We start from the raw sequence: 113,274 nt of genomic DNA, 5'->3' as shown, positions 1-113,274 counted from the left end.
CGGCTATGTGCTGCGCCGTATCATGCGCCGCGCCATGCGGCACGCCCAGCTTCTCGGCGCCAAGGAGCCGCTGATGTACAAGCTGCTGCCGACGCTGGTGCAGGAGATGGGTCGCGCCTATCCGGAACTCGTACGCGCCGAGGCGCTGATCTCGGAGACGCTGAAGCTCGAAGAAGGCCGTTTCCGCAAGACGCTGGAGCGTGGCCTGTCGCTGCTGTCGGATGCCACCACGGATCTCGGCAAGGGCGATATGCTGGATGGCGAGACCGCCTTCAAGCTCTACGACACCTACGGCTTCCCGCTCGACCTGACGCAGGACGCCCTGCGCGCCCGCGAGATTGGCGTTGATATTTCCGGCTTTACCGATGCCATGCAGCGCCAGAAGGCCGAAGCCCGCTCGCACTGGGCCGGCTCCGGCGAAAAGGCGACGGAAACCATCTGGTTCGAGCTTAAGGAAAAACACGGTGCGACCGAATTCCTGGGCTACGACACCGAAACCGCAGAAGCCGTGGTACAGGCGATCGTCAAGGACGGCGCCGTTGCTGCGGAGGCCAAGGCCGGCGACAAGGTGCAGATCGTCGTCAGCCAGACGCCGTTCTACGGCGAATCCGGCGGCCAGATGGGCGATACCGGCGTGATCTCGTCCGACCACGGCAAGATCGAGATTTCAGATACGCAGAAGAGGGGTGAAGGCCTGTTCGTGCATCAGGGCACTGTCATCGACGGCGTCGTCAAGGACGGCGATGCGGTCGTGCTGACGGTCGATCACGCCCGCCGGTCGCGGCTACGCGCCAACCACTCGGCAACGCACCTGCTGCATGAGGCGCTCCGCGAAGTGCTTGGCACCCATGTCGCTCAGAAGGGCTCGCTGGTCGCGCCCGAGCGCCTGCGCTTCGACGTCTCGCATCCCAAGCCGATGTCGGCCGAAGAGCTGAAGATCGTCGAGGATATGGCAAATGAAATCGTGCTGCAGAATTCGCCTGTTACCACGCGGTTGATGAGTGTCGACGATGCGATCGCAGAAGGCGCCATGGCGCTGTTCGGTGAGAAATACGGCGACGAAGTCCGCGTCGTCGGGATGGGTGAGGGTGTGCGCGGCGCTAAGGCTGGCAAGCCCTATTCGATCGAACTTTGCGGCGGCACGCATGTTTCTGCCACCGGTCAGATTGGGCTGATCCGCGTTCTCGGCGAAAGTGCGGTCGGCGCAGGCGTTCGCCGCATCGAGGCCGTCACCGGCGAATCAGCGCGCGAATACCTGGCCGAACAGGACGAGCGCGTGAAGGCGCTTGCCGCCTCGCTGAAGGTGCAGCCGGGCGAAGTGCTTTCGCGTGTCGAAGCGATGATGGACGAGCGCCGCAAGCTCGAAAAGGAACTGGCCGACGCCAAGCGCAAGCTCGCCATGGGCGGCGGGCAGGGCGGCTCGGTCGATGCGGTGCGCGAAGTCGCCGGGGTCAAGTTCCTCGGCAAGGCTATTTCGGGCGTCGATCCCAAGGACCTCAAGGGCCTTGCCGATGATGGCAAGACCAGCATCGGCTCCGGCGTCGTCGCGCTCGTCGGCGTGTCCGATGACGGTAAGGCAAGTGCGGTCGTCGCCGTGACGCCTGACCTCGTCGAGCGTTACAGCGCCGTCGATCTGGTGCGCATCGCGTCTGCCGCCCTTGGCGGCAAGGGCGGCGGCGGCCGTCCCGACATGGCGCAGGCTGGCGGCCCGGATGGATCGAAGGCCGACGAGGCGATCGAGGCGGTGGCCTTGGCTCTCGCCGGCTGAGCTGACGGTTGATTCTAAGGCGGAAGCTCGGCTCCTGCCTTAGCTTGGCTGTGAATGTTCTTTACTCGGCGTTCTCCCAGACCTCCCTCATTCCTGTATCCTCAGGGCTTCGCCCGAGGGATGTCACAGGCATCCAGTGCGCCCAAGTCCTTGGGGGCGAAGGAGTTTTTTTCTTTAGATACTGATTCATTCACGGCGCGGACGCGCCGTGGCTGGATTCCTGTGACGAGCACAGGAATGAGGGAGGTTAGGCGGCGTAGTCGGCAATAGCGACGCTTCTTCTGCCGCGTAGCGTTGGATTCGCCGCCAGTGCAAGTCCGCAGGATTTGTCAAATCGAGCTATGGTTCTCTGCAGCCGATCGATTTGCACGAGGTTTGACATGAATGGCGAAACGGCATGGGCACTTTATGAAAGCCGTCTGAGACGGGTTTCTGCCTATATCCACGATCACCTCGACGAGGAGCTGGATATGGAGCGCCTTGCCGGGATCGCCTGCCTGTCGAGCTATCACTGGCACAGGATCTACCGGGCGATTTATGGCGAGACGCTGGCGGCCACCGTCAAGCGGCTGAGGCTGCATCGCGCGGCGGGCGAGATCGTCGGCACGGAGCTTGCCGTCAGCGAGATTGCGAAACGATCAGGCTATCCCAATCTCCAATCCTTCAATCGCATTTTCAAGTCGGTCTACGGCATGCCGCCGGCCCGCTATCGGAAAGAGGGAAGCCACACAGCCTTTGAACCCTCACCTAACGGAAAGACCCCAACCATGTTCGACGTTACCATACGTGAGATCGCGCCGACCGAGCTGATCGGCGTCGCCCATACCAGGCTCTTATATGCAGATCGGCAAAGCCTTCGAGACATTGTTCGGCACGCTTTACGCCCGCGGCCTCGCCAGGCCCGACATGCGGATGATCGGTGTCTATCTCGACGATCCCGATATCGTGCCGGCCGAACAGCTGCGCTCGATCGCCTGTGTGACCAGCTCAGCCGACGTTCCGGCCGAAGCGCCGTTCGAGCGGCGCAGGGTCGACGGCGGCACCTATGCGGTATTGCGTCACAAGGGCCCCTATGCCGACATGCATAAGGCCTATCAGTGGCTTTATGCGGAATGGCTACCCAAATCAGGACGGCAGTTGAAGGACAGCGTCATGTTCGAGGAATATCTCAACAATCCACGTGACGTGCCGCCAACCGAGCTTCTGACAGAGATCCACATGCCGCTTGCCTGACCTCGCGCGAGGACGCGGCGGAGTCGCCGCGTGCTCGATCGTGCCTGAACGCTCAGGCCGCCTGCATCGTCTTGCCGGCCTCGTCGTCCAGTGCATTGGCGCGCTTATAGGCTTCGCGCTCGCTGACGCGGCCGAAGTAATCGACGAAGGCCTGACGTTTCTCGATGGAGCCGAAGCCGAGGCCCCAGCCGATATGAGCGCCGACATAGACGTCGGCGGCGGTGAAGCGCTCGCCGGTGACATAGGTCGAGCCGGAAACGGCCATTTCGAGCGTGTTCATGACGTCGCCAAAACCGCCGCAGCCGGCCATTCGCAGGCGCTCCGTCGGAATTTCGAAACCGAGCGCCTTCATCGTCACCGCCGATTCCAGCGGACCGGCGGCAAAGAACATCCAGCGGTAATAGCGGGCGCGCTCCTCCGGTCTTGGGGCCAGCCCCTTTTCCGGGAAGGTCTCGGCGAGGTAGGCGCAGATTGCCGCGCATTCGGTGACCACTGTGTTGCCGCGGCGGATTGCCGGCACCTTGCCCATCGGGTTGACGGAAAGATATTCCGGCGCCTTCATAGTTTCGCCGAAGGTCAGGAGTTCGGTGCGATAGGGCTGACCGATTTCCTCCAGCATCCAGCGCGCGATGCGCCCGCGTGACATCGGGTTCGTATAGAATACCAATTCTTCGGTCATGACATCTTCCTCCTGTTGCCGTTCTGTCAGGCATTGCCGTCGCCCGGAATCAATAGCGCGGCGAGGTCTTTGTGCAAGTCCGATCGTCAGAGAGCTTTGCGATACTGGATGAAGCCTGAGCGTTCGGCGATCCGGTCGTACAGCCGCCGCGCCGTGGCATTCGTTTCGTGCGTCATCCAGTAGAGCCTGCCTGCGCCGTTTGCGCGCGCAAGATCGGCGACCGCATCGATCAGTGCGGCACCGGTGCCGAGGCCGCGCTGGGTATCGGCGACATAGAGATCCTGCAGATAGCAGGTCCATTGCGGCAGCCAGCAGGAGCGGTGAAAGATCGCATGCACGATGCCGACGAGGCGGCCGTCTTGATCAAAGGCGCCGAGCGCGTGCATCGGTTCGTCAGGATCGTGGAAGCGGTTCCAGGTGAGATCCGTGGTATCGGCAGGGATGACCACCTCGTAGAAGCGCTGATACGCCTTCCATAGGGGCTCCCAAGCGGTACGGTCAGAAGGTTCGAGCGGACGCACGGTCGCCGTCATCTGCGGTTCTCCCAAAATGAAAACGGCGGGGAAATCCCCGCCGTTTCAATGCTATCCCGAAAGGGCTGGCTTACGCCATCGCCGTCTGCAGATTCTGGTCGATCTTGTCGAGGAAGGCAGTGGTCGAGAGCCACGGCTGATCGGGGCCGATGAGCAGCGCCAGGTCCTTGGTCATGAAGCCGGATTCGACGGTGTCGACGCAGACCTTTTCCAGCGTCGAGGCGAACTTCGCAAGCTCGGCATTGTCGTCGAGCTTGGCGCGGTGAGCGAGGCCGCGGGTCCAGGCGAAGATCGAGGCGATCGAGTTCGTCGAGGTTTCCTGTCCCTTCTGGTGCTGGCGGTAGTGGCGGGTCACCGTGCCGTGGGCGGCTTCCGCTTCGACCGTCTTGCCATCGGGCGTCAGCAGAACCGAGGTCATTAGGCCGAGCGAGCCGAAGCCCTGGGCAACGGTGTCGGACTGGACGTCGCCGTCATAGTTCTTGCACGCCCAGACGTAGCCGCCCGACCACTTGAGCGCCGAGGCAACCATGTCGTCGATCAGGCGGTGTTCGTAGGTGATGCCGGCTTCCTTGAACTGATCCTTGAATTCGGTCTCGTAGACTTCTTCGAAGATGTCCTTGAAGCGGCCGTCATAGGCCTTGAGGATGGTGTTCTTGGTCGACAGGTAAACCGGCCACTTGCGCATCAGGCCGTACATCATTGAGGCGCGGGCGAATTCGCGGATCGATTCGTCGAGGTTGTACATGGCCATGGCAACGCCGGCGCCCGGCGCGTTGAAGACTTCCTTCTCGATGACCGTGCCGTCTTCGCCGACGAACTTGATGGTCAGCTTGCCCTTACCGGGGAATTTGAAATCGGTGGCGCGGTACTGGTCTCCGAAGGCATGGCGGCCGACGACGATCGGCTGGGTCCAGCCGGGAACCAGGCGCGGAACGTTGCGGCAAATGATCGGCTCGCGGAAGATGACGCCGCCGAGGATGTTGCGGATCGTGCCGTTCGGGCTCTTCCACATTTCCTTGAGGTTGAATTCCTTGACGCGGGCTTCATCCGGCGTGATCGTCGCGCACTTGATGCCGACGCCGTACTTCTTAATGGCATTGGCGGCGTCGACGGTGACCTGGTCGTTGGTGGCGTCGCGGTTTTCGACCGAGAGGTCGAAATAGTCGATGTCGAGGTCGAGATACGGATGGATCAGCTTATCCTTGATGAGCTGCCAGATGATGCGTGTCATTTCATCGCCGTCGAGATCGGCGACGGGATTGGCGACCTTGATCTTGTTCATGTATCTGCCTCGTTCGAGCTTGAAGGGGGACAAGCGTCCCGGGTGGGTGACGTGATGAGGAGCGCTATAGCATTGTGAACCGGGAACGCAAAGCTGCAACGGTTCTCGCAATGCGTTTTTGCCGCCATTGCCAAGCGCTGAAATCTGGCTAGAACAGGATGATTTTAGGCCGGATCGGGCTAAAATCTGAATCCTGTTCTAAACTAAAGAGTTAGAGCATGATGTTGTCCGAAAACCGCTCACACTTTTCGGCATCATGCTCTGTGTCCGCCTTGATTTGCCCGCCCCGGAACATTCGACCATGAAGACAATCGCCATTGTTATCGCAAGTCTTATCGGCTCTTCGGGGGCTGCCCATGCTGCCGATGCTACCGCTCCCGTGCAGGAGATCATGGACGCGACCAAGAGCAACTGGGCCGATAACAACAGCGACTGGACCGACATTTTCGCTGCGAGCCGGCTCGACCATCTCTACAGCAAGGACTTCGTCGCCAGATACCACGCAGCCGCGCAATTTCCCGCCGCGGACGACGACGGCATATCGCCGTTCGACTACGACGTCATCGTCAACGGCCAGGATGCATGCCCGTTGGAGGATCTGACAATGGCGGCGGCGCCCCCGGTCAACGGGACGACCGAGGTCACGGTGCGCTTCAGGAAATCCGCCTGTTCGGACGCGCCGGGTGCCAAGGACTATACGACCGTTCGCTTCGAGGTGGTCGAGGAGGCCGGCCAGCCGGTGATCGACGATATCATCACCGAGAATATCGAAACGCAGGGCCACAATTCCCTGAAGGCGACGATGGCGCTGATTGCCAAGGGCCAATAGGTGGTCATATTCGCGAGTGTCGAGACTCGATGTCTCTGTCGATCCTTCCGCGGCATGAGGGGTTTCTGCATTTGTTTTCCGGCTTTCAGGCTCGCGACTGGCTGCTTGCCAATGATCCGGCGCTTTCGCGCTTGCGCATGGCGCTGCGGGTGACGTTGACGATCGTTTTCTCCTTTTTAGTCCTTCTTGCCATCCACATGGCAATCTTGCCACTGCCGACTGCGGCCTTCGGCCTCGGCATCGTGCTGTCGATCGAAGGCGGCGTGGCGGTGCGCGACAAGGGCAATTCCCGCCAGTTGATAACGCGGCTCTTCGGCTGTGCGGCAAGCCTTGCCGTCGTTGGCATTGCGGCGGGGCTCGAGGATCACCGCTTGCTCTCCGATCTCATCTTCCTGGCGGTGATCGCGCTGGCATCGGCCGGACGGGTGTTCGGGCCGCGCGGTTTTGCCATCGGCATGTTCGCGTTTACCTCCTATTTCATGGGCGCCTACTTCCGGCCGCCGCTCGCCGAACTGCCGGCGGTGGCGATCGGCCCCGTCGTCGCGGTACTTGTCGGCCATCTGGTGAGGGCGGTGCTGCTGCCCGACGATTGGCGGCGCGACCTGCTGCGCTCGCTCGAAAGCGTCAGGGGCCGGATCAACCAGATCCTCTTCAAGCTCGCGGTTATCAACGGCGCCGAGATCGGCGAAACCGACCGGCAGGAGCTGCGCCAGCTGGAAGACCGGCTGAAGGAAGTGGTGCTGATGGCGGAGACCTTCATTCCGCGCCCGCCGGCCGGCGTTTTCGATGGCGCCGCCGATCCCGCCGCCGAACTGGCGATCCGCCTTTTCGACGCCCATCTTGCCGCCGAGAGCGCGATCGTGCTGAGCTTCCAGAGCCCGCCGCCTTTCCCGCTCGTCCACGCCGTCATCGAGGCGGATATGGCGGAACTTGCACGATTTGAGGGGATGGTCGACGCCGTTGGGGATCAGCCGCAGGACGAAACCGTGCGGGCGCTTCTCTGGCTCGGCAAGGCGCGGCAGCAGTTGACGCAGGCGATCGGCGATGGGCGGGCCTCCGGTTTCTCCAAGATCGATGACAGCAAGGATATGGTGCAATCCCAGGCAATCGACTTTTCGCTTGCCAATCCGCTGCTGCGCGCAGCGCTGCAAATCACCATCGCGTCGGCGATCGCCATGAGCTTCGGGCTGCTCTTGTCGCGCGAACGATGGTTCTGGGCGGTGCTGGCCTCCTTCCTCGTCTTCACCAACACCAATTCGCGCGGCGACACCGCGATGAGGGCGCTGTCGCGCTCGCTGGGGACCGTGTTCGGGATCGCTATCGGTCTTGTGCTGGCGACGCTGATTTCAGGCGAGCCTGATATCGCCATTCCGGTTGCCGCCGTCTGTATCTTCCTCGCCTTCTATTTTCTGCAGGTTTCCTATGCGACCATGACCTTCTTCATCTCAATCGTGCTCTGCCTGGTTTACGGCATGACGGGCGTGCTGACGCTCGATCTGCTGAAGCTGCGGATCGGGGAGACCATGATCGGAGCGGCGGCCGGAACGGCGGTCGCTTTCATCGTCTTTCCCACACGCACACGTGGCGCGCTCGATTCTGCGCTTGCCCGCTGGTTCCAGGCGCTGCGCGATCTGCTTGGCGCCCTCGGTGAGGGCAAGAGCGGTTTCGAGCTGATGGCACTGTCGCAGAAAATCGATGCCTGCTACCGTGATGTAACGGTGGCGGCGCGGCCACTCGGCTCTTCCTGGTCGGTGGTGACGCGGCCCGGCCAGATCCGCCAGACGCTGGCGATCTTCCTGTCCTGCACCTACTGGGCGCGTATCCTGGCGAAGAGTTATGAAGCGCCGGCCTCCGACGACAATCTGAACAGGCTGATCGCGGCGGACCTTGCCCTGATCGACGATGCCGCTCCGCGCGGCTCGAGCTGTTTCCTGATCAAGCGCAAGGCGTCGCGGACGACAGGACGACATCTGCCGCTGTCGCGCGAGGGCGCCAGGCTGGGGCTCGAAATGATTGGTTCGGCGCTGGAAAGGCTCTATCCGCAGGCCGACGTCTTGCCGTTTGCGGCGGGCGAGGCTATTGCGCGCTCGAAACAAGGATAAGACCATGGCAGGCACGAACAGCGAGCGTCAACTTCTGGCCGAGGGGCCGGTTATCATTCTGGTCGAGCCGCAGATGGGCGAAAATATCGGAATGGTGGCGCGCGCCATGGCGAATTTCGGCCTTGTCGATCTTCGTCTCGTCAATCCACGTGACGGCTGGCCGAATGAGAAGGCGCAGGCTGCAGCCTCCAAGGCCGACCACGTGATTGAGGGCACGAGGGTCTTTGCCACCTTGGACGAGGCGATAGCCGACCTCAACTTCGTTTATGCCACGACGGCGCGCAGCCGCGACAATTACAAGCCGGTGCGCTCGCCGGTTTTTGCTGCCGAGACGCTGCGCACGAAATTCCGGGCAGGTGAGGCGACCGGTATCCTCTTCGGCCGCGAGCGCTGGGGCCTGACCAACGAGGAAGTGGCGCTTGCCGACGAGATCGTCACCTTCCCTGTCAATCCCGCTTTCGCCTCACTCAACATCGCCCAGGCCGTGCTGCTCATGTCCTATGAGTGGATGAAATCGGGCATGGAGGATCTGGAAGCCGTGCCGTTCCAGGCGCTCGAGCAGCGCCCGTCCACCAAGGAGCAGCTCTTCGGCCTGTTCGATCAGCTGGAAGAGGCGCTCGATTCGCGCAACTATTTTCATCCGCCCTCGAAAAAGCCGAAAATGGTCGACAACCTGCGCGCTGTCCTCTCCCGCCGGGCATTCACGGAACAGGAAATCAGCGTGCTGCGCGGCGTCATTTCCTCTCTCGACCGCTTTACGCGGAACAGTCCGCGCAAAGGCGGCTCCACCAGATCCGGCAAGAAAGCGCCCTCCGATGACAGCGCCGACGAATGAGCTGAAACCCGTCCTCGTCTTCGATTCAGGGATCGGCGGACTGACAGTGCTGCGCGAAGCGCGCGTGCTGATGCCGGAGCGAGGCTTCATATATGTCGCTGACGATGCCGGCTTTCCCTATGGCGGCTGGGAGGAACAGGCGCTGAAAGAGCGGATTATCGGGCTCTTCGGCAAGCTGCTGAATGACTATGATCCCGAAGTCTGCATCATTGCCTGCAACACCGCTTTCACCCTTGTCGGCGCCGATCTTCGCGCCGCCTTTCCCCAGATGACCTTCGTGGGCACCGTGCCGGCGATCAAGCCGGCGGCTGAGCGCACGCGCTCCGGCCTCGTCTCGGTGCTCGCAACGCCGGGAACGGTGAAGCGGGCCTATACCCGCGATCTCATCCAGTCCTTCGCGCAGCAATGCCATGTCCGTCTCGTCGGTTCGGAGAATCTGGCGCGCATGGCGGAAGCCTATATCCGTGGCGACGCCCTCTCCGATGACGCGGTGCTTGCCGAAATCGACCAGTGTTTCGTCGAGAGGGACGGTCAGAAGACGGATATCGTCGTGCTCGCCTGCACCCACTATCCTTTCATGGCTAATCTTTTCCGGCGGATTGCCCCTTGGCCGGTCGACTGGCTTGATCCAGCCGAAGCGATAGCGCGGCGCGCCCGCACGTTGGTTCCGCTGATAGCCGATGCCGTGCATCCCGATAATTTCGACTTCGCCATGTTTACGTCAGGCCAGCAGGATTTCGCGACGCGGCGGCTGATGCAGGGATTCGGCCTGAAAGCATAGAGCTATATTTGACGCCAGATGATTTGTGGGTACAATTGCACCCACAAAGACAAGGAGCTGATATGGCCCAGAATGCTCACAGAGACGATACGTTGAAGATCCGCGTCGACCGACCGACGTTCGAACTGATGGAAACTGCGCGTAATTACCTTCATCTCGACAAGAGCAAATTCATCCGCGAAAGCATTCGCGAGAAGGCCGAGGCCGTAATTGCCGAACATGGGCGGACGCGCTTTACGGCCGAGGACTGGGAAAGCTTTTTCGCGGCATTCGACGAACCGGCAAAGCCGACAGAGCGTATGATCAATGCCGTCAAGAAATATCGCGATATCATCGGCGGCTCATGAAATTTGAATTGCTCGACCCAAAACGGCATGACCAAGAGGGATTCGATTGCGGCGTGGACGCATTGAATACCTACCTGAGACGCTTCGCCAATCAGGATATTAAGCGTGGTCTGACACGCGTCTATGTTCTATGTGACGAGGCGCGAATTGCCGGCTATTTCTCGCTGAGCGCTCATTCGGTTTCCCGTCAAGATCTTCCACCAAAGATCCAGGCGGGACCCTATGAGGAATTGCCGTTCCTGATACTGGGCCGGCTTGCCGTCGATCGTGAATATCAGGGCCGAGGCCTCGGAGACGCATTGATCGTTCATGCCTTCGCGATAACGCGATCAGCCGCGGGCCAGATCGGAATTCTAGGCATGATCGTTGATGCCAAAGACGAGCGTGCGGCAGACTTCTACCAGCGCTTCGGTTTTCGGCGGCTTTCCGGCGCGGCGCTTCGTCTCGTGCTGCCGATAACGGCGATGGATCGGCTTCTCGATTGAGGCCGGGAATTGTCCTGTGGGTTGGCGAAATCCGGCCCTGAAAATCAGCAGATTCTTTGATAGACGGGGCGATGCCGTTTCGGAAGAATGGCGCTTCGTTCATGTGAGTCTTTTCGTCGCGAGGATCGGCATTGCAGGTTGGTATCGATATGGGATTGGCGTCCGGCAGCCCGGCGACGCTCGATATCGAGGAGCTGCTGGCAACGCGTCTGCTCGTGCAGGGCAATTCCGGATCGGGGAAATCGCATCTGTTGCGCCGTCTGCTCGAGCAATCCGCGCAATGGGTGCAGCAGGTCATCATCGATCCTGAGGGTGATTTCGTCACCCTCAGCGACAGGTTCGGCCATATCGTCGTCGATGGCGAGCGCACCGAGGCGGAGCTGGCGGGCATCGCCAACCGTATCCGCCAGCATCGGGTGTCCTGCGTGCTGACGCTTGAAGGCCTCGATATCGAGCAGCAGATGCGTGCCGCTGCCGCCTTCCTCAACGGCATGTTCGATGCCGATCGGGAATATTGGTATCCGGTTCTCGTCGTCGTCGACGAGGCGCAGATGTTTGCGCCTTCGGTGGGCGGCGATGTCTCGGAAGATGCGCGCAAGATGTCGCTCGGGGCGATGACCAATCTGATGTGCCGCGGCCGCAAGCGCGGGCTTGCCGGGGTGATCGCCACCCAGCGGCTTGCCAAACTCGCCAAGAACGTCGCGGCCGAGGCCTCGAACTTCCTGATGGGCCGCACCTTCCTCGATATCGACATGGCGCGTGCAGCCGACCTTCTCGGCATGGACCGGCGCCAGGCCGAGATGTTTCGCGACCTGAAGCGCGGCAATTTCGTCGCTCTGGGGCCGGCATTGTCGCGCCGGCCGTTGCCGATCCAGATCGGCGCGGTGGAAACCTCGGCGCGGTCCTCCAGCCCAAAGCTCATGCCGCTGCCGGATGCGCCGCAGGATGTCGAGGACCTGATCTTCACACCCGATCCGGAGGAATTCCAACGTCCGCTCGTGCGCCGCGTGCCGCCGGCGCCGCGGCCGACCACCGACATTTTGGCGGAGCTCTCGCGCTCGACGCCGGCGGCATCCCCAGCGCCGGTCGAGCCGCGGGCGAGCCAGCCGGAGATCTCCGCCGAGGAGCGGGAAGAGCGCCTTGCCGGCGTTCTTGCCGAGATACTCGACGATCCCACCTCAGCCTTCCGCACCGATTCCGTGCTCTATCAGGATTTTCTCGTACGGCTGCGCATGCGCCGCGTGCCGGGACCGCCGATCGCACTGCCGGATTTCCGCAGGCGCGTGGCGATTTCCCGTTCCGGCGTCGATGCCGCGACAGCGGCGAGCGATGAGTGGGCGACGGCGCTGTCGCTGTCGTCAGGCGTCACGGATGACCTGCAGGGTGTTTTCCTGATGCTCGCCAAGGCCGCCGTCTGCGGCGAGCCGTGCCCGTCCGACGCCCGCATCGCTCGGGCCTACGGCACCCATTCGGCGCGGCGCGCCCGCCGTCTGCTCGGCTATTTCGAGGAGCAGGGGATTGTCGTCGTGCACACGGACTTCTCCGGCAAACGTATCGTGGCTTTCCCCGACATGAATTGCCAGACCGCACCGGGTGATGCCAATGCGCCGGATACAGGCGATCAGCCGCTCGCTGCGGAATAGTGGCGCTTTCGGGTGTCGGCGCAGTTGACATTTTCATGAGGGGCCTCTAAAGACCGCGCCAAGCACCGGGCAGCAATGTCCGGTGTTTCATTTGACATGTCCCGTGGATCGTTTCTGTTCGCGTAACCGAAACATCCTGTCAGCTCTCGAAAGAGATCAGAGGAGGGCGTGTTTCCTTCGTGCGGTTTGGTAACAAGCCGCCATAAACCTTTGAAAGGAAATACGATGAGCAAGCGCGAATCGTCCAAGTACAAAATTGACCGCCGTATGGGCGAAAACATCTGGGGCCGTCCGAAGTCCCCGGTGAACCGCCGCGAATACGGTCCGGGCCAGCACGGCCAGCGCCGCAAGGGCAAGCTTTCGGACTTCGGTGTGCAGCTGCGCGCCAAGCAGAAGCTCAAGGGCTATTATGGCGACCTGCGCGAGAAGCAGTTCCGCGCGATCTTCGCTGAAGCTTCCCGTCGCAAGGGTGACACCTCCGAAAACCTGATCGGTCTTCTGGAATCCCGCCTAGACGCGATCGTCTATCGCGCCAAGTTCGTTCCGACGGTCTTTGCTGCCCGTCAGTTCGTCAACCATGGTCACGTCACCGTCAACGGTGTGCGCGTCAACATCGGTTCCTATCGCTGCAAGGCCGGCGACGTCATCGAAGTTCGTGAAAAGTCGAAGCAGCTGGTGACCGTTCTGGAAGCTGTCAGCCTCGCCGAACGCGACGTTCCCGACTATATCGAAGTCGATCACAACAAGATGGTCGCCACTTACGGCCGCGTTCCGACGCTCAGCGACGTTCCGTTCCCGGTTGTCATGGAACCGCATCTGGTCGTCGAATTCTATTCGCGTTAAGAAGAACCAGGCGTTTTCGCTTATGGAAAAGCCGCTCTTTCGGGCGGCTTTTTTGTTATCCGGAGAGAAGCGATGGCGGATCTGCAGGCGATCCTCGACAGTATCTATACCGATATTCTGCCCCGGGTCGGCGAGGGCAAGGTCGCCGACTATATTCCCGAGCTCGCCAAGATCGATCCACGGCAGTTCGGCATGACGATCGTCACCGTCGACGGCAAGGTCTATCGTGTCGGCGATGCCGATATCGCCTTCTCGATCCAGAGCATTTCTAAGGTCTTCATGCTGACCTTGGCGCTCGGCAAGGTCGGCGAAAGTCTATGGAAGCGCGTCGGGCGCGAACCGTCGGGATCGGCCTTCAACTCGATCGTCCAGCTCGAGCATGAGAGCGGCATCCCGCGCAATCCTTTCATCAATGCCGGCGCGATCGCCGTCACCGACGTCGTCATGGCCGGGCATGCGCCGCGCGAGGCGATCGGCGAGTTGCTGCGCTTCGTGCGTTATCTCGCCGACGACGAGTCGATCACCATCGATGACAAGGTGGCGCGCTCGGAAACGCAGACGGGATATCGCAACGTCGCGCTTGCCAACTTCATGCGCGCCTACCGCAATCTCGACCATCCGGTCGAACACGTGCTCGGCGTCTATTTCCATCAATGCGCCCTGTCTATGAACTGTGAGCAGCTGGCTCGCGCTGGGCTGTTCCTGGCTGCGCGTGGCAGCAATCCGATGACCGGCCATTCGGTGGTCTCGCCGAAGCGGGCACGGCGCATCAATGCACTGATGTTGACCTGCGGCCATTACGACGGCTCGGGCGATTTCGCCTATCACGTGGGTCTGCCCGGCAAGAGCGGTGTCGGCGGCGGCATCTTCGCTGTTGCGCCGGGCATTGCATCGATCGCAGTCTGGTCGCCCGGGTTGAACAAGGTCGGCAATTCGCAGCTCGGCGCCGTGGCGCTGGAGATGCTGGCGGCGCGCACCGGCTGGTCGGTGTTCGGTGATTGATGCTGTGTTGGCCGGCGACTTTCTGCTAAAGGCAGCTTGATAAGACGGGCTCGCAATTCAAGCCTGCAATCTTGATTGGACGAAGCAATGAATATCGCAGCCAACATCGCCGACGAAATGGAGAGTGGCGAGGCCGATACCAGCGGCCACGCGCTGTTTGCCGACGCGCCGCGCTCGGTCTCCTTCAACAAGCTGCGCAAGCGGCTGCTCAGGCAGGTGCGCCAGGCCTTCGACGATTTCGATATGCTGAAGGGGCAGAAGCGCTGGCTGATCGGCCTTTCCGGCGGCAAAGATTCCTACGGCCTGCTGGCGCTGCTGCTCGATCTCAAATGGCGCGGGCTGCTGCCGGTCGAACTGATCGCCTGCAATCTCGACCAGGGCCAGCCAAACTTTCCCAAACATGTTCTGCCGGATTACCTGACGAGGATCGGCGTCCGGCACCGGATCGAATATCGCGATACCTATTCGATCGTGAAGGCAAAGGTGCCGGAAGGGGCGACCTACTGCTCGCTCTGTTCGCGGCTGCGGCGCGGCAATCTCTACCGTATCGCGCGGGAGGAGGGCTGTGATGCACTGGTGCTCGGCCATCACCGTGAGGACATTCTCGAGACCTTTTTCATGAATTTCTTCCATGGCGGGCGGCTGGCCTCGATGCCGGCGAAGCTTCTGAACGACGAGGGTGACCTGATGGTGCTGCGGCCGCTTGCCTATGCGGCCGAAGACGACCTCGCCAAGTTCGCTGCCGCTATGCAGTTTCCGATCATCCCGTGCGATCTCTGTGGCTCGCAGGACGGGCTGCAGCGCAATGCGATGAAGGACATGCTCGCCGATATCGAAAGGCGGATGCCGGGGCGAAAAGACACGATGCTGCGGGCGCTTGCGCATGTGAATCCCTCGCATCTGCTTGATCCGAAGCTCTTCGACTTTTCCGGCTTGACAGTCGCCGACCCTTCGTGAAAGGCCGGCTGCGGGGAGGCTGGTCGTTGCATGAAGGACAGGATTTCGCATGAGCATTTCAGATAAGGATATTCTCTTTCTTGGCGATAGCGTCAGGGAGGCGGCACGCGCCGAAATCATGCCGCGTTTCCGCAATCTCGGCGCTGCCGATGTTTCGGAAAAGACCTCAGCGACCGATCTGGTGACGCAGGCGGACGTGCTCGCCGAACATAGGATTACCGCGGCGCTGAAAGAGCGTTTTCCCACAGCCCTCGTTGTCGGCGAGGAGGCCTATGACGCCGATCGGTCCGTCGTTCCTGCCCTTGCCGACGCCGAGCTCGCCTTCGTCATCGATCCTGTCGATGGCACCTTCAATTTCGCCGCCGGGCTTCCCGTCTTCGGGACCATGCTGGCGGTCACCGTCAGGGGCGAGATGGTCGCCGGCATCATACATGATCCGGTCCTTGGCGACACGGTGACGACGATCAAGGGAGCGGGCGCCTTCCTGACGCGACAGGACGGGCAATCGAGCAGGCTCAAGGTGGCGGAGCCCGCCGCCCTGAATCAGATGGTCGGCGGCATCTCCTGGGGCCATATGGACGACCCGGATCGCTCGCGCATCTGCTCCAACCTGGCGAAGATCAGGATGACCTTCGCTTTCAACTGCTCGGCCTACGAATACTGGATGGTCGCCTCCGGCAAGCTGCATTTCATCGGTCATGCGAAACTGATGCCCTGGGATCACCTGGCCGGAGTGCTTGCGCATCAGGAAGCCGGCGGCCATACCGCGAAATTCGACGGCACGCCCTATCGGCCCGGCGAGACGACGGGCGGCATCATCTCCGCACCCGACAGGGAAAGCTGGCAGCTGATCCGCCGCGAAATCATCGGCATATGATTTGACACGCGAAAGGATTTGACATGACTGCGACTGTCGATGTGACCGCTCTTGCCGATCTCTTGCGCCGGGCGGCGAAGGCGGAGATTCTGCCACGCTTCCGCCGGCTTGGTCGGGATGACGTACGCGCCAAGAGCGAGGCAACCGATCTCGTCACCGAGGCCGACGAGCAGGCTGAGCGGATGATCAAGGCGGAAGCCGAACGGCTTTGGCCCGGCGCGCTGTTCGTCGGTGAAGAAACGGTCGCGGCCGAGCCGGCGCTGCTTGGCAGGCTGGCAGACGCGGATCTCGCCATCGTGGTCGATCCGGTCGACGGCACGTTCAATTTCGCCGCCGGCATTCCGGCCTTCGGCGTCATGGCCTCCGTCATATCAGGCGGAGAGACGGTTGCCGGCATCATTTACGATCCGATGGGCGACGATTGGGTGATGGCGGAAAAGGGGGGCGGCGCCTGGCTGCGGCGGCCGGACGGCGAAGCGCGGCGGCTGCGTGCCGCCGAGCCTGTCGCGCTCGACCAGATGGTCGGCATGGCCTCCACCGGCTACCTGCCGCAGGAGAAGCGGGCCGAGATCCTCGGCAATCTCGCCAAGGTGCGCTTCCTCACCAACTATCGCTGCGCGGCCCATGAATACCGCACCCTTGCGGGCGGCCATGTGCATTACCTCATGTACAACAAGCTGATGCCCTGGGATCACCTCGCCGGCACGCTCATTTCCCAGGAGGCCGGCGCCCATGCCGCCCGTTTCGACGGTTCTTCCTATCTGCCACACCATCTCGACGGCGGGCTGCTGATTGCCCCCGACAAGGCCTCGTGGGAGGTGCTGCGCCGTGAGGTGGTTACCGTTTGAACGCATGAAAACCGGCCGCAGAACACTGTTTTGCGGCCGTAGCCTTCGACGGGGAATGCCGGCTTCGTTCGACGACGCGGATCGGCGGTTCGACCCTACTTCGCGTAGAGCTTTTCCATCAGAAAATTTTCCAGGCTTTGCCCGCGTTTCTCGACGGTTTGCCCGGTTATCACGCGGAAACCCCTGCGCTCGAAAAACGGCCGGGCGGTTCGGCTCGCCTCCGTATAGATTCGGGTGAATCCGAGGTTCAGAGCTTCCTTCTCGACCCTGCTCAACAGGCGGCTTGCGATACCGAGCCCCTGAAATTCAGGGTGCACAAACATCATGTCCAGGCATCCGTCATCGGTCAGGTCGGAAATCCCCACCGGCGCTCCATCGATTTCCGCGATCCAGCCAGGTCTGCTTATCCGGCGCTGCGCCCATAGCCTGCGATCTTCCACCTTTGCCCAAGCCTCGATCTGAGCGGGCAAATAGTCTTTCGATGAAACCTCCCGAATGGCGCGCAGAAAAATCTCGATCGTCGCGTCTGCATCGCTTGGCGCGTAAGGCCTGATCAGAATTCGGTCGTCCATCGAATATGCCTGTCGCGCTGACGCCAATGATTTCGATGTCAGAAATGCGCTGCACCCGGATCCAGCTGCGGGCTGTCTCCGGGATGGGTGAAGAGCTTGCCGTTCTCGGCCCAGAGGGTGGCTGCGATCGTCACCAGGCCGAAGAGCGCGAAGCCGCCGAAGAGAGGCTGCACCGTGCCATTGAACATCTGGCCGACCAGGCCGCCGAGGATGGCGCCTGCCGTCGTCGAGACGAAGCCGGTGATGGCGGTCGCCGTCCCGGCGAGATTGCCCATCGGCTCAAGACTGATGGCGGTGAAATTGGTGGCGATCACGGCAAACATCATCAGCACGATGGTGAAGATGCCGTAGGCTGTGGCGAAATCCGCCTTGCCGGCCAGAGCAATGAGAAAGCCTGCTGCCGACAGTGCCGTGAAGATCAGCAGCGCGGCATGCGAAATGCGGCGCATGCCGAATTTGCGGACGAAGAAGCCGTTGGCGAAATTAGCCACCGCGATGCCGCCGGCGGTAGCCGCAAAGGCGATCGGCAGCCAATCGCCGAGGCCGTAAACTTCGCCGAAGACCTGCTGCACCGAGATCACGTAGGCGCTGATGACGCCGGTAAACATGGTGAGACCGATCATGTAGCCTGAGGTGATGCGGTTCGTGAGCACGGTCTTGAAGCCGTCGGTGACCGAGCTGACTGACAGCGGCAGGCGCTCTTCCGGCGGCAGCGATTCCTTCAGCCGCAGAAGAGCCCAGAGGAACAGGATGGTGGCGACGGCGCCGAGCAGGATAAAGATCCAGTGCCAGTCGGTATATAGGATGATGAGCTGGCCCACCGATGGGGCGACGATCGGCACGATCATGAAGACGATCATGACATAGGACATGACGCGGGCCATTTCGCGGCCGCCGAAACAGTCGCGGACGATGGCCATGGTGGTGATGCGTACGGCTGCACCGCCGACGCCCTGAACGAAACGCATCAGGAGCAGCATTTCGAAACTGCCGGTGGCTGCGGCGGCAAACATTCCAATTATGTAACAAACCAGGCCGCCGAGCAGGATGTTGCGGCGGCCGAACGTATCGGAAAGGCTGCCGAAGAATATCTGCGAGACGCCGAAGCCCAAGAAGAACACGCCGATGATCAGCTGGGCGTCATTGGTATTGGTGACGCCGAGGGAATGGCCGATATTGGGCAATGCCGGCAGCATGCTGTCGATGGCCATGGCGATGCTGGCCGTCATGATCGCAATGGTGACGACGAACTCGCCGAAACCCATGCCGATGCGGCGGGAGCCCTGGTTTTCCTGGTGCGGTTTATGCGGCGTCATGTGGTGAAATCCCGGATGCAGACGAGGCCGGCCGTTCAGACGGCCGGGTTCTGCTGTTGGAAGAGGCGGCCCTTTTCGGCGATCAGCACGAAGATCAGCCCGACAATCGAGACGATGAAATAACCGGCGACCATCGGCAGGGCAGTGCCGTCGAAGGCCTGGCCGATGCCGGCGCCGATCAAGGCGCCGCCGACCGTGCTCATGAAGCCGAGCACGGAGGAGGCGGTGCCGGCGACATGGCCGAGCGGCTCCATGGCGAGCGAGTTGAAGTTCGAGCCGATCCAGCCGAACTGGAACATGGCCAGGCCGAAAAAGCTGATGAACAGGGCGAAGGGCATCGGCTCGGAACTCGCCATCTGGACGATGAGCCAAATGGTGTTGATGGCGATGAAGCCGATGAGGGAGCCATGCGACAGGCGACGCATGCCGAGCTTGCCGACGAATCGCGAGTTGAAGAAGGACGACAACGACATGAAGATCGCCACGCCGGCAAAGGCGAAGGGGAAATAGACGCCGAGATCATAAATGCCGACATAGACCTGTTGGGCGGAATTGATAAAGCCGAACAGTGCGCCGAAAATGAAGGTACTGGCGATGGTGTAGCAGAGCGCGACGCGATTGGTCAGCACCAGCTTGAAGGCGCCGAAGATCGAACGGGCGGTGAAGGGGCGGACATTCTGCGGATGCAGGGTTTCCGGCAGGCGGATGTAAGCCCAGACGGCGATACCGGTCGCCATGGCGGCAATAAAGAGGAAGATCAGGTGCCAGTTGCCGAAGAACATGACGATCTGGCCGGCGCCGGGCGCGATCACCGGCACGATCATGAAGACCATCATGATCAGCGACATCACTTCGGCCATCTGCCGGCCGCCATAGATATCGCGGACAATGGAGACGGTGATGACGCGGGTTGCGGCCGAACCAACGCCCTGCAGGAAGCGCAGGGCGAGCAACCCGGCAAAAGAGGGGACGAAAACGATACTGATGGCGGAGAGAATGTAGATGACGAGACCGATCAACAGCGGCGTGCGGCGGCCGAAGCGGTCGGAGAGCGGCCCGTAGAACAGCTGAGCGCAGCCGAAACCGAGCAGATAGGTAGAGACGACGAATTGTCGATGATTTTCGCTCTCGACGCCGAGGCTCGCCCCGATCTGCTGCAGCGCCGGCAGCATGATATCGATCGCCAGAGAGTTGACGGCCATCAGAAACGCGGCGAGCGCGATGAATTCACGCTTGCCCATGGGCAGGCGGCCCGCGGACACGGCTTGCGATGAATCTGTCACAATGAAATTCCCATAAACAGGCCAAGGCGCTGCTCAACGCAGCGCCTCGGACTCGAGAAACAGATTTGGAAACCGGGCGGACGTCCGGTGACCGGTCAGGCGGCGCCGCGAACGGTGACGCCGTTTTCCTGGAGATGCTGTTGCAGTTCACCGGCCTGGAACATTTCCCGGACGATGTCGCAGCCGCCGATGAACTCGCCCTTTACGTAAAGCTGCGGGATCGTCGGCCAGTTGGAATAATCCTTGATGCCCTGGCGGATCTCAGAATCGGCGAGCACGTTGATGCCCTTGTAGTCGACGCCGATGTAATCGAGAATCTGCACGACCTGGCCGGAGAAACCGCACTGCGGAAACTGCGGCGTGCCCTTCATGAAGAGGACGACGTCGTTGCTCTTGATTTCGTTGTCGATGAATTCGTGAATGCCGCTCATGGGACCTGATCCTTTCAACGGGCGGGTTAAAGGCCCACCGTTTCAATCGTTGTCCTTAGATAGCATGTGACAGCAGGAATTCCAGACGCCTAAACCAAAAAAAGACCAATCTGGTCAGGCCACTTCGGCGATGTTGCTATCACGTTACGGTTGTCGGGCTAGATGGGCCTGCATCCGGTCAATTCCGACGTCGCCGAGGGTCGGGGTTCAGCGGTCGGATAGTTGCGTCAGCTGCGGCGTTGGCGGCTGCGACCGGCGGCTGTGCGTCGCTTGCTGACCTGTTTGCGGGCGGGTTTGCGCTTGGCGGAGGTCGTCTTTCGGGCGGCAGCAGTTGTCGCAGCGGGGCGCGTCTTACGCCTCCTGCGCTTCGTCGTGATGCGGCCGCTGGTTTTCTTCAGGATTTCCTTCAATACGCTGTCGACAACGCCTGATATCAGTTCTTTGACAAGATCGGCCACAAAACCCCTCCGCTCACGGTGGAAACGACATGGCGGCTATTGAATTCCTGATGACTTCGGTTAGCAAGACGCCTTCGAGATCATACCTGCTTTTTCGCCGAGATCGGCGGCACAGCAGCCGGATCGCACGAACATGCCGGCCATTCGCCCGGCCGAAAGAGCGGAATGAGATTGATAAAAAAGCGGGTCGTCCTGCATTTTCCGGGCTTCGAGCCGCTTGACGGCGCTGCCCACCGGGCGCGCTACGAGCGCTCAGCCAGGCAGAGTTCCGCCGTTTGGGGCTACTCGCTCGAGGTCGGGACGCCGGACGGCGGCAGCGATCCCCTCAGTTTCGAGGTTACGACCAGCGGCGAGGTGCCCGGGGCAGCCGAGATGGCGCCCGGGGCAGCCGGTTCGGCGCCCGGGGAAGACCCTGCTCCTGCCACTTGGCAGACGAAGAGCCGAATCCACATGGTCGATCACGACATGTTCGTGCGCAGGCTGCGCAGTGGCAATACGCTGAGCCAGATCGCTGCAGGTTTTCGCAGCTGCGCCCAGATCATGCTCGAAGGCGGCATGCGGCGATATTTCCGTCATGCCTGGCGCTTCGGCCTGTTCTTCCTCTTTCCATTTCTGCTGACGGGGCTGGCGATTGCGCTGACGGCGCTGATCGCTGTCGCGCCCTATCGTCTCGGTTTTTCGCTATGGCACATGCTGTGGAGCGGGCCGCTGGCGCTCTGCTTCTTCATCTTCGCTTTCCTGCCGTTTTCCGAACGCTTCCATACGCTGCATCTCTTTGCCGATTGGGCAATGGCGGTGGCGCTCGGCCGCATGCACCGTGCCGATTTCAACGACTGGCTGGAAGACCGGGCCACCGCGGTGCGCAAGGCGCTTGAGGAGGAGGCGGATGAATATGTGATCTCCTCGCACAGCATGGGATCGAATGTGGCGGCCCATGTCATCGGCATCTTGCTGGAAAGGGAGCCGGAGATCTTCAAGGGCAAACGTGTGGTATTTGCAACCCTCGGCAGCGCCATTCTGCAATGCGCGCTGCTATCGTCTGCGAGCCTGCTGCGCGCCCGTGTCGGTCTGATCGCCCGCTGTCCCGAGATCTCTTGGCTCGATGTGCAGTGCCTGACGGATTCGATCAATTTCTACAAAGTGCCGGTTGTCACCGTCTGCGGTCATGCGGAGGCGCCCCCGGCGAAGATGCTCCTGATCCGCGTCAAGCAGATGCTGGCGCGCGAACATTACCGCAAGATCCGCAAGGATCAGCTGCGCGTCCATCGGCAATATGTATTGGGGCCGGATCTCAAGGCGCCCTTCGACTTCACGCTGATGACATCAGGACCGATGCCGGCTTCGGTGTTTGCTTATCCGGAGCAGGACAGGTTGCCGGCTTGAAGGCCCGAGTACCTCGTTAGCGATGGACGTATGGCGTTTACGTCGAGTGCGTTGGTGGCTTCTTTTTGGGCACTCGACTTAATTCCAGCCGGCAGGGTGCCGGGATCAATGGGCGTTCACCACAGCCCCGAACCCACCCTCCGTCATGCTCGGCCTTGAGCCGAGCATCCACACCGCATCCATCAGCAGCAGTCGCATGGATCCCAGGCTCAGGGCCTGGGATGACGGAGAGCGTGGTTGGTGTTCTCGCCAAACTCGCTGTCAGTGTACAAAGACAAATCACAGCATTGCTTCATAGGCCGGCACAGATTCGCCCTCTCTTACCACCTGTGCTCGTCACAGGAATGTGGAGAGGGTGGGCTACCGCAAATGTCAATCAGGCGCCGAGGTCTGCAGTGCGAGCGCGTGCAATACGCCACCCATATTGCCCTTCAGCGCCTCGTAGACCATCTGGTGCTGCTGCACGCGGCTCTTGCCGCGGAAGGCTTCGGCGACGACTTCGGCGGCGTAGTGATCGCCGTCGCCCGCCAGATCGCGGATCGTCACCTTGGCACCGGGAATCCCAGCCTTGATCATGTCTTCAATATCGCCGGGTTTCATGGCCATGATCGTTACTCCTTGCGCATTATTCCGCGGCGAGTTCGCCGCGGCCTTCCATGAAATCAGGGAACCACGATTCATGGGTATCGCGCAATTGCTGAATCGGCAGCGCAATGAGATCGCCGACGACGAGCGCATCGCCACCGACCGTGCCGAGGCGGCGGAAAGGGACGCCGGCGCCTTCCGCATTGGCGCAGACGAAATCCGCCACATCGGCCGGCACCGTCAGCACATAACGCGCCTGATCTTCGCCGAAGAGCAGCGCATGCGGCGCACCCTTGCATTCGCCGAGATCGATCGTCAGCCCCTTGCCGGATGCCATGACCATTTCAGCCAGTGCGACGGCAAGGCCGCCCGAGGAAATGTCGTGGCAGGCGGTTGCCTGATCGTTGCGGATGACGGAGCGGACAAAATCGCCGTTGCGGCGTTCGGCGAAGAGATCCACTTCGGGGGCGGGACCTTCGCGGCTGTCGAGCACATCCCTGAGATAGACGGACTGGCCGAGATGGCTGCCGTCGAGGCCGATCATGATCACCTTGTCGCCGGCGTTGGCGCTGCCGATGCGAACCATCTTCCGCCAGTCCGGCAGCAGGCCGACGCCTGCAATCGTCGGCGTCGGCAGGATGGCGACGCCGTTGGTCTCGTTGTAAAGCGAGACGTTTCCCGACACGATCGGGAAGTCGAGCGCGCGGCAGGCCTCGCCGATGCCCTTCACCGCCTGAACGAACTGGCCCATGATCTCCGGCTTTTCGGGATTGCCGAAGTTGAGATTGTCGGTGGCGGCGAGCGGTTCGGCGCCCGTCGCGGTGATGTTTCGCCAGCATTCGGCGACCGCCTGCTTGCCGCCTTCGAAGGGATCGGCCTCGACATAACGCGGCGTCACGTCGGAAGAGAAGGCAAGCGCTTTGCCCTTATGGCCGTCGACGCGCACGACGCCGGCGTCGCCGCCCGGAAGCTGCAGCGAATTGCCCTGGATCAGCGTGTCATATTGCTCATAGACCCAGCGTCGGCTCGACTGGTTGGCCGAGCCGACGAGCTGCAGCAGCGCCTGGCCGTAATTCTTCGGTGCGGCGACGAGGTTGGCGGGCAGGGGGGCAGGCTTGCCGGATTCGCGCCAGGGGCGATCATATTCCGGCGCCTGATCGCCGAGATCCTTGATCGGCAGATTGGCGACTTCTTCGCCCTGGTGCACGACGCGGAAGCGCAGGTCGTCGGTCGTCTTGCCGACGATGGCGAAATCGAGGCCCCATTTGACGAAGATCGCCTTGGCCTGCTCTTCCTTCTCCGGCTGCAGCACCATGAGCATGCGCTCCTGGCTTTCCGACAGCATCATCTCATAGGCGGTCATCCGCTCTTCGCGCACCGGCACCTTGTCGAGCTCGAGCAGGATGCCGAGATCGCCCTTGGCGCCCATTTCGACGGCCGAGCAGGTGAGGCCGGCAGCACCCATGTCCTGGATGGCGATGACGGCGCCGGTCTGCATCAGTTCCAGGCAGGCTTCGAGCAGGCACTTTTCGGTGAAGGGGTCGCCGACCTGAACGGTCGGGCGCTTTTCCTCGATCGATTCGTCGAATTCGGCCGACGCCATGGTGGCGCCGCCGACGCCGTCGCGGCCGGTCTTGGCGCCGAGATAGACGACCGGAAGGCCGACGCCCTTGGCTTCGGATAGGAAGATGGCGTTGGATTTGGCAATGCCGGCGGCAAAGGCGTTGACGAGGATGTTGCCGTTGTAGCGGGCGTCGAACTCGACCTCGCCGCCGACCGTCGGCACGCCGAAGGAATTGCCGTAGCCGCCGACGCCGGAAACGACGCCGGAAACGAGGTGGCGGGTCTTCGGATGATCCGGCTCGCCGAAGCGCAGGGCGTTCATCGCGGCGATCGGGCGCGCACCCATGGTGAAGACGTCGCGCAGGATGCCGCCGACACCGGTCGCAGCACCCTGGTAGGGTTCGATGTAGGAGGGGTGGTTGTGGCTCTCCATCTTGAAGACGACGCAGTCGCCGTCATCGATATCAACCACGCCGGCATTTTCGCCTGGCCCCTGGATGACGCGCGGCCCTTTGGTCGGCAGCGTGCGCAGCCATCTCTTCGAGGATTTGTAGGAGCAATGCTCGTTCCACATGGCCGAGAAGATGCCGAGCTCGGTGAAGGTCGGTTCGCGGCCGATCAAATCCAGGATGCGCTGGTACTCGTCCGGCTTCAGGCCATGGCCCGCGATGAGTTCCGGCGTGATCGGGATGGTGTTTGGAATGGTCATGAGCGGAAAGTCCCTGGCGCGTTTTGCGCTGTCTTTAGCTTAAGTAGCGGCGGCGCGCGACAGAAAAAAGCCTGCCGTCAACACAGTGAACTGACTCCCGAAAGTTGGACACCCAACTTCGGGGGCAGTTCACAGGGGCAGGCAGGCTTTTTTCATGAAGGCGGCAATTGCTCAGAACTTGTAGCCGATCTGGATGCCGGCGCGCGTCATGCCGTCGTTCGGGCCGTCGCAGAGATTGGCATGCGAGGAGTGGGCAATCTGGGCCATTACGTTCCAATGCGGGGTGAAACGATAGCCGGCGCCGGCATATTCGTGGAAGAGGACGCGGCAGCCGAGGTCCGGGCCGTCATCATTGTTGTCCAGGTCGCCGGTGTGGATGACGCCGCCGAAGCCGGCTTCGGCAAAGAGCTTCTCGTTGAGATCGACAGTCCAGGTGAAGCCGGTGAAGAATTGGGTGGCTTCACCCGCGGTGCCGATCGAGGTGCCGAGATGGACACGGGGACGCAGCAACTGTTGCTGCCAGCCGACGGCCTGCTCGTATCCGAAAGGGTCGAAGAGAGCGGTGATTTCGGGAAAGACGCCATCTTCCCGGGAATGTCCCGATTGCAGCGAGGTCGAGACCCCGAAACGCAGTTCATCAAATATCTGCTCGCCGGCGGATGCCGAGCCTGCGGTGCCGGCTACCGCTGCGAATAACGCCGTGGTCAAAAAACGCAACACGATGCTTCCGAAGTCCGCACTCATTTGCTGTCCCTTGATTCGCGTCAGGCGAGAATATCGAAGAGGTAGCATGCAGATTGAGTCGGTAAACGGCTGCGAATAGCCCCAGGCATTTTTTGTAGATTATGACGTGTATTTGCAACAGGTCAGATTTCACCATCATAGGCGGATCCGCCATTTTCCAGCAGCCGGCGCAAGATCATCAGGCCGGAGGTCAGTTCCTGCCCTGTCTTTGGCGAGGAAAAACCAATGCGGACTCGATGATAGGATTTCTCCCCGCGGGCTGCCTTGAACTCGTCCTCGTCGTCGACGAGCACACCATCCCGGAAAGCGGCATTCTTGAAGGTGCCCGACATCCAGGGCTCCGGCAATTTCAGCCAGAGGAAGGGCGCATGCGGGTGTGACGCAAAATCGAAGCCCTGCAGCTGCTCGCGAACGAGTCGGACACGCCGGGAGAGTTCCTCGACGCTCTGCTTGCGGATCTCGTGGGCAGTGCCGCTTTCGACGAGGCGTGCGCAGGTCTCGGCCAGAATGAAGGGTAGGCCGCCGGTGATCATCTTATGCGTCACCCGGATGCGCTGGGCAAAATGCGGCGGGCAGGCGACCCAGCCGCCGCGTACGCCGGCGGCGACCGATTTCGACAGCCCGTTGACCAGGAAGGTGCGATCGGGGGCAAGTGAGGCGAGCAGTGGCGTATCATCGTCGGACATGCCGCCGTAGAGATCATCTTCGATCAGCCAGACGCTGTGTTTCCTGGCGATCGCGGCGATTGCCGCGCGCCGCTCGAGGGGCATGATCGTCACCGTCGGATTGTGAACGGTCGGCATCAGGAAGGCGATCTTTGGATGTTGTTGCTGGCAGAGCCGCTCGAAATCGTCCGGGATCACTCCTTGTTCGTCTGAATCGACCGTCAGCGTGCGGCGTCCGAGAAGGCGGGCGCTGCGGCTGACCTGCGTATAGGTGAGATCCTCAAAGACGATCTTGTCGCCCGGCGCCGAGACGGCGGCGATGGCTGCAACCGCCGCCGCATGAGCGCCGAGCGTCGGCACTATGTTTTCGACATCCGGCGTCCAGCCGCTGCGGGCAAGCCAGAGACGACCGGATTCGAACCAGTTGCGCGGAAACGTGCGGGAATAGGACGAAATCTCGGCGAGATGCTGTTCGCCGATCTCGGCTAGGATGCCGGATATGATCTTGCCCTGGCCGAGATCTGGTGCGGCCGTGGTATCGAAGCGGATTTTGTCGGCAGGCGCGTCCTGGACGCGGGTGCCACTGAGCGAGACAGTCAGCGGGTCGGTCTGTTCGCCGGGCTGCGTCTCGGAGCGGTTCAGCACATAGGTGCCGCGCCCGACCTCGCCGGCGACCAGGCCGCGCTCATGCACCAGCGCATAGGCGCGGCCGATCGTGCCGATGGTCACGCCGATATCATAGGCGAGGTTGCGTTGCGGCGGCAATTTGCTGCCGGCGGGTAGGGCGCCGCTCGCGATGGCGGATTCAATGCTGTCGGCAAGCCGGAGATAGACCGGCCCGGAACCGCGGGAAAGATCAGGAAGCCAATTTGTCATGGTGACAATTGTATATATTGGCACATTGTATCGGTCAAGCGTATGAGTCAATTCCAGTGGCAAACCGAGAGGATTTCTGGAATGTCTGCCTTGCCTGAGATCAAAATGCCAATTGTACCGATCGTCTCTTATGAAGATAGGAGGCAGGTCGTCCTTCCCGCGGCGCCTCCTGAGGTGACGACGCGTTTGGGGCGGATTTGGACCGCAATTCTTCTCTGGCATCAGAAGCGGGAAGGCCGGCGGGCGCTGAGAGGCCTGACGACGAGCGAGCTCAAGGATATCGGCGTGTCGCAGTCCGAAGCCGCACGCGAAGTCGGCAAGTCGTTCTTCTGGGACTGAATGCGTTATCGGGATCGCCGGCTGCGATCAGCTGCAGGCTTTGTTGCCGCCCGACCAGCGATTGACGTCGGCGACGATGCGGTCGGCGACCGGTTCCGACATCATCGGACCGAAGGCCTGGAGACGCGACGGGCTTCCCTCGGCCTGAACGACAAGCAGCGGCCGGCTTTCCGGGCTGCCCTTGTGGACGAGCAGGATGCGGGGCCGTCCGGTGAAGGAGTTGAGCTCCGGGGCGAGTTTATAGGCTGCAAAAGCGGGGTCACCTGACTTGAACCAGCATGCACTGGCGCCGAGCGCCACGCGTTCCATCGTCGGCAGCGCGGCGCGGTTGGGGCCTGTCGTCGGCGCCGGCGTCTGGCAGGCTGCGAGCATGGCTGCGAGAGCGGTCAACAAAGCGGGGTTTGCGAGGCGATGGCGCATCGATCTTGCTCCGATCCAGACGGAATTTTCGTGTGCATGCCGTTGCCCAAGACCGCGCGCGCTTTTAGGCAACGAGCAGGGCTCAGGCGGCGATGACGTCGAGCGCCGAGGCGAAAAGGCCGCGGCCGTCCGAACCGCCATGGGCGGCTTCGATCAGGTTTTCCGGATGCGGCATCATGCCGAGCACGTTGCCCTTTTCGTTCATGACCGCGGCGATATCGTTGAGCGAGCCGTTGGGGTTGGTGCCTTCGGCATAACGGAAGACAACCTGGCCATTGCCTTCGATTTTCGCCAGCGTGGCTTCGTCGGCGAAATAATTGCCGTCATGATGGGCAACGGGGCACCGGATGACCTGGCCTTGCGCGTAGGCGCGGGTGAAATCCGTCTCGGCATTGACCACTTCAAGCTTGATCTCGCGGCAGACGAATTTCAGCGAGGCATTTCGCATCAGCGCGCCGGGCAGCAGGCCTGCCTCGACGAGGATCTGGAAGCCGTTGCAGACGCCGAGCACTTTCACGCCCTTTGCAGCCTTGTCGATGATCGCCTGCATGACCGGCATGCGGGCGGCGATCGCGCCGCAACGCAGGTAGTCGCCATAGGAGAAGCCGCCGGGAATGACGATCAGGTCGACTTCAGGGATTTCGGCTTCCGTCTGCCAGATCGTCATCGGCTCGCGGCCGGAGATCTTGGTCAGGGCTGCGATCATGTCGCGGTCGCGGTTAAGGCCCGGAAGTTGAACGACAGCTGATTTCATGGGGTCCCTGCGTCTGGCGAAATATATTGAACTGGAACGCTTTCGGTGAGCCATACTCCATTGTCGGAGACAAAGAAAGAATGACCCGCGGAAAACATAGCGGCCGCGTCGACGCGCAGGATGACATATTCGCCCTTGCGGCGCATCGCCACGATTTTCGCCGTTTTGACATCGGCCGACAGATGCACGTGGTGGCGCTGCATCTTCTTCAAGCCCTCGCGCTCAATCGAGTGCCAGGCAATCGCGGAGGTGCCGTGGAAAAGAGCTGCAGGCGGTTCGACCGCAGTCAGCGCGAGATCGACGTCGACGCTGTGACCCTGGTTCGCGCGAATTCTGTTGTCGGCCAGCGTGAAGCGCTTCTTCGGATTGTTTTCGACAATCTCGATAATGTCGGCGCGGGAAACGTCATATTTCGACGCCACCGCTTGTTCGAGCGCCTCGAACGACACCCAGCCCTCCGGATCGAGTGTCAAGCCTGCGGCCTCCGGCGCATGACGCAAAACATAGCTCATATATTTGGAGACTTCCGTCTCCAGCTTTGCTTTCGTCATGACGCTAAATCCTCAAAATCTACCGGCAGGCAGGTCTGTGATCATCCGTCGATCGCGATCGCGTAGTTCTCGATCACCGTATTGGCGAGAAGTTTTTCGCACATCGCCTTGAGGTCGGCCTCGGCCTTCGCCTTGTCGGCGCCCTCGAGCTCCAGGTCGAAGACCTTGCCCTGTCTGATGTGGCCGACGCCCGAGAAGCCGAGGGCGCCGAGCGCGCCTTCGATGGCCTTGCCCTGCGGATCGAGAACGCCGTTTTTCAGCGTGACGGTGACACGAGCCTTGATCACTTTGTCTATCCTGCCTTACTTGACGAGAACCGGGCCGGTGCCGCGCACAGGCTCGTTTTCATTGATGATGCCGAGACGGCGTGCGACTTCGGAATAGGCTTCGAGCAAGCCGCCGAGATCGCGGCGGAAGCGGTCCTTGTCCATCTTTTCGCGGGTTTCGATATCCCAGAGCCGGCAGCTGTCCGGCGAGATCTCGTCGGCGAGGATGATGCGCATCATATCGCCTTCGAAGAGGCGGCCGCATTCGATCTTGAAATCGACGAGCTGGATGCCGACGCCGAGGAAAAGACCGGTCATGAAATCGTTGACGCGGATGGCAAGCGCCATGATGTCGTCGAGTTCGGCCGGATTGGCCCAGCCGAAGGCGGTGATGTGCTCTTCCGAGACCATCGGATCGTCCAGCGCATCGGATTTGTAATAGAATTCGATGATCGAACGCGGCAGCACGACGCCTTCTTCGATGCCGAGGCGCTTGGCCAGCGAACCGGCGGCGACGTTGCGCACGACGATCTCAAGCGGGATCATCTCCACTTCCTTGATCAACTGCTCGCGCATATTGAGCCGGCGGATGAAATGAGTGGGGATGCCGATTTTGTTCAGATGGCTGAAGATATATTCGGAAATGCGGTTGTTGAGGACGCCCTTGCCGTCGATGACCTCATGTTTCTTCTTGTTGAAGGCGGTGGCATCGTCCTTGAAAAACTGGATCAAGGTGCCCGGTTCCGGACCCTCATACAGAATCTTTGCCTTGCCCTCGTAGATACGGCGGCGACGGTTCATCGTGGTCATTCTCTGTTGTTGGCGCTCTTGGGATGGCGCGAGTGGATCGATCTCGTGGCGTCCCCTTAAAGGAAAAGAGTGAGTTTCACAATCCGCCTGTCGCTCCTTCCCCCGTTTCGGGATTTCCGGTCCCGGTTTCCGGATTTTACGGAATACCGCCAAGAGAATCGAATGAATTTGCAGGACGAGCCTAGCGCCTTTTCCTATAGGGTGGAATGAAGGCGAAATGGCGGGCCGCTTATACAGGTTTTATTTGGCGGCTCTTTCCGGCAGTGCGCGGCGAAGACGCGTCTGCAGGGCACGCGCAGTGGTCTGCCCCTGGCGCCAGCTTCCGGCACGGATGAAGGAGGGGATCTGCATCGCCGGCATCGGCCGGGCGAGGGCGTAGCCCTGCAGGGTGCCGCAGTCGAGTTCTTCGAGAATGCGGATGTGATCCGCCGTTTCGACGCCCTCGGCAATGACGCGGATGTTCAGCGAGCGGCCAATATCGATGATCGAGCCGACCAGCTTGCGCTGCTCGGCCGATTGCGGCAGCAGGCGGATCAGCTCGCGGTCGATCTTCAGCGTCGTCGGGCTCAGGCGCAGCAGGCTGACGATCGAGGCGTGGCCGGTGCCGAAATCGTCGATCTGGATGTCGATGCCGAGCTTGCGGAGCTTCTTGAGATTGGCCGCGACCAGCGCGTCGCAATCGTCCAGCGAGATCGATTCCAGCAGTTCGAAGGCGATGGCGCCGGGTTCTATCTTCAGGGCGCGGAGCTTTTTGCCGAGATCGGGATCGGCAAGCCGGCGGGCCGAAACGTTGACCGATACCTTCGGAATCGACAAGCCGTCCTTGATCCAGGCACGGCGGTCGGCCAGCGCACGCTCCAGGATCAGCGCGTCGATGGTCGAAACGACGTCGAGATCCTCGGCAATATCAAGAAAAAGGTTGGGCGTCATCAGCCCGCGCCGCGGATGCTGCCAGCGGGCCAGGGTTTCGATGCCCGTAACGTCGAGGGTTCGGGCATCGAACTGCAGCTGATAGAAGGGGATGAATTCACTGCGTTCGAGGCCGATCAGGATCTCGTCGGCGAGATGTTTGGCCAAGACGATGTCGCGGCGGTCGGAGGCGGAGAAGAATTCGAAGCGGTTGCGGCCGAGGCCCTTGGCGCGATAGAGCGCGATATCGGCATCGAGCAGCGTCTGCTTGGCGTCGAGCTTTGGACCGCTGTCGATGGCGATGCCGATGCTGGCGCCGAAACGGCAGTCGTGTCCCTCATATCTGACAGGTTTGCGCAATTCGCGGATCACGCGCTCGGCAAGGCCACCGATCTTCTTCGAGGCGGGATCGACGGTGCAGAGGATAACGAATTCATCGCCGCCGATGCGGGCGACGAAATCAGCGGCACGGACGGAGTTTCTCAGCACATTCGCCGCGTGCTGCAGCATGGCGTCCCCGGCCCGGTGGCCGAGCGTGTCGTTGATCTGCTTGAAACGGTCGAGATCGATGTGGAGGATCGCAAGCGCAAAGCTCTTGGCGCGGCATTCGGCCGAGCGCTCGTCCAGCATCTTGTCGAGATAGCGCCGGTTCGGAAGGCCGGTGAGGTAATCATGCAGCGCCAAGCGCTCGATGCTCTCCTTGGCGGCTTCGAGTTCGCGGTTGCGGGCCTCGGTCAGATCCTTGGCGCGCTGCAGCTCATTGCGCAGCGCGACGTCCTCGGTGACGTCCCAGTTGGCGCCGATGAGCTTGCGGTGGCCGTTGCCGTCGACGAAGAAGGCGGAGCGAGCGCGAATGATACGTTCGGCGCCGTCGCCGCGAATGATGCGATATTCCTGCTGGAAATCGCTGCCGCTTTCAACGCTGCGGCCGGCGAGGCCCAGTACGCGTTCGCGGTCGTCGGGATGCAGGCTTTTGGCCCAGGCGTCGGCCGCGATCTGATGCGGGGCGCCTTTCAGCCCGTAAATGGCAATGAGGCGATCGTCCCATTCGACCGTATCATTTTCGATATCGGCCTCGAAGACGCCGATATGGGAGATCTCCAGCGCCAGATCGAGCCGGCGCGACAAGCGCGACAGCGTCTCCTCGGCTTCCTTGCGGGCGGTGATATCGACATCCGTGCCGACGATTCGCGTCGGCACGCCGTTCTCGTCCCATTCCACGCAGGCGCCGCGGCAGTCGATCCAGACCCAGTGGCCGTCCCTGTGGCGCTCGCGGTATTGAAAGACCTGGTAATCCGGATCGCCGGCGTTCTGGCGCTCGATGGCATGGGCGACGAAATCGCGGTCGTCGGGATGGACGAGCTGCAGCCAGGCATTGTAATCGCCGGCGACCTCCTCGTCGGGGGCCATGCCTCGGATGGTTTTCCACGTGGGCGAGTAATATTTCCGGTCGAGGCGGTAGTTATGATCCCATACGCCAAGGCCGGAGCCGACCAGCGCATGGTTCCATCGGCTCTCCCGTTCCGCCAGCTCGGAACCGCCGGCTGCCCCGCCGACGCCGGCCTCAGCCGCTGTGGCATCGCCATGCGGGTTCTCGGCCTTTGGGTGGGCATTCTTCACGGGCATTCTCGCTTATTCATCTCGGGCGCAGTCTGCTGCCTTTCCATTAAGAAAGACTTAGAAAGCAATTGCTGAATTAACGAGAAGGCGGTTTTCCTCAAGCAGCGGAGAGACGGCTCAGGAACTGGGCGAAGACCATCGTGCCCTCGGGCCAGGGTCCGTGACCGGAATCGGCATTGATATGTCCCGCTTCACCGGCATCGACGAGAAAAGAGCCCCAGCTGCTGGCGATATCGTCGGCATGGTCGTAGCTGCCGAACGGGTCGTTGCGGCTCGCCACCGTGATCGACGGGAAGGGCAGCGGCTCGCGCGGGTAGGGGCCGAAGGTCATCAGATGCTTCGGGCGGATGTCGGGATTGGTGACATCGGGCGGGGCGACGAAGAAGGCGCCCGCCACCCGGTTGCGGAAAAGTGGGATGGCGTGGATCGCCGAGGGAACGCCGAGCGAATGGGCGACGAGAACGACGGGGCGGGTCGAGGCGTTCACCTCCTCGGCGATGCGAGCGATCCAGTCCTCGCGGACAGGCTTCGTCCATTCCGCCTGCTCGACGCGCCGCGCCGTGCTGAGCTTCGCTTCCCAGCGGCTTTGCCAGTGGCCGGGGCCGGAATTGGTGTAGCCGGGGATGATGAGGATATCTGCGTCTGAGGCTTTCATAGTGCCGCCGATGTGAGAAAGCCTGACGAAGATGTCAAGAGGCGGTCAAGGGAGAGAGCGACACGGGCATTGATATTTGTTATATTGCTCCAGTGCCGGTTGCGGATTTCGTATCGGCTTGCCCGCCGATGCGTGCCGCCGCCGATTAAGTCTCGGCTGAGGAGGAGAAAGCCATGGCGGCATTTCATGTCATGACCGGTGCCAGCGAAAGCTTGGCGCGGCCCGTCGTCAATCGCATTGGCATTGCTGACGTCTTCGACGCGTTAAAGCGCGGGCTCGACGATTTTAAGGAAAAACCTTCGCATTATGTGTTCTTGTGCCTGATGTATCCGATCGCCGGCATCTTCTTGACGCTATGGACCTCCGGCGCCAATCTTCTGCCGATGGTTTTCCCGCTGATGTCCGGTTTCGTGCTGATCGGCCCGATCGCGGCGATCGGCCTTTATGAGATCAGCCGCCGGCGCGAAGAAGGCCTGGATACGTCCTGGACGCATGCACTCGAAGTGCGCCATTCACCGGCACTGCCGTCGATCGTCGCGGTCGGGCTGATGCTTTTTGCCCTTTTCGTCGTCTGGCTGGTGACTGCGCAGACGCTTTACACCAATCTTCTCGGAGACGTGTTTCCGCGCACCATGGCGGATTTCACCCGCCAGGTCTTCGGTACGGCTGAAGGCCTGCAGCTGATCATCTGGGGCAATCTCATCGGCTTCGTCTTCGCGCTGGTGGTGCTGGCTATCTCCGTCATCACCTTTCCGCTGCTGCTCGACCGCGATGTCGGGGCCGTCGCCGCCGTCGTGACCTCGATCCGGGCCACGGTCGCCAATCCGGTGCCGGTGCTGCTGTGGGGTCTGATCGTCGCCGCACTCCTCGTCATCGGCACGATTCCGGTCTTTGCCGGGCTTGCGCTCGTCATGCCGATCCTCGGCCATGCGACCTGGCATCTCTACCGCAAGCTGGTTGCGCGGGAGATCGCCTAAACAGAGCCTTATTTCCCGGGGGTCGATTCCGATTTCCCCGGGAACCTCAAACCTGCCTCGGAGTTCTTAGCGTAGGCTTCGAGGGAGGATTTCAGAGGTGACGATGAAACATCTGTTCACCCGCTTCGCAACCAAGACATCGGAATGGGCGGGCAAGCCCGTCATCTTCATCCTGGCGCTGAGTGTCGTCATCATTTGGGCTTTGCTTGGGCCTTTCTTCGACTATTCGGAAACCTGGCAACTGATCATCAATACCGGCACGACGATCATCACCTTCCTGATGGTCTTCGTGCTGCAGAACGCCCAGACGCGCGACACGCGGGCGATCCAGGCCAAGCTCAACGAAATCATCCTGACGAGCCACGCCGAAAACCGCTTCATCGGCATCGAAAACCTCGACGAGGATGAGTTGAAGCATCTCGACCGACTTGTCGCCAAGGCTGCCAAGGGCAGGGGCGAGACGGAGGCGTGCAGGACGACGGATGCCGCAGAAACCGTTACGCCGAAAAAGACCGAGGCGCGCAAACGCCCTGGGAGTGCCAAAGCCTCGAAGATGAAACAACGGCCGCTTGAGAAAAGCTGAATTCTTCATTACGCTTTGTACGCATATCAGGTCTAATCTATTTTTTCGGGAAAATGCGCGATTCCTTTCTCAGAGAGCCGCAGGTCGAGTTGTTTTTTCAGGCCTATCTCATAGGACTGCTATTGGGCCATTTGCCATTTTTATCTGGTGACCTGGGCCTTGGTTTGCTGTTAGCGAAGTTTTTTTATTCGCTGCCAATCGTTTTTGTATTGTTCGTCTTTTATCGCATTAAATTTGTCTCAATAAATTCGCGACCATTTTTATGGGGGTTCATCATCTTTATTGCGACTTTAGTCTTGGTTGTCGTGATATTCTTTTCGCTGCGAGGCGGCGTTGATGATTTCACACGGAATGATCTGGCATTGCTGGAAATCCTCTTGATGGTGTCTGCGCCTTCTCTCCTTGTTACATGCATCTACTTCCCGGTCGCGATCAGCCTGCGGCTGAGGCGGAGCGTCGGATAACCAAGTAGGAAATATATCGACAAGCGGCGTCATAGGGCGCCGCTTGCCTCATGGAAGATCCCTCAGGAGTTCCCAAACACCCGCCGGAAAATCGTATCCACGTGCTTGGTGTGGTACCCAAGATCGAACTTTTCGCGAATATCCTCCTCGGACAGCGCAGCGCGAACCTCCGCATCCGCCAGTAGCTCTTCCAAAAAGTCCTTGCCCTGTTCCCAGACCTTCATGGCGTTGCGCTGCACCAGGCGGTAGGCGTCCTCGCGGGAGGTGCCGGCCTGGGTCAGCGCCAGGAGGACGCGCTGGGAGTGGACGAGACCGCGGAACTTGTTGAGGTTCTTCTCCATGTTCTCCGGATAGACCAAGAGCTTTTCGATGACGCCGGCGAGGCGGGAGAGGGCGAAGTCGAGGGTGACGGTGGCGTCGGGGCCGATCATGCGCTCGACCGAGGAGTGCGAGATATCGCGCTCGTGCCAGAGGGCGACGTTTTCCATGGCCGGCATGGCGTAGGAGCGGACCATCCGGGCGAGGCCGGTGAGGTTTTCGGTGAGAACCGGGTTGCGCTTGTGGGGCATGGCCGAGGAGCCCTTCTGGCCAGGCGAGAAATATTCCTCGGCTTCCAGAACCTCGGTGCGCTGCAGGTGGCGGATCTCGGTAGCGAGCCGCTCGATCGAGGAGGCGACGACGCCGAGGGTGGCGAAATACATGGCGTGGCGGTCGCGCGGAATCACCTGGGTCGAGACCGGCTCGGCCTTCAGGCCGAGGGCCTCGGCGACATGTTCTTCGACGCGCGGATCGATATTGGCGAAGGTGCCGACGGCGCCCGAGATGGCGCAGGTCGCGACTTCTTCGCGGGCGGCGACGAGACGCTGGCGGCAGCGCTCGAATTCGGCATAGGCGAGCGCCAGCTTGACGCCGAAGGTTGTGGGCTCGGCGTGGATACCGTGCGAGCGGCCGATGGTGACGGTGTCCTTGTGTTCGAAGGCGCGGGTTTTCAGTGCCGCGAGCAAACGGTCGAGATCGGCAATCAGAATATCGGTGGCGCGCACCAGCTGGACGTTGAAGCAGGTGTCGAGCACGTCGGACGAGGTCATGCCCTGATGGACGAAGCGTGCATCGGGGCCGACGATCTCGGCAAGATGGGTCAGGAAAGCGATGACGTCATGTTTGGTGACAGCCTCGATCTCGTCGATCCGGGCGACATCGAAGGTGGCAGCGCCGCCTTTTTCCCAGATGGTCTTTGCCGCCGATTTCGGGATGACGCCGAGTTCGGCCAGCGCGTCGCAGGCATGCGCCTCGATCTCGAACCAGATGCGGAACTTGGTTTCGGGAGACCAGATGGCGACCATTTCGGGCCGGGAGTAACGCGGGATCATGGGCGGCTGCCTTCACTTCAAGAGGTTTGAGCGTCGAAGTTCTGTTTTCACGCAATTCCTGGGAAAGCCGCCTAGCGTCTTTGCTGAATTGCTTCAGCGCCCCTGTAGCAAAGACGGGCGGCAATCTCAACGCATGCGTTTGGCAAGATAGTAGCTGCTGACGACGAGGCAGACGAGACCGAGCGGCAGGAAAAGGCGCAGGCCGATCACCAGGAACTGATAGACGGCGCTGATGCTGGTGAAGATGAACTGGAAGACCCAGATGCCGCTTCCGAAGGGCGCGTGCCAGCGCGAATAGAAGATCCGATATTCCATCGCGAAGAGGAAGGCAGTCATCGCGATCGTGGCAGCGATCAGCGTGACGAAAAAGGCGGCGAAACGCGCCTCCGGCGGCTTGCCATAGGCAAGGAAGCGGGCGGCCGGCAAAGCGAAGGGCCAGGCGAGCAGGCCACCGAGGAAATAGAGCGTGGCGACTTCGGCAAGCCGGCTCGTCTCCAGGCCGTTGCGCAGATAGAGACCCAGCATGGCGGAGACGAGCATCTGCACGGCCCAAAGCAAGGCGCCGAGGATCAGATGGGAGTAGGGCGGCCATGCCGCCCTGAGGCGCTTCATGTCGGGAAACCAGCCTCAGGGATGAACCGGAACGGCGATCCAGCGGCCGTTCCTTTGCGCATCGAAGGCGAGGACCAGGGCGATATGAACCTGGTTTGCGGCTTCCGGCTGATAGACGACGGCGCCGCCGATCCTGTATTCGACCGAACATGCGCGCTCGGCCGGAACCGTTTGCACTTGGCGCGCTGCCTGCCGGTTCGGAGCGCCTTCCTTCTCGATCATCTGCAGGCTGAAGCCGAGGACCCGCTTGGCGATCGCCGCGCAGTCCTTCGGCACCGCTATCGGCAACTCGCCGAGCGAAAGCGTATAGGGCGATTTCGGCGGGCCGTCGGTCGCAAGCGTGGTGTAACGCAGCGTCTTTGCGGGAGAGCCGAGTTCGGTCGGCGGATTGAAGGCGGCAATCAGGCCGGGGTTGGTCAGAAGATCGTATTTGTCCATCTGGCGGCGCGCCGCTGTGAGATTCTGCCGCCGCGCCTTGGAAAGATTGGCGTCCTGGTCGGTCAGCTCGGTGCGGAAGGGCGTGCCCTCGAGATACTGGCCCTTATCGGTATCGATGAAATATGTGTTGGAATAGGGGACATTGCTGCCCTCCTTGATGCCGAACTCCTGGAAAGCGAAGACCTTGCCGTCGGCGGAAAAGCCGATCGGCTGGATGCTGGCAATGTCGCCGGCAAGTGACAGACCGGGCAAGCCGGCGAGTGCGGCGACGAGCAGGCTACCGGCGATGAAAAGCTGCTTCTTCATGCGCGTGCCCCCTCGGCTGCCTGTCGCAGCTCGGCAACCGTCCGGCGATAATCCTCGACCGTGTCGCCCTTGAAAATCGCCGAGCCCGCGACGAGGACGTTGCCGCCGGCCTGTGCGATTGCCGCCGCCGTCTCCACCGTGACGCCGCCATCGACTTCAAGTTCGATCGGCCGGTCACCGATCAGCGACTTTGCCGCCGCGATCTTGGCGGCCATCGCCGGAATGAACTTCTGTCCGCCGAAGCCGGGATTGACCGACATGATGAGGATGAGGTCGACATCGTCGAGCACGTTCTCGATGGCACTCAGCGGGGTTGCCGGATTGACCGTCACCCCGACCTTCTTGCCGAGATTACGGACGGTCTGCAGCGACCGGTGCAGATGCGGCCCGGATTCGGCATGGACGGTGATGCGGTCGCAGCCGGCCTTGGCGAAGGCTTCGAGATAGTCGTCGACCGGCGAGATCATCAAGTGGCAGTCGAAGGTGGTGTCGGTATAGGCGCGCAGCGACTTGATGACATCGGGGCCGAAGGAGATATTCGGCACGAAATGCCCATCCATCACGTCGAGGTGGATCCAGTCGGCCCCGGCCGCGGTGACATTGCGTACTTCCTCGCCGAGCCTGGCGAAATCCGCCGCGAGGATCGAGGGGGCAATGCGAATGGGCAGCGTCATCAAGTCTTACTCCGTATGGGCGCCAGCCGAGCACGGCGCCGGAATCAAGGCTGGCCGCCGCTCATTGCGTCGGCGCAGCCGGTGGAAAAAAGCCGTTGCCGCGCCATTCGAGCAGGCGGTACGGGTTTTGCGACAGTTCATGCGTGCCGGTGAAGGCGACGGCACCGACCGGGGTCTGGAAAGTCGTGCCGAGCAGCGTCTCCTGGAGGGGCTTGCCGGCCGCAGCCGCGGCTTCGGCTGCCTGGCCGGCAATGAATGCCGCCGCCAGCGACGGCAGGACATAACCTTCCGGCTCGATCCCTTTGGCGCGCAACGCTTCGGCCGCCCCCGCGGCTTCCGGCAGAACGGCATATTCGGGCAGGGCGACGGCGCGCACGCCGGGCCCGAGCGGCAGCGGTTGATCGGCGGCGCGCATGGCGTCGCCGCCGAGGATGGAGAGCGGGATGTTCTCGGCTTCCGCGTCGCGGGCGATGACGGCGATGTCGTTGCGGTCGCCGCCGACGAAGACCCTGGTGGCCCCGGCCCGTTTCAGGCGGCGGACAAGAGCGATCTGCTGCTCCTGCCCCGGGCGATAGGTATCGGTGAAGACCGGCTTCAGGCCGTTCTGTTCCAGCGCATTGCGCACCGCTTCCGTCAGTTCGCGGCCGTGAATGGTGCCGTCCTCGATCAGGGCGATCGGATCGGCTGCCCAGTTCTTCAAGATCACTTCGTTGATCTTTGCCGCCTCGGCGCCATCGGCGGGCGCCATGCGGAAGAGCGGCCAGCCGTTTTTCAGCGCATCCTCCATCAGAATGCGGGAGCGCACGGAGACGGTGATCGCCGGAATGCCGGCATCCTTCAACTTCGGCAGGGCGCCTTCCAGCGTGTCGCTGCAGAGAAAGCCGACGGCGATCTGCACCTTGGCCGCGACAAGCGCATCGCCGACTGCCGCGCCGCTATTGTCCTCACAGGGCTCGTTGACGGCGACGAGCGTATTGCCGGACTGCTGGATCTCGAAACCGGCGCCGGCGGCAATCTGGGCGCCGAGCAGGGCGAGCGGGCCATTCTGGGGCGCGACGACGCCAATCGTCACGCCGGCCGCATGGCCTTGCGCCGCCGCTCCCAGCAGCATCAGAACGGCTGCTATGCCACGCAGGTTGATCATGAAAGGCGGAGATCCCTAGCCATCGTCCATGCCCTTTTATCCGCAAGGCCGCGATCGTCAAAGAAAAACAAGCGTAACTCCATGCTTTTCAGCGGTCCTATTGTAGAAAAGGTAACCCATGCTCGCCATATTGGCGCGATGGAAAGTCGAACTGCAGCGCAGCGCGTCCTTTCGGTGACGCAAAGGACGCTGCAGCACTTTGAATAGCCGCGTAATTTGGTCCTCAAGTCGATTCCGATTTATGGATGTATGCAGTCGGCAGAAAAGCGTACGGAGAAGCAGGTGTTGAACAGGCAGCATATCGACCCCGGCCTTTATCGGGATGCCATGAGCCGTTATGCCGGCCATGTGCAACTCGTGACGACGGTGATGGAAGGCATGCGCCGGGGCGTCACCATCACAGCCGCCTGCTCGGTCTCGGATAATCCGGCCTCGGTGCTGATCTGCCTCAACAACACCAATCCGAAGAACGAGATTTTTTTCCGCAGCGGCATCTTCGTGCTGAATACGCTCGGCGCTCACCACCAGGGCGTCGCCGACGCTTTCTCCGGACGCACGTCGCTTGCCGATGACGAACGCTTCGCCAGCACCCGTTTCGAAACGCTCGTCACCGGCGCGCCGGTCCTTGCCGATGCGCTTGCCGCCTTCGATTGCCGGGTGACCGACATCAAGGAAATGCCGACGCATAACGTCATCTTCGGCGAAGTCGCGGCCGTCCGCTTCAGCGAGAAGCACCCGGCGCTTATTTACATGAACCGGGATTATCACACGCTGTGATCCGTCTGGCAGGGAATTCGAGGGACTGAGAATGGACAATGCCGGGATCGAGGAAATGTTTCAGGGGCTCGGCCCTGTCACGATCAAGCGCATGTTCGGCGGCAAAGGCATTTATCACCTCGGGCGCATCGTTGCAGTCGAAGTGCGCGACGAGATGCTGCTGAAGGCCGACGAAACAAGCGCCCCGGAATTTGCCGCCGCCGGCGCCACGCAATGGGCCTATGAGGGCAAGAAGGGCAAGCCGGTGAAGATGCCCTACTGGTCGATTCCCGAAGAGGCCTACGACGATCCCGACCTGATGGCGAAATGGGTCAGGCTGGCCTATGAGGCAGCGCTTCGCGCCGAGGGCTAAGCGCGTTCCTTGGCGGGCAGGGCCGATATTGCCGCCCTGGTGAAGGCGGACAGCGGTTCAGGCAAACCATTCAGCGGAAACCAGCCGAAATCCGAAAGCTTGTCCGGTTCGGTCAATTGCGGCTCGCCTTCGACGTCGCGGGCGAGATAGAGGATGGAAATCCAGTGCTGGCGGTCAGCGTCGATGATCTGCTCGGTCACGCCGATGCGTTCGATCCGGCCGATCGTCAGGCCGGTTTCCTCTTCCGCCTCGCGGCGAGCAGCCTCTTCAGCCGGCTCCATGTGATCAACCTTGCCGCCGACGATGTTCCAGTAGCCGGCTTCAGGTGGATTCAGACGTTTGTAGAGGAGGATCTGGTCGTCTCGCAGGATCACCAGACCGACGCCGAGGCCCGGGAAGTCAAGGCCGGGCCTGCCCATTGGATGTTCAGACCTTGGCGCTGCCGGCGATCAGCATGAAGGCGGGGATGTCGTCGCCGAATCCGACCGGAGTCGGGCCGTCGTCGTGATCGCGATGACGGCGGCGGTCTCGGCTGTCGTCATTTGCCGGGTAGGGCCGATTGTTGCGCGCGTTGTTTTGCGGCTTCTGCTCTGCTTTGCGCTCGTTCTTCAAGACTTCGGCCCTTGCTGGTGCTGCTTCGATCACTTGGACGTCATTATCCTGTATGTCGTTATCAGATTTATGACTCGCGGCGCCGCGATTGCCGCGTCCGCGCCCACGATCCCTCTCGCCCCGCTCACCCTTGTCGCCGCGCTCGCGTCCATTGCGGCGCGGACGCTCGCTGTCCTTGCCTTCTTCGGCCGGTGGCAGCGCGTTCAGGTCACCGTTCAGCCATTCGATCTTTTCACCGATCAGCTTCTCGATCGCATCGACGAATTTGGTGTCGCGCTTGGTGACCAGCGTGAAGGCAGCACCCGAGCGGCCGGCACGGCCGGTGCGGCCGATGCGGTGGACGTAATCCTCGGAGTGGATCGGCACGTCGAAATTGAAGACGTGGCTGACATCGGGAATGTCGAGGCCGCGGGCGGCGACGTCGGAGGCGACGAGCAGCTGGAGATTGCCGTCACGGAAGCTCTGCAGCATCATTGTCCGGGAGCGCTGATCCATGTCGCCATGCAGGGCGCCGACGGAGAAGCCGTGGCGCTCCAGCGAACGGAAGAGATCGGCGACGTCCTTCTTGCGGTTGCAGAAGATGATGGCGTTCTTCAGTTCGGTTTGCGCACGGACGAGTTCGCGCAGGACCGCGCGCTTCTCGTAGTCCTTGCTGTGCGAGGCGACGAAGCGCTGCGTCACCGTCTTGGCGGCCGATGCCGGCTTGGCCACCTCGATGCGCTCCGGATTCTGCAGGAAGCGGTCGGCGAGCTTCTGGATCTCAGGCGGCATGGTCGCCGAGAAGAACAGCGTCTGACGGGTGAAGGGGATCAGCTTGGCGATGCGCTCGATATCGGGGATGAAGCCCATGTCGAGCATGCGGTCGGCTTCGTCGATTACGAGGATCTCGACGCCGCTCATCAAGAGCTTGCCGCGCTCGAAATGGTCGAGCAGGCGGCCAGGCGTGCAGATCAGCACATCGGCGCCGCGCTCAAGCTTGCGGTCCTGGTCTTCGAAGGACACGCCGCCGATCAGCAGGGCGACGTTCAAACGATGGTTCTTGCCATACTTCTCGAAATTCTCGGCGACCTGGGCAGCAAGTTCGCGGGTCGGCTCGAGGATCAGCGTGCGGGGCATGCGCGCGCGGGCGCGGCCCTTTTCCAATAGCGACAGCATCGGCAGCACGAAGGATGCGGTCTTGCCGGTTCCGGTCTGCGCAATGCCGCAAATGTCGCGGCGTTCGAGCGCAAAGGGAATGGCCCCCGCCTGAATAGGCGTGGGGATCGTATAGCCCGCGTCGGTAACAGCGGATAACACTTTTTGGCTCAAGCCAAGGTCAGCGAATGTCGTCAAAGGGAAAACTGTTTCCGTTCCGGTTCGGCCGAGCTCTGAACGAGTCGGCGGGATTGCATGCCGCAATGCAGCGCGACATAGCCCCGAATGGCCGGCAAGTCAAGAAATAGAGAGGCGGCACGCCGTGCAGAGTGAAGCGATGGTTACCTGATGGCTGTTACTTGATATAGCTGGCGAGTTTAACGCCGGCATTCATGAAATATACTGGATCGACCGCCTGGCCGTTCTGGCGCACTTCATAGTGCAGATGGGTGCCGGTCGAGCGGCCGGTGCTGCCGGCAAGGCCGATGACATTGTTGCGGCCGACCGTGTCGCCGACCTTGACGAGAACCTGTGACATATGGCCGTAGCGCGTCGAGATGCCGTTGCCGTGGTCGACCTCGACCATATTGCCGTAGCCGCCCGTCCAGCCGGCAGCGATGACCTTTCCGGGCGCCGTCGGGCGGATCCTCTCGCCCGGCGAGAAGCGGAAGTCGATGCCGGAATGGAGCGCCAGGCGGCCAAGGAACGGGTCGCGGCGGTTGCCGAAGGGGCTGGTGACTTCCTTGCCGATGGCGGGATTGCGGAAGGGCAGGGACTCGGCGGTGCTGCGCACGGCCTCCAGCCGGGTCAGCGCGCCGTCGAGGGCAGCCAGCGAATTGTTGAAGTCGTCGTTGCTCTCGGGTTCCAGATAGGGGCCGCCGATGGCGCTCTCCTCCTCCTGCCTGGCGGCGGCCGTCTCCTCAGGCACAGGAATCTTGAAGCGGGTCAGCACGGTCTCGATGGCGCTGGCGGCGTGGCCGGCGTCGCTCGTCAGTTGCTCGACGCGGTTGCGCTGGTCCTGCTCGACATCCTTCAGCGACAGCGTCACCTTGGAGAAGATCCGGTCGGCGCGGTCGCCGACCGTCTCGGCGGACGGCACATAGGCAAGCGTCGAATTATCGGGCGTCGCGTCGGCGGGCGCGCCGCTCGCCAGCTGTCTCTCGATCGCCTCGATGCCGCCGGTGAGTGAAGCGCGCTTGTCCTTGATATCGGGGGCAAAGGACTGGACGGGTGATGACGGCGCGGGCAGGGCGCCGTTCTTTTCCGTCAGGCCGGAACTTTCGGCGCGGTCGAGCAGATTGTCGAGCTTGCCGTGTCGAGAGGTCAGCGCCATCTGCTGCTCCATCAGCTTGTCGACCTTGTCCTCGACCACCTGCTGGTCGAGAAGCTGGCGGGAGGTGATGCGGTCGACCTGGGCGCGAAGGGCGGCGATGCGGTCCTCGTAGTCGTGCTGCATGCGGGCCTGGCGCGCCATGGTGGCGCCGATCAGGTCGTCGCGCAGCACGAGGTAGGAGGTCGCCAGGAGATAGCCGATCGAGAACACGCCGACGAAGCAGAAGGCAAGCGCCGCCATCCATGGCCGGACCGTCATGTGGCGCACCTTGTCGCCGCTTGCCAGGATGAGGATGTGTTCCTGCGCCCGCCTGCCGAATACCCGGTGCTGATGTCCGCTGTTCACGCAGGCTCTCCCGATGATGCTCTACGCCTCTTTCGGAAAATTAGACACGGTTATGGTTAATGAATGCTTTCCTTCTCGCCATCCGTGTCGAAAATGCGCGTCGTTTCAGGCGTGGCTGATCGACGCCAGCGAGCGGTAGAAGGATGGCGTCAATCCGGCTTCGGCCCGGGCGAGATCGTTGAAGGGTGGCTTCAGCGGCCCGCGGAAATTGGCGCGCACCAGCTCCTGGAAGGCTTTTGCCGGATCGCGCTTCTCGCGGGCGCAGAGGAAACGGAACCATTTGGCGCCGACGGCGACGTGGCCTTTCTCGTCGTTGTAGATGACATCGAGAACGGCGGCACTTTCGAGATCGCCGGTCTCGCGCATCTTCGCCTGCAGCGACGGCGTGACGTCAAGGCCGCGGGCTTCGAGAATCAGCGGCACGACGGCGAGCCTTGCCGTCAGGTCGTTGCGCGTCGAATGGGCCGCCTGCCACAACCCATCATGGGCGGGAAGATCTCCGTAATCGGCGCCGAGATCGTTGAGGCGGGCGCGCACCATGCGGAAATGTTTCGCTTCCTCGAAGGCGACCTGCATCCAGCCGTCGAAAAAGGAGTTCGGCACCTGTTCGGTCGCGAACCGCGCGACGATATCGAGCGCCAGGTCGACGGCGTTGAGTTCGATATGGGCGATGGCATGCAGCAGGGCGATCCGGCCTTTGAGGGTGTGCAGCGACCGTTTCTCCACCTGGGTCGGCGGCGTCAGCACCGGTTTGTCAGGACGGCCGGGCCTTTCCGGCAGGGCGTCGTCGAGCGGGGAGCGCAGCGACACCCGGCGGGCGAACCAGCGGGTGGCGCTTTCCTGCGCCAGGGCCGTCTTGCGGTCGAGATCGGCCGAGCGGATGGCGTCGACGGCGCCGCCGCGCAGCGAACTTATCGCGAAATCATTGCTCACGCGGCCAGATTCCTGACGGCCTCGAGCACGGTTTCGGCATGGCCCTGCACCTTCACCTTCTGCCAGATTGTGGCGATCGTACCATCCTGACGGATGAGAAAAGTGGTGCGCTCGACGCCCATGAAATTGCGGCCGTACATGCTCTTTTCCTTCCAGACGCCATAGGCCTGCAGCGTCGTCTTTTCTTCGTCCGAGGCGAGCGCCACCGAAAGCCGGTGTTTCCTGATGAACTTGTCATGGCAGGCGGCCGAATCGGGCGACATGCCGATCACGGCAGCACCGGCTGCTTCGAACTCCGGCGCCAGCGCCGTGAAGGCCAGCGATTCGGCGGTGCAGCCTGTGGTGTCGTCCTTCGGATAGAAGAACAAAACCAGCGGCTTGCCATGAAAATCGGAAAGCGAGATACGGCCGCCTCCGTCGCGGGGGAGATTGAAATCGGGGGCCAGGGCACCGATGCCGGGAACCGCCATTGGGAAAACCTTTCTTTTGCCGGGTTTGTGGATGACACTGTCTCTCCCCGAATTATATAGTGGACGGAAACCCGTCCAGCATGGCCGGGTTCAATTCTTTCGATTTAGGGAGAGCCCGAAGGCGCATGTCAGCCATCCGCGGCGAAAAGGTCACGTTTCGCAAGAAGGATATCGTTGCGCTGGACCGCTTGCCGTCCGCCCAGACCGAGGATCCGATCATTGTTCATTGCCCGCCGCCGCGTTCGCCGATGCGGCGCACGGCGAAGGTGACCTTGGGATTTCTGGGACTGATTCTCCTGATCCTCGGCGCCATCGTCTTCACCGTCGAGAGCGGCATGTTCGACAAGCCGCTGTCGCAGCAGGCGCAGGCGGCGCTGAACGGTGTAGCCGGACCGCGCTACCGCGCCGAGGTCGGCTCCACCGTCATCCGCTTCACCTCTGACTTCCGGCTGGCGCTGGAAGCGCGCAACGTCAATATGATCGACCAACAGAGCGGCCAGCACTTGTCGACGACGGGTTCGGTGCGGCTCGGGCTCGATCCGCTGCAGCTTTTCCGCGGCCGTATCGCCGTGGCCGATATCGAAGCGGAGGATATCGCCCTCGACACCGCGCTTCTGCCCTCCGGCAATCCCGTCAAGCTCGACGATTTGCGCATCGACGCCATGCCGGCGGCGATGGAGAGGATCTTCTCGCAGCTCGACATGTTCGACAGCATCGTGACACGCGGCTCGACCAATTCCGTGCGCATCTCGGGGATCGACATCAAATTCGCCGATACCGCAAACGGCCCCTTGTCGCTCGTCGTCGACAATCTCGTCTTTGCGCATGCCGGGCCATCCTCGCTGCAATTGAGGGGTGAGGTTGCGCTCAACGGCGAGGTGGCGGAGCTCGACGTTCTGGCCGAGAAGGAAGGCGGCCAGGTGTCCATGGTGATGGCGACGCTCAAGCACGCCGACCTCACGCCCTTCGCGCTGAAACGCAACGATCAGGGCGTAATACGGCAGGGGCTCAGCGCCTTCGTCGACTTGACGGTGTCGGCGACCAGGCAACGCGAGGGCGTGCAGCCGGCGCTTGCCGCAACGGTCGATATCGATCCCGGCCTGATTTATGCGGATGGCGATCCGCAGGAGCTGTCGGGCGGGCAGATCAACCTCGCCTATGATTTCGCCAAGCAGACACTCGAGATCGCCAAGTCGAACGCCCGGTTCGGCGCGACCACGGTTCCCATCAACGGCGCGCTGATCGATCTCGACAAGCTCGACCCGCAGGCCGGCAAGGGCTTCGGCATCGACCTGCTTGTCAGCGGCGGTACCGCCGCGCCTGGCGGCTCCGGCGAACAGCCGCTCTCCTTCGATATTCAGGCGACCGGGCGTTATATGGTCGCCGGCCGGGAATTCCTGTTCCCCAACATGACTGTTTCCAGCCCGCTCGGCGCGCTTTACGGGGCGTTGCACGTCAGGCTCGGCGATAAGTCGCCGGAAATCAGCTTTGCCGGGCAGTCCAGAGAGCTGCAGACGACGGCGATCAAGCAACTCTGGCCGTTCTGGATGGCGCCCAAGGTGCGCACATGGGTGCATGGCAATCTCTTCGGCGGCACCGTCACCGACGCCGCCATATCCGTCTTTATTCCGTTCGGACGGCTTGACGAGGCAGCCGGCGGCAAGGGATTGAAGCTCGACGCCAACCAGATCCGCATCGGCTTCGACATTGCCGGCGCGCGGATGAACGTGGCCGGCGACATTCCGCCGGTGCGCGATACGGCGGCGCACTTCGATCTGACCGGCCCGGTTGCCACGATTTCGATCAAGAGCGGCACCTCCTATTTCCCCTCCGGCCGGTCCGTCGGTCTCGGGCAGGGAACCTTCGTCATACCTTCCGCCTACGACAAACCGCTGATGGCCGATATCGATCTTGCAGTCTCCGGTGCAGCGGACGCAGTCGGCGAGCTCCTGACCTACAAACCGATCCGGGTGCTGCAGCGCGCCGGCTTTACGCCCGACGATTTCAAGGGACATATCGACGCGAATGTGAAGGCGCATTTCGGCCTGTTGTCGTCGCAGAACCCGCCGCCGGCCGAGTGGAAGGCTGCCATGAAGCTCGTCAACGTCGATCTGGCCAAGCCGTTTTCCGGCCGCACGATCAGCAATGTCAGCGGCATGCTGAATGGCGATCCGAAGCAGATCACGCTCGATGCCAAGGGCGAGATCGACGGCATTCCCGCCGATATCGATCTGACCGAGCCGGTCGAAGCGTCGTCTGGCGTGGAGCGGCAGCGCGTGATCACGGCGACGCTCTCGGATGATCAGCGCAGCAAGGTGATGCCCGGGCTTTCCGATATCGTCAGGGGTAACCTGAAGATGGTGCTGACACGGATAGACGACGACCGGCAAGACGTTCAGCTCGACCTCACCAAATCGATGCTCGACCTGCCTTGGATCGGCTGGTCGAAAGGCAGCGGCATTGCCGCATCCGCGGAATTCGAGATGTCCGGTCCGCCCGAAAATACTCAGATCAAGAATTTCCGGCTGAAGGGTGACGGTTTCGGCGCCACTGGATCGCTGAACGTCGGCAAGACGGGCCTGATCTCCGCGGATTTCGACAGCGTCAGGCTCTCCTCGCTCGACGATTTCGCCCTGTCGGTGAAGCGCAGCAAGGGCAATTTCGACGTCTCCGTTTCAGGAACCAGCGCCGATGCGCGGCCGGTCATCGCGCGATTGAAATCGGGCTCGGGCGACGACGAGGGCGGCGATTCCGACAACACCGGCGTGTCGGTGCGCGCCAGGCTGAAAAACGTCGTCGGTTTCAACGACGAAAAGGTCGGCAATTTCCAGGCGCAGGTGTCACTGCGCGGCGACAAGCTGCAGGCCTTGAATTTTTCCGGCATCACCGACAGCGGCGAGGCCGTTGTCAGCCAGATGAAGGATGGCGGCGTCATCAACATCACCAGCGGTGATGCGGGCGCGGTTTCGCGCTTCGCCGATCTCTACCAGCACATGCAGGGCGGCCTGCTCAATCTGGCGATCCGCTTGGGTGCGCAGGGCGGCTGGGACGGCTCGCTCGATGTGCGCCGTTTCTCGATCGTCAACGAACAGCGCCTGCGTTCGATCGTCTCCACGCCCGTCGGAAACGAGCAGCGCAGCCTCAACGAGGCCGTCAAACGCGACATCGACACTTCGTCGCAACGCTTCCAGCGCGCTTTTGCCCGCATCGTTTCGCGCGGTGGCATGATCGGTATCGAGAACGGGGTGCTGCGCGGCGACCAGATCGGCGCGACGTTCCAGGGCGTGGTGCGCGACCGCAAGGGCAATATGGATATGACCGGCACATTCATGCCGGCCTACGGCCTCAATCGCCTGTTCGCCGAACTGCCGCTGATCGGCGTCATCCTCGGCAACGGCAGCGATCGCGGCCTGATCGGCATCACCTTCAAGCTCACCGGCAAGTTCGACCAGCCGAACCTGCAGATCAATCCGCTGTCGATCATCGCGCCGGGCGTCTTCCGGCAGATCTTCGAATTCCAGTGAGACAGGGCTCTAAATGTCCTTCCGCCTGAGGAGATAGTCGAGACCGCCGACGCGATACCAGCGATAGCCATAGGCATCGAGCATGACCTTATGGCACCCTTTGTCGTCCGCCTCGCTGCTCGCACCCTCGGCAATATCAATCAACTTTCGCCCCTGTTCACCGACATCGGGATCGAAGCTTATTTCCGACGGGTGCGGATGCAGGTTGTGCAGGATCAGCACCGAATTGCCGCGCCAGTCATACCGCAGCGCCAGTACGCCGTCGTCGCCTGTGTCGACCGCCGAGAAATCGCCCCAACCGATTTCGGGAGCCTCCTTGCGCATTCGGATCATTCGCTCGGTCCAGTTCAGGAGCGAGTTCGGGTCGCGCCGCTGGACGGCGACGTTGATATGTTCGAAGCCGTAGGGGCCGTCCTTGATGACCGGCGTAATGGGTTTTTGGCTTTTGGTGAAGCCGCCTTCCGGCTCCGTCGACCATTGCATCGGGGTGCGCGCGCAATTGCGCTCCGGCAGACACAAATCATCGCCCATGCCGATTTCATCGCCGTAGCGGATGACTGGAGTTCCGGGCAGCGAGAATAGCAGGCTGTAGGCCATCTCGATCCTGCGCCGGTCGCCGCCAAGCATGGGCGCCAGGCGACGACGAATGCCTCTGTCATAAAGCTGCATGTCCCTCTCGGGTCCGAACGCGGCAAATACTGCGTTGCGCTGCTTATCCGTCAGACGACCGAGATCCAATTCATCGTGGTTGCGAAGAAACAGCCCCCATTGGGCAGTTGCCGGGCGCGGCTTGGTGGCCTCCATCGCCTTCTTCAGCGGGCGGGTATCGGCCGTCGCGAGTGCATAGAACAGCGTCTGGTTGACCTGGAAATTGAACATCATCTGCATGCGGTCGCCATCGTCGCCGAAATATTCGAAATTATCCTTCGGCAGGATGTTGGCCTCCGCCAGCACGATGGAGTCGCCGAGGCGCCATTGCAGGAACTCGCGAAACTTCCGCAGCATGTCGAACTGCTCGACCGGCTTGGCGACCTCGGCACCTTTCGTCGCGATGATGAAAGGGGCGGCATCCATCCGGAAGCCCGAGACGCCGAGCTGGATCCAGAAGCCCATGATCTTGAGGATCTCCGCCTGGACCTCTAGGTTGGAGGTGTTGAGATCGGGCTGGTGATCGTAGAAGCGGTGGAAATAATAGGCCTTGGCTTTTTCGTCATAGGTCCAGGTGGTCTTCTGGACGCCAGGGAAAACCATGCCCTGATCCGCATTCGCAGGCTTTTTGTCCGACCAGACGTACCATTCACGATAGCGCGAATTCGGATCGCTTCTGGCGTCCTGAAACCAGGGATGATCCTTCGAGGTGTGATTGATCACCAGATCGATCAGCACCCGGATGCCGCGCTGCTTGGCGCCGTGGGTGAATTCGACGAAATCGCCGAGCGAACCGTAGCGCCGGTCGACATTGTAATAGTCGGAGACGTCGTAACCGTCGTCACGACCGGGAGACGCCTGAAACGGCATCAGCCAGATCGCTGTCACGCCGAGGCCGGAGAGATAGTCGAGACGGCGCATCAGTCCCTGAAAATCGCCGACGCCGTCACCGTTCGCATCCATGAAGGTCTCGACGGACAGGCAGTAGATGACGGCGTTTTTGTACCAGAGGTCATTGATCATGCCGGCGCTCCAAATCCATCTGGTCGCAAATCCCGCCGGACGGAAAAGGTTCCGGAAGGGTGGTGAGGGTTCACGGCTGGTGCGCAACCGCGACCGACAAATTCGTGATCGACGCTTGAGCATTTTAGCAAGTTCTGATGTAAAATAGGGTTCGGCCGGAAATCGACGGCCGGCGGAGAATGCCATGCTGTGTGCTCGGACAATCTCTTTCGCATTTGCCGCCGTGATCGCGATCACGTCTGGCCACCAGTTTTCCTATGCCTCAGAGAAGGGAGCGCGACTGAGGCCGGCGCCCGTCCGCTCCGACCATATCCTCATGGTTCCCCTCGACGCGACGGTCACCCCGCCGGTCTTCTCAATCAGCTGGTGGTCACGCGTGCCGCCCGCTACAGACGTCAATCCGCCACCCTATTTCTTTCAAGCGGTCGAACGAACGGATGCGATATCTCGGTCCGGGGTTGAGTGATCTTCTGACTCGCCACGGCTTCAGCGAAACGAAAACGGCCGGCTCAATCGCCGGCCGTTGTCTCTGTTTTATTCAAGCCGCCGCTTACGCCGCGCGGCGGATCAGGATGTGCTTCTTCTTGCCGAGCGACAGCTTGATGACGCCGTCGGCGGTGATTTCGTCGCTGCCGATCAGGCGGCGTTCGTCGCTGACCGCCTCGTCGTTGATGCGCACCGCGCCGCCCTGGACGTGGCGGCGGGCCTCGCCGTTGGAGCCGGCAAGGCCGGCGCGGACCATCAGCGACAGCAGGCCGATGCCGCCGTCGAGTTCGATGGCCGGGATCTCGACGGAAGGCAGGTTTTCGGAGAGCCCGCCTTCCTCGAAGGTCTTGCGCGCCGTCTCCGCAGCCTGTTCGGCTGCCGGACGGCCGTGCAGGATCGCGGTGACTTCGGTTGCCAGGATCTTTTTGACTTCATTCAACTCCGACCCGCCGATTGCCGAAAGCCGTGCGATTTCATCCATCGGCAGGGTGGTGAAGAGTTTGAGGAAGCGCGGCACATCGGCGTCCTCGGTGTTGCGCCAATATTGCCAGAAGTCATAGACGGGAAGCAGGTCGGCGTTCAGCCAGACCGCGCCGGAGGCCGACTTGCCCATCTTGGCGCCGGACGAGGTGGTCAGCAGCGGCGAGGTCAGCGCATAGAGCTGCGGCGTCCCCATGCGGTGACCGAGATCGATGCCGTTGACGATATTGCCCCACTGATCCGAACCGCCCATCTGCAGACGGCAATCGTAGCGCTTGGCCAGTTCGACGAAATCATAAGCCTGGAGGATCATGTAGTTGAATTCCAGGAAAGACAGCGACTGTTCGCGGTCAAGGCGCGTCTTCACGCTGTCGAAGGACAGCATGCGGTTGACCGAGAAATGGCGGCCGACATCGCGCAGGAATTCGAGGTAATTCAACGAGCGCAGCCATTCGGCGTTGTTGATCATCAGCGCGGCGTTTCCGGGCTTGTCGTAATCAAGATAGTTCGAGAAGCAGCTCTTGATCGAGGCGATATTCTGCTCGATCGTCTCGATCGTCATCAGCTTGCGCGCTTCCTCCTTGAAGGAGGGATCGCCGACCATGCCCGTGCCGCCGCCCATCAGCGAAATCGGCCGGTGGCCCGTCGCTTGCAGCCAGTGCAGCATCATGATCTGCGTGAGATGGCCGACATGGAGGCTGGATGCGGTCGGGTCGTAGCCGATATAGGCCGTCACGGTTTCCTTGGCGAACAGGTCGTCGAGGCCGCGCTCATCAGAGATCTGATGAATGAAGCCGCGCTCTTTCAGCGTACGGAGGAAATCGGACTTGAACTCGGACATGGCTTTCGTCTCTTGGTGTCTGCGTTCGGTCCCGTGTGGCCTTGCGCAACTTCGTTGTTGTTGATCTGTCGCGGCGCGTTTAGCACTGTTTTTACAAAAGTGCATCCGTGAATCGCATGGGAGGCAAGCCTCATGGACGTGATCAGAACCGCGATCGGCCTGATGAGCGGCACGTCGATGGATGGAATCGACGTCGCGCTGGTCAAGACAGACGGCCGCGGCTTCATCGAGCGCGGGCCATTCCTGGGCGTGCCGTATGAGGCCGAATTTCGCGAGCGGCTCAAGCGGGCGCTGGACCTGGCGCGTCCGCTAACCGATAGGCGCGAGCGACCCGCGGAACTTCGTGACATCGAGCTTGAGTTGACCAAGCGGCATGCAATTGCCGTTACGGCATTCCTTGAGCGTTTCGGGCTGTCAGCCGATGCCGTCGATGTTCTCGGCTTTCATGGCCAGACCGTGCTTCACCGGCCCGACGAAGGACTGACGATTCAGATCGGCGACGGCGGCGACCTCGCCCGGCGAACCGGCATATCGGTGGTCTACGACATGCGCGCCAACGACATGCGCCATGGTGGGCAGGGCGCGCCGCTGGTGCCGGCCTATCACGCCGCACTCGCGGGAAAATTCCAGCAGGCGGGGGAAGCGGTGTGCTTCGTCAACATCGGCGGCATCTCCAATCTGACCTCGATCGGCCCTGACGGCCGCATATCGGCCTTCGACAGCGGCCCGGGCAATACGCTGATCGACCAATGGGTGGAGATGCAGACCGGCAAAACCTATGATTCCGGCGGCGAGATCGGCGGACGCGGCAAGGTGGTCGCCGCCCTGGCGCAGCGATATCTGGAGAGCCCGTTCTTCCGCGGCAATGTCCGCCGGTCGCTTGACCGCGGCGATTTCGCGCCGCTTCATCAGGGCGACGCGAGCCTCGAAGACGGCGCCCGCACACTCGCTCATGTCGCTGCCGCCTCGATCGTCAAATCCGCCGGTTTCCTGCCTGAGAAGCCGTCGATCTATATCGTCTGCGGCGGCGGGCGGCTTAACGCCACCTTGATGGCTGAGTTTTCAGTCATGGCCGAAGCGCTTGGATCGAAGGTTTTGACCGCGGAGGAGGCGGGTTTTGACGGCGACGCGATGGAGGCCGAGGCCTGGGCCTATCTCGCCGTCCGCTCGCTGGATGGATTGCCGTTGACCTTTCCCGGCACCACCGGGGTCGAGATCCCGGTCAGCGGCGGCTTGCTGGCAAGGCCATGAATGAGGATAGGGTGATCCTCCGAACGCCGCGGCTCACCTTCGTCATGTGGGACCAAGCCGATGCGCCGTTGGTACAGCGGCTGCATTCGACGATGGCGACGACGCGATATCTGCCCGGGAACGCGCCATGGAGCCTCGAGAAGGCGGAACAGCGGGTGCGGGGCTGGTTTGAGGAACAGGCGCGCGATGGCACGACCAAATACAAGCTTCTCGGGGAGGACGGCCGGTTCATTGGCCGCGCCGGCATTTCGCGGTTCAGGAGTGAGCAGTTCGAACTCGGTTATTCCCTGAGCGAGGAAGTGTGGGGCAAGGGCCTGGCAACGGAAGCGGCAAGCGCGCTGGCCGACTGGTTTTTCGATAGGAGATTTGCGCTTGGCTTCATCGCCTTCACCCATCCCGAAAATATCGCCTCGCAGCGCGTTCTCAGGAAGATCGGCATGCGCGAACGTACGCCGATCCTGATCGATGGAGGCCTCGATGCCGCTTTCGAGATGACCGCCGATATGCGGCCGGGAAGGCCCAGCGCCTCGTGATGATGGACAGGGTAAGTGATCTGTTCAGGCACAAGGGAGCCGGTGCGGCCGGACGTGCCGCATCGAGCGGACGCCGGCTCTATGAGGTCAGCGGATCCGCTTTGCGGCCGGCTCCGGCACCAGTTCGCCGTTGAGGCGGCGGTCGAGATAGTCCTCACATTCGCTCATCAGCGTCTCGACCTGACCATTGAAGAAGTGGTTGGCGTTGGGGACGGTGCGATGGGTGATGAGAATACCCTTCTGGGTCTTCAGCTTCTCCACGAGGCCGTTGACGTCCTTTTCCGGCGCCACCTTGTCGGCCTCGCCGTTGATGATCAGGCCGGAGGAGGGGCAGGGCGCCAGGAACGAGAAGTCGTAGGTATTGGGCTGCGGGGCGATTGACATGAAGCCTTCGATCTCCGGCCGGCGCATCAGGAGCTGCATGCCGATCCAGGAACCGAAGGAATAACCGGCGACCCAACAGGTCTTCGAATCGGGATGCAGGCTCTGCACCCAGTCGAGCGCCGAGGCGGCATCCGACAGTTCGCCGGCGCCGTGGTCGAATTCGCCCTGGCTGCGGCCGATGCCCCGGAAATTGAAGCGCAACGTCGTGAACCCGCGCTTCTGGAACATGTAGAAGAGCTGGTAGACGATCTGATTGTTCATCGTGCCGCCGAACTGCGGATGCGGATGCAGGATCAGGGCGATGGGCGCGCTTTTTTCCTTGGAGGGCTGGTAGCGGCCTTCAAGACGGCCGGCTGGGCCGTTGAAAATTACTTCGGGCATTGGTACTCCGGGTTTTATTTCGCGTTCGCGCTGCGTTGGACGACAACATGACTTGACTAACGTTGTCAGCTTTTCTAAAACGCAGTTTAGAACAATTCGAAACTTGCATGGCGATCCACGGCTTCGTGGAACGTGTCATAAGGCAAGCCCGGCGGAAATTTCAAGAAAAATGAGCCGCGGGTGCTGAAGCAAGCTCGTCAAGCGCAGGACTGAAGACATGGCGCCGCCACGCCTTTATCTCGATTGGAATGCCACAGCGCCGCTGCATCCGGCAGCGCGCGAGGCGATCATGCGCGCCATCGACGTGTTTGGTAATCCGAACAGCGTGCATGGAGAGGGCCGCGCCGCGCGCGCCGCCATCGAAGGCGCACGACGCAAGGTGGCGGCACTGGCCGGCACCGATGCCGGGAATGTGGTTTTCACCAGCGGCGCGACCGAGGCCGCCAATCTGGTGTTGACCCCGGATTTTCGCATGGGCCGGACGCCGCTTCGGCTCGGCCACCTTTACTTTTCGGCAGTCGAACATCCGGCCGTGCGCGAAGGCGGACGTTTCGCCAAGGAAAAGATGACGGAGATCCCCGTGACGGAGGCCGGGACCGTCGATCTCGACGCGCTCGCTACCCTGCTCGATGCCCATGACAAGGCCGCTGGCCTGCCGATGGTCGCCATCATGCTTGTCAACAACGAGACCGGTATCGTCCAGCCGGTCGAGGCGGCGGCAAAGATCGTTCACGCCCATGGCGGGCTCTTTGTGGTCGATGCCGTGCAAGCGGCCGGCCGCATCGCGCTCGATATCGACAGGCTCGGCGCCGATTTCATCATCGTCTCCTCACACAAGATCGGCGGGCCGAAGGGCGCCGGTGCGCTGATCGCGCGCGGCGAGGCGCTGATGCCGCGGCCACTGATCCAGGGCGGCGGACAGGAGCGAGGTCACCGGTCGGGGACGCAGAATTCGCTGGCGCTGATCGGTTTCGGTGCGGCGGCCGAGGTGGCAGCGAATGAGCGGGAGACGCGCAACGTCGCCATCGGCGCACTGCGCCAGCGGCTGGAAGCCGGTATGCGCCAGGAGGCGGCCGACGTGATCATCCACGGCGAGGGCGGCGAGCGAGTCGCCAATACGATCTTCTTCACCCTGCCGGGATTGAAGGCCGAGACCGGGCAGATCGCCTTCGATCTCGAGGGCGTGGCGCTTTCGGCGGGCTCGGCCTGCTCGTCCGGCCGGCTCGGCGAAAGCCACGTGCTGACGGCGATGGGACGCGACGCCAAGCTCGGTGCGCTGCGGATTTCGCTTGGCTTCTCGACGACGGAAGAGGACATCGACAGGGCTATTGCCGCTTTTGCCAAGATCGCCTGCCGGCGCAGACCGGCGGGGGAGGCGGCCTGACCGCATCATAAACTTGCGGAAATGCAAATTTCCGCTTGCCAACCGGGCTGAAAAGTCCCTTTTGGCCTCTTACATCAGGGCAAGGATTTGCCCGACTAACAGGGCAAGGATTTGCCCGACCATCAGGGCAAGGAAATTGCCCATATACGCTACAAGCTGCCGGACCTTGTATCCGGCGAGATTGGAGAACGAAATGGCTGCCGTGCAGGAAACGATCGACCAGGTGCGCCTGATCGATGTGGACCAGTACAAATACGGTTTCGAGACTGTCATCGAGATGGATAAGGCGCCCAAGGGCCTGTCCGAGGATATCATCCGCTTCATTTCGGCCAAGAAGCAGGAGCCGGAATGGATGCTGGAATGGCGTCTGGAGGCCTATCGGCGCTGGCTGACGCTGGAAGAGCCGACCTGGGCGCGCGTCAATTATCCGAAGATCGATTTCAACGACATCCATTACTACGCCGCGCCGAAGAGCGCGCCGGGTCCGAAGTCGCTCGACGAGGTCGATCCGGAACTGTTGAAGGTCTATGAGAAGCTCGGCATCCCGCTCCGTGAGCAGGAGATCCTTGCCGGCGTCGAAAAGCCGAAGATTGCCGTCGATGCGGTTTTCGACAGCGTCTCGGTCGTCACCACCTTCAAGGCGGAGCTGAAGAAGGCCGGCGTGATCTTCATGTCGATTTCGGAAGCGATCCGCGAACATCCCGATCTCGTCAGGAAATATCTCGGCTCGGTCGTGCCGACCTCGGACAATTATTACGCGACGCTGAATTCGGCGGTGTTTACCGACGGTTCCTTCGTCTTCGTGCCGAAGGGCGTTCGCTGCCCGATGGAGCTCTCCACCTATTTTCGCATCAACGAGAAGGGTACCGGCCAGTTCGAGCGCACGCTGATCATCGCCGAGGAAGGCGCCTACGTCTCCTACCTTGAAGGCTGCACCGCCCCGCAGCGCGATGAAAACCAGCTGCATGCCGCCGTGGTCGAACTCGTGGCTCTCGACGATGCCGAGATCAAATATTCCACCGTCCAGAACTGGTATCCTGGCGATAAGGAAGGCAAGGGCGGCATCTACAATTTCGTCACCAAGCGTGGCGATTGCCGCGGCGACCGCTCGAAAATCTCCTGGACGCAGGTCGAAACCGGCTCGGCGATCACCTGGAAGTACCCGTCCTGCATCCTGCGGGGCGACGACAGCCGCGGCGAGTTCTATTCGATTGCCGTGTCCAATGGCCATCAGCAGATCGACAGCGGCACCAAGATGATCCATCTCGGCAAGAACACGTCGAGCCGCATCGTCTCCAAGGGTATTGCCGCTGGCGTTTCCAACAACACCTACCGCGGCCAGGTCTCGGCTCATCGCAAGGCGTCGAACGCACGCAACTTCACCCAGTGCGATTCGCTGCTGATCGGCGACAAGTGCGGCGCCCATACCGTGCCCTACATCGAGGCGAAGAATTCGACGGCGCAGTTCGAGCACGAAGCGACGACCTCGAAGATCTCCGAGGACCAACTGTTCTACTGCCTGCAGCGCGGTATCCCGACCGAGGCGGCGATCGCCCTGATCGTCAACGGCTTCGTCAAGGAAGTTCTGCAGGAACTGCCGATGGAATTTGCCGTCGAGGCGCAGAAGCTGATCAGCATTTCGCTGGAAGGTTCGGTGGGCTGACACATGAGCGAAGCGGACAAGAAGCGCATTCTTGAACGCCTGACAAATATGCGCGGGGACATATTGGCGAAAATTCGCCCCCGCGAGGCAAGAAACGAGACCGAGACGCCGCCGGAGCGGCCTTATGTGTTCCTCCGGCAGCGCATGGAAAAACCGGGGAAGATCATGCAAGGGATCCCGGAATTTCTCGAATGGGTTTGGCTCGTAACGGTCGCGGTTTTCCGCGTCGTCCGTTTTTTCGGGCGATAGCGCCGAGCGCAACATATCGACGCCATTAGAAATTACACGAAGCTCTCAGTGAGCTACGCAGAAAAACGCAGGAACCAAAGATGCTTGAAATCAGAAACCTTCATGCCCGCATCGCCGAAGACGGCACCGAGATTATCCGTGGTCTGAATCTGACTGTGAAGGCCGGGGAAGTGGCCGCTATCATGGGGCCGAACGGCTCCGGCAAGTCGACGCTCTCCTATGTGCTGTCCGGCCGCGAAGATTATGAAGTGACCGAAGGCGACATCCTCTATAATGGCGAGAGCATCCTCGAGCTCGATCCTGCCGAGCGCGCCGCCAAGGGCATTTTCCTCGCCTTCCAGTATCCGGTCGAAATCCCGGGTGTCGCCACCATGCAATTCCTCAAGGTCGCGATGAACGAGCAGCGCAAGGCGCGCGGCGAGGACGAGCTGACGACGCCGGACTTCATGCGCCGCGTCAAGGATGCCGCCGGCAAGCTGCAGATCAACACCGAGATGCTGAAGCGTCCGCTGAACGTCGGCTTCTCCGGCGGCGAGAAGAAGCGCGCCGAGATCCTGCAGATGGCGCTGCTGGAACCGAAGCTCTGCGTGCTCGACGAAACCGATTCCGGCCTCGATATCGACGCGCTGAAGATCGTCGCCGACGGTGTCAACGCGTTGCGTTCGCCCGATCGCGCCGTCGTCGTCATCACTCACTATCAGCGCCTGCTCGACTATATCGTGCCGGATACCGTCCACGTGCTCTACAAGGGCCAGGTGATCAAGTCGGGCGACAAAACGCTGGCGCATGAGCTCGAAGCCAACGGATATGCCGATATCATCGGCACGGCGGCCTGAGTTCGGGTGGAAAGGACAACCTCCATGAACATGCAGACGACGAGCCGCCTGACCGCGGCCGAAACGGCGCTGATCGAGGCCTTCAATCAGCAGATCGGCGACCTGCCGGGCAACGGCGCGGTGACGGCGCTGCGCGACCGGCTTCTCGATGACCTGAAGAAGGCCGGCCTGCCGACGCGCCGCATCGAAGCCTGGCATTACACTGATTTCAAAAGCCTGCTGCGCGCCTTGCCGCCGCAGGCAGGCGATGCCGGCTCCGACCCGCTCGAGCCGCTCGTCGCGGGATCCAGGGTGCTGGCGGTGATCCAAGGCCATGCCAATCAGAAGGTGGCCGCAGAGGCTCTTGGCGTGTCCGCCTATAGCGAAAGTCTGCGCGACGGTTCGGCCGCGGTCCGGCTCGATGCGCTCGGCAGCGACGATGCGGTCGGCCGCATCAATGGCAGCTTCGTACGTGACGGCTATGTGGTCGATGTGCCTGCTGATACCGAGCTTGAAAATCCGCTCGAGATCCAGTTCATCCATGCTGGCGGGCAGACGCATACGCGCCTTCCGGTTTCTTTCGGCGCCGGCGTCAAGGCAACCGTTATCGAGCGTCACCGTGCGGTGACGGGCGATGCTGCCTTCGTGTCCCATATCAGTGACATCACCATCGGCAAAGGCACGGAGCTGACCTGGATCATCCTGCAGCAGCAGGGGGCCGACGATACGCATCTCGGCCAGATCCGCGTCGATCTCGGCGCTGACGCCAAGCTTCGCCTGTTCGTCATCAATGCCGGTGGCAAATTGGTGCGTCAGGAACTGCACATCAAGGTGACGGGCGAGGGCGCCGACCTTACCCTGCGCGGCATCAACCTGCTTGGAGCCGACAGCCATACCGACGTGACGATGGTGCTCGGTCACGACGTGCCGCATACCGGCTCGACCGAGGTGATCCGCAATGTCGTCTTCGACCGCGCCAAGGGCGTCTTCCAGGGCATGATCCGGGTGGCGCCCGATGCACAGAAGACCGACGCCAAAATGGCCTGCAACACGCTGCTGATGTCCGACGATGCCGAGTTCTCGGTCAAGCCCGAGCTCGAGATCTTCGCCGACGACGTCCAATGCGGCCACGGCGCGACGGTGACCGATATCGACGCCAATCATCTCTATTACATGATGGCGCGCGGCATTCCGGAGAAGAAGGCGCGGGCAATGCTCGTCAACGCCTTCGTCGCCGAGATCGTCGAGGAATTGGAAGACGAAGCCCTGGTCGAGGTGCTGGAAGGCGTGATTTCGGCCTGGCTCGAAAAGCACGCCTGATCGGATATAACAATGGACAAGATCGTGCCGGCCACGCAATACGACGTCGAAGCCATCCGCCGGGATTTTCCGATCCTGGCGGAGAAGGTGCACGGCAAGCCGCTGGTCTATCTCGACAATGGCGCCTCGGCCCAGAAGCCGCAGTCGGTGATCGACGCGATCTCGCATGCCTACGCCCATGAATACGCCAACGTGCATCGCGGTCTTCACTATCTCTCCAATGCCGCGACCGATGCCTATGAGGCGGCGCGCGAAAAGGTCCGCCGTTTCCTCAACGCCCCGTCGGTCAACGACATCGTCCTCACCAAGAATTCGACGGAAGCGATCAACACCGTCGCCTATGGCTGGGGCATGCCCAAGCTCGGCGAAGGTGACGAGATCGTCCTGACGATCATGGAGCACCACTCCAACATCGTGCCCTGGCATTTCATTCGCGAGCGGCAGGGCGCCAAACTGGTCTGGGTGCCGGTGGACGACGAGGGCGCCTTCCATATCGAGGATTTCGAAAAGAGCCTGACGGAGCGCACCAAGCTCGTCGCCATCACCCATATGTCGAATGCGCTCGGCACGATCGTCCCCGTCAAGGAAGTCTGCCGCATCGCCCATGAACGCGGCATTCCGGTCTTGATCGACGGCAGCCAGGGCGCCGTGCACCTGCCCGTTGACGTTCAGGATATCGATTGCGACTGGTACGTCATGACCGGCCACAAGCTCTACGGCCCGTCGGGCATCGGCGTTCTCTACGGCAAGAAGGAACGGCTTGCCCAGATGCGTCCTTTCCAGGGCGGCGGCGAGATGATCTTCGAGGTCGCCGAGGATGCGGTCACCTACAACGATCCGCCGCATCGCTTCGAGGCCGGCACGCCGCCGATCGTCCAGGCGATCGGGCTCGGTTATGCGCTCGACTATATGGAGAAGGTCGGCCGCGAGGCGATTGCCCGGCATGAAGCCGATCTTGCCTCTTATGCTGTGGAACGGCTGAAATCGGTCAATTCACTGCGCATGTTCGGAACGGCGCCCGACAAGGGCAGTATCTTTTCCTTCGAGCTTGCCGGCATCCACGCCCACGACGTCTCGATGGTGATCGACCGACAGGGCATTGCGGTGCGCGCCGGCACGCATTGCGCCATGCCGCTCTTGAAACGCTTCGGCGTCACCTCCACATGCCGTGCATCCTTCGGCATGTACAATACCCGCGCCGAGGTCGATGCCCTGGCCGATGCGCTTGAATATGCGCGCAAGTTCTTTGCTTGAGGAGTGTCCGTGATGAGCCTGGACGAAAGCGAACAGAAGATCGACGTGCGCGAAGGCATCGTGCATTCCAGCATTCCGGCCGATGAACTGGCACGGCTGAGCGACGACGTCATCGGCGCGCTGAAGACCGTCTATGATCCGGAAATTCCCGCCGACATCTTCGAACTCGGTCTGATCTACAAGATCGACATCGAGGACGACAGGATGGTGAAGATCATGATGACGCTGACCGCCCCGGGCTGCCCGGTGGCCGGCGAGATGCCGGGCTGGGTGGAAAACGCCGTCGGTGCCGTTGAAGGCGTGTCCGGCGTCGAGGTCGAAATGACCTTCGATCCGCCGTGGACGCCGGACCGCATGTCGGAAGAGGCGCAGGTCGCCGTCGGCTGGTACTGACATCCCGCGGTATTGATCCGTTTACCTCGGACGACTACATTTGAATCACGAAGCACCGGATCTTGACCCCGGTTGTGGAAGGAGATGAAGCCGATGGGCTTTGCAGTGATGAGCATGACGGACGGGGCTGCGGCCCGCGTCAAGGCGATCGTGGAAAATTCCGGCCCGGAGGCCAAAGGCGTTCGCGTCGGCATCAAGAAGGGCGGCTGCGCCGGGATGGAATATACCATCGACCTCGTGACCGAACCCAACGCCAAGGACGACCTGATCGAGCGCGACGGCGCCAGGGTCTGGGTCGAACCATCGGCCGTGCTCTATCTGCTCGGTACAGAGATGGGTTTCGAGCAGACGACGCTGCGCTCCGGCTTCACCTTCACCAACCCGAACCAGACATCGGCCTGCGGCTGCGGCGAATCCGTCGAGCTGAAACCCGCCGATTTAGCGTCCCTTGCCGCACAGCGCCAGAGCGAGCCGGCGCATTCCTGAAGAATCGCGACGGCGTAGAATAGCGCGACCTATCTTAGGACGGAGCGCTCAATCGCGCGTAATGCTCATTAGCATTTCCCACAGATCCGCGCCGGTCTCGAAGACCACGGCGTTCGCCTTGTAGGCCAGTTCGGCTTCGAGCAGGTCGGTCAGTTCGGTGGCGGGATCGACGTCCGACGCCGTCGGGCTGACGACGGCTTTGACACCACCTGATGTAACGGCAGTGAGGCTGGTGTTCAGCCTGGCGTAGTCAGGTGTGCTGCTATTTGCGATGTTGTTGGCGATCGCGCCGATCCGCGTCGTCTGCGCCCGCATTCCCGAAAGAGCAGTGTTCGTAATGCCCGATATGCTCATCAGCCGTTTCCCCAGAACTGGATGATCGTCTTTTACCCGCAAGGATTTAGGGAATGCTGAAGGCGTTGCATTAGCAAAGACCTACAGGACGTGGGCCCTGCCGTTCCGCCTGTTCCGGATTGGCACGGGAATCAGCTTCGCTAGCGCGACGCCACCCAGTCGTGCCAATCGCTTTCGTTGCCGTTGAAGACGTTGAGGTCGATCTTGCCGTCGACGCCGTCGGAAAGACCCGAACCGGAATATTGCCAGAAGACCCATTTGCGGCCCGGATAGACCTTGGAGGGATGGGCGGCGACCGAGCGCAGCCAGAAGGGATAGTCGAGCATCTGGCCCTTCAGATTGTCGCGGTAGAAATCCGGCGCCGTGTAGATGATCGGGCGCTGGCCGTAATGACGCTCCAGCTTGTCCATGAAGACCTGCATCTTTTCCCGGACGCGGGCGGGCGAAATGCGCCGCTTGCAGCTCGATTCGCCATTCCATTCGACGTCGATGACGGGCGGAAGCGCGTTTGCTTCCTTTGGCACATTGCGGATGAACCAGTCGGCCTGTTCGCCGGCTGTCCGGCACCAGTAGAAGAAGTGATAGGCGCCGTGTTTCAGACCGGCTTCCTTGGCGCGTCGCCAGTTCTTCTTGAACATTGGGTCGAGGTGATCGCCACCGTCCGTCGCCTTGATGTAGACGAAGTTCGCGCCTTGCTTTCGCAGCGTCTCCCAGTCGATCTCGCCCTGCCAGCGCGATACGTCGACGCCGTGCACGGCCAGATTTCTCGGCGAGGTTCTGCCGAAGTTGATCGGCTTGGCGTCGCGGAAGCGGTGGCCGTAGATCCGCCCGCGCGACGGCGATTTCGTGCTGATGCCGGGATCGATTGCCGGGTTGTCGGGCATGAGCATCGCGACAGGTCTCTCCGTCGGCATCGGCATGCCGACCGGCCTTTCTGCGGGCACCAGCGCTTGCGGCTGCGGAACCGGCCCTGTCCAGCTCAGCGCCTGCAGCTGCGGGCTTGTCTGCGGGGCAGCATCACCCACAGCAGCAGCCGGGATCGGGCCGCTCGGCTTCGTGATCGCATTGGTGGTTTCCGTCGAAGCCACTGGGGTGAGCACATCTTCGGCGCCGGAACTGGCGGCGCATCCCGAGAGGATCAGGGTGGCGAGGAGAATTGCTGGCACAGCCGATGGACGCATAAGAACCCGCACGCAAAACAGAGATCAGCGGCAACATCCATGATGAGTGGCAACCGCCCATTTCGAATTGCTAACAGAGACTTGCTAAGAAAGGTTAAATTTGAACCCACTGTTCTGGGATGGCAACCCTTCCAATCGGCGAGATCGGCCCCTCATCGCCTGCCGGCACCGCCGGGGTCGAGCCACTGGACTCGACCCGTCCTTCGGACCCCCGCGCGCGGGGCGAAGGGGATGTGCCGCGGCCTCTCCGTCCCCATCTACCTTACGCAGGGCACGTCCCCTCTCCCCGTAAAACGGGGAGAGGGTTAGGGTGAGGGGAGATACTATGTGCGCACCGGACAGCGGGCGCCGCCGTTACTCCGCCGCCTCGGCATAACTTTCGACCGGCGGGCAGGTGCAGATGAGGTTGCGGTCGCCGTAGACGTTGTCCACACGGTTGACCGGAGACCAGTATTTGTCGACGCGGAAGGCGCCTGGCGGGAAGCAGGCCTGTTCCCGGCTATAGGGCCGATCCCATTCGCCGACGAGGTCTTCCACCGTGTGCGGCGCGTTCTTCAGCGGGTTGTTGGCCTTGTCCATGCGGCCTTCTTCGATGGCGCGGGCTTCCTCGCGGATCGCCAGCATTGCCTCGCAGAAACGGTCGAGTTCGGCCTTGGTCTCGCTTTCAGTCGGTTCGATCATCAGTGTGCCGGCGACCGGCCAGCTCATGGTCGGCGCATGGAAGCCGCAGTCGATCAGGCGCTTGGCGACGTCGTCGACGGTGACGCCTGAACTGTCGACCAGCGGCCGGGTGTCGATGATGCATTCATGCGCGACGCGGCCGGTCTTCGACTTGTAGAGCACGTCATAGGCGCCCTTCAACCGGGCGGCGATGTAGTTGGCGTTGAGGATCGCCACCTTGGTCGCCTGCGTCAGGCCTTCGCCACCCATCATCAGGCAGTAGCTCCAGGAGATCGGCAGGATCGAAGCCGAGCCGAAGGCGGCGGCTGACACCGCGCCCGGACGGCCGTCGGTCTCGGGATGGCCGGGCAGGTGCGGCGCCAGATGCGCCTTGACGCCGATCGGGCCCATGCCGGGGCCGCCGCCGCCATGCGGGATGCAGAAGGTCTTGTGCAGGTTGAGATGGGACACGTCGGAGCCGATGTCACCGGGACGGGACAAGCCGACCATGGCGTTCATGTTGGCACCGTCGAGATAGACCTGGCCACCGTGCTGGTGCACCAGTTCGCAGATTTCCTTGACCGTTTCTTCGAAAACGCCGTGGGTCGAGGGATAGGTGATCATGCAGCAGGAAAGGTTTGCCGCATGCTCCTCAGCCTTGGCGCGGAAATCGTCGAGATCGATGTCGCCGTTCTCGCGCACCTTGACGACGACAACCTTCATGCCGACCATCTGGGCCGAGGCCGGGTTGGTGCCGTGCGCCGAGGTCGGGATCAGGCAGACGTCGCGATGGCCCTCGCCATTGGCGATATGAAAGTTGCGGATCGTCAGCAGGCCGGCATATTCGCCTTGCGCACCGGAATTCGGCTGCATCGAGAAGGCGTCGTAGCCGGTGACGGCGCAGAGCTTTTCCGTGAGGTCGTCGATCATCTCGCGGTAGCCGAGCGCCTGGTCTGATGGCACGAAGGGATGGATGTCGGAAAATTCCGGCCAGGTGATCGGCAGCATTTCCGCCGTCGCATTGAGCTTCATCGTGCAGGAGCCGAGCGGGATCATCGAGCGGTCGAGGGCGAGATCCCGGTCGGAGAGCCGGCGGATGTAACGCGTCATCTCGCTTTCGGCCCGGTTCATGTGGAAGATCGGATGGGTGAGGTAGTCGCTGGTCCGAAGCAGGCCCTTCGGCAGGCGGTAAGAGGGCTCGAAATCGGCAATGGTGAAATTGCCGCCGAAGGCGCGCCAGACGGCTTCGAGGGTCGCCGGCCGGGTGCGCTCGTCGAGGCTCATGCCGATCTGGGTTTCGCCGACTTTGCGCAAATTGACGCCTTCGGCGACGGCGGCGCGCAGGATGAGGCCCTGCATATGGCCGACATCGACGGTGATCGTGTCGAAGAAGTTTTCGGGGTCAACCTTATAGCCGAGCTGTTCCACGCCCTTGGCCATCAGCACGGCCTTCTGGTGCACCTGCTGGGCGATCGCCTTGATGCCATCAGGCCCATGAAAGACCGCATACATCGAGGCCATGACGGCGAGCAGCACCTGGGCAGTGCAGATGTTCGAGGTTGCCTTCTCGCGGCGGATATGCTGCTCGCGGGTCTGCAGCGACAGGCGGTAGGCGCGATTGCCGCGGGCATCAACCGAAACGCCGACGAGGCGGCCAGGCATGGAGCGCTTGATCGCGTCCTTGACCGCCATAAAGGCTGCATGCGGGCCGCCATAGCCGACCGGGACGCCGAAGCGCTGCGAGGATCCGACCGCGATGTCGGCGCCCATTTCGCCCGGCGATTTCAACAGCGTCAGCGCCAGGATATCGGCCGCGACGACGGCGATGCCGCCCGCCTGATGCAGGCGTGCGATCAGGCCGGTGAAGTCATGCACGTGACCGTGCGTGCCGGGATACTGGAAGATCGCTCCGAAGACCTCCACGGGATCGAGATCAGTGAAGGGATTGCCGACGATGACGCTCCAGCCGAGCGGTTCGGCGCGGGTGCGGATCAAGGCGATTGTCTGCGGGTGGCAGTCGGCATCAACGAAGAAAGCCTTGGCCTTCGACTTGGAGACGCGCTCGGCCATCGCCATGCCTTCGGCAGCGGCAGTCGCCTCATCGAGCAGCGAGGCGTTGGCGACATCGAGGCCGGTCAAGTCCGAGATCATCGTCTGGTAATTCAAGAGGGCTTCCAACCGGCCCTGGCTGATCTCAGGCTGATAGGGCGTGTAAGCCGTGTACCAGGCGGGATTCTCCAAGATGTTGCGCTGGATGACCGGCGGCGTGATCGTGCCGTAGTAGCCCTGGCCGATCAGCGAGACCAGCACCTTGTTCTTGTTGGCGGTCTCGCGCAGCTTGTCGAGCGCCTCGCGCTCGGTCATCGGCGCGCCCCAGACGAGCGGCGCCTTCTGGCGGATCGAGGGCGGCAACGTCGCGTCGATCAGCCCGTCGAGGCTGTTGTAACCGATCACCTTCAGCATGTCGGTCATCTCGGCCGGCGAGGGGCCGATATGGCGGCGATTGGCGAAATCGTAGGGCTGATAATCGGTGAACTGGAATTCGGTCGGCGTCGTCATTACGCGGTGAGCTCCTTATAGGCGGCCTCGTCGAGCAGGCCGTCGGCATCCGCGGCATTGGCAAGCTTCAGCTTGAAGAACCAACCGGCACCCTGAGGATCGGAATTGACCAGCGACGGATCGGCAACGATGGCCGGATTGACCTCGGTGATCTCGCCGTCAAGCGGACAATAGACGTCGGAAGCGGCCTTGACCGATTCAACGGTCGCGGCATTACCGTTCTTGGAGAAGGTCGCGCCGACTTCCGGCAGTTCGACAAAAACCAGGTCGCCGAGCTGATCGACGGCATAATTGGTGATGCCGACGGTCGCAATACCGCCTTCGATCTTCAGCCATTCGTGTTCTTCGGTAAATTTCAGCATTGTTCGTCCTCTCTGGAATGGGTTTATCGTTTGTAGGTCGGTGTGACGAAGGGCAGGGCGCTGACGGTGATCGGCAGATATTTGCCGCGCACCTCGGCGTAGATGAGCGTGCCGGCCGCAGCATGGGAGACCGGCACGTAACCCATGGCGACGGGGCCTTCGACGCTGGGGCCGAAGCCGCCCGAAGTGACTTCACCGATTTCGACTTTGCCCTCGGCATCGGCGTAGAGTCTAGCGTGGCCGCGCACCGGCGCCTTGCCTTCCGGTTTCAGGCCGACACGGCGGCGGGCGGCGCCGTTTTCGAGCTCGGAAAGGATGCGGCCGGAGCCCGGGAACCCGCCGGCGCGTGCGCCATTGCCTCGCCTGGCCTTCTGCATCGCCCATTCCAGAGCGGCCTCGACCGGCGAGGTGGTGGTGTCGATATCGTTGCCATAGAGGCAGAGACCGGCTTCCAGGCGCAGCGAATCACGGGCGCCGAGGCCGATCGCCTGAACATCGGGATGTTCGAGCAACCGCATGGTGACATCCACGGCCTTGTCCGTAGGGATGGAGATCTCGAAGCCGTCCTCGCCGCTATAGCCCGAGCGCGAGACGAGACAGGAAACGTCGTGCAGGCGGCAATGGCGCACATCCATGAACTTCATCGCCGCGACATCGGCCCAGAGTTCGGCGAGAACCTCGACGGCGCGCGGCCCCTGCAGCGCGATCAAAGCGCGGTTCAGAAGCGTGATGTCGCACTGGTCGCCGATATGGGCCTGCAGATGGGCGAGGTCGGTCTCCTTGCAAGAAGCGTTGACGACGACGAAGAGGTGGTCGTCGACATGGGTGATCATCAGATCGTCGAGAATGCCGCCGGTGTCGTCGGTGAAGAAGCCGTAGCGCTGGCGACCCTCGGCAAGGCCGAGGATGTCGACCGGCACCAGGCTTTCGAGCGCCAGCGCCGCATCTTCATAACTGCCCGACTTCGCCTTCACGATTACCTGACCCATATGGGAGACGTCGAAGAGGCCGGCCTCAGTACGGGTATGAAGATGTTCCTTCATCACGCCGGCGGGATATTGCACCGGCATGTCGTAACCCGCGAACGGCACCATCCGGGCGCCGAGCTGGAGATGCAGGGCATGCAGTGGGGTTTTCTTCAGGGCAGCAGTATCGTCCAAACGACGCCTCCGGGGTTTGCGCTTTCTCACGAAGGCGCGGCTCAAATCTGAAGGCGCGGCTGCGCACTTCTCTCCTGAGCCCCCTCTGTCCTTGACGCCTGAGATTGTTATCCCTTCGGCGAGCGTTTCGAGAACGCTTCTCTCCAGAGTTCCGTCTGCCCCTTGCTGGTCCTTTGGCCTGAGAGTTTCCGGGGCGGTTGCTCCTTCGGCACCGGTGGCGAAAGCACCGGATTCTCCCAACAAGGTTGGCGCAATTATCCGGCGGCTGCGGTACTTGGCAAGCGGCAAATGTCGTCGCCGAACAAATTTTTGTCGCGATAGTCAGGTCCGACCCTGAACTGCGGCAAATCTGCTTTTGCAATTCAAGGGGAAACCGGCTATCGCGACATGCTGTTGAAGGGGATCTCATGCGGCAGAACGGACCGAAAGCAACACTCTTTCTGCGCATGCTTTGCGCCTTGAGCTTGCTTTTGCTCGGATTTGCCCACCAGGCGCCGCAGGCTGTCGCTTCCGACGGTTATGACGCTGCCGCCTATATGCTGCCCGACGGCAGCTTTGCCTCGCTCTGCGTCACGGTGAAAGACACCGGCGGCAAGACCGTTGTTATCAAGCCGAATTGCGAGGCCTGCCGGCTATCAGCCTCGGTGATCCTGCCGACGCCGGATGCAGGTTCCTGGCTCGAGCGCAAGCTCGCCTCGCTCATCAATGCCCCGATCGAAACATCAGCTGTTGCCGGCGCCAGCGCCGTCAGTCGGGCGAATTCCCGCGCTCCACCGGTTCTCATCTGACCTGCCTTTGCAACTGATGATGAAGCATGCCGATCCGCCCAACAGCGTCCGCGGCCGGCGAGGAGATATCCGATGAAGACCATCAAAACATTTGCCAAGACTTTCGCGCTTGCGGCGCTTCTTTCCGCAACTGCCTTTGCCGGCGCCGAGGCCCATATGACCTTCCTTAACAAGGAGGCGACACAGGAAACCACCATTCTCGCCACGCTGCAGCTGCCGCATGGTTGCGACGGCAAGGCGACCACTGAAGTGCGGGTCAAACTCCCGGAAGGCTTCGTCTTCGCCAAGCCGCAGCCGAAAGCCGGCTGGGAGCTCGAGGTGATCAAAGGCGACTACCAGAAGACCTACGACAACCACGGCGACAAGGTGAAGACGGGCGCGGTCGAGATCCGCTGGAAGAACGGTAACCTCTCCGACGATTTCTACGACACCTTTGTCATCCAGGGGAAGGTATCGGGCGTTGAGGCTGGTACGTCGCTGGCCTTTCCGGTAATCCAGATGTGCGGCGACGCGGTGGCCGCCTGGGATCAGGTGGCAAAGGACGGCAGCGACCCGCATGGGATGAAAAATCCGGCGCCGCTCTTGAAGATCGTCGCGGGGGACAGCCATGGTCACGACCACGACATGGCCGGCATGGACATGTCGGGTATGGCGGCCGCGGTGCCGGCCGGCGAAACAGTCAAGGCCGGCGACCTCGAAATCTCCGGCGGCTTCGCCAAAGCGATGCTGCCCGGCCAGCCGGTCGGCGGCGGCTTCTTTACGGTGAAGAATAGCGGCCAGACGAACGATCGCCTGGTGTCGGTAACCTCGCCGATATCAGGCGAGGTTCAGATCCATGCGATGGAAACGAAAGACAATGTCATGCGGATGCGGCAGCTGAAGGATGGCATCGCCATCGCTGCGGGTGAAACCGTCAAGCTTGAGCCCGGTAACCTGCATCTGATGTTCCAGAAGGTGAAAACGCCGTTCAAGCAGGGCGATACCGTGCCGGTGACGTTGACCTTCGAGAAGGCCGGCAAGGTCGACCTGGTGCTGCAGGTGTTGTCGGCCCAGGGCAAGTGAGTTAAAGCCGATCAAAATAGAAGAGCCCGCGACGCGGGCTTTTCGTTGGAAAGGCGGGAGCCTCAGAAATCTTCGTAGGATTGCAGCGCCTGCTTCAGGCCGGCCTGCGGCTGGCGGTTGCCCTTCGTCATCAGGTCGAGCGCCACTTCGGTTGATTGAATGATGCTGGATGGATCGTCCACCCCTTCGGTGCTCTCGGCTTTCGATTGCCGGTCCGCGAGACGGCGCGACTCACGCGCGGCGGTGCTGTTCGCAACACGCTGCGGTATTCTCAGCGTTTCAGCGGCAATGGCAGCGGTGTTTGCCGAAATGGAAAGGAGCTGGGTCATGCCGGCACAGTATCGGCAGGATGTTGGCGCCAGCATTAAGAAAACCTCTGGCATTTTACTGAATTATAAGAATTTATTCCGTCACGATTGAAAGCGTTCTAGTCAGGATGTTCCGCCCATGATCCAGGCTCTCCTCGTCGCCGTCGGCGGCGCCATCGGTTCCGTGCTTAGATATTATGCCGGCCGATGGGCGCTGAAGCTCATGGGGCCGGCCTTTCCCTGGGGCACGCTCGCCGTCAATGTTGTCGGCTGCTTCGTCATCGGTGTCTTCGCGGAACTGATCGCCCGAAAATTCAACGCCTCAACCGAACTGCGTCTGCTGCTCATCACCGGCTTCCTCGGCGGCTTCACCACTTTTTCGGCTTTTTCGCTAGACGCCATCTCGCTGTTCGAGGGCGGCGAGGCCGTCGCCGGCGGCATCTATATCGTAGCTAGCGTCGGCCTTTCGATGGCGGCGGTCATCGCCGGGCTCGCCATCATGCGCGCTTTGGTCTGATTCCGGTTTCCGTTTTGCATGAAAATGCTCTAAAGGCTGCGGCAAGAACGCCGGCTCGGCCCGTGCAGTTATTTCCGAAAGATTTTTTATGGCTGGTATAGAACATATCAAGGTTGAACCCGACGAAGCCGGCATGCGCCTCGATCGCTGGTTCAAGGTGCATTTTCCCGGGCTCGGCTTCGGTCCGCTGCAGAAACTGCTGCGCTCCGGCCAGGTGCGCGTCGACGGCGGCCGTGTCAAATCGGATGCGCGCGTGCAGCCCGGCCAGACGGTGCGCGTGCCGCCGCTGGATGTCGATGCGAAGCTGAAATCGGGTCCGATCGCCGGCAAGGATCTCAAGCATTCCAGCGATTTCGAACTCCTGTCGCGGATGGTGCTGCATGAGGACGAAAAGGTGATCGTGCTCAACAAGCCGCCCGGTATTGCGGTGCAAGGCGGCTCCGGTGTGGCCCGGCATATCGACCAGATGCTCGAAGCCTGGACCAGCCCCAAGGGCGAAAAGCCGCGGCTCGTTCACCGCCTCGACCGCGACACGTCAGGTGTTCTTGTCATCGCCCGCACCCGCGGCGCCGCCCAGAAACTGACGGCCGCCTTCCGCGAGCGCGACACCAAGAAGACCTATTGGGCGCTGGTCAAGGGCGTGCCGCGCAAACACGAGGACAAGATCTCGACCTGGCTCGTCAAGGAACCGACAGCCGATGGCGACCGCATGCGCATCGCAAAACACGGCGAAGACGGCGCCGATCATGCGATTTCCTTCTACCGCGTGCTGGAGACGGCGGCGCAGAACCTCGCGTGGCTGGAAATGGAGCCTTATACCGGCCGTACCCACCAGCTGCGCGTCCATGCCCTGCATATCGGCCATCCGATCATCGGCGATCCCAAATATTTCGACGACGATCCGAATTGGGACTTTCCAGGCGGCATCCAGAAGAAGTTGCATCTGCACGCGCGTCACATCGACATCCCGCACCCATCCGGTGGCCGCCTGCGCGTCAGCGCGCCGCTGCCGCCGCATATGGTGCAGACCTGGAACCTGCTCGGTCTCGACCTTGCCGGCGCCGAAAGGGACAGCGAATGAAACTTGCGCTTTTCGATTGCGACGGCACGTTGGTTGACAGTGCCGGGCTGATCCACGAAACCATGCGCCGGACTTTCGATAAATTCGGCAAGCCGGAACCGCGGTTTGAGGACACCAAGGCCATTATCGGCCTGTCGCTCGATATCGCGATTGCCCGCATGCAGGGCAGGCCGCATGTCGAGCAGCAAGATATCGACATGACGGCGCATTATAAATCGCTGTTTACCGTCGTGCGCCAGGATCTCGACTACAGGGAGCCGCTGTTTGCCGGCATTCGCGAGATGATCGACGCGATCAGCGGCCGCGAGAACCTGCTGATCGGGGCGGTGACCGGCAAATCCCGGCGTGGGCTCAACCTCGTGATGGAGACGCACGGTTTCGATCAGCATTTTGTCGTTGCCCGCACCGCCGACGATTGCCCGTCAAAGCCGCATCCGGCCATGGTGACGGAGTGCTGCGACGAAACCGGCATGAATCGGCGTGACGCCATTGTCATTGGCGACGCGGTTTACGATATGCAGATGGCAAAGGCTGCCGGCGCCAAGGCGATCGGCGTTGCCTGGGGCTATGCCAGCGTGGATGAGCTGATCGCCAATGGCGCCGATGCGATCGCCTATCATCCAAACGAGATATTGCGCCATTTTTCCTGAGGTGAGCCCATGCGTGATCTGCTGAACGATCTTTCCGAAGGCCTGAGCCATCCCGATCCCATCCGCCGGGCGCAAATTCAGATGAAGAAACCGCTGCCGAAGCGCTTCTATGCCGAGGTCGCCGTTGCCCAACATGAGGGTGGTTTTGCGATCACGCTCGACGGCAAGATGGTGCGCACGCCGGCGCGGCAAGTTCTCGCCGTGCCGACCGAAGCGCTCGCGCAGCTTGTCGCCGCCGAATGGCAAGCCCAAGGCCAGGAGATCGATCCCGTGACCATGCCGGTGACGCGGCTCGTCAACACCGCGCTCGACGGCGTGGCCACCAATGCGCAGGCGATCTTCGAAGACATCCTGCGCTTTTCCTCGAGCGATCTCCTCTGCTACCGCGCGGACCGCCCCGAACTGCTGGTCGAGCGCCAGAGGGAGCGCTGGGATCCGGTTATCGACTGGGCGGCAAATGATCTGGGCGCCCGCTTCATCCTCATTGAGGGGGTGATGCACCACGAGCAGCCGCGCGAGGCGACCGCAGCCTTTGCCGTCACGCTGGCGCGGCATCAGAGCCCGATGGCGCTCGCCGCTCTCCACACCATCACGACGCTGACCGGTTCGGCGATCCTGGCACTCGCCTTTGCCGAGGGTCGGGTGACGGTGGAAGAGGTGTGGTCGCTTGCCCATCTCGACGAGGACTGGACGATCGAGCATTGGGGGCGTGACGAGGAAGCCGAGGAGCGCCGCGCCAAGCGCTTTGTCGAGTTCAAGGCGGCCGCGGATGTTTTTTTCGCCCTAAGCGCCTGAAACATATTGCCTTCCCGGACATTATGACGAAATCTGCGACTCCAACGGGGCGGTGCGGGATTTTGTGATGAATTGGCTGAGGTCGTGTTTTTGCCGGGCCGTACTCGTCTGTATTGCGCTCACGAACTGCGCCAGCCTTTTGGGTCCGAAGCCTGCGGCGCCGCTCTACGATGTGCGCAGCGCTGTCGTTCTCTCCGGGCCGAACATGCCGGCCGAGCTGCTCTCCGGCATCAACGACCGCGTCAATGCCGCGATCAACGCCACCGTGCGTGATACCGCGCTGCCGCGGGTTGTACTGACGATTCGCGTGATATCAATCCAGAAAGGCCTCGGTTTCCAGAAGGACCGCAACGTCGCCAAGATCAGCGTCGACGCGGCTTCGGTGGAGGATGGGTCGGTGATCGCTGTCAGCGCCTTTGACGTGACCAGCATGGCCGCCGATCCCAAGCTTGCCGACGAAATCATCGCCGAGGATGTGGCAGCCAGGATACGCTCGGTTTACTCGCTCAGCGGTCGTAGTGCTAGAACAGGATGATTTTAGGCCCGGTCGGACGTAAATCTGAATCCTGTTCTAGATTAGTGAGTTAGAGCATGATGTCCTCCGGAAACCGCTCACACTTTTCGGCATCATGCTTTAGGGCATATCGAACACGCAGGCGGTGAGGGAAATCGCATGAAGGAAATTCTCGAAGAACTGGAACGCCGCCGCGGCATCGCTCGCCTTGGCGGCGGCAAGACACGTATCGAGGCTCAGCATAAGCGCGGCAAGCTGACGGCGCGCGAGCGTATCGACCTTTTCCTCGACGAAGGCTCCTTCGAGGAGTTCGACATGTTCGTCGAACATCGCTCCACCGATTTCGGTATGGACAAGAGCCGTATTGCCGGCGACGGCGTCGTGACCGGCTGGGGCACGGTCAATGACCGCACGGTCTTCGTCTTCGCAAAAGACTTCACCGTCTTCGGCGGCTCGCTTTCGGAAGCGCATGCCGAGAAGATCATGAAGGTGCAGGACATGGCGCTGAAGAACCGCGCGCCGATCGTCGGCATCTATGACGCGGGCGGCGCCCGCATTCAGGAAGGTGTCGCCGCGCTCGGCGGTTATGCCGAAGTCTTCCAGCGCAATGTGCTCGCCTCGGGCGTCATCCCGCAGATCTCGGTGATCATGGGCCCCTGCGCCGGCGGCGACGTCTATTCGCCGGCCATGACCGATTTCATTTTCATGGTGCGCGATACCTCCTACATGTTCGTCACCGGCCCCGATGTGGTGAAAACCGTCACCAACGAGACGGTAACCGCTGAGGAACTCGGTGGCGCCGTGGTGCATACCACGCGCTCTTCGATTGCCGACGGCGCCTATGACAATGATGTCGAAACGCTCTTACAGGTGCGCCGGTTGATCGATTTCCTGCCGCTTTCGAACACCGCGCCGCTGCCCGAGATCGAATGTTACCAGTCGGTGACGGAGACCGACGTCTCGCTCGACACGCTGGTGCCGGCGAGCGCCAACAGGCCTTATGACATCAAGGAGCTGATCCGGAAGGTGGCGGACGAGGGGGATTTCTTCGAGATCCAGGCGAGCTTTGCCGGCAACATCGTCTGCGGCTTCGGCCGCATCGAAGGTTCCACCGTCGGTTTCGTCGCCAACCAGCCGATGGTGTTGGCCGGCGTGCTCGACAGCGACGCCTCGCGTAAGGCCGCCCGCTTCGTGCGCTTCTGCGACTGTTTCAACATTCCGATCGTCACCTTCGTCGACGTGCCGGGCTTCCTGCCGGGCACCGCACAGGAATATGGCGGGCTCATCAAGCATGGCGCCAAGCTGCTCTTTGCCTATGCCGAGGCGACGGTGCCGAAGCTCACCGTCATTACCCGCAAGGCTTTCGGCGGCGCTTATGATGTGATGGCGTCGAAGCATCTGCGTGGCGACTTGAACTATGCCTGGCCGACGGCGCAGATCGCCGTGATGGGCGCCAAGGGCGCGGTCGAGATCATCTTCCGCAAGGATATCGCCGATCCGGAAAAGATCGCCGCCCATACGAAAATGTACGAGGACCGGTTCCTGTCCCCCTTCGTCGCCGCCGAACGCGGTTATGTCGATGAGGTGATCATGCCGCATTCGACCCGGCGGCGGCTGGCGCGCGGGCTGAAGATGCTGCGCAACAAGGATCTCGCCAATCCCTGGAAGAAACACGACAACATTCCGCTCTGAGATTTTTCACCGAATAAAGGCGCACGGCCGGGTGTTTACCCGCTGTCGAAAAAGTGAACGGCCGTCAGCGATCCGTGTGTTCAATCCTTGCGGGGGACAAGCTAACGCTCGGCTGCATTGTTTCAAATGGAGAGGTTTTATGTCAACTTTCGAGCGTCTTTCCGCCTATCGCCCCTATGGGCTGGCCGCTCTCAGAATCATCACCGCGCTGCTGTTCATCGAACACGGCACGATGAAGCTTTTCGGCTTTCCAGCTTCGCAGATGTCTGGCCCGCTTCCGCCGCTGATGCTCTTCGCGGCTCTTCTCGAGCTCGTCGGTGGCATCCTCATTCTCGTCGGCCTGCTGACCCGTCCCGTCGCCTTCCTGCTGGCCGGCCAAATGGCCGTCGCCTATTTCATGGCGCATGCTCCGAACAGCTTCTTCCCGGCCGTCAACCAGGGCGACGCTGCCATCCTGTTCTGCTTCGTCTTCCTCTACCTGTTCTTCTCCGGTCCCGGCGCTTTTGCTGTCGATAACCGCAATCTAGCCTGATGATAGGCTGCGGGGCATTGCGGTGCCCCGCAGCGTTTTGTTTATTTAGGCAGTGAGCTTGAGACCGGCGATGCCGCCGACGATCAGCGTGATACAGGCAAGACGGGAGACACTTGCCTCATCGCCGAGCAGCCAGATGCCGAGCAGCACGGTGCCGACCGTGCCGATGCCGGTCCAGACCGCATAGGCAGTGCCGATCGGCAGATGCTTCACCGCCAGGCCGAGCAGCACCACGCTGACGACCATGGATATGACCGTCAACGCTGTCGGCAACGGCCGCGTGAAGCCATCGGTATATTTGAGGCCGATCGCCCAACCACATTCGAAAAGACCGGCAAGAAAAAGCAGAAACCAGGCCATGCGACTCTCCTTGTCAAGAGCGAGGCCGTCCCCGCGACGTTGCATCCGTCAGGATGCCGCAGTCGTCTGCGATAGCGTCTATATGCGTGAGGGGACGGATGCATTCAAGGTGGGAATCCGCATGGCAGCCATGCCACCCGTTTCATGCGGGTGTGATCAGGGCTTCCCGCCAGCCTCGGCGGAAAGGCTCTTGGCGCGGCGGCAGAGGCGGTCGAAGGTTTCGAGGAAACGTGAGCGATCTTTCGGGCTGAAGGCGGCGTTATAGCCCTTGCTCTCGCCGGTTTCGCGCAAATGCGCGCCGAGATCGCGCATGGCGCTCGCCATGCCAATATTGGTCTCGTCGAAGACACGGCCGGTCGGGCCGCTGACGAAGGCGCCTGTGGCGACGCAGCGCACGGCGAGCGGCACGTCGGCGGTGACGACGACATCGCCCGCTCCGGCGCGCTCGGCGATCCAGTTGTCGGCGGCATCGAACGCGCTGGAAACGATGACGTTGTGGATCATCGGATCGCGCGATGGGCGCAGGCCGGAATTGGCGACGAAGGTGACTTCGAGGCCGAGACGTTCGGCGACCTTCATGATCTCCGGCTTCACCGGGCAGGCATCGGCGTCGACATAGATCATGACAATATCCTTGCCGGCTGGATGGCTGGCTGGCGGACCATATCGATATGGGGAATGCCGTCTTCCAGATATTCCTCCGACGCCACGACGAAACCGAAGCCTTCGTAGAATCGGCGCAGGTGAGCCTGCGCCGACAAGGCGATGGGGTTTGCCGGAAAAAGCCGTACGCAAGCAGAGATCGCTTCGCTCATCAATGCATCGCCCAGCCGCTTTCCGCGATGGGCCGGCGAGACGACGACGCGACCGATCTTTGACGGATCATGCGGCTCATGCGGTTTCAGGATCCGCGCCGAAGCCAGGAGTTCGCCGCTCTCCAGCAGCCTTAGGTGCAGGGCGTCGATGTCCTTGCCGTCGAGTTCCGGATAGGGGCAGTTCTGCTCGACGACGAAGACATCAACGCGCATTTTCAAGAGTTCGTAGAGCTCCCGCGCGAGGAGCTCATCGACGTTCTTGAGGACGGCGGTGTAGGTCGTCGCAGCCATCAATAAACAACCACGCCGCGGATGCTTTCACCCTTGTGCATCATCTCGAAGCCCTTGTTGATGTCTTCGAGCGGCATGGTGTGGGTGATCATCGGGTCGATCTGGATCTTGCCCTGCATGTACCAGTCGACGATCTTCGGCACGTCGGTGCGGCCGCGGGCGCCGCCGAAGGCGGTGCCCATCCAGTTGCGCCCGGTGACCAGCTGGAACGGCCGGGTGGAAATCTCCTGGCCGGCGCCGGCAACGCCGATGATGACCGATTTGCCCCAGCCGCGGTGCGATGCTTCCAGCGCCTGGCGCATCACCTTGGTGTTGCCGGTGCAGTCGAAGGTGTAGTCGGCGCCGCCGATCAGGTCGCCGTTACGCTTGGTCATGTTGACGAGATAGGGCACGATGTCGTCGCCGACCTCCTTCGGATTGACGAAATGCGTCATGCCGAACTTTTCGCCCCATTCCTTGCGGTCAGGGTTGATGTCGACGCCGATGATCATGTCGGCGCCGGCGAGCCTTAAGCCCTGCAGCACGTTGAGGCCGATGCCGCCGAGGCCGAAGACGATCGCGGTCGAACCGATCTCGACCTTGGCGGTATTGATCACCGCGCCGATGCCTGTCGTGACGCCGCAGCCGATGTAGCAGATCTTGTCGAAGGGGGCGTCGGGATTGACCTTGGCAAGGGCGATCTCCGGCAGCACCGTGTAATTGGCGAAGGTCGAGCAGCCCATATAATGATGGATATTGTCCTTGCCGATCGAAAAGCGCGAAGTACCGTCAGGCATCACACCCTGGCCCTGGGTCGAGCGGATGGCGGTGCAGAGATTGGTCTTGCGGGAAAGGCAGGAATAGCACTCGCGGCATTCCGGCGTGTAGAGCGGAATGACGTGGTCGCCCTTCTTGACCGAGGTGACACCGGGGCCGACATCGACGACGATGCCGGCACCCTCATGGCCGAGGATCGCCGGGAACAGGCCTTCCGGATCGGCGCCGGACAGGGTGAAGTCGTCGGTGTGGCAGATGCCGGTCGCCTTAACCTCGACCAGCACTTCGCCGGCCTTCGGGCCGTCGAGCTGTACGGTCATCACTTCGAGCGGTTTTCCGGCCTGAACGGCTACGGCGGCGCGAACGTCCATTTGATATCTCCCTGACAATGTTATGGGGCGGAGCTTGGCATGGTCGGCGCGCCGCGCTCAAGCGAAAACGGCCGGCCGCGGGGCTTTCTCTTAGGCGAATTCCATGATCACGGCATCGACGGCCAGGCTTTCGCCGGCCGCGGCATTGATCTTCGAAACGACGAGATCGCGCTCTGCGCGCAAGACGTTCTCCATCTTCATCGCCTCGACGATCGCAAGCGTCTCACCGGCCTTGACCTCCTGGCCCTCGGCGACCGCAATGGACACGACGAGGCCGGGCATCGGGCAGAGCAGAAGCTTGGACGTATCGGGCGGCAGCTTTACCGGCATCAGCCTGTCGAGTTCGGCGTGGCGCGGCGAAAAGACCTTGGCGGTGACCGACAGTCCCTGCCAGTCGATGCGCAGGCCGTTGAGAACGGGACGGATCTGGGCAGTAATATCCCGGCCGCCGACCTTGCCGCTCCAGACCGGATCACCCGGTCTCCAATCGGTGATAACGCTCCGGTTTTCGCCCTCTATCGCCATGTCCATATCGAAGGGGATGGTGACGAGGCCGTCGAGCAATCTGACATCGACGTAGTCTTCGCCTGTTTTGACCACCCAATGCTCACGCAGCGGGCCGGATGAGGCGCGCAGGCGATCGGCAAAACCTTCGCGGCGGTTCGTTTCAATGAGCGAGGCCGACAGCGCTATCGCGGCAAGCATGGCCTCCTCCTGCCTGTCCGGCTTCATCGGCGCGAAGCCGTCAGGATATTCCTCGGCGATGAAACCGGTGGAAAGCCGACCCTCGCGCCAGCGCGGATGTTTCATCAGCGCCGACAGAAAGGGGACATTGTGTTCGATGCCGTCGACGACGAAACCGTCGAGCGCCCGGCCCATGGCGTCGATCGCCTCGCCGCGCGTCGGCGCCCAGGTGCAGAGCTTGGCGATCATCGGGTCGTAATACATCGAGATCTCCGCACCCTCGAAGACGCCGGTATCGTTGCGGATGACGACGTTGCCGCTTCGGCCTTCCGCCGGCGGGCGGTAACGCGTCAGCCGGCCGATCGAAGGCAGGAAGTTGCGGTAGGGATCTTCGGCATAGAGACGGCTTTCGATCGCCCAGCCATCGAGGCTGACATCCTCCTGGCCGAAGCTGAGCGGCTCTCCGGCCGCGACGCGGATCATTTTTTCGACGAGATCGATGCCGGTGACGAGCTCGGTGACGGGGTGCTCGACCTGCAGGCGGGTGTTCATTTCGAGGAAGTAGAAGTTGCGGTCGCGGTCGACGATGAATTCGACGGTGCCGGCGCTCTGGTATTCGACGGCCTTGGCCAGCGCCACCGACTGTTCGCCCATGGCCTTGCGGGTGTTTTCGTCGAGGAAAGGCGAGGGCGCCTCTTCGGCCACCTTCTGGTTGCGCCGTTGGATCGAGCATTCGCGCTCGCCAAGGTAGACGACATTGCCATGGGCGTCGGCCAGCACCTGGATCTCGATATGGCGCGGCTCGACGACGTACTTCTCGATGAAGACGCGGTCGTCCCCGAAGGAGCTTTTCGCCTCCGAGCGGGCGCGCTCGAAGCCGTCGCGGACTTCGGCCTTGTTCCAGGCGATGCGCATGCCCTTGCCGCCACCGCCGGCCGACGCCTTGATCATGACGGGATAGCCAATGCCGCCGGCGATCGTTTCCGCATGGGCGGCATCCTCGATGACGCCAAGATGGCCGGGCACGGTGGAGACGCCGGCGGCATTGGCGAATTTCTTCGATTCGATCTTGTCGCCCATCGCCATGATCGCCTTCGGCTTCGGGCCAATGAAGACGATGCCCTGCTTTTCCAATTCGGCACAGAAGGAGGCGCGCTCGGAAAGAAAGCCGTAACCGGGATGAACCGCCTCGGCGCCGGTCGCCTTGCAGGCGGCGATGATCTTCTCGGCGACCAGATAACTTTCCGAGGCCGCAGCGGGGCCGATATGCACGGCCTCGTCGGCCATCTCGACATGCAGCGCATCCCGATCCGCATCCGAATAGACCGCGACGGTCGAAATGCCCATGCGGCGCGCGGTCTTGATCACGCGGCAGGCAATCTCGCCGCGATTCGCGATCAGGATTTTCTTGAACATCGAGACTCCACCCAGAAATGCGTTCCGGAGTTTTACGCACAAAACACCGGAACGCACAATCGGGCTTGAGAAAGCTCAGGCGACGGCGGCTTGGGCTACCGGTTCTTCGTCGACGATGCGAAGCCAGCGGCTGCGGCGCGGCTCGAAACGATCGCGCAGTTCGACGGCAGCCATGATGCCGGCCCAGTGCGGATGGTTGGCAGCCGGCAGGATTGCCTGCTCGATCTGCTGGAAGACGCCATATTCGGCCGGAGCCACGGCGATGACGCCGCCTGCGGCAATGCTTCTGAAGATGCGCATCGTAAAATCGACGTCCTGGCGGGTGATGCTCCTTCGGTCGACGGCGCGTGACTGCTTGTAGCCGCCGATGCCGTCGGTGATCGCCAGGCGAAGCTGGTCGAGGGCAAGCGCTCGCAGTTCACCCGGGACATCGGCCGAAAGCTCCATGATGTGGAGAATGAGCTCGAGCTCCAGCGCCGAGTTGACGACGCCATCGGTGGTGAACATGCGCATGATCCAGGCAACGTTGATGTCATCCAACGAGCCCTGCGGATGGGTGTGGTTGACGATGAAACCGGCGAGCTGCTCCACGAAAAAAGCGTTCCACTCGGCACATTTTTCAGGACAGGAATTGTTGAGCGCCAACATCGCCCCGACATCCTGGGATGTCCGGATCCCCTCGGGAAAGGCATGTTTGCGCAACAATACGATATCTTCGGCCGTCAGCCGATGCTTGCCGGCCACGACACAGGCCGGAAAAGCGAGACGGAATTCGCTCATGTTTTAACTCCAGGCTTCATCATGAAGCCGGAGACAGTTTTATCGCCTGCGAATTGACGATCCCTCAAGAAGAGGCGTTAACCTGACATTCCCGAAATCATTAGGACTTTAGCGATTGTGCTGCTGCCGCTCGCGCCAGATGATGAAAAGGCCCGATGCAACGATGATGAAGATGCCGATCCACTTGGAAAAACTCGGGAAATCGTTGAACAACGCATAGCCGAGCACCGTGGCCGAGATGATCTCGAAATATTGGAACGGCGCAAGCAGCGACAGCGGCGCAAGCCGGAAAGCCCGGACCACCAGCATATGCGCATATCCGGAGATCGAGCCAAGGGCGAGAAGCAGCGCGAGACCGAGACCGGAGGCGGGCAGGGAGATGGCGAAATCCTCGCTGCCGGCGCCGCTGCCGGCGAGAAGGGCGGCGGCCATGAAGACCGTCCCGCCAATGCCCGCCATCGTCTGCATGGTGAGCGGCGAATCGGCCTCGCCGATTGCGCGATTGAGGAAAAGATAGAGCGAGAACAGAAAGGCGCAGGCGACCGGCAGCAGCGCCTTGAGGCCGAAAATCTCGTAACTGGGCTGAATGACGATCATCGCGCCGCCGAAACCGACCGCGATCGCCATCCAGCGCCGCCAGCCGACCTTCTCTCCAAGGAATACAGCCGACATGGCGGTCAGCATGAAGGGCTCGACGAAATAGATGGCGAAGACGTCGGCAAGCGGCATGTATTTGACGGCGACGAAGAACAGCAGGCTTGCAGCCCCGTGCAGCACGCCGCGCAGAATATTCATCCATGGTCGTTTGGCCGAAAACGCCCTGAACCCGAAAAGAGCGACGAGGATCGGCAGGGTGCAGGCGATCTGAAAAAAGAATCGGTAGAATGTCACCTGGCCCGGCGACATCGCCTCGAAGGTGGCCATGTATTTGGCGATGGCGTCCATGGTCGGCAGGATGAACATGGCGCCGGACATGATGGCCATGCCCTGCAGGGAGTTTTGATGGGGCTCTGACATTGGCGGCCGATTCTTCGGGGACGGCGCCCATCATCACGGGAAAGCCGGGCAAATCAAGCCGTCAAACCTCGCAAGCGGTCAGGGCGCGTTCACCGTCTCGCCAAAAACCGTCTCGAAAGCGGCGCGCAGGCTGATGTCGACCTCCGCCATCATGACTGGCAGGCCGAGGTCGACGAGGCTGGTCACGCCATAGGCCGATATCCCGCAGGGCACGATGCCGCTGAAATGATCGAGGTCCGGATCGACGTTCAGCGACAGGCCGTGGAAGGTCACCCATTTGCGCAAGCGGATGCCGAGGGCGGCGATCTTGTCTTCAGCCATGGTTCCGTCGGCCAGCAGCGGTTTTTCCGGGCGGCGCACCCAGACACCGACGCGATCCTCGCGCCGCTCGCCGCGCACGTTCATCATGTCGAGCGTGCGGATGACGACCTCCTCGAGGGCGGCGACGAAGGCGCGCACGTCCTGGCGGCGGCGCTTCAGGTCGAGCATGACGTAGGCGACGCGCTGGCCGGGTCCATGATAGGTATATTCGCCGCCGCGTCCCGTCGCAAAGACCGGGAAGCGATCCGGCTGGACGAGGTCGCCGGCATTGGCGCTGGTGCCGGCGGTATAGAGCGGCGGATGCTCGACGAGCCAGACAAGCTCGTCGCCGCCCTCTGCGATCGCCGCGACCTCGCGCTCCATCGCTTCCACCGCTTCCTCATAGGCGACGAGCCCGTCGGCGATGCGCCAGCGCACCGGGCGGGTATCGAGTTTGGGGAGCATGGAGAATTCGAGATCGGTGCGAAGCATGGCCATTCCTTGCCGCTTGCCCCGAAATGCCTGATAAATAGGGGCGGCAGGCAACCTATATGGACCCGTTTTCCAGCCAATTCAAATGCTGTGAAAGGTTTTCAAAAAAACTGTCATATCGCCCTTGTGCACCCCAAATGCTTTTGCTACATGCTGCCCCGCCGACGCAAATCGGCACCTACCACGATGCGGTCGTGGCGGAATTGGTAGACGCGCAGCGTTGAGGTCGCTGTGGGGCAACCCGTGGAAGTTCGAGTCTTCTCGACCGCACCATCCCCTTCAGGGAACGCTCGCCGGGCGATGATTTCGGTATAGCTTGATCACCTCTTATATGTGTGACACGGCCAGTTGGCCGTGATTGCCGCCGCGTCGGACATAAGCATCGACGACGGTGAAACACGTCGCGCTGATCTGAACCGCGACTCAAGCGAAAAGTGATCCTCGAAAGATCGCGATCTGATTTTGAGACGACGCCTTCATGACCACGACCCGTTACCGGCTCGTTCCGTTCGTTCTGAGGCGACAGAACCGGATTAAAAGGAAGGGGCCGATTTTTCGGCCCCTTCTATTGGATCAATGAGTTGCGCGGCAGGCTTCGGTGCGCGAGGCGCCGCTGTCGGCACCCTTTGTATGGGAGCCGCTCGGACCGACCATGCTGTGGCACGGCGGCAGGGGCTTGATGCTCGCGGTCGCCGTCTTGTCGACGACTGGGGTGGCCACGGCGGACGGGGCAAAGCCGTCGCTGTCATTGGTGTAATCGCTGGAATAGGCCGGGGCCTTGCGGTTGCTGTAGTGAACCGGAGCGGGCTTGGCCATCGGGCTCGGCGCAAAGCCGTCACTGTCATTGGTATAGTCGTCGGAATATGTCGGCTGGGCGAAGGCAGCGCCTGAGAGGCTGACGGCGAACAGAGATGCGGCGAGGGCAAATTTGATGCGCATGGTTTCTTCTCCTCAATCTGTTGTTGAATTCAACAACATAAACCATCCCCGGCGGATAGGAGTTCGCGCTCCAATTCTGGCGAAATTGTGAACGGATTACGGCTGGCCCGCAACCTTTTGTTCAAATAAAATCACGGTCTTGTCAATGAACTTGACGTTGCCGTTACGGCAGCCGCCTAACAAAATAGCCAATCTGATCATCCGTGATCGCTACAATCGAAGATTGTTAACTTTTGGTAATGTTGAACAGAACTTAGGGGAGGCGGCAGCGGCCTCCCGTCATGATCGTCAAGTGAGGTTCAGTCTTCGTTGGGGATGTGGGCGTCGACGCCGGTCAGCTGCAGCCTGTTGCGGACATGATGGACGCCGTCGACAGACAACGCGCCGAGCTCGACCTTGCGGGCGATGCCGATCGTCTCCACCGAGCCGTCCAGGGTGATGACGTGGCCGTCGGCGTGGACCTCAATGCTGTTGATATCCACTTCGGGAATGTTTTCGAGAATGTCGTTTACCCGCGCTTCGAGCTCGTCGCTGTCGTCACGATCGATCGTGCCGGGGCGCAGCGTATCCTTCAGGCGGTTCTCGTTGCCGTCCTTATCCGTGCCGTCGATGCGAAAGCCTTGGTTGGGATCGCGGTCGAAATTCGCTTTTGTCTCGCCATAGGGGCGGTTGGCCGGGTCGCTGCCAGCGGTGCCGTCGGCATAGGGCCAGCCGTCGTCGAGATTGCGTTCTTCGAGGTCGCGATAATCCTCTTCACGGGAAAGCTCCGGGGACTCGCGTGAAATCGGGGTCTTGTCACCGATCCTTGCCATTATGGTCGCTCCTTGTTTCTCTGCGGGAAAACGCCGACAGGGGCGAATGGTTCGGTGTGCCGGGCGATTTGTCAGCCCTGCGTCTTCTCCCATTTCTTGACGAGGCGGTCGCGCTTCAGCCGCGAAAGCCGCTGCAGCCAGAAGATGCCGTCGAGCTGGTCGACCTCGTGCTGGATGCAAATGGCGAGAAAATCTTCGGCGGCCTCGTCGTGCATCTTGCCGTCGGCATCCTGATAGCGGAAGCGGATTGCCCGCGGACGCGTGACTTCATCGGTCGCGCCGGGCATGGAGACACTGCCCTCGGTATGGATCATCGTCTCCTGCGACTGCCAGGTGATCTCAGGATTGACATAGAGGCGCACCCCGTCGGTCCTGTCCAGCTCGAGCACCGTCACACGAAGGAAGACGCCGATATGGGCGGCGGTGATGCCGACACCGGGGGCCGCGCGCATCGTCGCCAGCAGGTCGTCGGCCAGCGCGCCGAGCGAGTCATCGAAGGCCGTCACCGGGGCGCAGACAGTCTTCAGGCCCTGATGCGGATAACGCAGGATCGGACGGACGGGCATGAAGCGGGCTTCCTCTGTTTGAACGACGGGAAAACTATCGTTGGTCGCAGGCATTGTCATCAAGAAGCGCGGTTTGACGCTTTACGGCAGGGTTGCTTTGAGCTAGCAGGAGCAGAATTCCGACTGCGGGAGCTTCGCGCGGAATTTACTATCCGCTTGTTGACAATGTGTTTTCGGCCGACATTTGCGAATGCGGCGCGGTAGCCGTTGAAATTGGAACCAGGTGCGAGGGCGGCAGATGACGACGACCGATACGGAAGACCGCATTCGCCGGCGCGATGACGAGGAAGCGGATATTTACGACGAGGACGGCAATGTCCGTGGCGATTTCCTTGCCCTCGTCGGCGCCGCGATCGCCGATCGCGATACGCTGTTCCTGCGCCAGAATGTCGCCCGCCTGCATGAATCCGAAATAGGCGACCTGCTGGAAGCGATCCAGCCGGATCAGCGGCTGGCGCTGGTGCGCCTGCTCGGCGAAGATTTCGACATGACGGCACTGACCGAGGTCGATGAGGCGATCCGCCGCGAGATCGTCGACCAGATGCCGAACGAGCAGATCGCCGCTGCGATCGGCGAGCTCGATTCGGACGATGCCGTTTACATTCTCGAAGATCTCGACAAGGAAGACCGGGAAGAGATCCTTGCGCAACTGCCGTTTACCGAACGGGTGCGGTTGCGCCGGGCGCTCGACTATCCGGAAAGCTCGGCCGGGCGCCGCATGCAGACGGAATTCGTCGCCGTGCCGCCGTTCTGGACTGTGGGACAGACGATCGACTACATGCGCGACGAGGAGGATCTGCCCTATTCCTTCTCACAGATCTTCGTCATCGATCCGACCTTCAAGCTGCTCGGCGCCGTCGACCTCGATCAGATCCTGCGCACCAAGCGGCAGACGAAGATCGAGCAGATCATGCGCGAAACCAATCATCCGGTTCCGGCCGAGATGGACCAGGAAGAGGCGGCCCAGCTCTTCGAACAGTACGACCTTCTCTCGGCTGCTGTCGTCGACGAAAATGGCCGGCTGGTCGGCGTGCTGACCATCGACGACGTCGTCGACGTCATCCACGAAGAGGCGGACGAGGATATCAAGCGCCTCGGCGGCGTCGGCGACGAAGAACTGTCGGATAATGTGCTGTCGACGGCGCGCTCGCGTTTCCTCTGGCTGCTCATCAATCTCGGCACGGCGATGCTGTCGGCGAGCGTCATCGGCCTGTTCGACGCCTCGATCGAGAAGATGATCGCGCTTGCGGTGCTGATGCCGATCGTCGCCTCGATGGGCGGCAATGCCGGCACGCAGACGATGACGGTGACGGTGCGCGCGCTCGCCACCCGCGATCTCGATATCTACAATGCCGGCCGCATCATCCGCAGAGAGGCGGGCGTCGGCATCCTCAACGGCGCCGTCTTCGCGACGATCATGGGCTTGATCGCCGGCACGTGGTTCCAAGACTATCAGCTCGGCGGGGTGATTGCGGCGGCGATGGTCATCAATCTGATGGCGGCAGCGCTTGCCGGCATCCTGTTGCCGCTGCTGCTCGACAAGATGGGGGCCGACCCAGCCATCGCCTCCTCGGTCTTCGTCACGACGGTGACCGACTGTACCGGCTTTTTCGCCTTTCTCGGCATCGCGACCTGGTGGTTCGGCATCTGAATGGCCGCCGAAATTGACTATTACGTAAAAGTCAATATTATTGCCGGTTCGACGACGGGGAACACATGCCGGTGAACAAATATTACAGCATAACGGAGCTCACGCGCGAATTCGGTGTCTCGACGCGCACGCTCCGATTCTACGAAGACGAGGGTCTGATCCATCCGGAGCGGCGAGGGCGCACCCGTCTGTTTCGGCCGGCGGACCGACGGCTGATCGGCGAAATCCTGCGCGGGCGGCGCATCGGTTTCACCATCGCGGAAATTCGCGAGATCATCCAGGTCTACAAGGAGCCCCCGGGCGAACTCGGCCAGCTGAAGCTTCTGATGAAGCGCGTCGACGAGAAGCGCGAGGACCTGCGCCAGAAGCGCAAGGATATAGACGACACCCTGACGGAACTCGACAATATCGAAGAGGCCTGCCTCGGCCGCCTCGCCGAAATCGGCGTCACTACCTGACAACGGGCAGTGCCTCGCCGGTCTTTATTCCGCCTCGGCGCTGCATTCGGCGGCGAGCGTCTGGACCCGTTCATCGTTCTGGACGTCGATCTCGTTTGCCTGCAGTGGGATCAACAGGCTTTGGGCCTGCAATTTTCCGAGCGTACACTGGCAGAAGCTGCGGCACAGCGCTTCGCCTTGCTGCATCACGCAAGTGGAGTTGCATTGCCTTAGGTAAGTTTCCGCCGGATCCGGCGTCGGCGGCGGGACGAGAAGGGAAAGCCCATAGGCGATGGCGATCAGCACCGGCTGGTGGATGAGGTAGAAGGCAAGGCTGTGGCGGCCAAGTCGCGCCGGCCACCAGGAGCCGGTGCCGAGGGCGGCAAGCCGGTGCGGCAGCCTGGTTCTGATGGCGATCGAGGCGAAGCTCAGTCCGGCAAAGAACGGCATTGCCCAGGGAAACAGCGGCACGTAGTCGTTCGACCGTTCCGGCATGGCGGCAAGGCCGATCCAGGCGAGATATCGCGGATCGAAAAAGGACGAGCGCAGCAAGCCCGGTGTGCCGAAATTATCGATGATCCAGGCGGCCAGGAGCGCCAGCGTGAAAACGAGCGTGACGGCGAGCGGCAGCTGGATGAAAACGATGCCGATGAGCGTGAGCACCGCGATGCAATGCAGGATGCCAAAATAGATCCACCCGTCCGGCATCGCGATCCGCGTCGCGATCGAGATGACCGCGGCGGCCGCGGCAATCATGCCGAAACGCTTCCAGAAAGATGGCCAGCGAACCGCGGGCGTGCTCGAAAGCACCAGGCTGACGCCGACGATGAAGAGAAAGGTCGTGGCGATCGCCCGGGCATAGATCTTCAGCCAGCCGGTCTCGGCCGTGCCCGGCGCAAGATAGCCCATGAACTCCATGTCCCAGGTGAAATGGTAGCTTGCCATAGCGATCAGCGCGACGCCGCGCGCCGTATCCAATAGACCGATGCGCGGGGGTCTCGCAGTCGCATCGGCCTGCATTGCCGGCATTGTCATCAAAGTCCCTCGGACAAATCACTTCCGCTGCTCGACGGCATGTCGCGGCGAACAGGAGAAAGGTGAAGATTGGGCGGCGGGCCGGCATCCATGATCGCCAGCCGCGCCTCAGAGAAGAATTGCCGGCGCGCCAGCACGAAGATGACGATCGCCGTCGTCAGCATGAAGACATAAGGGTTGATGAACCAGCCGAGATAGCCGATCGACAGGAAGATCGCCCTCAGGCCCTCATTGAAATTGCTGCCGGCAATGACGTTCATGCGGATGACGCGTTCGGCGGCCCGCTCGGCGGCGATCACGTCGCTCTCGGCGTCGCGCAGCATCGGGATGGAGCCGAAGAGAATGGTGCAGTAGTTGAACAGCCGATAGGACCAGCCGAACTTGAAAAAGGCATAACCGAAAAGCGCTGCCAGTCCGCCGACCTTCATCTCGAAGACGGCATGGCCGCCATGGAAAACGAAGGGCAGGTCGGCAAAGACCGCGTCGACCTTCTCGGTGGCGCCCAGCAGCGCGAAGCAGCTGCCGATCGCGAAGATCGAGGTCGAGGCGAAAAAGGCCGTGCCGTTCTGCAGTCCGGCCATGATCTGCGTGTCGATCATCTTCAGGTCGCGGCGCAGCGAATTGTAGATCCACTCGCGGCGCCGTTCGGTCATCGCATGCGTCAGACTGGTGCGGCCGAAAAAGGTGCGGCCCTTCAGCAGCCAGGAATAGGCCATCCAGACACAGGCAAAGAAGGCCAGAGCAATGTAGTCCGCCGTCGTCATCGGTGATTCAGTCTCCGCATGAAGTGCGGCCACCTTACATATGCATCGAGATGCTGCAATGACTGGTAAGGCGAGCTGGCTGGTTTAAGCACTAAAGGCGAAAACCGGTTTCGATGCGCACAGCCAAAATGCTGAGCGCCGTTCGCGCATCCTATCGGCGCGAAATTCGTAGCAAGACGGCACCGATGCCGATTGTTTTGCAGCATTCTAGGATCCAATTCCAATCCCCAACCGCCGGGCACGAAGTGCGTTGACGAGACATCGCGTCTGCGCTAACGTTAGCAAAAATGGAGATCAGAATGAAGATTGTGCGTTACCGGTCCGGCGATGGAATTCACTATGGGGTCGAAAGCGAAGGCGTGATCGAACGGCTCGCTGGTGATCCCTTCCAGTCGATCGAACGAACGGGGCAGGCGGATGACCTTTCGAGCGTCCATCTGCTGTGCCCGATCGAGCGGCCGCGGATATTCGGGGTCGCGTATAATTACCGGCAGCACACCGACGAGACGGGAAAAGAGCAACCGACGCTTCCTGTGTTGTTCATGAAGCCAAGCACGGCCGCGTGCGGCAACGGAGATGCCATTGAATATCCGAGTGATGGCGAAATCGTCCATTACGAGGCTGAACTGGTCGCTATCGTGGGCAAAGGAGGGCGCCACATCAGCCCAGAAAACGCCTTGCAGCACGTGCTCGGCTACACATGCGGCAATGATATCAGCGACCGCATCATCCAGCGGCAGGAAAGCAAGTTCGGCTGCCTGTTGGCGGGCAAGGGCTACGACACTTTTGCCCCGATCGGTCCGGCCATCATTACGGATATCGATCCGACCAACCTTGACGTCATCCTTCGTCAGAACGGCACAGTCAGACAGTCGGGGAATACGCGAGACCTCGTCTACCCGGTTGCTGACATCGTTGCTTACTTGAGCCGCTTCATGACGCTGCTCCCCGGCGACGTGATCATGACCGGCACGCCGGCCGGCGTTGGACCGATCGTTCCCGGCGACGATCTCGAGGTGGAGATTCCCGGTATCGGCGTGTTGAAAAATCACGTGGTTCCTGCGCGGCATTAAGCGGAGCGCGAGAGATCCTGCAAAGGAATTTCGTTGCAGCCAGAAAATCTGATTGACTCAGGTTCTCTAACACAAGTAATGCTAACGTTAGCAAATTCTGGCCGATCGAATGGTCTTAGGCAGGCGATTTGCGAAAAAATCTGAGGTGGTGGAATGGCACGAGTCCGATACGTCTCAAATACCGAATTGGCTGAGACGCAACCCGCGCTGAATGAGCGCTTGCTGAAGGAGAGGAAGGTTCCGACCGGAAATATCTTCCTCGCGCTCGCCAATGCTCCCGCAGTCCTTAACGATTTCCTGACCTACGCGAACGCTGTGCGGGCTGCCGACCTCAGCCCGAAGCTGCGTGAGATGGCGATCCTTACGGTCGGCTATTGCACAAACTCGGAGTACGAGGTGAAGCATCATCATTCCCATGGCCTCAAGGCGGGCCTTACGGAGGAGCAGTTTCATGCCATTCCGGATTTCGAGACCTCGGACCTTTTCAATGAGCAGGAGAAGGCTGTGATGGCCTTTGCCAAGGACTCGACGCTGAACGTCGATGTGTCGGATGAAGTCTGGGGTGGAGTCGCGAAGTTCCTGTCGGAGAAGCAACTTGTCGAACTCGCGATCAATGTTGCCTGGTACAATTCCGGTGTTCGTCTGATGGGCGCGTTGAAAATTGATCTTGAAGAGGGATACCGATGAGCAAGCGGGCAGCGCGGGAGCTGCGTTCGCTTCGTCATGCCGCATAGTCTTGGCAGCGGCTCATCTAAATCCAGGGCTTTCAGCGTCGCGCTCGGGATGGGGTGAATCACGGCCAATAAAGAGAGGTGCGCGTCGCGGGACGGGCGCCTCTCCCCGATTCAGCAGCCTACCGCTGGATATCCATTGGCCTGCCGGCGTTTATGGAGCGCCCGTGCTGCCGCGAATGATCAATTGTGGCGGCGAGATGAAGCTATAAGGCTTGCTAAGGTCCCCCTTGTTCTGAAGGTGATGGAGGAACCACAGCCCGCAGGCGGTTGCCAATTCCGAAACCGGTAACTGAACTGTCGTAAGTCCGGGGCCCCACCACCGATATCCAAGTTCATCGCCGAACCCGATGACGGAAATGTCTCCCGGGACGCTCAAAGCTTGGTCCTGGATTTCATCAATGACTCCGGAGGTGTTTTGTACCGCACCGATCACCAGCGCCGTCGGTCGATCCTTGCGGGAAAGGAGGCGGCGTACCGCCTCGCGGCCGAATTCGGGCGAGGATGGAGCGCCCAGTTCCTCATGAACGACAATCGTCTCGCCGGAGTTTTTGACCGCGTCACGGAAACCCTGCACGCGAGCCGCGCCGGTGGGCAGCTCTTCCGTGCCGCCGATATAAGCGATCCGTCTGTGACCTTCATTGATGATATGTTCCGTACTCTCGTAAAGCGCCCTTCTGTCATCGATCCCAAACCATTGGTCGCCGAGCAACGGCGCCTTGCGCAGCAATTGGATGTGAGGTGTCATCTTCAGGATTCGCGCAGAATCGGGATGAGGTTTGGCGCTTGGGACCAGAATGATCCCGGCGACGTTGACGCTGGTGAGTTCCCTGATATGACGAAGCTCGTGCATTCTGTCGTCATCGGTTTCACACAAAGTCAGCTGATAATTCGCCGAAAGAAGGCATCTCGACAGAGCATGGGCGATGGTCGAATAAAAGCTGTTGCGGATATCCGGCACGATCAGCCCAACGAGGTTGCTTTGAACCCCGCGCATCATTCGTGCAGCACGATTGGCAACGTAACCGGCTTGAGCTGCGGCCTCGTTCACCTTTCGCTTCATCTCGGCGCTTATGCGTCGATCGTCGGCGAGGGCGCGACCCACCGTTGAGGGTGAAACCTGAAGTCTGGCGGCGATATCTTTGATTGTTACCATTGTGCTTAGCCCGAATGATCACTTTCGCCAACGATAGCATTGGCGCGGCGGTTGTCAAACGCCGAAATCGCAGAACAACTCCGGCAAATCAAGGTGCTCTGATGTTCGTTCACGGATCTTCGGTGCGCTGACGGGGTCCCCGTCGTAATAGCTAGCGATCTCATGGGGTTGATTTCACCTTTTGGAATTATCTCTCGGTATTGCCGCATCTCGGGCGGCGCGCATTGAGGAATTTTACCTCGTGAATGTCATTGACATGGCCGCCGCCCTATGAGACCAATGTTGTGCAAACGTTAGCGCAGGAGGAGGCATAACGGATGGATGTTCTGGCAATCTTGGAGATGATCATCGTGCCCACAGAAGGACGTGGATGCTGATGACCCTTGCTCTCTTCTTGCAATCGGCTGTTGGTGGCATTTTGCTGGGCGGGATTTATGGCCTGCTGGCAATGGGGCTCAGCCTGAGCTGGGGGCTGTTGAAACTTGTGAACCTCAGCCACTTCGCGCTTGCGTTCCTTGGCGCCTACCTGACCTACCAGCTCGGCACGGTCTATGGTGTCCCGGCATATTTAAGCGCCCTTCTGATCGCTCCGCTGTTCTTCGCGCTTGGCGTTGCGCTGCACAGCGTGTTCGTGCGTTTCAAGGTGAAGGAATTCGCTTCTCTCCTGGTCACGTTCGGCGTCACGATCCTGATCGAGTCGCTGATCCAATGGGTCTGGTCGGCCGATTTCCTTCGCTACGAAACGCCCTATGCGCAGACCACCATCCGGCTCGGCCCGATCTTCGTGCCCGTATTGGATCTTTCCGCCTTTGCCTGCGCCGGCGTGCTTGCCGGAGCGGCTTGGTACGCATTGAACAAGACCATGCTCGGCAAGGCACTGCGTGCCGCTGCCCATGACGCCCCCGTAGCATCGGCTTTCGGAATCAATTCCACCCGCGTGTCGTACATCCTGGCCGGCCTCTGCTCAGCGACGGCAGGTATCGCGGGTGTCTTCATCGCCCTGATCGGAACTTTGGCTCCATCTCAAATCGAGGCCTGGATCGGGGTTGTGTTCGCCGTCGCCATCATTGGAGGATTGGGCAGCCCCATCGGCGCATTGGGTGCCGGAATGCTGATTGGCGTGGCCGAGAGCCTGACCATGTCCGTCGTGAACCCCGCTTGGGCGCCGCTCGTGGCATTCAGCGTGCTCATCGTCATCCTCCTGCGCAAACCGGTGATTTGACCATGAAAAAGCTCCTAATCACAGCACCCGCCGTCGCGGTCCTGGCCTCGCTGCCTTACCTGGGAATGGCGGATTACTACCTTTCCTACCTGTACATCATCTTCTTTTGGGTCGTGCTGGCTACGAGCTGGGGCATCCTCAGCGGTTACACCGGCTACTGGAGTTTTGGTCACGCCGCGTTTTTCGGCATCGGGGTCTACACGACGGCGACGCTGACGACGCAGTTGTCATGGCCCTTCGTGGCGACGATACCTGCCGCGGCACTGCTTGCGGCCGCGGTCGCTGTCCTGATTGGCTTGGTGGTTTTTCGCTCGGGAGCTCTGCGCGGCGAGTTCTTCGCGCTGCTGACGCTGTCGGTAACCTTCGTCATTGCGGCCATTGTGTCGAACACCGCGCTGGATTCGGGCACGGGCGTATTCCTCTCGGGAATCGAAATCCCAATGATCGGCGCGACGGCGTCTGGCTCGCTCTATATGTTCGGGCTTATCGCGGCTCTTGCCGCGCTGGCGTCGTCCTATTTCATCTTTCACAGCAAGTTCGGCCAGGGCTTGCTTGCAATCCACGACGATGAAGACGTCGCAGAGGTGAAAGGCGTTCCGACGTTCCGCTACAAGCTGCTGTCGTTTGCGATCTCGTCGGCGCTTGCAGGCGCAATGGGTGCAATACACGCGGTATATGTAGGCTACGTCACGGTTGGCGAGACGTTCGCGGTGACCGTTCCTCTCTATGTCGTGCTCATGAGCATTCTCGGCGGTGCGCGCCATTGGGCGGGACCTGCCATCGGCGCGGTCATCATCACCGTGCTGCAAAGCGCCATCGTCAGCGGCGCTCATGCGGAATTCGGCCGTGCGGGCGTGGCTCTCGCGCTGATCATTGTCATACTGGTGCTGCCGTCCGGCATTGTTCCCAGCCTGATCCGCCGGTTTGCCGACAGGCGCAGCGGAGCTGGCGCACAGGAGGCGAGTGATCAGGCCGCTGCGCGGTTCGCGCCCTCAGCCCCGGCAGGCTCCGGTCCGGTGCTTCTCAAATGCGAGGATGTCACCAAGTCCTTTGGCGGCATCCGTGCCTTGACCGGCGTGACCCTGGACGTCCGGCGGGGGGAAATTCTCGCCCTGGTCGGGCCGAATGGCTCCGGCAAGTCAACACTGATCAACATGATCAGCGGCCATTACGCCATGACCTCCGGTAAGATCACGCTGGAAGGCGAGGAGATCTCCGGTCGATCACCGCATCTGATCGCGCAGCAGGGCGTGGCGCGTACCTACCAGATCCCGCGCCTGTTCGATAATCTGACTGTCCTCGAAAACGTTCGGCTCTGCGCTAGATTTGGCGGCGCAGATGGCATGGGCTTGGATGCGGTCGACGCAGTCACCAGGGAGGCTCTCGCCTTTACCGGCCTGGCTGACAAGGCCAACTTGCTCCCGGAGGCGTTGAACCTGCATGACCGCAAGTTTGTCGAATTCGCCAGAGCACTGACGGCAAAACCGCGGCTGCTGCTGCTCGACGAGGTGCTTTGCGGCTTGAATCCGGCCGAGGTCGACCATGCGGTCGAAATGATCAAGCGGATCAGGGCTGGCGGTACGACGATCATCTTCGTTGAGCACCTGATGCGTGCGGTTGTCGCGCTGGCGGACCGTGTCGCGGTGCTGGACCAGGGGAAAGTTCTGGCGCTTGGGCAGCCAAGCGAAACGATGAGAGACCCGGCAGTGGTCAGCGTATATCTGGGAGGCAGTCATGCTGCTTGAGGTCGATAAGATCGAGGTCGGCTACGGAGATGCGATCGCTCTGTGGGATCTGTCAATCGGTGTAAGAGCAGGCGAGATCGTCTCGGTCGTCGGCCCGAACGGGGCGGGGAAGAGCACGCTGGTAAATGCCATCGCCGGCATTCTTCGTCCGCACAAAGGAAAGATCGTCATCGAGGGGAAGGACGTCTCCAAGGTGCCCAGCCATCGGGTGTGCGATTACGGCATAGCGGTAGTCCCGGAAGGGCGGCGTCTTTTCACGGCAATGACGGTCTTGGACAATCTGTTGCTCGGAGCATACCGCTCGCTCGCTCGTGCTGAGCGCGATGCTATCCTCGCTGAGGTGTTTCAGCTTTTCCCTGTCTTGGAAGAGCGTCAGAATTCGTTGGCGGGTTCCTTGTCGGGCGGGCAGCAGCAAATGGTTGCGATCGGCCGCGGCCTGATGGCCAAGCCGCGCGTGCTGCTCATGGACGAGCCGTCGCTCGGGCTGTCGCCTTTGATCGTCGGCGAAATGTTCAAAATCATCCAGATGATCAATGAGCGAGGCGTAGCCGTGCTGCTCGTCGAGCAGAACGTGAACAAGGCGCTTGAAATTGCCCATCAGGCCTACGTGATCGAGCAAGGCCGCGTGACGGCCTCCGGAGCGCCCGAAGTTCTCATCAATGATCCAAGCATCAGGGAGGCCTATCTTGGAATCTGAAAAATTGAGCGGGAGAGTTCCCGTGCATATCAGGCGCGTTGTGACGGAGCACGGCAGTCAGGGTGTTGCCAGGTTCGCCGAGGACGGCGCCGTTCCGCGCACCGACATATTCAAGACGGTTCCCGGACTGGTGTCGCGGATGGTCTGGTCGACTTCGGCTTCAACGACGGTCCCACTCAACGGAACCGATCCAACTCCGCTGGTGACGAGCTTCGTTCCCGAGCCGGGTGAAACGCGGTTTTTAGTGCTAACGTTCCCACCGGATGCCGTTTTTATGGCTCCGGATTTCGATGGGCCGGCGGCTGTGGCGGAGAACCTGGCGGTCAGCCCAGGCCTGGCCGAACGTTTCGAGCCGGATGGTAAACATCAAACGCCGACCGTCGATTACGGCATCGTTCTCGACGGCGAGATCTGGATGGAGCTCGACGATGCCAATGAGACTCGCCTGGGCCAATTCGACACCTTCGTACAGAACGGAACGCGTCACGCCTGGCGAAACAAAAGCGACAGACCGGCAACCATCGCCGTGGTGCTGGTTGGCGCACGGACCCCCGATACGACGGATTAACGATGACGGCCTGTGAGCCTCGATGACCCAATATTTCAACCTGACTTTGTGGACCAGTTGAACATGATGAACACCGAAATTCGAAAAGTGCAGGGCCGTCGCGTCTGGGACTCCCGTGGCAGGCCCACCGTTGAGGTAGAAATCGAGCTGGCCTCCGGTGCCACGGGCAGGGCGATTGCCCCGGCTGGCGCATCGACCGGAACCGGCGAAGCTCTCGATCTACGCGATGGCGGCAGCGCCCTTGCCGGCTTGGGCATCAACAAGGCCCTCTCCGCCGTCAACGGGGAAATCGCCAAATTGCTGGTTGGCCGGGATGCCAGGGATCAGGCCGAGCTAGACCGCGCGATTATCACACTCGATGGTACACCGAACCGGAGCAGACTAGGTGGAAATGCGTCGGTAGCAACGTCGATGGCGTTGCTTCACGCCGCTGCGGCTGCGGCCGACCAACCGATCTGGCGGTATCTCGCAGGCTCCGACAGGGGAATTACGATGCCGCTGCCGGAAATCCAGATTTTCGGTGGCGGAGCGCATGCAGCGCGCCGGGTAGACGTCCAGGATTTCATGATCATGTGCCCTGCCGCCTCGACTTTTTCGGAGGCTTTGGAGTGGACGGCCGAGGTCTACCGCGCGGCGGGCGACATCATGAAGCGTGCCGGCAAGCTCCAGGGCGTGGCGGACGAGGGAGGCTACTGGCCTGCCTTCACCAGCAATGAAGAGGCTCTCGATGCCTTGGTGCGTTCGATCGAGGCTGCCGGTCTGAAACCCGGCGGCGAGGTCGCGATATCGCTCGATATCGCGGCTTCCGAATTCGGCCGCGAAGGCAAGTATTCGCTGGCATTGGAAGATCGGCAGCTCGACACGGCCGAGATGATCGACATGCTTGGCGGCTGGTTGAAGGCATATCCGATCGTCTCTATCGAGGATCCGCTCGCCGAGGATGATCCCGATGGCTTCAAGGAATTTACCGCCCGCTACGGCTCCCGATGCCAGATCATCGGCGACGACTTCTTCGTGACGAACGCGGCGCGGGTGACGGAAGCGATCGGGGATAAAAGCGCCAATGCCGTTCTGATCAAGCCGAACCAGGCGGGCACGATCACAGAGACGTTCGAAGCACTCTCGGTCGCCAAAAGGGCAGGTTTTCGGACAATCGTTTCGGCGCGATCCGGCGAGACGGAAGATGTGACGATCGCCCATCTGTCGGTCGGCTGGGATGCCAAGCAGCTCAAGGTCGGATCGTTCTCCCGCTCCGAGCGCATGGCCAAGTGGAACGAGGTTCTCCGGATCGAGGAGGCTCTTGGAAAAGAGGCTTCGTTCGCTGGCTGGTCGGCGCTAGACTTGGCTGAAAGGCCGGCCGCGGTTGCCGCCGTAGGTTAGAATTTTTGATGGGCCGAATGCGCGTCTCGCACAAAACAGGCGTTGACAAAACAACCGGCCCTCTTATGCTAACGTTAGCAATAAATAGACGAGGATGACATGCTACCGGCTGTTAATTTGAAACCTCCCTTCAACATCACGCGCTTCAGCCACGTCGTGCTTGAAGTCGATGACGTGGGGTGTAGCCGAGATTTCTATGTCAATGTCGGCGGCCTCGTCGAAACAGAATTCGCGGACGGTGTCTCCTACCTCCGCGGGCTGTCCGAGGCCTGCCATCACAGCCTCGTGCTCACACCCGCCGGCGGCAAGCCGACGTGCAGGCGGATCGGGTACCGGGTGTTCCTGGAGGAAGATCTCGACAAGGCCAAGATCTTCTTTGAGGAGAAGGGCCTTCCGGCGGAGTGGGTCGAGGTTCGAAACCAGGGCCGCACGCTGCTTGTCAGCGATCCCTCGGGCGCTCGCATCGAGCTTTGCTCCAGCATGAGCGTCCATCCTCGTAAATTTCTCGACGTGCATGAACATCGTGGTGCTCGAGCCCAGGGCCTCGACCATTGCCAGATCATGGTTGCCGATCCGCTGGGTCTGAGCGCGTTCTACGGCGAACTGGGTTTCCGCACTTCGGAATATATAGCGGCGGGCGACACTCTCATTGCGAACTTCATGTATCGCAAAGGTGTCTGCCTGGACCTGGCCTTGGTGCCCGGCATCGGCCCGCAACTGCACCATTTTGCCTATACGGTCCCCGAAATCAGCGACATCTTCGCCGTGTGCGACTTTGCCAGCCGTTACGGATATGGAGACAGCGTCGAGCGCGGGCCTGGCCGCCACGGCCCTTCGGGAGTTCTGTTCGTCTATCTGCGCGATCCCGATGGACACCGGGTGGAATTCTTCAACAATCACTACATTACGATAGATGCGGAGTTGGAGCCCATTCGTTGGGACGCGGCATCCCTGAGCACCAACGTGCATTGGGGGATGCCGGCCGTCTCCAAGTGGTTCTTCGAGGCCAGCGAATTTACGGGAGTGCCGCTGGAGCACCCCGAGAAAATGCCGAACCCGATGACGCTGGAGCGCTACGCAGAAGGGCTCGCGAAGAGCTGACCTGCCGCCTGAGGCAGGAGACTGACGCGCTGCGACAGCTGCAAGCGCGAGACATGCCGGAAGCACATGGGAGGATGAGATGAGTGCAAATTCCATTAAAATGAACAGACGTGCATTTCTCGGCTCAGCCGCCGCGGCGGCTTTCAGCTCGATGCCGAGAGTTTTTGCCCAGGAGGGGCCGATCCGCGTCGGCGGAACGCTGCCGCTGACCGGTCCGCTTGCGGGCGTCGGCGCGATCCATAAGCTCGCGGCCGAGGTGTTCGTCGAGCAGATCAACGCCAAAGGCGGTATTCTCGGACGAAAGGTGGAGTTCGTCCTTCTCGACGATCAATCGCTTCCCGCCAATGCGCGAACGCTTTATGAACGCCTGGTGACGGCCGATAAGGTCGATCTCCTGATGGGCCCCTATGGCACGTCGTCGATTATCGCAGCCATGGGCGTTGCCGCTCGGTTCAAGAAGATGCTTGTTCAGAGCAGCCTTGGCGACCCAAGCCTTGCACCCTATCCGCTGCAGTTCCCCTCTCTTCCGATCGGGGCCGAGCCGCAGTTGACCGACACCGAGGTCGTTCTTGATGCCTATGCCAGCCTGCCAACCCCTCCCAAGACGATCGCCTTCGTCACCAGCAAATTCCCGTCCGCGCTGACGATCGCCAAGGGCGGTCAGCAGGTCGCTGACAAGCGTGGCATCAAAAGCGTGCTGGACCTCGAATACGAATTCGGCACGAAGGACTTCGGCGCAATCGCAAACCGCATCAAAGCGGCTGATCCGGATCTGCTGTGGTCCGGTGCGATCGGCATGGAGGCAGTGCAGCTTCTCGATGCCATGAGCCGGATCGATTACCAACCAAGGAACCAGTTCTACCTGTTCCCGGCACCTGGCCCGACCGCAGCTCACCCGAAAGCCAATGGCTTGACCTCGCTGACCTGGTTCGAGGAGCACGAGCCGTTCCTCAAATATCACGGCGCTCAGGAGTTCGTCAGCGCTTATGACAACAAAGCGAAGGCGGCAGGCTTCCCCTATCCGCGCACCGAGTATCAGGCCGCCGTCGAATATGCTGCGTGGCAAATTCTTGCGGCAGCAGCCGAAGGGGCAGGGAAGCTGGACCACGCCGCGATGGCTGCATGGTTGCGCTCGAATACCGTCGAGACGGTCGTCGGACCAAGGACTTTCGACGGCAAGTTCAATGCCGGGAAGCCATCGACGAAGCTCAAGCAAGTTCAAGGAAAGGATTGGGTGACGGTCTGGCCCGCGGATTTCCGACCGGCTGACAAGGCGTTCCTCGTCCCGTGACGGATACGCATCGCGCGGCCGCGCACCCGCCTGAAACTGCAAGAATGCATTCGGTCAGCCAAGGTCTGACCGATGTCCCTATGGAGGAGTTAATGGTTAAGACTATGATCGCTGCTCGGCTGCATGCTCTGCATCAGCCGATGTCGCTGGATGAGATTCCGATTCCCGCGCCCCGGCCCAACGACGTTCTGGTGCAGGTCAGGGCTTGCGGTATCGTGCCCAACATGGCCAACGTCATCAATAACTGGCCGACCTGGTTTCCCCACCAGCCGCTGCCGAAGTTTCCGGCAGTGTTCGGCCTGGATCCAGCCGGGGTCGTCGCCGAAGTCGGCGAGGCGGTCACCAATGTCAAGATTGGCGATCGTGTCTATGTCAGCCCCCTCAGATCCTGTGGCTCCTGCAAGGCGTGCCGGTCGGGCAACCGCAGCCAATGCCGCTACTACACCTTGAATGGGTACTTCAGCACCAGCCGTGATGGTCAAAGAATCTTCGATCTCTATCCGTACGGCGGCTTCAGCCAGTACATGACCGCCCCGGAATATTCACTCGTATGCCTGCCGGATAATCTCAGCTTCGAACAGGCCGGCCGTTTCGGCTACCTCGGCACATCCTACGGCGCCCTGAAGAATGCGCAGGCCGGTCCCGGCCAGGTCTGCCTCATCGACGGGATTACCGGCACGCTCGGTGTCGCGGCAACCAAGCTCGCTCTTGCAATGGGCCTCTCCAAAATTCTGGGCACCGGCAGGAACAAGGAACTGATGGACCGCATAAAGGCCATCGCTCCCGACCGCATCGACACGATCATGCTCGGTGAAGGCTCGACCGGAGAGTGGGCGAAGGCCCAGACCGGCGGCGAGGGTGTGGATTTCGTCATCAGTGCGCTGGGCGCGAGAGCTCCCGCTGCGACCGTGGTCGACTCCATGCGCGGCGTTCGTCGAGGCGGCCGTGTGGTTGTCGTTGGCGGCGTCGCGGAAGATGTTCCGGTCGACGTTAAGTGGCTGATGGACGAGCAGGTTCAGCTGATCGGCTCCAACTGGTTCAGCGCTGCCCAGGGGCAGGAGATGGCCGACATGGTTCGCACCGGCGCGCTCGACCTCTCCTATCTCGAGCACAAGATCTATCCGCTCGAGCGGGTGAACGAGGCCATCTCCGGCATCGGCGAACGCGATGGCGGCTTCAGTAACTACGTGGTCATTCCTCCGGTTCCTGCCGCCTATCAATAACAATCACCGGCGCCGGTTGCGGCCGGCGCCGCCCTCACGCGAGAAGAGAGAACATGTCCAAGAAAGATATCGCGGTCCTGGTTGGAAGCCTTCGTCAGGCTTCGATCAACCTGAAGCTTGCCCGTGCAATGCAGAAAGTAGCGCCCGACGGGCTGAACCTGGAAATCGTACCGATCGGCGATCTTCCGCTCTATAACCAGGACCTCGAGACCGAAACGCCGCCGGTGGAATGGACATCCTTCCGCGAGCGCATCAAGGCTTGCGACGGGGCAATCTTCGTGACGCCGGAATATAATAGATCCGTACCGGCGGCATTGAAGAATGCGATCGAAGTCGGCTCTCGACCGTTCGGGAAAAGCGTATGGGATCATAAGCCCGGTGCGGTGACCGGGGCTTCTCCCGGCCTGATTGGCGGCGCTGCGGCAGCACTCCAGCTCAGGGTTATCCTAACCAACATCAACGTGCCGACCATGCCCCAGCCTGAAGTTTACCTCAGTACGGCCGACAAATTGGTGGGCGACCATGGCGTATTCCTCAACGAAGGAACCCAGAAGTTCATCGAGAGCTTCCTGGTTGCGTTCGAAGGCTGGGTCGGCCGGTTCTGAGCCGAAGCAGAGCAAGACTTCGTCGGCCATCGCGAACACAGCGCGGTGGCTTTTTCTTTTTCATTCGAAGTGGAAAGCGCAACCGCTCCGGAAGCACCTGGCTTCCTTAAGAAAACCAGGCCTGCGCCACGTCAGCAAGCTTTTGCGGAGGCGATGCGATCAACGGAATGGCGGCTTTGCGGATAGCTTCGCGCTGGCATTCGTCGGTTATGTATTCGACGGGCGATTTGCCGTCGATCCGGGCGAGGAAGAGTGCGGGCAGCAGGCTTGCGGCCCGAGCCTCGAGAGCGTCCCGATCCTCCCAATCGACCTGATCCATGTAGGCTGCGGTCAAAGCCGCAAATGACGATGCGAGCTCAGATGCCGCCTTTTCCGCAACGATCTTCTTCAACAACAGATGGTTCAGGCAGAAGGCCAGGTCGAAAGCCGGATCACCGAACCAGGCGCATTCGGCATCCAGGAACACAGGTCCGTTCTTGCCCAGCAGGATGTTCTTCGGGCTGACGTCGCCGTGGACGAGCGCCAGCTTTGTTTCCGCCGTGCGCTGAACGAGCTCGGCGAGGCGATCGCTGACGAAGGGATGTTTGGCGGCAGTCGCAACCAGGTAGGGCTCAAGCCGGAGCGCATAGAAATTCGGTCCAGAGTCAAATTTGTCCGATAAGCCCGATGTGCGGGCGCTCACGGAATGGATCTGCCCGATCCGCCGGCCTGTGACCTCTGCTGCCATTCGGTCGACGCTTCCTTGAAGCAGGCTGGTCTTCCACAGCGGGTACTCGTCGCTCGGCAGAAACTCCATTGCGAAAATACCACACGACTCGTCGTGCGCGAGAGGCTTCGGAACGGCAGAAGGGAAATGCTCCGCCACGAAGGAAATCCAGTTCCATTCGTATACATTTCGCGACACCGGCGCCTGCCAATCGGCAGATACTTTAAGCTTGGCCAGTGCGCGTTTCACGCAGATGAGCCGGCCGGGGAGCTCCACGCGGTAGATATCTGAGGAAACACCACCCGTCAGGGGCTTGTAGACCGCCTCCTCGGAAGCGCTCTTCAGGCCGCTCTTCAGCAGGAAATCGTCGAAAATCATCATCTCGGCTACAGACATAAAACTATTGTCCTTGCTGCGTTAGCGGCGGGGGCTGTTGCGGGCTTGTTCGGGCATCTCTCCGGAAAGAACCCTGACGACTTCCTCCGCGGCCCGGCGACGCAGTTCGATCAGCGAAGCATCCGAGGAGAAGGCGACATGCGGCGTGATCATCGCGCCGGGGTGAGCGATCAGCTCCGCCGGCACGCGTGGTTCATCCTCGAGCACATCAAGGCCGACACCGCTCAGAATGCCGGACGCCAGCCCCTCGATCACGGCGGCAGTATCCACGACGCCGCCTCGGCTGACGTTGATCAGCAAGCTTCCACGACGCATCTTCAAGATAGCGTCTTTGTTGATCAGGTGGCGGGTCGCGGGCGAAAGCGGCGCATGGACGATGACGATATCGCTCCTGGCCAGCAGCGTATCGAAGTCGGTAAGCTCCACGCCGGCGGGGGCATTCGAGGCATAGGGGTCGTGGGCCGACACGCGGCATCCCAGCGCCTGCATCTTTGCTGCCGTCGCGCGGCCGATGCGGCCGAAGCCAACGATGCCGCAGGTCAGTTCCGAAAGCCTGCGCAGATTTGCAGAGGCGGGGTCCCAGCGCCCATCGCGAACTTCACGATCGAAGTGGACAAGGCCGCGCGCCCAGGTAATTGCGAAACCGACGGCGTGGTCGGACACTTCTGCAACGCAATAGTCGGGAACGTTCGTGACCCAGATCCCCCGCTCCGTCGCTGCATCGACTGCAATATTGTCCAGGCCAACTCCAAGGCGCGCGACGATCTTGAGATTAGGCGAGGCGGCGATCGCCGTCGCGCTGACCTGAGCCCAGCAGGTCAGGATAGCGTCCGGACGATGCTCTGCAGCCAAAGCGTCGATCTCAGCAGGGGGCGACGGCTCGGCGGGGCCGCTGACGAGGGTAAACCCGGCCCGCTCGATCACCTCCCGCTCCACCTTGTCATCCGGCCAGGCGTAGTCCGTCAACAGCACGGTCCGTGTCATGATTTCCTCCCAATTTGTGCGAACGTTAGCGCAACAGTTTTGCCGAGGTCAAGAAAAAAGCGAATGCCATCCGCATTGCGGTTGGCTACCCGCTGTTTCGCAGCCCCGCGGCAATTCCGTTGATTGTCAGGTGCAGCGCCTCTTCGGTGTCCTGATCTCGTTCTCCGGCACGGTGGCGGCGAAGAAGGTCGATCTGCATGTGATTAAGCGGATCGAGGCATGGAAAGCGATGATGGATCGACTGCTTCAGCGCCGGATTGTTCTCCAGCAGCGAGGCCTGATCGGTTATGCCGAGCAGGGCAGCGGTTGTCGCTTCCCATTCGTCTTTTATGCGTGCGAAGATCTTCTCATGCGCGGGTGCGTCAGGGGTGAGGTTCACGTACCGCGCCGCGATCGCCATGTTGGTTTTTGCCAGCACCATCTCCATGTTGGCGATCAGCGTCTGGAAGAAAGGCCAGTCCCGATGCATTCTTTGCAGAGTTGGCAGCCCGTCGGGATGTCCAGTCAGCCACTGTTCGACGGCCGAGCCAAAACCAAACCAGCCCGGCAACATGATGCGGCTCTGCGACCAGCCGAACACCCAGGGGATCGCCCGAAGATCTTCGATGCGACGTGACGAGCTGCGTGAGGCCGGACGGCTGCCGATGTTCAGTTTTGCGATTTCGCCAATGATCGTGGCTTCCCAGAAGAAGCGTTCAAATCCCTCGGTCTCGTAAACCAGGCAGCGATAGGCGCCGAAAGCCAGTCCGGACAGCTCCTCCATGGCGTGGAGAAATTCGGGATCCGGTTCTTGTGCGTCGGAAGGCAGCAAGGAGGCTTCCAAAGTCGCGGCGATAAGAAGTTCCAGGTTCCTGCGGCCGAGTGCCGGATTGGAATATTTCGCCGCTATGACTTCACCTTGCTCCGTCAGCCGAATCGATCCGGCAACCGCGCCGGCGGGCAGGGCGGTGATCGCCTCATAGCTTGGACCGCCGCCGCGGCCCACGGAACCGCCGCGGCCGTGAAACAGGCTGAGGCGAATGCCTTCACGGTCGAAGAGCTGAATAAAGGCCATCTCCGCCTTGTACAGCTCCCATCCCGACGTCAGATATCCGCCATCCTTGTTGCTGTCGGAGTAGCCGAGCATGATCTCCTGCTTGCCGCCGAGTGCACCCTGGTATGTCCGATAGGCTTCGATGGCCAAAACCGTCTGCATCACGTCATGCGAGCTGCGGAGGTCGGAGATCGTTTCGAAAAGCGGTATGATGTTGACTGAGGCTGCTTCGGGTTCATCGGGCCGGAACAGTCCGACTTCCCGAAATAGCACCATGACCTCCAGAAGGTCGGAAGCGCTTCCGGCCTTCGAGATGATGTAATTGGGGATGCTGGCGCGGCCGTAGCGCTTATGGGCTTCGGCAGCCTCACGCAGCACGGAAAGCTCCGACATCGTCTCGGCCGAATAGGTCTTGAGCGATGTCACCAGCAGCTGGGAAGACCGAAGCTCCTCCGTCAGCAAGTGGATCTTGTCACTTTCGGCGAGCGCCTCGTAGCCTGTGCCGGGCCGCACCTTCTCGAAAAGCTCATGAACGACGCGCTGATGAACCTCGGAATTCTGTCTCAGATCGAGGCTCACAAGGTGAAAGCCGAAGACGTCGACGGCGCGTTGGAGGCTCCGCAATTTGCCAGCGGCGATCTTTCCTGCGCCATTGGCGATCAAGGATTTGCCGATCGTTGCCAGGTCTTCGGCGAACTCGGCAGGGCACAGATAGCAGGGGGCGGCCGCCACAGGCTCGCGAACCAATTCCGTACTGCCGAACTTCCGTGCAGTGGCCGCCAGGCGAGCATACATGCCCGAGATCGCCAGGCGATACGGCTCGTGCCGGCGCTGCTCCGATCGATCGGGAGAGTCGGTCGCAAGCCGCTGGAGTTTCTGCGAGACTTTTACATACCGATCATCCAAAGAAAGTTCGGCGCCAAGGCTGTGGAGTTCTCCGAGATAGAAGGAGAAAACCCTCTCGCTCTGCAGCCGGAGCGCTTCCCTGAGGGTCTCGCCGTTGACAAAAGGGTTGCCATCCCGGTCGCCGCCGATCCAGGAACCCATGCGCAGGAATGGCGGCAGCGCGTCTTGAGCAAACCTCCAAGGCGAGCCTCGGAGTTGATTTTCGAGACCCTCATAAACTTCCGGGATAACCCGGAAAATGGTGCTGTCGTAATAGGACAGGCCATTGAGGATTTCATCCACGACCTGCAGTCGCCGACCTCGCAAGCTGTTCGTCTGCCAAAGGGTCGTCGTCGCTCTTTCCAAATCTGCCTGATATCGATCGGTCTCCTGCGCGGTCAGGCCGGCCTGCTCGAGCCGGCTCAAGCATTGTGCCAGCTGCTGTTCGATGTCGATCACGCTCTTTCGCCGAACCTCGGTCGGATGCGCCGTGAAAACAGGCGAGACGACCGCTTCAACGAGCAGCTTGCGAATAGCTTCCGCCTCTACGCCGGCGGCGGCCAGGACAGACAGCGATCTGGCAATCGTCCCCGGCATGGCGGGTTCGCCATCGGCGATGCTGAAGCGCTGCACCCTGGCCTGATGAGCGTCTTCTGCAATGTTCACGAGCTGCGAGAACTGGCTGAACGCGCGGATCACGCGCTTGAGGGTGCGGGGAGGCATGTCTGCGCAGAAGGGGGCGAGCTTCTCGTTCAGGCGCGGACTGGTCTTTCTGCGGCCGGCAATCGAGAGAGTGCGGACCTGTTCCACAATCTCGCGGGCCTCCTTGCCGTCGCTTGCTTCTATAGCCTCGCATAACAGGCGGCCGAGGAGGCGAACGTCCCTCACCAAAGCCCTGCTGGCCGTGAGGCGTCTTCCCTGCATGCTTGCTTTCTTCAACTGAAGATGCAAATGTCCGCTCCTTGTGCTAACGTTAGCATAACGTGGCAGGAGTTCCCTGAAGAGTCAAGGATGCTCGCAATCGATCATGAGCGGAGGCGCAAATGGGCGCGAGCGGCTGCTATCGCAAACATGCTCGCGCATCAGCGGCCGCGCTTTCCTGGTAGCGCTCGACCTCTTCCAGAAGCCATGCGCGGAACGCGACGACAGGACGGAAGTCCTTCCTGCTAAGTGGCGCGACCGCATAATAGGCACTGGGGCTTTTGACCTGATGCGGGAAGGCTTGGACCAGCTGGCCATTCGCAAGCTCGGAGTCGATGAGGAAAAGCGGCATCAAGGCGAGCCCCAGTCCGGCAATGCAGGCTTGGGCTACGTTGCTGAACTGTTCGAACCGCATGGCCTGCGATGGGGTGCCGTTGACCTCGAGGCTCTCGAAAAAATGGTTCCACGCACCCGGACGGGACGCCATCTGCAACAACGGAAGGCGAAGCAGATCTTCAGGCTTCGCTATGGGATGCGAACTCAGAAAAGACGGGGACGCGACCGGTGCCACCATCTCCTCCATGAGAAAGGTGCTTTCCGCACCCGGCCAATCAGGCTGGCCGATATGGATCGCCATGTCTATGTCGTCGCGGTCGAAATCGAACATTCCTATGCGCGTTGCGAAGTTCAATGTGATCTCGGGATGTCTGGCGACAAACTGCGGAATGCGTGGCATCAGCCAGCGTGTGCCGAATGTTGGCAGGATGGCGAGATTGAGTTGATCATTATGCTGTTTGGTCATGGCGTGCAGCGAAGCGGAGCGGATTTCCGCCAGAGCGATGGCGATAGCCCGCGCATAATCAGTGCCGGCCTCTGTGAGAATGACGCCGCGGCTTGTGCGCTCGAACAGTAAAACGCCGAGTTGTTCTTCCAATCCGGCAATTTGCCGACTGATGGCGCCCTGAGTCAGGGAAAGTTCCTCAGCCGCCGCAGAGAAGGTGCTCAGCCGCGCGACGGAATCGAAAGCTGCGAGAGCGGAGGTCGAGGGAAGGAGTCTTCGAGAGAGGTTTGCCATTGGCTATTACTAGAGCTCATAGGCCGATGAGTAAAGCTCGCTTTGTCAATCGCCCAAAAGCGGCTTTAATCCCATCAAATTCGAATTGCCAAAAACCTCAACGGGAGGATGACGACCTTGGCCTTTTCTTGGAATGACCCCTTTCTGCTCGACGACCAGCTGACCGAAGATGAACGGATGATCCGCGAGTCCGCGGCGGCTTTCGCAGAATCCGAACTCCTGCCGCGTGTCCAGGAAGCCTATCTCGAAGAAGCGACCGACCCCGAATTGTTCAGGTTGATGGGGCAGACCGGCCTCCTCGGTGTGACGCTGCCGGAAGAGTACGGGGCCGCGAACGCCTCCTACGTCGCTTATGGCCTGGTCGCTCGCGAGGTCGAGCGCATCGACTCCGGATATCGCTCGATGATGAGCGTGCAGTCCTCGTTGGTCATTTACCCGATCTTCGCCTACGGCTCCGACGAGCAGAAGAAGAAGTACCTGCCGGGCCTCGTTTCGGGTGAGCTGATCGGCTGTTTCGGCCTGACCGAGCCTGACGCCGGCTCCGATCCCGGCGGCATGAAAACCCGTGCCGAGAAAATTACGGGCGGCTACCGATTGCGCGGCTCGAAGATGTGGATCTCGAACTCGCCGATTGCCGATGTCTTCGTCGTCTGGGCAAAGTCTGAGGCTCACAACAACGAAATTCGCGGTTTTGTTCTCGAGAAGGGCATGAAGGGCCTTTCGGCTCCGAAGATCGGCGGCAAGCTTTCGCTGCGGGCCTCGATCACGGGCGAAATCGTGATGGACGGTGTCGAAGTCACGGAGGATGCAATTCTGCCCGGTGTTTCCGGTCTCAAGGGACCGTTCGGCTGCCTCAACCGGGCCCGTTACGGCATCTCCTGGGGCGTCATGGGAGCTGCCGAGGACTGCTGGTTCCGTGCGCGTCAATACGGTCTGGACCGCAAGCAGTTCGGCAAACCGCTTGCAGGGATGCAGCTTTATCAAAAGAAGCTTGCCGATATGATGACCGAGATCACCCTTGGACTGCAGGGCTCGCTTCGCGTCGGCCGGCTGATGGATGAGCACAAGATGGCCCCGGAAATGGTCTCGCTCGTCAAGCGCAACAATTGCGGAAAGGCGCTTGAAATAGCGCGGCACGCCCGGGATATGCACGGCGGCAACGGCATTCAGATCGAATACCATGTCATGCGCCACGCGCAGAACCTGGAGACGGTCAATACCTACGAGGGCACCCACGACGTCCATGCCCTGATCCTTGGACGCGCCCAGACGGGCCTCCAGGCTTTCTTCTGATTGCGCAATATGTTCGGCGCAGATCGACCCTCCATCTCCGGATTAACGAGAGGCAGCATGCCTATAGCGAATAAGATTTCGACCGTCGCCGTCATTGGCGCCGGCCAGATGGGGACCGGGGTCGCGGAAGTCGTGGCGAAACATGGGTATGAGGCCTTGGTTTACGATCTCGACAAAGATCGGATCCGCGCGAGCCTCGAAGCGAGTGCCTGTTATTTCGGACGTCAGGTCGAAACCGGCAAAATGCCGGGCGAGGCGGCCGAGCAGGCGATCTCCCGGATCAAGGGCGCGTTCTCCCTCCCGGACCTGGCGAGCGCCGATTTGGTCATCGAAGCGGTCAGCGAGAATGAACACATCAAGAGGAAGGTCTTCACGGACGTATGCACCGTTCTGAAGCCCGACGCGATCCTGGCGACGAATACATCGTCGCTCTCCATCACGCGGCTCGCCGCGTCAACCGACAGACCCCATCGTTTTATAGGGATACACTTCATGAACCCCGTACCGGTTATGAAGCTGGTCGAGCTGGTTCGCGGCATCGGAACCGATCAAGAGACCTTCGCCACAGCCAAGGCTTTCGCCGAATCCATCGGCAAGACCGTCACCGTTTCCGAGGATTTTCCGGCGTTCATCGTCAACCGCGTTCTCATCCCGATGATCAACGAAGCGATCTACACGCTCTATGAGGGCGTCGGAAACGTGGAGGCGATAGACACCGGCATGAAGCTTGGCGCCAATCATCCGATGGGGCCGCTCGAATTGGCCGACTTCATCGGCCTGGACACATGCCTTTCCATCATGCAGGTCCTTCATGAAGGACTGGCTGACAGCAAATACCGGCCGTGCCCGCTGCTGGTCAAATATGTGGAAGCGGGCTGGCTCGGTCGCAAGGCACAACGCGGGTTCTACGACTACAGGTACGTTCCGGCTCGAGCTACTCGCTGATCCCATCCTTTCCAACATCGAGACTTAGCAGGCAACCATCATGACGGAAGAACACGCAGACGAACGCGAGAGCATGGAATTCGACGTCGTGATCGTCGGCGCCGGCCCTGCCGGTCTTTCCGCGGCGATCCGGCTGAAGCAGGTCAATCCGGAACTGTCGGTCGTCGTGCTGGAGAAGGGCTCGGAAGTCGGCGCCCATATTCTCTCCGGCGCCGTCGTCGATCCTATTGGCATCGACCGGCTGCTGCCGGGCTGGCGCGATGAGGCCGATCATCCCTTCAAGACCGAGGTCACCGCAGACCATTTCCTGCTGCTCGGGCCGGCCGGCTCGATCCGCCTGCCGAATGTCATGATGCCGCCGTTGATGAACAATCACGGCAACTACATCGTCTCGCTCGGCAATGTCTGTCGCTGGCTGGCCGGCAAGGCCGAAGAACTCGGCGTCGAGATCTATCCGGGCTTTGCCGCCACCGAAGTGCTCTACGACGACAAGGGCGCGGTGATCGGCGTTGCCACCGGCGATATGGGCATCGAGAAGAACGGCGAGCCTGGCCCCAACTATACCCGCGGCATGGAATTGCGCGGCAAATATACGCTGATCGGCGAGGGCGTGCGCGGTTCGCTCGCCAAGCAGCTGATCGCCAAGTTCGACCTGCAGAAGGATCGCGAGCCGCAGAAATTCGGCATCGGCATCAAGGAGCTCTGGCAGGTCAAGCCGGAGCACCACAAACGGGGCCTGGTGCAGCACTCCTTCGGCTGGCCGCTCGGCATGAAGACCGGCGGCGGCTCCTTCCTCTATCACCTGGAGGACAATCTGGTGGCGGTCGGCTTTGTCGTCCACCTGAACTACAAGAACCCCTATCTCTATCCGTTCGAGGAATTCCAGCGCTTCAAGACCCATCCGGCGATCCGCGGCACCTTCGAGGGCGGCAAGCGGCTCTCCTATGGCGC

Annotated in this window: 112 protein-coding genes, 1 tRNA gene, 1 pseudogene and 1 riboswitch (1 of these 115 only partly in view); of the genes and pseudogenes, 58 read left to right on the top strand and 56 right to left on the bottom strand. The window is 61.3% G+C overall.

The window, feature by feature from the left end:
* Positions 1-1,768, top strand: the 3' portion of a protein-coding gene (gene alaS / locus EFR00_RS05185) for an alanine--tRNA ligase (protein WP_077989234.1). Its footprint begins 887 nt before the window's first position; 1,768 of the gene's 2,655 nt are visible here — the last part of the coding sequence; its start codon lies beyond the left edge, outside the window; it ends in the stop codon at positions 1,766-1,768.
* A gap of 380 nt (positions 1,769-2,148) precedes the next feature.
* Positions 2,149-3,001: pseudogene (locus tag EFR00_RS05180) on the top strand (AraC family transcriptional regulator).
* A gap of 52 nt (positions 3,002-3,053) precedes the next feature.
* On the opposite strand, the gene EFR00_RS05175 reads toward EFR00_RS05180, so the two are convergent.
* From EFR00_RS05175 to EFR00_RS05165, 3 genes are all read right to left on the bottom strand, one after another.
* The gene (locus EFR00_RS05175) at positions 3,054-3,680 is read right to left on the bottom strand and encodes a glutathione S-transferase family protein (RefSeq protein WP_077989233.1); all 627 of its coding nucleotides are present in this window, start codon (positions 3,678-3,680) and stop codon (positions 3,054-3,056) included.
* Between the two features lie 86 nt (positions 3,681-3,766).
* The gene (locus EFR00_RS05170) at positions 3,767-4,213 is read right to left on the bottom strand and encodes a GNAT family N-acetyltransferase (RefSeq protein WP_077989232.1); all 447 of its coding nucleotides are present in this window, start codon (positions 4,211-4,213) and stop codon (positions 3,767-3,769) included.
* A gap of 70 nt (positions 4,214-4,283) precedes the next feature.
* Complete coding sequence (locus tag EFR00_RS05165) at positions 4,284-5,495, bottom strand: NADP-dependent isocitrate dehydrogenase (protein WP_038689249.1); 1,212 nt, start codon at positions 5,493-5,495, stop codon at positions 4,284-4,286.
* Positions 5,496-5,796: 301 nt separating this feature from the next.
* Between EFR00_RS05165 and EFR00_RS05160 the strand changes: the two genes are divergently transcribed.
* From EFR00_RS05160 to EFR00_RS05105, 12 genes are all read left to right on the top strand, one after another.
* Positions 5,797-6,324, top strand: a complete 528-nt coding sequence (locus EFR00_RS05160) for a hypothetical protein (protein WP_077989231.1) — start codon at positions 5,797-5,799, stop codon at positions 6,322-6,324.
* Between the two features lie 65 nt (positions 6,325-6,389).
* Complete coding sequence (locus tag EFR00_RS05155; protein ID WP_179363775.1) at positions 6,390-8,426, top strand: FUSC family protein; 2,037 nt, start codon at positions 6,390-6,392, stop codon at positions 8,424-8,426.
* A gap of 4 nt (positions 8,427-8,430) precedes the next feature.
* On the top strand, positions 8,431-9,261 hold the full coding sequence (locus tag EFR00_RS05150; protein ID WP_077989230.1) for an RNA methyltransferase: 831 nt from the start codon (positions 8,431-8,433) through the stop codon (positions 9,259-9,261).
* Positions 9,242-10,042, top strand: coding sequence for a glutamate racemase (gene murI, locus EFR00_RS05145; RefSeq protein ID WP_009996839.1), 801 nt, complete (start codon positions 9,242-9,244; stop codon positions 10,040-10,042). The genes EFR00_RS05150 and murI overlap by 20 nt, the downstream gene beginning before the upstream one ends.
* 62 nt (positions 10,043-10,104) lie before the next feature.
* A complete protein-coding gene (locus EFR00_RS05140; protein WP_009996840.1) occupies positions 10,105-10,389 on the top strand; it encodes a type II toxin-antitoxin system TacA family antitoxin in 285 nt (94 codons plus the stop codon).
* A 53-nt stretch (positions 10,390-10,442) separates the two neighbouring features.
* Positions 10,443-10,874 carry a GNAT family N-acetyltransferase gene (locus EFR00_RS05135; RefSeq protein ID WP_245345023.1) on the top strand — a complete coding sequence of 144 codons (432 nt, stop codon included), beginning with the start codon at positions 10,443-10,445 and terminating at the stop codon, positions 10,872-10,874.
* Between the two features lie 131 nt (positions 10,875-11,005).
* Complete coding sequence (locus EFR00_RS05130; RefSeq protein ID WP_077989229.1) at positions 11,006-12,517, top strand: helicase HerA domain-containing protein; 1,512 nt, start codon at positions 11,006-11,008, stop codon at positions 12,515-12,517.
* A 225-nt stretch (positions 12,518-12,742) separates the two neighbouring features.
* Positions 12,743-13,360: a 30S ribosomal protein S4 gene (rpsD, locus tag EFR00_RS05125; RefSeq protein ID WP_009994534.1), complete on the top strand. Its 618-nt coding sequence runs from the start codon at positions 12,743-12,745 to the stop codon at positions 13,358-13,360.
* Between the two features lie 72 nt (positions 13,361-13,432).
* Positions 13,433-14,362, top strand: coding sequence for a glutaminase (locus tag EFR00_RS05120; protein WP_038689233.1), 930 nt, complete (start codon positions 13,433-13,435; stop codon positions 14,360-14,362).
* A gap of 87 nt (positions 14,363-14,449) precedes the next feature.
* Positions 14,450-15,319 (top strand): tRNA 2-thiocytidine(32) synthetase TtcA, encoded by an 870-nt coding sequence (gene ttcA / locus EFR00_RS05115; RefSeq protein ID WP_077989228.1) that lies wholly within the window; start codon positions 14,450-14,452, stop codon positions 15,317-15,319.
* A gap of 49 nt (positions 15,320-15,368) precedes the next feature.
* Positions 15,369-16,196, top strand: coding sequence for an inositol monophosphatase family protein (locus tag EFR00_RS05110; RefSeq protein ID WP_077989227.1), 828 nt, complete (start codon positions 15,369-15,371; stop codon positions 16,194-16,196).
* Positions 16,197-16,219: 23 nt separating this feature from the next.
* Positions 16,220-17,044: an inositol monophosphatase family protein gene (locus EFR00_RS05105; protein WP_077989226.1), complete on the top strand. Its 825-nt coding sequence runs from the start codon at positions 16,220-16,222 to the stop codon at positions 17,042-17,044.
* A 95-nt stretch (positions 17,045-17,139) separates the two neighbouring features.
* Here EFR00_RS05105 and EFR00_RS05100 read toward each other — a convergent pair whose 3' ends face one another.
* The 5 genes from EFR00_RS05100 to EFR00_RS05080 all read right to left on the bottom strand — a co-directional run bounded on the left by EFR00_RS05100 (position 17,140) and on the right by EFR00_RS05080 (position 21,104).
* Positions 17,140-17,616: a GNAT family N-acetyltransferase gene (locus tag EFR00_RS05100; RefSeq protein ID WP_009985787.1), complete on the bottom strand. Its 477-nt coding sequence runs from the start codon at positions 17,614-17,616 to the stop codon at positions 17,140-17,142.
* A 38-nt stretch (positions 17,617-17,654) separates the two neighbouring features.
* Positions 17,655-18,932: a multidrug effflux MFS transporter gene (locus EFR00_RS05095; RefSeq protein WP_039619983.1), complete on the bottom strand. Its 1,278-nt coding sequence runs from the start codon at positions 18,930-18,932 to the stop codon at positions 17,655-17,657.
* Between the two features lie 35 nt (positions 18,933-18,967).
* A complete protein-coding gene (locus tag EFR00_RS05090) occupies positions 18,968-20,173 on the bottom strand; it encodes a multidrug effflux MFS transporter (protein WP_077989225.1) in 1,206 nt (401 codons plus the stop codon).
* Between the two features lie 137 nt (positions 20,174-20,310).
* On the bottom strand, positions 20,311-20,646 hold the full coding sequence (grxD, locus tag EFR00_RS05085) for a Grx4 family monothiol glutaredoxin (protein ID WP_009994514.1): 336 nt from the start codon (positions 20,644-20,646) through the stop codon (positions 20,311-20,313).
* Positions 20,647-20,873: 227 nt separating this feature from the next.
* Positions 20,874-21,104, bottom strand: a complete 231-nt coding sequence (locus EFR00_RS05080; protein ID WP_009994515.1) for a hypothetical protein — start codon at positions 21,102-21,104, stop codon at positions 20,874-20,876.
* A 165-nt stretch (positions 21,105-21,269) separates the two neighbouring features.
* Between EFR00_RS05080 and EFR00_RS05075 the strand changes: the two genes are divergently transcribed.
* Complete coding sequence (locus tag EFR00_RS05075; RefSeq protein ID WP_077989224.1) at positions 21,270-22,487, top strand: hypothetical protein; 1,218 nt, start codon at positions 21,270-21,272, stop codon at positions 22,485-22,487.
* 372 nt (positions 22,488-22,859) lie between these two features.
* Here the strand turns inward: EFR00_RS05075 and EFR00_RS05070 are convergent, their stop codons facing one another.
* From EFR00_RS05070 to EFR00_RS05055, 4 genes are all read right to left on the bottom strand, one after another.
* Positions 22,860-23,093: a BolA/IbaG family iron-sulfur metabolism protein gene (locus EFR00_RS05070; RefSeq protein ID WP_004676237.1), complete on the bottom strand. Its 234-nt coding sequence runs from the start codon at positions 23,091-23,093 to the stop codon at positions 22,860-22,862.
* Positions 23,094-23,112: 19 nt separating this feature from the next.
* The gene (gene purL, locus EFR00_RS05065; protein ID WP_077989223.1) at positions 23,113-25,344 is read right to left on the bottom strand and encodes a phosphoribosylformylglycinamidine synthase subunit PurL; all 2,232 of its coding nucleotides are present in this window, start codon (positions 25,342-25,344) and stop codon (positions 23,113-23,115) included.
* 171 nt (positions 25,345-25,515) lie between these two features.
* Positions 25,516-26,088 carry an acyloxyacyl hydrolase gene (locus tag EFR00_RS05060; protein WP_077989222.1) on the bottom strand — a complete coding sequence of 191 codons (573 nt, stop codon included), beginning with the start codon at positions 26,086-26,088 and terminating at the stop codon, positions 25,516-25,518.
* A gap of 122 nt (positions 26,089-26,210) precedes the next feature.
* Positions 26,211-27,629, bottom strand: a complete 1,419-nt coding sequence (locus EFR00_RS05055) for an aminotransferase-like domain-containing protein (protein ID WP_077989221.1) — start codon at positions 27,627-27,629, stop codon at positions 26,211-26,213.
* A gap of 81 nt (positions 27,630-27,710) precedes the next feature.
* Here EFR00_RS05055 and EFR00_RS05050 point away from each other — a divergent pair, with 81 nt between their 5' ends.
* Positions 27,711-27,968, top strand: a complete 258-nt coding sequence (locus EFR00_RS05050; RefSeq protein WP_010060226.1) for a DUF1127 domain-containing protein — start codon at positions 27,711-27,713, stop codon at positions 27,966-27,968.
* Positions 27,969-27,995: 27 nt separating this feature from the next.
* Here EFR00_RS05050 and EFR00_RS05045 read toward each other — a convergent pair whose 3' ends face one another.
* From EFR00_RS05045 to EFR00_RS05015, 7 genes are all read right to left on the bottom strand, one after another.
* Complete coding sequence (locus EFR00_RS05045; protein WP_038689213.1) at positions 27,996-28,388, bottom strand: hypothetical protein; 393 nt, start codon at positions 28,386-28,388, stop codon at positions 27,996-27,998.
* 82 nt (positions 28,389-28,470) lie between these two features.
* A complete protein-coding gene (purQ, locus tag EFR00_RS05040) occupies positions 28,471-29,142 on the bottom strand; it encodes a phosphoribosylformylglycinamidine synthase subunit PurQ (RefSeq protein WP_077989220.1) in 672 nt (223 codons plus the stop codon).
* Entirely contained in the window at positions 29,139-29,693 is a 555-nt protein-coding gene (locus EFR00_RS05035) for an RNA 2'-phosphotransferase (protein WP_077989219.1), read from the bottom strand. Before EFR00_RS05035 ends, purQ begins: the two co-directional genes overlap by 4 nt.
* Positions 29,694-29,734: 41 nt before the next feature.
* Positions 29,735-29,980, bottom strand: a complete 246-nt coding sequence (gene purS, locus EFR00_RS05030; protein ID WP_038689209.1) for a phosphoribosylformylglycinamidine synthase subunit PurS — start codon at positions 29,978-29,980, stop codon at positions 29,735-29,737.
* 15 nt (positions 29,981-29,995) lie between these two features.
* The gene (purC, locus tag EFR00_RS05025; protein ID WP_004676256.1) at positions 29,996-30,760 is read right to left on the bottom strand and encodes a phosphoribosylaminoimidazolesuccinocarboxamide synthase; all 765 of its coding nucleotides are present in this window, start codon (positions 30,758-30,760) and stop codon (positions 29,996-29,998) included.
* A gap of 249 nt (positions 30,761-31,009) precedes the next feature.
* The gene (locus EFR00_RS05020) at positions 31,010-33,304 is read right to left on the bottom strand and encodes a putative bifunctional diguanylate cyclase/phosphodiesterase (RefSeq protein ID WP_077989218.1); all 2,295 of its coding nucleotides are present in this window, start codon (positions 33,302-33,304) and stop codon (positions 31,010-31,012) included.
* A gap of 91 nt (positions 33,305-33,395) precedes the next feature.
* Positions 33,396-33,953 (bottom strand): RBBP9/YdeN family alpha/beta hydrolase, encoded by a 558-nt coding sequence (locus tag EFR00_RS05015; protein ID WP_010060721.1) that lies wholly within the window; start codon positions 33,951-33,953, stop codon positions 33,396-33,398.
* A gap of 173 nt (positions 33,954-34,126) precedes the next feature.
* On the opposite strand from EFR00_RS05015, the gene EFR00_RS05010 reads away from it, so the two are divergent.
* The 3 genes from EFR00_RS05010 to EFR00_RS05000 all read left to right on the top strand — a co-directional run bounded on the left by EFR00_RS05010 (position 34,127) and on the right by EFR00_RS05000 (position 35,977).
* Entirely contained in the window at positions 34,127-34,930 is an 804-nt protein-coding gene (locus EFR00_RS05010) for a DUF2189 domain-containing protein (protein WP_010060723.1), read from the top strand.
* Between the two features lie 103 nt (positions 34,931-35,033).
* On the top strand, positions 35,034-35,513 hold the full coding sequence (locus EFR00_RS05005) for a low affinity iron permease family protein (RefSeq protein WP_077989217.1): 480 nt from the start codon (positions 35,034-35,036) through the stop codon (positions 35,511-35,513).
* A gap of 53 nt (positions 35,514-35,566) precedes the next feature.
* The gene (locus EFR00_RS05000) at positions 35,567-35,977 is read left to right on the top strand and encodes a hypothetical protein (protein WP_009989950.1); all 411 of its coding nucleotides are present in this window, start codon (positions 35,567-35,569) and stop codon (positions 35,975-35,977) included.
* A 62-nt stretch (positions 35,978-36,039) separates the two neighbouring features.
* On the opposite strand, the gene purB is transcribed toward EFR00_RS05000, so the two are convergent.
* From purB to EFR00_RS04975, 5 genes are all read right to left on the bottom strand, one after another.
* Positions 36,040-37,347, bottom strand: a complete 1,308-nt coding sequence (gene purB, locus EFR00_RS04995) for an adenylosuccinate lyase (RefSeq protein ID WP_077989216.1) — start codon at positions 37,345-37,347, stop codon at positions 36,040-36,042.
* Between the two features lie 126 nt (positions 37,348-37,473).
* The gene (locus tag EFR00_RS04990) at positions 37,474-37,959 is read right to left on the bottom strand and encodes a hypothetical protein (protein WP_038689201.1); all 486 of its coding nucleotides are present in this window, start codon (positions 37,957-37,959) and stop codon (positions 37,474-37,476) included.
* A gap of 15 nt (positions 37,960-37,974) precedes the next feature.
* A complete protein-coding gene (locus tag EFR00_RS04985; protein ID WP_077989215.1) occupies positions 37,975-38,703 on the bottom strand; it encodes a DUF2259 domain-containing protein in 729 nt (242 codons plus the stop codon).
* Positions 38,700-39,377 (bottom strand): ribulose-phosphate 3-epimerase, encoded by a 678-nt coding sequence (gene rpe / locus EFR00_RS04980; protein WP_077989214.1) that lies wholly within the window; start codon positions 39,375-39,377, stop codon positions 38,700-38,702. Before rpe ends, EFR00_RS04985 begins: the two co-directional genes overlap by 4 nt.
* A gap of 61 nt (positions 39,378-39,438) precedes the next feature.
* The gene (locus EFR00_RS04975) at positions 39,439-40,521 is read right to left on the bottom strand and encodes an ABC transporter substrate-binding protein (RefSeq protein WP_077989213.1); all 1,083 of its coding nucleotides are present in this window, start codon (positions 40,519-40,521) and stop codon (positions 39,439-39,441) included.
* Positions 40,522-40,803: 282 nt separating this feature from the next.
* On the opposite strand from EFR00_RS04975, the gene EFR00_RS04970 reads away from it, so the two are divergent.
* Together EFR00_RS04970 and EFR00_RS04965 are read left to right on the top strand one after the other, a co-directional pair.
* A complete protein-coding gene (locus tag EFR00_RS04970; protein WP_077989212.1) occupies positions 40,804-41,298 on the top strand; it encodes a flavin reductase in 495 nt (164 codons plus the stop codon).
* Between the two features lie 31 nt (positions 41,299-41,329).
* Entirely contained in the window at positions 41,330-41,650 is a 321-nt protein-coding gene (locus EFR00_RS04965; protein WP_038689192.1) for a TfoX/Sxy family protein, read from the top strand.
* On the opposite strand, the gene EFR00_RS04960 is transcribed toward EFR00_RS04965, so the two are convergent.
* The 5 genes from EFR00_RS04960 to EFR00_RS04940 all read right to left on the bottom strand — a co-directional run bounded on the left by EFR00_RS04960 (position 41,647) and on the right by EFR00_RS04940 (position 46,477).
* Positions 41,647-42,069 (bottom strand): NUDIX domain-containing protein, encoded by a 423-nt coding sequence (locus EFR00_RS04960; protein WP_038689190.1) that lies wholly within the window; start codon positions 42,067-42,069, stop codon positions 41,647-41,649. The genes EFR00_RS04965 and EFR00_RS04960 overlap by 4 nt on opposite strands.
* Before the next feature lie 7 nt (positions 42,070-42,076).
* Positions 42,077-43,594, bottom strand: coding sequence for a DEAD/DEAH box helicase (locus tag EFR00_RS04955; protein ID WP_038689188.1), 1,518 nt, complete (start codon positions 43,592-43,594; stop codon positions 42,077-42,079).
* A gap of 157 nt (positions 43,595-43,751) precedes the next feature.
* Positions 43,752-45,074: a M23 family metallopeptidase gene (locus tag EFR00_RS04950; protein WP_009995306.1), complete on the bottom strand. Its 1,323-nt coding sequence runs from the start codon at positions 45,072-45,074 to the stop codon at positions 43,752-43,754.
* Positions 45,075-45,179: 105 nt separating this feature from the next.
* On the bottom strand, positions 45,180-46,007 hold the full coding sequence (locus EFR00_RS04945; protein ID WP_038689184.1) for a ferritin-like domain-containing protein: 828 nt from the start codon (positions 46,005-46,007) through the stop codon (positions 45,180-45,182).
* Positions 46,004-46,477, bottom strand: a complete 474-nt coding sequence (locus EFR00_RS04940) for a peroxiredoxin (RefSeq protein ID WP_009983859.1) — start codon at positions 46,475-46,477, stop codon at positions 46,004-46,006. The genes EFR00_RS04945 and EFR00_RS04940 overlap by 4 nt, the downstream gene beginning before the upstream one ends.
* Before the next feature lie 125 nt (positions 46,478-46,602).
* On the opposite strand from EFR00_RS04940, the gene EFR00_RS04935 reads away from it, so the two are divergent.
* Positions 46,603-50,001, top strand: a complete 3,399-nt coding sequence (locus EFR00_RS04935) for a YhdP family protein (protein WP_077989211.1) — start codon at positions 46,603-46,605, stop codon at positions 49,999-50,001.
* Between the two features lie 9 nt (positions 50,002-50,010).
* On the opposite strand, the gene EFR00_RS04930 is transcribed toward EFR00_RS04935, so the two are convergent.
* Both EFR00_RS04930 and tyrS read right to left on the bottom strand, forming a co-directional pair.
* Complete coding sequence (locus EFR00_RS04930) at positions 50,011-51,672, bottom strand: alpha-amylase family protein (RefSeq protein WP_077989210.1); 1,662 nt, start codon at positions 51,670-51,672, stop codon at positions 50,011-50,013.
* 550 nt (positions 51,673-52,222) lie between these two features.
* The gene (tyrS, locus tag EFR00_RS04920; RefSeq protein WP_077989209.1) at positions 52,223-53,479 is read right to left on the bottom strand and encodes a tyrosine--tRNA ligase; all 1,257 of its coding nucleotides are present in this window, start codon (positions 53,477-53,479) and stop codon (positions 52,223-52,225) included.
* 132 nt (positions 53,480-53,611) lie between these two features.
* On the opposite strand from tyrS, the gene EFR00_RS04915 reads away from it, so the two are divergent.
* Positions 53,612-54,730, top strand: a complete 1,119-nt coding sequence (locus EFR00_RS04915) for an anhydro-N-acetylmuramic acid kinase (RefSeq protein WP_077989208.1) — start codon at positions 53,612-53,614, stop codon at positions 54,728-54,730.
* Positions 54,727-55,263 (top strand): GNAT family N-acetyltransferase, encoded by a 537-nt coding sequence (locus tag EFR00_RS04910; RefSeq protein ID WP_009996481.1) that lies wholly within the window; start codon positions 54,727-54,729, stop codon positions 55,261-55,263. Before EFR00_RS04915 ends, EFR00_RS04910 begins: the two co-directional genes overlap by 4 nt.
* A gap of 87 nt (positions 55,264-55,350) precedes the next feature.
* Here the strand turns inward: EFR00_RS04910 and EFR00_RS04905 are convergent, their stop codons facing one another.
* Positions 55,351-56,028: an alpha/beta hydrolase gene (locus EFR00_RS04905; protein WP_009996479.1), complete on the bottom strand. Its 678-nt coding sequence runs from the start codon at positions 56,026-56,028 to the stop codon at positions 55,351-55,353.
* 217 nt (positions 56,029-56,245) lie between these two features.
* On the opposite strand from EFR00_RS04905, the gene EFR00_RS04900 reads away from it, so the two are divergent.
* The 8 genes from EFR00_RS04900 (at position 56,246) to sufA (ending at position 63,592) form a co-directional block, all read left to right on the top strand.
* Positions 56,246-57,412 (top strand): cysteine desulfurase family protein, encoded by a 1,167-nt coding sequence (locus EFR00_RS04900; RefSeq protein WP_077989207.1) that lies wholly within the window; start codon positions 56,246-56,248, stop codon positions 57,410-57,412.
* A 193-nt stretch (positions 57,413-57,605) separates the two neighbouring features.
* Entirely contained in the window at positions 57,606-59,075 is a 1,470-nt protein-coding gene (gene sufB, locus EFR00_RS04895; protein WP_064685460.1) for a Fe-S cluster assembly protein SufB, read from the top strand.
* Positions 59,076-59,078: 3 nt separating this feature from the next.
* Positions 59,079-59,324: a hypothetical protein gene (locus EFR00_RS04890; RefSeq protein WP_077989206.1), complete on the top strand. Its 246-nt coding sequence runs from the start codon at positions 59,079-59,081 to the stop codon at positions 59,322-59,324.
* Positions 59,325-59,404: 80 nt separating this feature from the next.
* The gene (sufC, locus tag EFR00_RS04885; protein ID WP_038689168.1) at positions 59,405-60,160 is read left to right on the top strand and encodes a Fe-S cluster assembly ATPase SufC; all 756 of its coding nucleotides are present in this window, start codon (positions 59,405-59,407) and stop codon (positions 60,158-60,160) included.
* Positions 60,161-60,184: 24 nt separating this feature from the next.
* A complete protein-coding gene (gene sufD, locus EFR00_RS04880) occupies positions 60,185-61,459 on the top strand; it encodes a Fe-S cluster assembly protein SufD (RefSeq protein WP_077989205.1) in 1,275 nt (424 codons plus the stop codon).
* 12 nt (positions 61,460-61,471) lie between these two features.
* Positions 61,472-62,713: a cysteine desulfurase gene (locus tag EFR00_RS04875; protein ID WP_077989204.1), complete on the top strand. Its 1,242-nt coding sequence runs from the start codon at positions 61,472-61,474 to the stop codon at positions 62,711-62,713.
* Between the two features lie 12 nt (positions 62,714-62,725).
* Entirely contained in the window at positions 62,726-63,106 is a 381-nt protein-coding gene (locus EFR00_RS04870; protein WP_004675587.1) for an SUF system Fe-S cluster assembly protein, read from the top strand.
* Between the two features lie 93 nt (positions 63,107-63,199).
* Positions 63,200-63,592 carry a Fe-S cluster assembly scaffold SufA gene (gene sufA, locus EFR00_RS04865; RefSeq protein ID WP_009996894.1) on the top strand — a complete coding sequence of 131 codons (393 nt, stop codon included), beginning with the start codon at positions 63,200-63,202 and terminating at the stop codon, positions 63,590-63,592.
* A gap of 48 nt (positions 63,593-63,640) precedes the next feature.
* Here the strand turns inward: sufA and EFR00_RS04860 are convergent, their stop codons facing one another.
* The 5 genes from EFR00_RS04860 to gcvT form a co-directional block, all read right to left on the bottom strand.
* A complete protein-coding gene (locus tag EFR00_RS04860; RefSeq protein ID WP_038689161.1) occupies positions 63,641-63,946 on the bottom strand; it encodes a flagellar basal body rod protein FlgC in 306 nt (101 codons plus the stop codon).
* Positions 63,947-64,086: 140 nt separating this feature from the next.
* Positions 64,087-65,127, bottom strand: coding sequence for a glycoside hydrolase family 25 protein (locus tag EFR00_RS04855; protein WP_077989203.1), 1,041 nt, complete (start codon positions 65,125-65,127; stop codon positions 64,087-64,089).
* 354 nt (positions 65,128-65,481) lie between these two features.
* Positions 65,482-68,346: an aminomethyl-transferring glycine dehydrogenase gene (gcvP, locus tag EFR00_RS04850; RefSeq protein WP_077989202.1), complete on the bottom strand. Its 2,865-nt coding sequence runs from the start codon at positions 68,344-68,346 to the stop codon at positions 65,482-65,484.
* Entirely contained in the window at positions 68,346-68,708 is a 363-nt protein-coding gene (gcvH, locus tag EFR00_RS04845; RefSeq protein WP_009994242.1) for a glycine cleavage system protein GcvH, read from the bottom strand. Before gcvH ends, gcvP begins: the two co-directional genes overlap by 1 nt.
* A gap of 23 nt (positions 68,709-68,731) precedes the next feature.
* Entirely contained in the window at positions 68,732-69,868 is a 1,137-nt protein-coding gene (gcvT, locus tag EFR00_RS04840) for a glycine cleavage system aminomethyltransferase GcvT (RefSeq protein WP_077989201.1), read from the bottom strand.
* A 156-nt stretch (positions 69,869-70,024) separates the two neighbouring features.
* A riboswitch (glycine riboswitch) is annotated at positions 70,025-70,117 on the bottom strand.
* 158 nt (positions 70,118-70,275) lie between these two features.
* Between gcvT and EFR00_RS04835 the strand changes: the two genes are divergently transcribed.
* Both EFR00_RS04835 and EFR00_RS04830 read left to right on the top strand, forming a co-directional pair.
* Positions 70,276-70,656, top strand: a complete 381-nt coding sequence (locus EFR00_RS04835; protein ID WP_077989200.1) for a hypothetical protein — start codon at positions 70,276-70,278, stop codon at positions 70,654-70,656.
* 72 nt (positions 70,657-70,728) lie between these two features.
* Positions 70,729-71,718 carry a copper chaperone PCu(A)C domain-containing protein gene (locus tag EFR00_RS04830; RefSeq protein ID WP_077989199.1) on the top strand — a complete coding sequence of 330 codons (990 nt, stop codon included), beginning with the start codon at positions 70,729-70,731 and terminating at the stop codon, positions 71,716-71,718.
* A gap of 62 nt (positions 71,719-71,780) precedes the next feature.
* Here EFR00_RS04830 and EFR00_RS04825 read toward each other — a convergent pair whose 3' ends face one another.
* Complete coding sequence (locus EFR00_RS04825; protein ID WP_077989197.1) at positions 71,781-72,047, bottom strand: hypothetical protein; 267 nt, start codon at positions 72,045-72,047, stop codon at positions 71,781-71,783.
* A gap of 118 nt (positions 72,048-72,165) precedes the next feature.
* Here EFR00_RS04825 and crcB point away from each other — a divergent pair, with 118 nt between their 5' ends.
* From crcB to EFR00_RS04790, 7 genes are all read left to right on the top strand, one after another.
* On the top strand, positions 72,166-72,543 hold the full coding sequence (gene crcB / locus EFR00_RS04820; protein ID WP_077989196.1) for a fluoride efflux transporter CrcB: 378 nt from the start codon (positions 72,166-72,168) through the stop codon (positions 72,541-72,543).
* An 88-nt stretch (positions 72,544-72,631) separates the two neighbouring features.
* Positions 72,632-73,624, top strand: coding sequence for an RluA family pseudouridine synthase (locus tag EFR00_RS04815; RefSeq protein ID WP_038689146.1), 993 nt, complete (start codon positions 72,632-72,634; stop codon positions 73,622-73,624).
* Positions 73,621-74,274 carry an HAD-IA family hydrolase gene (locus EFR00_RS04810; protein WP_077989195.1) on the top strand — a complete coding sequence of 218 codons (654 nt, stop codon included), beginning with the start codon at positions 73,621-73,623 and terminating at the stop codon, positions 74,272-74,274. The genes EFR00_RS04815 and EFR00_RS04810 overlap by 4 nt, the downstream gene beginning before the upstream one ends.
* 9 nt (positions 74,275-74,283) lie before the next feature.
* Positions 74,284-75,069, top strand: a complete 786-nt coding sequence (locus EFR00_RS04805) for an ATP12 family chaperone protein (RefSeq protein WP_077989194.1) — start codon at positions 74,284-74,286, stop codon at positions 75,067-75,069.
* Positions 75,070-75,136: 67 nt separating this feature from the next.
* Positions 75,137-75,604 carry a calponin homology domain-containing protein gene (locus tag EFR00_RS04800; protein ID WP_077989193.1) on the top strand — a complete coding sequence of 156 codons (468 nt, stop codon included), beginning with the start codon at positions 75,137-75,139 and terminating at the stop codon, positions 75,602-75,604.
* 138 nt (positions 75,605-75,742) lie between these two features.
* Positions 75,743-77,275 (top strand): acyl-CoA carboxylase subunit beta, encoded by a 1,533-nt coding sequence (locus EFR00_RS04795; RefSeq protein ID WP_077989192.1) that lies wholly within the window; start codon positions 75,743-75,745, stop codon positions 77,273-77,275.
* Positions 77,276-77,414: 139 nt separating this feature from the next.
* A complete protein-coding gene (locus EFR00_RS04790) occupies positions 77,415-77,807 on the top strand; it encodes a DoxX family protein (protein ID WP_009991824.1) in 393 nt (130 codons plus the stop codon).
* Between the two features lie 45 nt (positions 77,808-77,852).
* Here EFR00_RS04790 and sugE read toward each other — a convergent pair whose 3' ends face one another.
* The 8 genes from sugE to lipB form a co-directional block, all read right to left on the bottom strand.
* Positions 77,853-78,167 (bottom strand): quaternary ammonium compound efflux SMR transporter SugE, encoded by a 315-nt coding sequence (gene sugE / locus EFR00_RS04785; RefSeq protein WP_009991822.1) that lies wholly within the window; start codon positions 78,165-78,167, stop codon positions 77,853-77,855.
* Between the two features lie 156 nt (positions 78,168-78,323).
* Complete coding sequence (locus tag EFR00_RS04780) at positions 78,324-78,791, bottom strand: YaiI/YqxD family protein (protein WP_010060621.1); 468 nt, start codon at positions 78,789-78,791, stop codon at positions 78,324-78,326.
* The gene (locus EFR00_RS04775; protein ID WP_038689136.1) at positions 78,788-79,273 is read right to left on the bottom strand and encodes a GNAT family N-acetyltransferase; all 486 of its coding nucleotides are present in this window, start codon (positions 79,271-79,273) and stop codon (positions 78,788-78,790) included. The genes EFR00_RS04780 and EFR00_RS04775 overlap by 4 nt, the downstream gene beginning before the upstream one ends.
* A complete protein-coding gene (locus EFR00_RS04770) occupies positions 79,273-80,400 on the bottom strand; it encodes an S-(hydroxymethyl)glutathione dehydrogenase/class III alcohol dehydrogenase (RefSeq protein ID WP_086156231.1) in 1,128 nt (375 codons plus the stop codon). Before EFR00_RS04770 ends, EFR00_RS04775 begins: the two co-directional genes overlap by 1 nt.
* Positions 80,401-80,490: 90 nt before the next feature.
* Positions 80,491-82,500, bottom strand: coding sequence for an acetyl-CoA carboxylase biotin carboxylase subunit (locus tag EFR00_RS04765; protein WP_077989190.1), 2,010 nt, complete (start codon positions 82,498-82,500; stop codon positions 80,491-80,493).
* A gap of 75 nt (positions 82,501-82,575) precedes the next feature.
* Positions 82,576-83,280: a hypothetical protein gene (locus tag EFR00_RS04760; RefSeq protein ID WP_009996406.1), complete on the bottom strand. Its 705-nt coding sequence runs from the start codon at positions 83,278-83,280 to the stop codon at positions 82,576-82,578.
* A 108-nt stretch (positions 83,281-83,388) separates the two neighbouring features.
* Positions 83,389-84,297: a DMT family transporter gene (locus EFR00_RS04755; protein ID WP_009996405.1), complete on the bottom strand. Its 909-nt coding sequence runs from the start codon at positions 84,295-84,297 to the stop codon at positions 83,389-83,391.
* 78 nt (positions 84,298-84,375) lie between these two features.
* Positions 84,376-85,095, bottom strand: a complete 720-nt coding sequence (lipB, locus tag EFR00_RS04750; protein ID WP_009996403.1) for a lipoyl(octanoyl) transferase LipB — start codon at positions 85,093-85,095, stop codon at positions 84,376-84,378.
* Positions 85,096-85,277: 182 nt separating this feature from the next.
* On the opposite strand from lipB, the gene EFR00_RS04745 reads away from it, so the two are divergent.
* Positions 85,278-85,362: transfer RNA gene (locus EFR00_RS04745), tRNA-Leu, on the top strand.
* 300 nt (positions 85,363-85,662) lie between these two features.
* Here the strand turns inward: EFR00_RS04745 and EFR00_RS04740 are convergent.
* From EFR00_RS04740 to EFR00_RS04730, 3 genes are all read right to left on the bottom strand, one after another.
* A complete protein-coding gene (locus EFR00_RS04740; protein ID WP_009996401.1) occupies positions 85,663-86,028 on the bottom strand; it encodes a hypothetical protein in 366 nt (121 codons plus the stop codon).
* A gap of 299 nt (positions 86,029-86,327) precedes the next feature.
* Positions 86,328-86,840, bottom strand: a complete 513-nt coding sequence (locus EFR00_RS04735; protein ID WP_038689125.1) for a BON domain-containing protein — start codon at positions 86,838-86,840, stop codon at positions 86,328-86,330.
* A gap of 71 nt (positions 86,841-86,911) precedes the next feature.
* Positions 86,912-87,406 (bottom strand): peptide deformylase, encoded by a 495-nt coding sequence (locus EFR00_RS04730; protein WP_077989189.1) that lies wholly within the window; start codon positions 87,404-87,406, stop codon positions 86,912-86,914.
* A gap of 238 nt (positions 87,407-87,644) precedes the next feature.
* On the opposite strand from EFR00_RS04730, the gene mgtE reads away from it, so the two are divergent.
* Positions 87,645-89,057: a magnesium transporter gene (gene mgtE / locus EFR00_RS04725; protein WP_038689121.1), complete on the top strand. Its 1,413-nt coding sequence runs from the start codon at positions 87,645-87,647 to the stop codon at positions 89,055-89,057.
* 65 nt (positions 89,058-89,122) lie between these two features.
* Positions 89,123-89,515 (top strand): MerR family transcriptional regulator, encoded by a 393-nt coding sequence (locus tag EFR00_RS04720; RefSeq protein WP_011425479.1) that lies wholly within the window; start codon positions 89,123-89,125, stop codon positions 89,513-89,515.
* 24 nt (positions 89,516-89,539) lie between these two features.
* Here the strand turns inward: EFR00_RS04720 and EFR00_RS04715 are convergent, their stop codons facing one another.
* Together EFR00_RS04715 and EFR00_RS04710 are read right to left on the bottom strand one after the other, a co-directional pair.
* Positions 89,540-90,529: a heparan-alpha-glucosaminide N-acetyltransferase gene (locus EFR00_RS04715; RefSeq protein WP_077989188.1), complete on the bottom strand. Its 990-nt coding sequence runs from the start codon at positions 90,527-90,529 to the stop codon at positions 89,540-89,542.
* Complete coding sequence (locus EFR00_RS04710) at positions 90,529-91,293, bottom strand: DUF599 domain-containing protein (RefSeq protein WP_009993538.1); 765 nt, start codon at positions 91,291-91,293, stop codon at positions 90,529-90,531. The genes EFR00_RS04715 and EFR00_RS04710 overlap by 1 nt, the downstream gene beginning before the upstream one ends.
* A 299-nt stretch (positions 91,294-91,592) precedes the next feature.
* Here EFR00_RS04710 and EFR00_RS04705 point away from each other — a divergent pair, with 299 nt between their 5' ends.
* Together EFR00_RS04705 and EFR00_RS04700 are read left to right on the top strand one after the other, a co-directional pair.
* Positions 91,593-92,366 carry a fumarylacetoacetate hydrolase family protein gene (locus EFR00_RS04705; protein WP_077989186.1) on the top strand — a complete coding sequence of 258 codons (774 nt, stop codon included), beginning with the start codon at positions 91,593-91,595 and terminating at the stop codon, positions 92,364-92,366.
* 153 nt (positions 92,367-92,519) lie between these two features.
* Positions 92,520-93,053, top strand: coding sequence for a carboxymuconolactone decarboxylase family protein (locus EFR00_RS04700; protein WP_038689115.1), 534 nt, complete (start codon positions 92,520-92,522; stop codon positions 93,051-93,053).
* Between the two features lie 198 nt (positions 93,054-93,251).
* Here EFR00_RS04700 and EFR00_RS04695 read toward each other — a convergent pair whose 3' ends face one another.
* Positions 93,252-94,253: a LacI family DNA-binding transcriptional regulator gene (locus tag EFR00_RS04695; protein ID WP_077989185.1), complete on the bottom strand. Its 1,002-nt coding sequence runs from the start codon at positions 94,251-94,253 to the stop codon at positions 93,252-93,254.
* 370 nt (positions 94,254-94,623) lie between these two features.
* Between EFR00_RS04695 and EFR00_RS04690 the strand changes: the two genes are divergently transcribed.
* From EFR00_RS04690 to EFR00_RS04650, 9 genes are all read left to right on the top strand, one after another.
* Positions 94,624-95,475: a branched-chain amino acid ABC transporter permease gene (locus EFR00_RS04690; protein WP_077989183.1), complete on the top strand. Its 852-nt coding sequence runs from the start codon at positions 94,624-94,626 to the stop codon at positions 95,473-95,475.
* A 2-nt stretch (positions 95,476-95,477) separates the two neighbouring features.
* Positions 95,478-97,220 carry a branched-chain amino acid ABC transporter ATP-binding protein/permease gene (locus tag EFR00_RS04685; protein ID WP_077989182.1) on the top strand — a complete coding sequence of 581 codons (1,743 nt, stop codon included), beginning with the start codon at positions 95,478-95,480 and terminating at the stop codon, positions 97,218-97,220.
* Positions 97,210-97,917, top strand: coding sequence for an ABC transporter ATP-binding protein (locus EFR00_RS04680; protein ID WP_077989181.1), 708 nt, complete (start codon positions 97,210-97,212; stop codon positions 97,915-97,917). Before EFR00_RS04685 ends, EFR00_RS04680 begins: the two co-directional genes overlap by 11 nt.
* Positions 97,918-97,939: 22 nt before the next feature.
* Complete coding sequence (locus EFR00_RS04675; protein ID WP_009988698.1) at positions 97,940-98,485, top strand: cupin domain-containing protein; 546 nt, start codon at positions 97,940-97,942, stop codon at positions 98,483-98,485.
* Positions 98,486-98,548: 63 nt separating this feature from the next.
* Entirely contained in the window at positions 98,549-99,865 is a 1,317-nt protein-coding gene (gene eno, locus EFR00_RS04670; RefSeq protein ID WP_077989178.1) for a phosphopyruvate hydratase, read from the top strand.
* A gap of 99 nt (positions 99,866-99,964) precedes the next feature.
* Positions 99,965-100,966 carry a VOC family protein gene (locus tag EFR00_RS04665; RefSeq protein ID WP_077989177.1) on the top strand — a complete coding sequence of 334 codons (1,002 nt, stop codon included), beginning with the start codon at positions 99,965-99,967 and terminating at the stop codon, positions 100,964-100,966.
* A gap of 79 nt (positions 100,967-101,045) precedes the next feature.
* On the top strand, positions 101,046-102,257 hold the full coding sequence (locus EFR00_RS04660; protein WP_183737787.1) for an amino acid ABC transporter substrate-binding protein: 1,212 nt from the start codon (positions 101,046-101,048) through the stop codon (positions 102,255-102,257).
* A 104-nt stretch (positions 102,258-102,361) separates the two neighbouring features.
* Complete coding sequence (locus tag EFR00_RS04655; protein ID WP_170961525.1) at positions 102,362-103,480, top strand: alcohol dehydrogenase catalytic domain-containing protein; 1,119 nt, start codon at positions 102,362-102,364, stop codon at positions 103,478-103,480.
* A 53-nt stretch (positions 103,481-103,533) separates the two neighbouring features.
* Entirely contained in the window at positions 103,534-104,085 is a 552-nt protein-coding gene (locus tag EFR00_RS04650) for an NADPH-dependent FMN reductase (RefSeq protein WP_009989216.1), read from the top strand.
* A 106-nt stretch (positions 104,086-104,191) separates the two neighbouring features.
* On the opposite strand, the gene EFR00_RS04645 is transcribed toward EFR00_RS04650, so the two are convergent.
* The 4 genes from EFR00_RS04645 to EFR00_RS04630 all read right to left on the bottom strand — a co-directional run bounded on the left by EFR00_RS04645 (position 104,192) and on the right by EFR00_RS04630 (position 110,085).
* Positions 104,192-105,187, bottom strand: coding sequence for a phosphotransferase family protein (locus EFR00_RS04645; RefSeq protein ID WP_077989176.1), 996 nt, complete (start codon positions 105,185-105,187; stop codon positions 104,192-104,194).
* Between the two features lie 21 nt (positions 105,188-105,208).
* The gene (locus EFR00_RS04640) at positions 105,209-106,171 is read right to left on the bottom strand and encodes a C-terminal binding protein (RefSeq protein ID WP_077989175.1); all 963 of its coding nucleotides are present in this window, start codon (positions 106,169-106,171) and stop codon (positions 105,209-105,211) included.
* An 85-nt stretch (positions 106,172-106,256) separates the two neighbouring features.
* Complete coding sequence (gene ppc, locus EFR00_RS04635; RefSeq protein WP_077989174.1) at positions 106,257-109,013, bottom strand: phosphoenolpyruvate carboxylase; 2,757 nt, start codon at positions 109,011-109,013, stop codon at positions 106,257-106,259.
* A gap of 136 nt (positions 109,014-109,149) precedes the next feature.
* The gene (locus EFR00_RS04630) at positions 109,150-110,085 is read right to left on the bottom strand and encodes a LysR family transcriptional regulator (RefSeq protein WP_009990049.1); all 936 of its coding nucleotides are present in this window, start codon (positions 110,083-110,085) and stop codon (positions 109,150-109,152) included.
* Positions 110,086-110,193: 108 nt separating this feature from the next.
* On the opposite strand from EFR00_RS04630, the gene EFR00_RS04625 reads away from it, so the two are divergent.
* The 3 genes from EFR00_RS04625 to EFR00_RS04615 form a co-directional block, all read left to right on the top strand.
* On the top strand, positions 110,194-111,378 hold the full coding sequence (locus EFR00_RS04625) for an acyl-CoA dehydrogenase (protein ID WP_077989173.1): 1,185 nt from the start codon (positions 110,194-110,196) through the stop codon (positions 111,376-111,378).
* Between the two features lie 57 nt (positions 111,379-111,435).
* Positions 111,436-112,323: a 3-hydroxybutyryl-CoA dehydrogenase gene (locus tag EFR00_RS04620; protein WP_009996669.1), complete on the top strand. Its 888-nt coding sequence runs from the start codon at positions 111,436-111,438 to the stop codon at positions 112,321-112,323.
* A 40-nt stretch (positions 112,324-112,363) separates the two neighbouring features.
* A partial coding sequence (locus tag EFR00_RS04615; protein WP_148102818.1) for an NAD(P)/FAD-dependent oxidoreductase occupies positions 112,364-113,274 on the top strand: 911 nt, incomplete at its 3' end.

Origin of the sequence: Rhizobium sophoriradicis, from assembly GCF_003939025.1 — a bacterium.
Taxonomy (GTDB): domain Bacteria; phylum Pseudomonadota; class Alphaproteobacteria; order Rhizobiales; family Rhizobiaceae; genus Rhizobium; species Rhizobium sophoriradicis.
The sequence above is the reverse complement of the archived record's forward strand: the minus strand, read 5'-3'. Positions and strand labels throughout refer to the sequence as shown.

Coding starts and splice junctions, on each gene's coding strand:
- EFR00_RS04775 (WP_038689136.1), bottom strand. CDS start 79,273: ATGGCTGCGACGACCTACACCGCCGTCCTCAAGAACGTCGATGAGCTC.
- EFR00_RS04780 (WP_010060621.1), bottom strand. CDS start 78,791: ATGATCTATGTCGACGCCGATGCCTGCCCGGTGAAGCCGGAGATCATG.
- EFR00_RS05120 (WP_038689233.1), top strand. CDS start 13,433: ATGGCGGATCTGCAGGCGATCCTCGACAGTATCTATACCGATATTCTG.
- EFR00_RS04625 (WP_077989173.1), top strand. CDS start 110,194: ATGACGACCTTGGCCTTTTCTTGGAATGACCCCTTTCTGCTCGACGAC.
- EFR00_RS05105 (WP_077989226.1), top strand. CDS start 16,220: ATGACTGCGACTGTCGATGTGACCGCTCTTGCCGATCTCTTGCGCCGG.
- EFR00_RS04740 (WP_009996401.1), bottom strand. CDS start 86,028: ATGCGCATCAAATTTGCCCTCGCCGCATCTCTGTTCGCCGTCAGCCTC.
- EFR00_RS04680 (WP_077989181.1), top strand. CDS start 97,210: ATGCTGCTTGAGGTCGATAAGATCGAGGTCGGCTACGGAGATGCGATC.
- EFR00_RS04810 (WP_077989195.1), top strand. CDS start 73,621: ATGAAACTTGCGCTTTTCGATTGCGACGGCACGTTGGTTGACAGTGCC.
- EFR00_RS05070 (WP_004676237.1), bottom strand. CDS start 23,093: ATGGCCATGAAACCCGGCGATATTGAAGACATGATCAAGGCTGGGATT.
- EFR00_RS05035 (WP_077989219.1), bottom strand. CDS start 29,693: ATGACGAAAGCAAAGCTGGAGACGGAAGTCTCCAAATATATGAGCTAT.
- gcvP (WP_077989202.1), bottom strand. CDS start 68,346: ATGACGACGCCGACCGAATTCCAGTTCACCGATTATCAGCCCTACGAT.
- tyrS (WP_077989209.1), bottom strand. CDS start 53,479: ATGTCCGAGTTCAAGTCCGATTTCCTCCGTACGCTGAAAGAGCGCGGC.
- EFR00_RS04640 (WP_077989175.1), bottom strand. CDS start 106,171: ATGACACGGACCGTGCTGTTGACGGACTACGCCTGGCCGGATGACAAG.
- EFR00_RS05005 (WP_077989217.1), top strand. CDS start 35,034: ATGAAACATCTGTTCACCCGCTTCGCAACCAAGACATCGGAATGGGCG.
- EFR00_RS04835 (WP_077989200.1), top strand. CDS start 70,276: ATGCGGCAGAACGGACCGAAAGCAACACTCTTTCTGCGCATGCTTTGC.
- purL (WP_077989223.1), bottom strand. CDS start 25,344: ATGACCATTCCAAACACCATCCCGATCACGCCGGAACTCATCGCGGGC.
- EFR00_RS05000 (WP_009989950.1), top strand. CDS start 35,567: ATGCGCGATTCCTTTCTCAGAGAGCCGCAGGTCGAGTTGTTTTTTCAG.
- EFR00_RS04915 (WP_077989208.1), top strand. CDS start 53,612: ATGGACGTGATCAGAACCGCGATCGGCCTGATGAGCGGCACGTCGATG.
- EFR00_RS04870 (WP_004675587.1), top strand. CDS start 62,726: ATGAGCCTGGACGAAAGCGAACAGAAGATCGACGTGCGCGAAGGCATC.
- sufB (WP_064685460.1), top strand. CDS start 57,606: ATGGCTGCCGTGCAGGAAACGATCGACCAGGTGCGCCTGATCGATGTG.
- EFR00_RS05055 (WP_077989221.1), bottom strand. CDS start 27,629: ATGACAAATTGGCTTCCTGATCTTTCCCGCGGTTCCGGGCCGGTCTAT.
- EFR00_RS04935 (WP_077989211.1), top strand. CDS start 46,603: ATGTCAGCCATCCGCGGCGAAAAGGTCACGTTTCGCAAGAAGGATATC.
- EFR00_RS05060 (WP_077989222.1), bottom strand. CDS start 26,088: ATGAGTGCGGACTTCGGAAGCATCGTGTTGCGTTTTTTGACCACGGCG.
- murI (WP_009996839.1), top strand. CDS start 9,242: ATGACAGCGCCGACGAATGAGCTGAAACCCGTCCTCGTCTTCGATTCA.
- EFR00_RS04700 (WP_038689115.1), top strand. CDS start 92,520: ATGGCACGAGTCCGATACGTCTCAAATACCGAATTGGCTGAGACGCAA.
- crcB (WP_077989196.1), top strand. CDS start 72,166: ATGATCCAGGCTCTCCTCGTCGCCGTCGGCGGCGCCATCGGTTCCGTG.
- EFR00_RS04940 (WP_009983859.1), bottom strand. CDS start 46,477: ATGGCGGTTCCCGGCATCGGTGCCCTGGCCCCCGATTTCAATCTCCCC.
- grxD (WP_009994514.1), bottom strand. CDS start 20,646: ATGAGCGGCATTCACGAATTCATCGACAACGAAATCAAGAGCAACGAC.
- EFR00_RS04690 (WP_077989183.1), top strand. CDS start 94,624: ATGCTGATGACCCTTGCTCTCTTCTTGCAATCGGCTGTTGGTGGCATT.
- lipB (WP_009996403.1), bottom strand. CDS start 85,095: ATGGCCATGCTTCGCACCGATCTCGAATTCTCCATGCTCCCCAAACTC.
- EFR00_RS05090 (WP_077989225.1), bottom strand. CDS start 20,173: ATGGGCAAGCGTGAATTCATCGCGCTCGCCGCGTTTCTGATGGCCGTC.
- EFR00_RS04715 (WP_077989188.1), bottom strand. CDS start 90,529: ATGACAATGCCGGCAATGCAGGCCGATGCGACTGCGAGACCCCCGCGC.
- EFR00_RS04630 (WP_009990049.1), bottom strand. CDS start 110,085: ATGGCAAACCTCTCTCGAAGACTCCTTCCCTCGACCTCCGCTCTCGCA.
- EFR00_RS04855 (WP_077989203.1), bottom strand. CDS start 65,127: ATGCGTCCATCGGCTGTGCCAGCAATTCTCCTCGCCACCCTGATCCTC.
- EFR00_RS04800 (WP_077989193.1), top strand. CDS start 75,137: ATGAATTGGCTGAGGTCGTGTTTTTGCCGGGCCGTACTCGTCTGTATT.
- EFR00_RS05015 (WP_010060721.1), bottom strand. CDS start 33,953: ATGAAAGCCTCAGACGCAGATATCCTCATCATCCCCGGCTACACCAAT.
- EFR00_RS04730 (WP_077989189.1), bottom strand. CDS start 87,406: ATGCCCGTCCGTCCGATCCTGCGTTATCCGCATCAGGGCCTGAAGACT.
- EFR00_RS04735 (WP_038689125.1), bottom strand. CDS start 86,840: ATGGCAAGGATCGGTGACAAGACCCCGATTTCACGCGAGTCCCCGGAG.
- EFR00_RS05170 (WP_077989232.1), bottom strand. CDS start 4,213: ATGACGGCGACCGTGCGTCCGCTCGAACCTTCTGACCGTACCGCTTGG.
- EFR00_RS04990 (WP_038689201.1), bottom strand. CDS start 37,959: ATGAAGCGCCTCAGGGCGGCATGGCCGCCCTACTCCCATCTGATCCTC.
- EFR00_RS05010 (WP_010060723.1), top strand. CDS start 34,127: ATGGCGGCATTTCATGTCATGACCGGTGCCAGCGAAAGCTTGGCGCGG.
- EFR00_RS04965 (WP_038689192.1), top strand. CDS start 41,330: ATGGACAATGCCGGGATCGAGGAAATGTTTCAGGGGCTCGGCCCTGTC.
- EFR00_RS04805 (WP_077989194.1), top strand. CDS start 74,284: ATGCGTGATCTGCTGAACGATCTTTCCGAAGGCCTGAGCCATCCCGAT.
- EFR00_RS04770 (WP_086156231.1), bottom strand. CDS start 80,400: ATGGACGTTCGCGCCGCCGTAGCCGTTCAGGCCGGAAAACCGCTCGAA.
- EFR00_RS04825 (WP_077989197.1), bottom strand. CDS start 72,047: ATGACCCAGCTCCTTTCCATTTCGGCAAACACCGCTGCCATTGCCGCT.
- EFR00_RS05045 (WP_038689213.1), bottom strand. CDS start 28,388: ATGCGCCATCGCCTCGCAAACCCCGCTTTGTTGACCGCTCTCGCAGCC.
- rpe (WP_077989214.1), bottom strand. CDS start 39,377: ATGACGCTGCCCATTCGCATTGCCCCCTCGATCCTCGCGGCGGATTTC.
- purB (WP_077989216.1), bottom strand. CDS start 37,347: ATGATCCCGCGTTACTCCCGGCCCGAAATGGTCGCCATCTGGTCTCCC.
- EFR00_RS04720 (WP_011425479.1), top strand. CDS start 89,123: ATGCCGGTGAACAAATATTACAGCATAACGGAGCTCACGCGCGAATTC.
- eno (WP_077989178.1), top strand. CDS start 98,549: ATGATGAACACCGAAATTCGAAAAGTGCAGGGCCGTCGCGTCTGGGAC.
- EFR00_RS04645 (WP_077989176.1), bottom strand. CDS start 105,187: ATGTCTGTAGCCGAGATGATGATTTTCGACGATTTCCTGCTGAAGAGC.
- EFR00_RS04910 (WP_009996481.1), top strand. CDS start 54,727: ATGAATGAGGATAGGGTGATCCTCCGAACGCCGCGGCTCACCTTCGTC.
- EFR00_RS04985 (WP_077989215.1), bottom strand. CDS start 38,703: ATGAAGAAGCAGCTTTTCATCGCCGGTAGCCTGCTCGTCGCCGCACTC.
- EFR00_RS05100 (WP_009985787.1), bottom strand. CDS start 17,616: ATGGACGACCGAATTCTGATCAGGCCTTACGCGCCAAGCGATGCAGAC.
- EFR00_RS04960 (WP_038689190.1), bottom strand. CDS start 42,069: ATGGGCAGGCCCGGCCTTGACTTCCCGGGCCTCGGCGTCGGTCTGGTG.
- mgtE (WP_038689121.1), top strand. CDS start 87,645: ATGACGACGACCGATACGGAAGACCGCATTCGCCGGCGCGATGACGAG.
- EFR00_RS04900 (WP_077989207.1), top strand. CDS start 56,246: ATGGCGCCGCCACGCCTTTATCTCGATTGGAATGCCACAGCGCCGCTG.
- ttcA (WP_077989228.1), top strand. CDS start 14,450: ATGAATATCGCAGCCAACATCGCCGACGAAATGGAGAGTGGCGAGGCC.
- purQ (WP_077989220.1), bottom strand. CDS start 29,142: ATGAAATCAGCTGTCGTTCAACTTCCGGGCCTTAACCGCGACCGCGAC.
- EFR00_RS04655 (WP_170961525.1), top strand. CDS start 102,362: ATGATCGCTGCTCGGCTGCATGCTCTGCATCAGCCGATGTCGCTGGAT.
- EFR00_RS04890 (WP_077989206.1), top strand. CDS start 59,079: ATGAGCGAAGCGGACAAGAAGCGCATTCTTGAACGCCTGACAAATATG.
- purC (WP_004676256.1), bottom strand. CDS start 30,760: ATGAACCGTCGCCGCCGTATCTACGAGGGCAAGGCAAAGATTCTGTAT.
- EFR00_RS04875 (WP_077989204.1), top strand. CDS start 61,472: ATGGACAAGATCGTGCCGGCCACGCAATACGACGTCGAAGCCATCCGC.
- EFR00_RS05020 (WP_077989218.1), bottom strand. CDS start 33,304: ATGCCCGTGAAGAATGCCCACCCAAAGGCCGAGAACCCGCATGGCGAT.
- EFR00_RS05095 (WP_039619983.1), bottom strand. CDS start 18,932: ATGACGCCGCATAAACCGCACCAGGAAAACCAGGGCTCCCGCCGCATC.
- EFR00_RS04710 (WP_009993538.1), bottom strand. CDS start 91,293: ATGACGACGGCGGACTACATTGCTCTGGCCTTCTTTGCCTGTGTCTGG.
- EFR00_RS04765 (WP_077989190.1), bottom strand. CDS start 82,500: ATGTTCAAGAAAATCCTGATCGCGAATCGCGGCGAGATTGCCTGCCGC.
- EFR00_RS04815 (WP_038689146.1), top strand. CDS start 72,632: ATGGCTGGTATAGAACATATCAAGGTTGAACCCGACGAAGCCGGCATG.
- sufD (WP_077989205.1), top strand. CDS start 60,185: ATGAACATGCAGACGACGAGCCGCCTGACCGCGGCCGAAACGGCGCTG.
- EFR00_RS05175 (WP_077989233.1), bottom strand. CDS start 3,680: ATGACCGAAGAATTGGTATTCTATACGAACCCGATGTCACGCGGGCGC.
- ppc (WP_077989174.1), bottom strand. CDS start 109,013: ATGCAGGGAAGACGCCTCACGGCCAGCAGGGCTTTGGTGAGGGACGTT.
- sufA (WP_009996894.1), top strand. CDS start 63,200: ATGGGCTTTGCAGTGATGAGCATGACGGACGGGGCTGCGGCCCGCGTC.
- EFR00_RS04975 (WP_077989213.1), bottom strand. CDS start 40,521: ATGATCAACCTGCGTGGCATAGCAGCCGTTCTGATGCTGCTGGGAGCG.
- EFR00_RS04660 (WP_183737787.1), top strand. CDS start 101,046: ATGAGTGCAAATTCCATTAAAATGAACAGACGTGCATTTCTCGGCTCA.
- EFR00_RS04860 (WP_038689161.1), bottom strand. CDS start 63,946: ATGAGCATATCGGGCATTACGAACACTGCTCTTTCGGGAATGCGGGCG.
- EFR00_RS05075 (WP_077989224.1), top strand. CDS start 21,270: ATGAGATTGATAAAAAAGCGGGTCGTCCTGCATTTTCCGGGCTTCGAG.
- EFR00_RS04760 (WP_009996406.1), bottom strand. CDS start 83,280: ATGAGCGAATTCCGTCTCGCTTTTCCGGCCTGTGTCGTGGCCGGCAAG.
- EFR00_RS04685 (WP_077989182.1), top strand. CDS start 95,478: ATGAAAAAGCTCCTAATCACAGCACCCGCCGTCGCGGTCCTGGCCTCG.
- EFR00_RS05050 (WP_010060226.1), top strand. CDS start 27,711: ATGTCTGCCTTGCCTGAGATCAAAATGCCAATTGTACCGATCGTCTCT.
- EFR00_RS04830 (WP_077989199.1), top strand. CDS start 70,729: ATGAAGACCATCAAAACATTTGCCAAGACTTTCGCGCTTGCGGCGCTT.
- EFR00_RS05140 (WP_009996840.1), top strand. CDS start 10,105: ATGGCCCAGAATGCTCACAGAGACGATACGTTGAAGATCCGCGTCGAC.
- rpsD (WP_009994534.1), top strand. CDS start 12,743: ATGAGCAAGCGCGAATCGTCCAAGTACAAAATTGACCGCCGTATGGGC.
- EFR00_RS04695 (WP_077989185.1), bottom strand. CDS start 94,253: ATGGTAACAATCAAAGATATCGCCGCCAGACTTCAGGTTTCACCCTCA.
- EFR00_RS05150 (WP_077989230.1), top strand. CDS start 8,431: ATGGCAGGCACGAACAGCGAGCGTCAACTTCTGGCCGAGGGGCCGGTT.
- EFR00_RS04930 (WP_077989210.1), bottom strand. CDS start 51,672: ATGATCAATGACCTCTGGTACAAAAACGCCGTCATCTACTGCCTGTCC.
- EFR00_RS04665 (WP_077989177.1), top strand. CDS start 99,965: ATGCTACCGGCTGTTAATTTGAAACCTCCCTTCAACATCACGCGCTTC.
- EFR00_RS04790 (WP_009991824.1), top strand. CDS start 77,415: ATGTCAACTTTCGAGCGTCTTTCCGCCTATCGCCCCTATGGGCTGGCC.
- EFR00_RS05110 (WP_077989227.1), top strand. CDS start 15,369: ATGAGCATTTCAGATAAGGATATTCTCTTTCTTGGCGATAGCGTCAGG.
- sufC (WP_038689168.1), top strand. CDS start 59,405: ATGCTTGAAATCAGAAACCTTCATGCCCGCATCGCCGAAGACGGCACC.
- gcvH (WP_009994242.1), bottom strand. CDS start 68,708: ATGCTGAAATTTACCGAAGAACACGAATGGCTGAAGATCGAAGGCGGT.
- EFR00_RS05165 (WP_038689249.1), bottom strand. CDS start 5,495: ATGAACAAGATCAAGGTCGCCAATCCCGTCGCCGATCTCGACGGCGAT.
- sugE (WP_009991822.1), bottom strand. CDS start 78,167: ATGGCCTGGTTTCTGCTTTTTCTTGCCGGTCTTTTCGAATGTGGTTGG.
- EFR00_RS04620 (WP_009996669.1), top strand. CDS start 111,436: ATGCCTATAGCGAATAAGATTTCGACCGTCGCCGTCATTGGCGCCGGC.
- EFR00_RS04705 (WP_077989186.1), top strand. CDS start 91,593: ATGAAGATTGTGCGTTACCGGTCCGGCGATGGAATTCACTATGGGGTC.
- EFR00_RS04650 (WP_009989216.1), top strand. CDS start 103,534: ATGTCCAAGAAAGATATCGCGGTCCTGGTTGGAAGCCTTCGTCAGGCT.
- EFR00_RS04795 (WP_077989192.1), top strand. CDS start 75,743: ATGAAGGAAATTCTCGAAGAACTGGAACGCCGCCGCGGCATCGCTCGC.
- EFR00_RS04905 (WP_009996479.1), bottom strand. CDS start 56,028: ATGCCCGAAGTAATTTTCAACGGCCCAGCCGGCCGTCTTGAAGGCCGC.
- EFR00_RS05160 (WP_077989231.1), top strand. CDS start 5,797: ATGAAGACAATCGCCATTGTTATCGCAAGTCTTATCGGCTCTTCGGGG.
- EFR00_RS04755 (WP_009996405.1), bottom strand. CDS start 84,297: ATGTCAGAGCCCCATCAAAACTCCCTGCAGGGCATGGCCATCATGTCC.